Below are 115,343 nucleotides of genomic sequence, written 5' to 3' on the forward strand. Positions count from 1 at the left end.
AATTGTGGTAGAAAATGATGCTGAAAGAGCCGATTTTCAGCTGCTCCAAAACTATATGAAAACCGGAATCGGGAATCTAAAATATTATGTTTTTGATTTATTGAATTTAGACGGAAATCTCATTACCGAATTGTTTTTACTGGAAAGAAAAGAACTGCTTAAAATTCTCTTTAACAAATATCCGTTTTCGAATGTTTTGTATTCTGAACATACCATCGGCGACGGAATTAAACAATTTGAAAAAGCGGTTAAAAACAAAACGGAAGGCATTATTGCCAAAAAAGCTGAAAGCACTTATACTATCAATCGAAGAAGCACCAACTGGCTCAAAATAAAAACGGCAAACGAAGAAGAAGTCATCATAATCGGAATTACAGAACCTCGAAACTCTAGAAAGTATTTTGGCGCGCTTTTGCTAGGACAATACGACGGCGAGCAGCTTCAATACATTGGCAAATGCGGTACAGGCTTTACAGAAAGTACGCTGAAAGATTTGTATACCAAACTAGAACCCCTTTTTATTGCTAAATCTCCGCTTGACGAAAAAATTCCGATTCGGGATAAAATTCAGTGGGTAAAACCAAAAGTGGTTTGCCAGGTTAAATTTTCAGAATGGACACAAGACCAGCATTTAAGACACCCCGTTTATCTCGGAATCCGAATAGACAAAAAAGCGGAAGAAGTTCTTTTATCATTTAAAAACGATGCTACAGCACAACTAAACTCAGAAGAAATGACAGCTACAAAAAATAAAACTCAGATTCAAACAGAGAATGATTTTGACATGAAAGTCGGAAAAACCGTTTTGCATCTTACCAATCAGAATAAGATTTATTTTCCAAAAGATAAAATCACAAAAGGTGACATTATTCATTATTATGATGAAATTGCAGAATTGATTCTTCCGTACCTTAAAGATCGTCCAGAATCGATGAATCGTTTCCCGAACGGAATTGACTCTCCAAGCTTTTATCAGAAAGATGTAGATGTAGATAAAATTCCGAAATGGCTTAAAACCAAGAAAATCTTCTCAGAATCTAATAATGCTGATATAGATTATCTCATTTGCAATAACAAAGAAACGCTTCTTTACATGGCCAATTTGGGCTGTATTGAAATGAACCCATGGAATTCGACTGTAAAACATATTCAAAATCCAGACTGGCTGGTTATTGATTTAGATCCTGCAAAAGACGATTTTAAACAGGTTGTTCAAACGGCTTTGGTCGTAAAAGAAGTTTTAGACGAATTGGAAACCGAATGTTTGTGTAAAACTTCAGGCGCTTCTGGACTTCATATTTATATTCCGCTTGGCGCGCAATACGATTATGATTCGATTAAAATTCTTGGAGAATTAATTGCAAAAGAAGTGCAATCTAGAATTCCAGATATTACCACAGTTGATAGAAGCATCAAAAAGAGAAATAGTAAATTGTATATTGACTTTTTGCAAAACCGCCGCGGACAAACTTTGGCAGCGCCTTATTCGGTGCGTCCAAAACCTGGTGCAACTGTTTCTACACCTTTAGAATGGAGTGAGGTAAATGAGAAATTGCATCCGTCGCAATTTACCATCAAAAATGTATTAAGCCGTTTTGAGAAAAAAGGCGATTTATGGAAACCTGTTTTATCAAAAGGAGCGAATATTAAAAAGATTATTCATAAACTGGAAGCCAACCAAAATGATTAAGAAGATTTTTTCTTTTTGGTTTCTAAACTGGCTTTTAGCATAGACATTAAATCGTCGCTTTGTTTGTGCACCACTTTCATTTTTGGAGCCGTTTTTTGAAGTTTTCCTTTGGCTTTCTTTTTAATGATGTCCAAAAGCTTAGCGGTATATTCGTCTTTGAAACCCGAAATATCAAATTTCTCTGTCAGCTGATCAATTAGTTTTTCGGCCATGTCCATTTCTTTTGTGGCTTTTTTGGACATTGGCGGAAGCTTTAATTCTTCTGTACTTCGAATTTCTTGTTCAAAACGAATTCGGTTTAAAACAATGACATTTTTGTAGGGTTTTAAAATAGCTAGACTTTCTTTATTTCGCAAAACGAATCTCGTAACGCCAACTTTTCCTGAAGCTTCAAGCGCATCGCGAAGCAGTCCGTAGGCATTCATTGCGCCTTTATCTGGTTCGAGATAATACGGCTGTTCGTAATAAATACTTTGAATTTCTTTTTCGAAAGCAAAACTTTCAATGTCAATAGTCTTGGTTTTAATGGCATCGGCAGCTTCAAAATCTGAATCTTCTAGAATAACGTATTTATCATCGAGTTTATAACCTTTTACGATATTCGCAAAATCAACTTCTTTGCCTGTATCTTCATTCACACGCTTAAACTTAATGTTGGCATGATCTTTCGCGTCGAGCATATCCATATCCAAACTGCTTTCTTGCACCGCCGAAAACATTTTTATCGGAATATTAATTAATCCGAAACTTACCGAACCTGTCCAAATTGATCTCATTGTTTCTGTTTTTAAATTGAATACTAAATTTACTCCAACTTAAAAACGTAAACCTTACAAAATCAAACATTTGTTTTATAAAATTCTCTCTTTATGTGAAATGTGGAGATGTAAAATGTGGAAATGTAAAATGTGAGATGTAAAAAGCTTTCCCAATAAATATTTTACATCTCACATCTCACATATAACATTTTACAATTGAAAATTAATAATAAATGCTCAATACTATTTTTGATTTGGAGCTGTCAATAATTTTTTCCAATTTCTTAAAAAAAGCTTCGCTTACCATTGGGCATCCTTGGCTGTTGTATATGTAATAATCTTGTTCTTCTTCTGGCACCGCTGAGTATGGATGCAGTACAATTGCTCTTTTTTCTGCATTGCTATTCGATTCATTTAATCCCAGAAGCCTGTACGATTTGCCAAACATTCCACGATACGCTTTACCGATGGCATACTGCCCCAAAGAAGTGCATTTTGAATTGGGTTCGTTGCTAAATTTTAACTCCCCACGTACCGTTGTTTCCGATCCTGAACCGTTGGCAACAAGACCTTCTTCGATAATTTTATTATTTTCGAGATCATAAATAAAAAATCTATTTTTCCCCGACTTGATTTTCATATCTACGAAGAAAGCAATTTTAGCATTGTAAGCATTGTTTTTTGCAATAGTGGCTTTTATCGCTTCAAGCTGTACGCTAAAACGCTCCATTTCTGGACTTACTGGTGGTATTTCTGTATTGCTTTCCTTTGGAGTTCCCCAAAAACCAATACATAAAAATAAAGTCAAACTAAAGAGCTTCATAATAATTGTTCTTAAAAATTAACGGCGCAAAATTAGCTCGACTAAAAAAAACAAATCGTCCATACAAGACTGAAAAACAACACAATAAGACTTTTATATATAAAAAAAAGACAGACGATTTTTCGTCTGTCTTTTTGTTGTTTCAGGTTTCAAGTTTCAAGTTAAACTCATAACTTATAACTCATAACTTATAACTCATAACTTATAACTTATAACTTATAACTTATAACTCATAACTCATAACTCATAATTATTTACCATCCTTTTACTGCTCCGCCTTTAAATTCCTGTTCAGCAGCTTTTTCAACTTCTGGAGATTGGAAGGCTTTTAAAAACTGTTTTACTTTTTCTTCGTTTTTATTGTCTTCACGGCTTACAACCAAATTCACATAAGGAGATTCTTTATCTTCAATAAACAAAGCATCCCGAGACGGAATTAATCCTGCAGCAGATGCAAAAGTATTGTTGATAATCGCGATAGAAACATTTTGGTCGTCTAAAGCACGAGGCAATTGAGGCGCTTCTAATTCTAAAATTTTTAAATTTTTAGGATTGCCCACAATGTCTGTTACTTTTGGCAATAAACCAACGCCATCTTTTAATTTTAAAAGTCCGTTTTTCTGTAAAAGCAATAACGAGCGTCCTCCGTTTGTTGGATCATTTGGAATAATAATCGTGCTTTCGTTTTTCAATTCAGAAAGGCTTTTAATTTTTTTAGAATATGCTGCAATTGGGTAAACAAACGTATTCCCGATAATAGCCAATTTATAGCCTCTTTGTTTTGACTGTTCGTCTAAATATGGCTTATGCTGAAAAGCATTGGCATCGATATCACCTTGGCTTAAAGCTTCGTTTGGAATCACGTAATCGTTGAAAGAAACCAATTCTACTTCCAATCCGTATTTTTCTTTGGCTACTTTTTTAGCCGCTTCAGCCACTTTTAATTCTGGTCCAGAAGCCACTCCCACTTTTATAAAATGAGGGTCGTTATTTTTTTTATTTCCGCAATTTGATAAAACAAGCGCTAAAGCTAAGACTCCAACAACTTTTAGAATATTTCTTTTCATAATAATTGTATATTTTTTAATTTCTAAATTTTCACTTTTCACTTTTCACTTTCGACTTTTGACTTTTGACTAAATTACCTATGATCGAATCGTTTTGATAATCTATCTCCCGCAAACTGAATTACAAATACCAAAATAACCAATAAGGCCAAAACCGAATTCATTATTACGGCATCGTAACCTATATATCCGTATTGATAACCTACTTGTCCTAAACCGCCTGCTCCAACAGCTCCGCCCATTGCAGAATATCCTACAAGCGTGATTAAAGTAATCGCAGCTGCATTAATTAAAGAAGGCAATGCTTCTGGCAGCAATACTTTGTAAACGATTTGAAAAGGTGTTGCTCCTAGTGCTCTCGCTGCTTCGATTAATCCTGACGGAAGGCTTAGCAAGCTGTTTTCTACCAAACGGGCAATAAACGGCGCCGCACCAATACTTAGCGGAACTAAAGCCGCGCTTACACCAATTGAAGTTCCAACGATAGCACGTGTAAACGGAATCATCCAAACGATTAAAATAATGAATGGAATAGAACGAAAAACATTTACTACAATAGATAATGTTCTATTTAAAACAGGCTGTTCTAGAATCTGATTTTTACGAGTCAGGAAAAGCAAAATTCCTGTTGGAAGTCCTAATAAAAAACCAAAAAAGCCCGATACAAAAGTCATAACAATGGTTTCCCATGTGCCTTTTAGCAATAAATCTATAAGAGAATCAGACATAACCTAAAATTTCTGTTTTAATGTGTTTTGAATTAAAATATTGAATGGCAGCATCGTAGTTTTCACGTTTACCCGAAAGTTCAATCAGCATCACGCCAAAATTTACTTCGCCCGCCTGATCCATTTGTGCGCTTACAATTTTAAAATCGGTATCAAAGAGTCTTGAAACTTCTGAAATCACTGGTTCGTTAACCGATTTTCCTGTCATTTCCAATTTCAACAGTGGGTTTAAACTTCCGTTATCTTCTTTTTGCAATTTCTCTTGATACACTTCTGGAATATCGATATGTAAAGACGAAGCGATGAACTCTTTTGTCAATTCATGTTTCGGATCGGCGAAAATTTCGCCAACACTTCCTTGTTCGATTAATTTTCCATGACTGATAACCGCAACTTCATCACAAATAGATTTTACCACTTCCATTTGGTGCGTAATCAATAGAACTGTAATATTCAGACGCTTGTTAATGTCTTTCAGCAAATTTAAAATTGATCTCGTCGTTGCAGGATCCAGCGCGCTGGTAGCTTCGTCAGACAAAAGCACTTTCGGATTATTAGCCAAAGTTCTCGCAATGGCTACTCTTTGTTTTTGTCCGCCCGAAAGGCTGGCAGGATAATCGTTTGCTTTTTCGGCCAAACCTACCAATTGCAATAATTCTAAAACACGCGTTTTGATTTCGCTTTTTGAAATTCCAGATAATTCTAACGGAAAAGCCACATTTTCAAAAACGGTTCTTGAAGAAAGCAGATTAAAGTGCTGAAAAATCATTCCGATCTGTCTTCTTTCAATTGCCAATTCTGCGTTTGATAATTGCATTAAGGCTTTACCACCTACTATAATTTCGCCAGAAGTTGGCCTTTCTAACAAATTGACACAACGGATGAGCGTACTTTTTCCTGCTCCAGAAGTTCCAATTACACCAAAAATTTTCCCCTCAGGAACTCTCAGCGAGACATCAGACAATGCCGAAACAATTTTGTCTTTCTGATGAAAAGTCTTGGTTACATTTTTTAATTCAATCATTTTTTAGGTTTTAAAACACAAAAAGCCCTTCATAAATGGGTTGAAAGGCTTTTCCGAAATAAATTTTATCATTTTATATATTAAGCCAGATCAATAAATGCCATAACAGCTACACAGCACATCATACTGTAGCGATAATAATTATTCATTTTCTGGTTCTCTTTCTTCATAGCGATTGCAAATTTAAATAGTTCTTTTCAATTTTAGCATATAATTTGTTAAAACTTTTATTTCCCTATCAAAATAATAGACTTTTTGAAATCCCAAATTCTAAGTCCCAAATTCTAAATCCCAAATTCTAAAATCTAAATTCTAAAATTTATATTCTCCGATCTATATTCTATATTCTTAAAATTTCCTTTCAAAAAAAAATCCAAATTCCAATTGTCCGAGGTTTCGGGATTGGAATTTGGAATTTTAATATTGGAATTTTAAAACTTAATTATTTTGTTCTGCAATTGTAGACTTGTTCAGTTTTATTACTCTGATCTTTTTATTGGTATTGTCCGACAAGAAAATACGATCGTCAAGCTGTGCTGTAGCAACAATAGTTCCGAATGGGTTTTGTCCTAAAATATCAGAAACGCTTAAAACAGTGTTGTAGTTCATTTTATTGAATTCCGATTTAGAATACAACTTTAAATAAGAAGTACTTCCCACATTTTCTGAAGTAACTGCCCAATCTTTACTAAAAGATATCGCAATTGGTTTAATATCTACAAACTGAACTTTTTGCGGTTCTATAGGAGTTGTTAGCGAAGTTGCCGCATTGGCTTTAATATTGGCAATATTATAATACAAATAGCTTTTCGCATCTCTTCCTGCCACAACTAGATTTCCATCAGAAACATCCATTGAATACACTTCTGTAAATCCGTTTAAAGTGTTCAATTTGGCAATTGGCTTTAAATTCCAATCGCTTGTTTCTGTAATTTGAGTCGCATCAAGCACCTTTATGTTCTTCTCTTTTTCTTTTACAAACACCAATCCGTCTTTTGCTACAACGCCAAAAACGTGTACAAAAGTTTGCCACCACTGTCCATTTCCAACCGTACTGATTCCGGCATTGGTCGTTTCATCAAAAACAAACAATCTCGATTCTGTGCTTCCTACATAAATTCGGCCGTTATCAACAGAAACCGATGTCAAACTTGTTAGCGGAATGGTTGTGCTTCCTTTTGTATATTCTTTTATAGTTTTAATGTGTGCTAACGTGAGCGCATCAAAAATCTCAAGCACATTTCCGTTAATTACATACAATTTCTCTTTTGAAATCGCGATTCCTTTTGGATCAAATGCTTCTGTGCTTCCTGGAATATTTTCGTTTGTAATAGCAGCTTCATCTGTTGGATAGTAATAGGTATAGTCTTTAGATGACGCTTCGTCTTTGCTGCAATTTGTAAACAGACAGAGTGCTAAAATTAGGGGCAGTATATGTTTCATGTATGCTATTTTTTTTAGTTCCATTTTCCTTCGCCTTTATATTTAACTAAAAATGGATTTTTAGGATCGATTTTAAATACTGGTTTTTTATAAGTTCCCGTTACGTACGCTGTTTTAGCATACGTTTTTAAAATATCCGGATCTAAAAACGGAAGATCATTTAAGTAAATCAAGTATTTATAAAAATCGGTAAGCATTCCTTGTTGGCCTCCGCCTTCTCCGCTGTTTGCTAAATTACTACTGTGGCTGAAACCAATATGATGCGAATATTCATGCGACCAAACCGACATATCTCCTACCCAATGCCCAGTTACATAACCCGATTCCCATTGCGATGCCAGATTTCCTCCGCCCCAAGCAGAATCTCCTCCTACCATTGCCATCCAAACGGTTCTTTTATCTAGATAATTCCAGTATATTTTTTCGATTTCTTCTTTAGAATAATAATCGTAAACGCCATCGACATCATCTGCATTTCCGTGCCAGTTCAATGCGCCGTTTATTGCTGTTCCTGCTGCAGCCGCTTGTTCTTGTTTGTACTTATCAAAATTGGTAAAAGTGCTGTAATATAACGGATGGCTTAAAGCATAAGAATAATTGATAATCATCGTAATCGCTTCTTTTGCCAAAGCTGGATTCATAGGAAGAAATTTTCCATATTCATTAATGTGGTAGCCATCATGAAACTGCACCAAATGATTTGATTTGATTTTTTTGAATTTCTGAAACAAAGGATCATCAGACTCGACAGAAAACTGAATGGCACCAGATGAAAACCCTTCGATTTTATCAATGGTTACGGTATTTCCTGTTTCTGATAAATAATCGTTTTTCTGCTCCGTCAGAGGGATTTTATGAAACGAACGGTGAAAAGCAGGAACTTTTGAAAAACTAAAGATTAAAAATTTCTTATCGTAATTAGGCAGTTTTGCATACACTTTTACATTTGTCAGTCCAACTGGAGAATAAAGCGAAACTTGTACAGAATCTTTTCCTTTTTGAATAATCTGAAACGGTTCGTTTACTCTAAACCAACGATCTGCTTTGTCGTACATTTTTGAAGGACTTTCGTCATCTGCAAACATGGTCATTGGTTTGTTTTCTGCAGGTAAAGCTGAAGCGTCTATGCTTGGCAGGTAATTAGGCTTGTATGAATCGCCATCGTCACTACAGCCGAAAATAATACTTGCCAATAGGACAAGCATAAATAAGTGAGTGTTTTTTCTCATCAGTAAGTAAAGTAGGTTTGGGGTTAAAATATCCTACAAAACTATAAATATGCTTGGTATAAACAAGTCAATTGCAAGAAAAATAAGAACACGAAATATATTAAAAGTAAGCTTTTATAAATATTTAGTATACTTAAAAGTTAGATATAAAGTAGCTATTTCGTTAAATCTAAAGTTGTAATCGTAGATAAATCAGCTTCAAATTGAACAAAACTTGCTGGGAAACCAGATTTTATTTTCCCAACTTTATCTTGCATTCCAATTGCCGATGCTACTCTTGCAGTGGCCATTTTTATCGCTTCATCTGCCGAAATATTAAGATGGTTGTAAGCATTTTGTACCGCTTCTGCCATTGAAATTGTTGCGCCTGCCAGATTTCCGTCTTCATTTCTATAGAAACCATCTACTAAATGAGCATCAAATTTATCCCATCTAAAATTGGCTACTTTTCGTCCCAAAAAGGTAGCGTCGCTAATTAAGAAAAACTTATCCTGCTTTAGTTTGTATGCAATTTTAGCTGCCGCATAATCGCAATGTACGCCGTCCAAAATGACTGGTGCATAAACTTCTTCATTTTCAAAAACGGCTCCTACCAAACCGGGTTCGCGATGTCCGAATTGTGTCATTGCATTAAACAAATGCGTAACCAGATTTATTCCTTTAGAGAAATAAGCTTGAGCTTCTTTATGCGTTATAGTCGAATGTCCGATTGAGATTGTAATGCCACTCTCGATAAGCATTTGCAATTGTTCTTCGGTAAAGCATTCTGGAGCTATGGTAATGACTTTTATAACGTCTTTTCCTTTGCTGATAATTTCTTGAAGTTCTTCGTTAGTCGGTTTTCGAACCTGATCGATACTGTGTGCTCCACGTCTCTGCGGATTCAAAAATGGTCCTTCCAAATGCATTCCGATTACGCCATTTTGGTGCTTTATCCTATATTCACGAACAGCTTCAATTCCTTTGAGGATGGTTTCTCGAGAAGAAGAAATCAAACAAGGCAAAACATGCGTTGTGCCGTATTGCATGCTTGCATCATAAATATCCTGAATGGTTTCTTCATTTGGAGTTTGGCTGAAATAGTACTTTTCTCCGCCATTAATCTGAATATCGATGAATCCTGCTGCAAGGTGCTTTCCTTTTAAGTCGATTGTCTCAATATCGTTTGGAGTTTCTGTCTGAACCGAAATAATAGTTCCGTTTTCTACAATTACAACTCCATTTTCTATTATTTCTTCACCTGTATGCACAACAGCATTGACAATCGCTCGCTTCATGTTTTTGATTAATTTCTTTGTTCCAAATGTAACGAAGTTTGAACTAATTCCTAAATAAAAAAAGCCTCAGAAAATATCTGAAGCTTTCTTGAATTTAAACTCTGAAAATCAATATTATGCAGACAGGTACGGACTGCATATTTTTAAACGCTCATCTTAAAACTGTATCAATGGTTTCAATCGTTGCGTTTCCCAAGGTTGAAACTTTGGGCTATGTTTGAATATGATGATTTATAAATTATAGATTATACTTCTGTCTATCTCTACGTTTCCCAAGGTTGAAACCTTGGGCTATGTTTGAATATGATGATTTATATATTATACTTCTGTCTATCTCTGCGTTTCCCAAGGTTGAAACCTTGGGCTATGTTTGAATATGATGATGTATAAACTATAGATCTATTATTTCGCTCCTACGGAGCTTTTTTATATCGCGAATCTATTTCTATAGATATTTCGCCCTACTAGGACTATAATTATTTTATCTCATCCGTTGGCTTTGCGCGATCTTTTTAATGCTCTGGAAGAGCAATATATTTATAGATTAAGTTTAATGGCATGAATCTAAAGCTCCAGAGGAGCGACATATTTTATATCTACAGATTATCCCTTTTAATCTGGATTGGCCAATATTTTATACAATTCGGCATTCGAAAGATAAAATTGGTTTTCTAAACTTATTTGCGAAAGCTTTGCACTTACCAGATTATTTTCTCTCGAATTGATTAAGAAAATCGAACTTTCTCCAAACGAGAATAATTTCTCTTCTGAATTCAACATCGTCATATAATCTTTTACGAGATTATCGATTACAACTTTTTGTTTTCTCAAAGAAGCAATTTCAGTTTGCTGCGCTTTGATTTTATTTTTAAGTTCCAATCGCTGCTGACCGATATCAAACTGCATGTCCTGAATTTTCAGTTTTGCCATTTTCAAGCTTCCTCTTTCTTTTCTTAAGAAAATCGGAAAACTGAAATCGATGTTAAACTTGTAATCATCGGCGTTGAAATTGTTCCAGTAATTGGGTTCTGAAATGTAGTTATAACCCACATTTATTTTCGGAAGCAATGCATTGGCTTTCAGCTGGCGGTTGACTTCTAAAATATCCATTTTAGTTTCCAGAGACTGAATTTTTGGGTGCGAATCTAACGATTCAACATCTACCATCATAGCATCTGTTCTTAGCGTTTCTTCTATAGTCTGGCTTAAATTCTGCTCTGGTTTTACTACATCTCCAAGTTCAACCGGAACATCTTCGATCCATAAAAAATTGGCCAGTTTCAATTTTGCTTTGGCTAATTTTAAATTTCCGTTTTCAACATTCAGTTCACGGTTTCTAACAGTAATTTTAGCTTCGATACTGTCAATCGCTGGTGCATCTCCCGCTTTGATTAATTTTATAACTCCTTCAAAACGAGTGCTGGCAAAACCTAAATAGTTTTTATACAATTCGGCTTCGTTATAGCTTTTTCTCCATTCAAAATAAGCTTCACTTGCTTGATACAAAACTTCAATTGCTCTTAGTTTTCGCTGTGCATCGCTTAGTTTTACCTGAAGTTTTCCTTCTCTAACATCGGCCATTCTTTGGTTAATAAACATTCCCTGCCCTAAAGCAACGTTAATTCCAAGCGAAGTTAAACCTGCTTCTGGCGTTTTGTTCTGCGGGTTGTAATATTCACCGCTGGTATCGTCAAAACCTGCTTTGATCTCCACTCCATACCAAGTCGGAATTTTGAAACTGCTGTTTAATAACGAATAATATTCTGTGCCTTTAAATTCTTTCTTATTGTAATCTACTTCAAGTTTCGGATCAAATCCGCCTCGCGCCATCATCAGTTTTGCTTGAGCGTTTGTCACTTCAAGATTGGCTTGTTTTACCAGTGGGTGATACTTTTTTACATAGCCCAAAAACTCGATAAAAGTAAGTTCCTCTTGATTAAAATTCTGACTGTGCAGCGTAGAAAAACAAAATAGCAGTAAGAAAGAAAACAGTTTTACTAGATTTCTCATTTTACTTTTTCTCCTTTCCTTTTTCTTCTTTTTCTCCTGAGTTGTAATAGTTTGGCGGGAAACCATTCAAGTTTCGCCAAATCTCGTACCATACCGAAACGGTTTCTAACAATGCAATACTCTGCGCACCAGCACCAATGCTCAATTCTTTTGGCCAATGGCGATCTTCTCCATCTGGCGAAACTAAAATTCTGTATTTTCCATTCGGACTTATAAAGTTTTCTATCGCCACGACTTTTCCTCCGTAAGTTCCGTAAGACAATCCCGGCCATCCAGAAAACACGATTCTTGGCCATCCATCAAACCAAACACGAACTTTTGCACCACGATGCACAAGTGGTAAATCGATTGGATCTACGTAGGTTTCTACAGCAATATCGTATTTAGCTGGCATAATGCTTACAACTGGAGTTCCTTCTTTTATTGTTTCTCCCAAACCAGCCAATAAAGCACGGTTTATATAACCGCTCTGCGGAGCCGTAATGTAGTACAAACCATTTCTAAGCCTATAATTGGTATATTGGTTTTCTAGTTTGTTTACCTGAGCTTCAGTATCGTATTGTGTGCTTAAAGCGGTAAACTTATCACTTCTCGATTTCGATATTTTTTCGGCATATTCAGCAGTAATTCTACTGATTTCTACTTTTGCGTTTATCAATTCATTTTTACTGCTTAGCAATTTATTTTCTTGCGTAATCACATAAGCTTCTGATTCTTGCAATTTTAATCTTTTCTGTTCGACATCGGTAAGCGGTTTTAAGCCTTCTTTGTTTAAAGCTGTCGAACGGTCAAATTGTGTTTTGGCAATTCTGAGCTGTGTTTTTACCGCCACAAGATCCATACTGTCACTTTTTATTTTCAGTTGTGCCTGACGAATTTTGTTTTGGGCCTGCTGCAATTTCAACTGTCTTTCTGTATTAAGCGACTGCGCCTGCACATCAAGAGAATTTACTTTATCACCGTATGATTCTGCAGCCATTTTTTTGGCATCGACCTGCTGTTTGGTATTGTTAACCAAGTTAGGATCTAGGTAATCTTCTTTGATCTCCGAAATATAAACTATCGTATCTCCTTTTTTTACATAATCACCTTCTTTTACAAACCATTTTTCAATTCGTCCCGCAATCGCATTGTGAACTGTTTGCGGTCTTTGATCTGGTTTTAAAGTTGTTACAGAACCTGTTCCTGAAATATTTTGTGTCCAAGGCAGAAAAAGGCATAAGACAGCAAAAATCAGAAATCCGATTATGACTCTATTTAAAATTTTATAATGAGGCCTGCGGGCAACGCTTGTAATCGATTTGTATTGCCCTGGCGTTATAAGTACGTTGTTATCTTTAGATATGTTGAGCATGATTAAAGCTTTATGTCGTTAATAATTTTTCCGTCATCAATCGTAATCATACGACTGCATTTGCTTTTCCAAACATCACTTTTAGAAGTCACAATAACAGTCCAATCATTTTCTTCAGAAAGTAAAAAATCAACAATTTTACTCGAAGTCAATTCGTCCATTTTGTCTACTGGATCTTCTAAGAATAAGATATTCGGTTTACCCACAATACTTCTCGCCAAAAGAATTTTTTGAACATCAGAAGCAGAAAGTTCACGACCTCCAGGATGAATTTGATTCTCCAACCCGTTTTCGAAAGTTTTAATATATGGTGTAAGGCCAACATTATCTAAAGCCCATTTTAAATCGTCACTGTTTAGTTTTTCATTTCCAAAAACAATATTCTCACGTATGGTTCCTGCAAAAAGCGTATCGCCTTGCAAGTACGTTCCGGCTTGCGCTCTGTAGGTATCTTCGTTAAGACGATTCATATAATTGTCGGTCACGTACATCGCACCACTTTCTGGTTCTAAAACACCCGAAAGCAATCGTAGCAATGTACTTTTTCCTGCACCATTTGTTCCTGTAAGAATAATTCTTTCTCCTTGAGAGATTTTCAAATTGACATTTTTAAGCGATTTTTTGCTGTGGCCTGGATAATTGTAGCTGATGCTTTCTGTCTCAATATTAATTCCTTTTTCTGTTTTGTCTGAGGTTTGAGGAATGCATGAAATTTCCATATCAGTCACCTGACCAATTTTTTCTACAGAAGTCAATACATCATAGAAAGATTCCAATCCGAAGATGATTTTTTCTACCGAGTTGATCAATAACACAATTACGATTTCAGCTGCTACGAACTGCCCTATGTTCATTTGGTGGTGAATTACCAGAAAACCACCGATCGATAATAAGGCAGCAGTAACAATTACTTTAAAAATCGTAAGCTGAATGTATTGTTTTTTCATTACCTGAAAGTGCTTTTCGCGGTAATTTACATAGCTGTTTGCATATTTGTCATTTCGTTCCAAAGCATATTCGAAAGCTCCCTTTCTGCGGAAACTTTCTCTATTTCTAGCAATTTCTTGAAGCCATGCCGCAACTTTATATTTGAATTTTGATTCGTTCAAACTGGTTTCTAAACCATCTTTATACGAAAATTTAAAAATGACATATAAAATAACAATAAATAAAAGTCCGATTACCGTAAAGAAAGAATGGTAAAGAACCAAAAGAATAATCCCCAGACCCACCTGAAGAAATGCGGTGCAGAAATCTAGCAATAGTTTTGCTGTGCCTTTCTGTACCATTAAAGTATCAAAAAAACGATTGGCTTTTTCGGGAGCATATTCCGAGTACATTTCTTTAAATTTTATTAAAGGCATTCTGTATGCAAATTCGAAAGACGAACGCACAAAAATTCGCTGCTGGAGATTCTCTACAATTCGCAACTGCAAAATTGTAAGAACACCCCCAAAACCAACTCCAACTGTAACGAGAATCACGAGAACGATCCACGAAACGCTAAGCTGTCCGCTTTGAATAAAATTAATAATGGCTTGGATTCCCAAAGGCAGAGAAAGATTGACTAACCCTGCAAACGCAGCATAGAAGATAATTTGATAGACATCACGCTTATCGAGCTGCAATAAGTTATAAAAACGTTTAAATGGTGTCATGAATTTAAGTATAAATACAAGATTATTACATAGAATAAATATACGGCAAAAACCGCACTTTCAGATTAAGATTTTTATCCTAATCCTTAAAAAACAAGTATTTATGAAATTATTCGCGGAGGCGGTATATCTATTTTGCCATGAAAACCAAATGAGAAGATTGTATTATCGATATATTTTTTTCCTTCAGATTCTATTAAAAAAGCAAAATTTGGCATTATTGATTCTGATGAAATCAAATATTCCATTAAAGGAATTCCTTTGGCCAATTTGGCTGTTTTAGTCTCTTTTGTTTTATAATCATCCAGTTCTTCTGGGATTCCATCGCATTTGAAGATTTTTTTCAGAAAGTTGCAAGTAATGCCTTTTACGGTATAGGTTTCGGCATTATCGCTTAAGATTCTGCCTACGCTATTAGAAATGTTTAAACTGCTAATTAGAAAATAGCCAACAAGCAACGCCTGAAGGCATTTGCATAAAAAGCTATTTCTAATTTTGTTCAACATACTCTAAAGGCTGAAAGTTTAATTAAATCACATTGTTTTGAATCAAAATCTCAGTGATTTAAGGTGTTTATTATAATTTTTCTGAGCGCGCAAGTTAGAGCCATTTTTTTTGCAGAACATTAAAATAACATTAGAATTTAGAATCATTCAAAACTTTAAAATTATATTAACAAGGCATTCTTACAGCTGTCGGAATTATGTAAACACTAATTACAATTGTATAACCTAGACCATTAAGAGCGTTCTACTTTTGGTATTCTAAAATTTGACATAGTTCATTAAAATATATATACAAGTGTTACCGATTAGACAAATTAGATTTACAAACCATTTAATACAGAATCAAGAGATGACTTACGCAAAAAATGATTTGGCCCGATTTTTAGATGCGCAAAACAAACTTTATCTGACAGCACTATCTGAAATAAAAAAAGGTAAAAAAGAAACTCATTGGATGTGGTTTATTTTTCCGCAGATCAAAGGACTTGGTAAAAGTGCTCTTTCTAATTATTATGGCATTGCCAATCTTAAAGAAGCTACTGAATTTTTAAACCATCCGATTTTATCGAAACATTTAATTGAGATTTCTAAATTGCTGCTGACTTTGAAAAAGAAATCTGCCGAAGGAATTTTAGGAGAACTTGGTGCAAGAAAACTGCATTCTTCTATGAGTTTATTTGTTCAGGTAGAAAATGCTCATCCTGTTTTTCAGGAAGTATTAGATACTTTTTTCTATGGCCATCTGGATCAATTGACATTAAATTTTACGCAAAAAAATAATATATCGCCAACCGCAATTCTTTCTTAATTTTTTGCCACAGATTAAAAGGATTAAAAAGATTTTTTCGTTGCCACAAATTGCACAAATTGCCACGAATTAAAAATTGTATACAAATTGATTTGTGCTAATTTGTGTAATTTGTGGCAAAAAATACCACGAAATGTTCGTAACAGAACATAAAAAAATCTGTGAAAATCAATTTAATCTGTGGCCAGAAAAAAAACAGTGTTCTGCCAAACATTGTACTTTCTTAATATTCTTAGGACAAAAAAGAGAATAGCTCGAAAACTATTCCCTTTTTGATTAACAACATAATTATAAATAAAGTACAAATCTTGAACTTTAGCTTTTCTCAAAATTAGAAACTCCTTTTTTAAGCCAACTCAAATATTCTTCAACATCTGGATTATAGGCAGAAGTTTCGTTGAGTGTTTCTCCGTTATGATTGACCAAAACATAAAATGGCTGTGCGTTTGTTTTATAAGTCAGCGTCTGGAATTCACTCCATTTTTGACCAATATATTTTAATTTTTTTCCTGTCAATTTAGAAGTAATCTGCTCATTTGGATGCAATTCTCTTTTATCGTCTACATAAAGCGAAATCAAAACCAAATCGCCTTTTAATATTTTCTGTACCTTTTCGTTAGACCAGACATTGTCTTCCATTTTTCGGCAATTTACGCAGGCGTGCCCAGTAAAATCGATCATAACAGGTTTTCCGATTTTCTTGGCATATTTCATTCCTAAATCATAATCGGTAAAAGCCAAGATATTGTGCGGCCCAAGCTCTGCACCTTCTGGCAAGTTTTGTGCTATTTCTTTAGGAGAAGAATTGTTGAGACCATTGGGGATTTCGCTGTAATGCATCGGCGGCGGAAAACCACTGATCATTTTAAGAGGCGCTCCCCAGATTCCTGGAATTAAATAAATGGTAAAAGCTAGAACCAAAACGCCCAATCCTAATCTTGGAACGCTTAAATTTGATATCGGACTATCATGCGGCAACTGAATTTTTCCAAATAAATAAAAAGCCAGCGTTCCAAAAATCGCAATCCAAATTGCTAGAAATGTTTCTCTTTCTAACCAATGCAATTGCAGAACCAAATCGGCATTGGATAAAAATTTAAAAGCCAAAGCCATTTCTAGAAATCCCAAAAACACTTTAACCGAATTAAGCCATCCACCAGATTTTGGAAGCGAATTCAACCAGCCCGGAAAAGCGGCAAATAAAGTAAAAGGCAAAGCCAAAGCGAGAGAAAAACCAAACATTCCGACAAACGGAGCGATGCCTCCGCGAGAAGCCGCTTCAACTAATAATGTCCCTACAATGGGTCCTGTGCAAGAAAAAGAAACAATTGCTAAAGCCAAAGCCATAAACAATGTGCCAACTATTCCGCCTTTGTCTGCTTGAGAATCAACTTTGTTCGCCCATGCATTTGGGAGCATAATTTCGAACGCACCTAAAAATGAAAAAGCAAAAACCATTAAAAGCACAAAAAAGATCAGGTTGAACCAAACGTTTGTAGAAAGCGCGTTTAAAGAATCGGCTCCAAAAGCCCACGTTACAACAGCTCCCAAAAAGATATAAATGGCAATAATAGCAATTCCGTAAAAAACGGCTTTTCTAATTCCTTGCGATTTTGTTTTGCTTTGTTTGGTAAAAAAACTCACCGTCATTGGGATCATTGGGAAAACGCAAGGCGTAAGCAAGGCTGCAAATCCTGAGAAAAACGACAGTAAAAAAATCGTCCACAAACTTCTAATTTCCGTTTCTGACTTTGCTCTTTTTGGTTCTTTTTTTGGCGTCTTTACAACTTCAGCCGAAACAATCTCTGCTGCTTTTTCGCTTACTTCAGTAACCGCAGAATCAATTTTTTCTGTTCTTATTTCTTCTTTTGCAGTAGCTTCGATTAAAGTTTTCGCTTTCGCGGAAGGCGTAACTGTAAACTCCAATTCGTCTGAACTTGGCGGCAGACAATTTTCATCGTTGCAAACCATAAATTCAACTTCAGCATTGATTTTGAACGGTTTTGATGAAAGTATTTTGATGCGCTGTCTAAAAGTGGTTTCTTTTTCAAAAAACTTAATCTGCATTTTGAAAACAGGATCGCTTATCGTTTTTCCTTTTTCTTCCTTTACAGCATCAATCAATTGAAAATCTGCACCTTTAATAAAATTAAAACGGGTTGGAATCGGGCCTCCGTCTGAAACTTCCTGACTGTATAAATGCCAGCCCGATTCTATAATGGCTTTTGCCTGCAATTCATATTCAGTATCAGAAATTTTCTCGACACTGGTTTTCCATTTTATGGGATTATATATCTGAGCCTTTACGAATATGGAAAACAGCAGGAAAAAGCCCAGTAAAAAAATATTCTTTTTCATGGGTAAAAACTTTAAAAAGAGGGTTGAATAGCAAAAAACAACCCTCTAAGTATCCGCTATACAAACTAAATTGCTTACTAATTCAAAATACTATTTGATAGGGAAATACAAATTAAACTCTAGTAAATAAAAATTGGTCAGATTATTTTAATGGCTTGAAAACTATTTCATAAGAATCTGCTTTGTTCAAAAATGAATTGGCAAATTCCTGAATGTCTTTTGCAGTAATGCTTTTTACAATATCTGCATAGTTTTTAGGATCATTCATATCGTAATTATTCTCAAAATAATTATAAATCAAGTTCATGCTGTAACTGTTGAAGTTTTTGCTGTCTTCTCTTGATTTCAAATAATTAGTTCTCGTTTTCTCGATATCTTCAGCAGCAATTTCTCCTTTTTTGATATTATCAATTTCCTGATATACAATTGGCAGTAAATGTTCTACTTTATCAGCATCACAATCAAAATTAATCTGAAGGTTTGCTTTTGAAATTGGAAGTTTGTCAACACTTGCATTTACATGCGCACCATAAGTTCCGCCTTCTTTTTCACGAAGACTTTCAGTATAACGCAGGGTTAATATATCAGCCAAATAAGAAGTCAGAATTCTATTTTTTTGATTAAAAGTGTATTCTTTATAAAATGCAATTCGAACAGAACTTTTTGGAGTTTCCATTTTGATAAAAACATCTCGATCAATTTTATTTGATGTCCATTTTGGAACTTGTGTTTTGAATTTTTCTTTACGTTTTATTCCACTTATACTAGCGATATATTTTTCTAATAATGGTTTTAAAACTTCTGGCGAAACATCTCCCACAATATAAAATTCAAAGTTTGAAACATCTGCAAAACGATCCAGATAGAAAGCTTTCATTTTATCAAAAGATAAACCGTCGATATATTTTTGATTCAATGGCTGTATTCTCGGATTATTTTTTCCATAAACCACAGCAGATAAACTATCCTCCATTTTTACATTGATATCATTTGCTCTATTTTTAAGCGAATTTTCTAATCTTTGTTTTAATAGCACATACATCTGGTTATCAAATCTTGGCTGCGCAAAACGCAAATGCACCAATTGCATCATCGTTTCGATGTCTTTTACATTTGCAGAACCTGAAACGGTTTCTTTAATAGAACTGATGTTTACAGAAGAGTTGGCAATTTTTCCTTTTAAAACCTTATCCAAATCAACATTCGAAAGTTCACCAATTCCAGACATCATTGCTAAAGTTGCAGTGCGCCCTATCGATGGCAGATCTTGCGGTTCGTATAATGAAGTTCCGCCAAAACTTTCTGCTTTAAGCTCTACCTCTTTTTTATTTTTATCTGCAAATTTATAATGCACTTTTACGCCATTGCTCAATACAAAAGTTGTCGCATCTATTGCACTTTCTTTTTTCTCTGAAATAATTTTTCCAGAATTGATTTTTAGATTTCCTAAAAGTGTTTTTCCTTCAAAAGTGTCCACATACGGTTGCAACGAAGCATCATTTTCTGCTTTCTGAATAATCTCAAAAGCTTTTTCTTGCGTTAGGTTGTTTTCGTTTTCTACACCCGTAACAGCTACAACACGATTTTGCGAAGTATACAATTTGCTTATTTGCTCTTGAAGAATTTTAGAATCTAACTTACTTAAAATGCTTTTTATCATTTCAAATTCAGCTTTTGGATCTGAAATCACTTCATGGTTTAAATAATCGTCTTTTACCATTCCGATTACTTCTTTGTGTGAAATCTCATTTAGCTTGTCTAAATAATTTTCGTAACCCGAAATGTTTTCGGTAACGGCTCTTTCGATTTCACCTTTCGAGAAACCAAATTTGTAAGCGCGAACCCATTCGTTCATTACCATTGTAAAAGCTTCGGCTTGTTTTTCTGGTTTTGGAGCAACACTCAAAATCCAAATATCATTTAAACGGGAGTAATTTTGATATCCGATTGATGCGCTTTTAAATGGGCATTCTTGTTTCTGTTCCATTTCTTCCAAACGATTATTCAAAATTGAAAAAGCAATGCCTCTTTGCATCGATTTTTCTAAATCGGCATAAGTTTCTGTTGGTTTTTCAGCCGTATGGCGAATCATAAAACTGATGTTCGAAGCCGAAATTTCTTTGTCTAAAGCCAATTTAAAAGTTGGTTCCGTTCTTTCTGGAATAGCAATCTCAAAACGTTTTTTAGGATTTTGCGGTGTCGGAATATCAGCAAAAAGTTTTTTGATTTTTGCTTCAATTTCGTCTGCATTAATATCTCCAACAATAGCAATAGCCTGCAAATCTGGACGATACCAATCTTTATAAAAATCTTTTAAAACCTGGTATTTAAAGTTCTTTACAATATCCATATCGCCAATTGGCATACGGTCTGCATACAACGAATTATTGTAATAAAAAGGCGCCAACTGATTGTAAATTCTAGCTCTAGCGTTTTGCCTTGTACGCCATTCTTCGGTAATCACGCCACGCTCGGCATCTATTTCTTCATTCGTTAGCGATAAAAAATTAGACCAATCGTGCAAAACCAATAAACAAGTGTCAACTACTCCGCCATCTTTTGACGGAATATTATCTAAGTTGTAAACCGTTTCGTCTGTGCTAGTGTAGGCATTGATATTTTTTCCGAAAACGGCACCTTGCTTTTGAAGCGTATTCAAAATGCCTTTTCCTTCAAAATTTTTGGTTCCGTTAAACGCCATGTGTTCCAGAAAATGTGCCAGACCTTTCTGCTGATCGTTTTCTAAAATCGAACCTACATTCTGAATAATGTAATAACTCGCCGTGTTTTTATTAACGTCGGTCGGATAAATATAATACGTCATTCCGTTTGGCAGCACTCCCTTTTTTATCTTTTGATTGACCGCAATTGGGTCTGTTGATTTAAAGTTCTGGGCTTGCGACGAGGTTACAAAACCTGTCAAAAGCAGAAGAACTATTGTTATTTTTTTCATTTGTTTTTTGTTTGATGTTTTAAATATTTTTAAACACATAGAAACATAGCTTTAGCTACCTATAAAAGGCGTTTCACTTAGTTTTAAAAAACATAGTTTCTATGTGAAAAATCTCGATTCTAAAAATATCTTTTCCTCATTTTTAATCTATGATTCTATGTGTTAAAATATTTTTTGCGGGCTTTCTAGCTTTTCAATAATTTATCTAGCTGCACTCTCAACTCTGGATTTGAAGGACGAAGCGCATCTGCATTGATGATATTTCCTTTTGTATCAAACAATAAAAATCTCGGAATCGCATTTACATCGTAATTTTTAGCTACATCAGAACCAAAATCTTTATCTGCCATTAGCTGAATTCCTTTTAATTGTTCTTTAGTAACGTAATCTTTCCATTTTTGTGCGTCTTTTGGTTTATCTAACGAAAGACTTACAAAAACAATATTTTTTCCGTGATAATCTTCTTCGATTTTTTTCATGTGTGGAATCTCCGCTTTACATGGTCCGCACCAAGTAGCCCATAAATCAATGTACACAAATTTCCCTTTAAAATCTGAAAAAGAAACTGGTTTATCATTAATATCTTTATAGGTAAAATCTAACCCTTTTTGTCCTACGTTTTTGTGCAATACTTTCTCGTATTCAAGCAAAAACGATTTACTGGCTTCAGAGATCATGAAAGGTTTGATGCTTGGAGCGATTTTTTCGTATTCTTCAATTTTCATTCTAGAAGTTGCCACTGCATCACGAAGGTAAACATCAATTAAGGCTGGATCTGTAATATGGGTGATAACTTCGCTTAAATCCATACGTTTTGGTTTGTCACCACTATTCATCGTTACATAGAAGAAATAATTAGACATTAAAGAAACGCCATTTTGTAATTTTAATAAATCTGGATCTGTAAACTTTTTGTCTGTTTGCCAAGTTTTGATCACAGCAGGACGATCGTCTTTATCAGGAAATGCACTTCTTGGCATTCTAAAAAAGGTATAAGTCAGTTCTTCAACATCAGTCGCAACGGCTAATTTCAATAATTTATTGAATGCAGCATCTTTAGTTTTAATTGATTTTGAAAACTCATCTGCTTTTGCCACGCCTTTGTCCAACCACGGATAAAAATTAACGTACGTTAAGTCTGTTCCAAGTCTTGAAAATGGAGCAAACTCATTGTAAATTTCGTTTGCTTTTTGAACTAAAGCGTTTTGTCCAACATTCTTTCCGCTTAAAACATAATTTTCTTTATTGATTACAAGGGAAAGGTCTAATTTCGGTTCTAAATACAAACGAATCAATTGGTTTCGGCTTTTCATCTGACCGTAATCAACGTAATAGAAACCAGCTGCTGAAACTGGTATCATAAAACCAAACTCCCCAGAAGCATTGATTTTTGCAGTAGCAGCTACCGCTGGCTTTCCTTCTTCAACATTATAAAGCGTTACTTCTTTCGCTTTAAGATCTGGGATTGAAATTGTTCCTTTAATTACTGCATATTCAGAAAGGTTTGCAGCAAAACTCATTTGAACCGTAATGAAGGTTAAAATGAAATACAAAATGTGTTTTTTCATGTTATTTTCTTGTTTTTTGGTTGATAGCTTAAATTGAAATTAGCATAGATTGATCGCCTTGTTCGATGATGAAATCTTTACTTTCTTTTGTTTCTTTTAGTTGTTTGAGATTTTCTGGCTTCAATAAATCTTTGGCCTCAAAATCATTAATCTGAGTAACTTTGGCACCAATTTTTACTTTCTTCAACTCTTCATTCTGCTGATCTATAATTCGTTTGACCAAAAGATTCTGGTTTTCGTCAAAATCTAAATCAAGTCCAGCTAAATGGAAAGAAGACATTTTTTTGAAATTTTTATTCGGTTCTAAATACACCGTTTTATGCAAAAGATCGATTGTAAAATTGAAACGTTTTATCAAATCGATTCCCAGAGATCCATCGGCAAAGGCCCAACTTTTATTGGCTTCGTCATATTCTTGTAAAGCGATAGTTACGTTTGGAAAATTATTTCCGTTAATGGCAACATTCGGGATCGCTCCGCCAACAATTTTAGTCTGTTTCCCTAAACTGAAATTGACCGATGTGTATTCTGTTTTTAAACTGGCTTCGAGATTATTTTTATGGTTGAAAGGCCCGTAAGCGATTAAATCGTAACCTGCTCCAGTATCAAAAGTGAAACTGCCTTCGACTGTTTTTTTATCTTCAAAAGTCAGATTCATTTTTACTACCGGAAGTCCCGATTTGTAATCGAAAACAAATGGTTTTGCTTTTCCCCAATAATTAAAATTTCCGAAGTTGTATAAATCGATTGTCATCGTATCAAAATTGACCGAAGTAATAAAATTGCGAAGGAGATTAGCACCAAATAATCCGTCGTAAACTCCGTGTTTTGGAAAAATAACCAACCCTTGATTTTTAAGAACTTGATTGCCAATATAAATGGTATTATCTGCTGAATACTGCACTTGCTGACTTCCGCCAACCACAGAAGCCGATTTGCTTTTGGTCACCACAACTCCTGCTTTGTAAGCGCTGTCAGGATTTAGGGCCATTCCGTCTGCTCCTGTATCAAAAAGCATTAAAAACTCACGATCGGCTTTGTTGAGTTTTATTTTAATAGCGATTCCGTTTTCAATAATTTCAAACGGAATACTAGCTACTTGTTTCACATTGGCATTTCGGTCGACTTTATACAAACCGTCAAAAAAGGTTACATACAAAATTTTATTTTCTACATTGAAAACAATTTGAGATGGCTTTTTTTCTTTTCCGTTAAAGCAGAAATCTACCATCGTAAAAGTTTCATTTTTAATCGCAACAGACTTTCCAATTTGTATAGAATCTAATGCTGGAAAAGCTTTGAAAATTCCGTTTAAATAAAATTCATTTGAAGAAGCATCTCCCACTCCAACAGTAAATTCTGGCGCCAAAAGATTTTTTATACTGCTGTAATCTTTTTGTTGAAAAGCTTTTTCAAAAGCTTTGATTGTCTGCACAGTATTATTTTTCTGTCCATTTATTGAACCAATGAAAAACAGCAATGACAAAATCATTATTTTTTTCATCGTACTACTTTTTCTGATGCGTTTGGATTTTTTGTAATGACTTTTTCTACACCAAAATCTTTTAGTAAAATGCCTTCGTATTTTGTCCATTCTTCTGGAGCAAAGAAATCTTTTGCTTCAGCAAGCAACTCTTTGAAACCTTTCAAATCATTCTTTTTTTCGAAATCTTTTTTCTTGCGTTGTAAAATGGTAAAAATATGATTGGTGACACTTGATTTTCCGTAATCTTGAGCCAGTTTTTTACTTGAAAGAAGAAATGCATCATCGTATTGTCTACCTACTCTTAATCCTGTAATAATGACAAAAGAAACTTCTTCACTAACATCTTTAGATTTTAGATAGGCATCGACAACATCAAAAGGCACATTTCTTTTGCTTGCCATGTAAGCCTGCACATAAAAATCTGGATAATCTTTTTCGTTAATAGTTGGACTGTACTTTTTAAATTTTCCTTTTTTCGCCGCATCCTTCGCATTTTGAAGCAAAGCAGTCAATTCTTCAACAGATTGAAAACCTGAAGCAATATCTATAACCTTCCCGTCAGGACTCATGAATATAAAAGTCGGGAATCCAGTTATGCCATATTTCATGCATAACTTTTTACCGATTTCCTCTTTCAGAATATCCGATTTGAAAGTGACAAAATCAGCTTCTAGAACAGCCGCTACTTTAGGATCTGGAAATACTTCTCTGTCCATTTGTCCACATGGCGCACAACCTGTAAAATACAAATCGACAAAAATTAATTTTTTCTCCGTTTGAGCTTGTTTTTTAGCCAGTTCCCAGCTTTCATCGGTAGATTGAGTCTGTGCTTTTAAGGCAATAGAAGGACAGGCAAGCAGCAAAACTGCACTTGCGATTTTAAAAAAACGTTTCATAAAATGTGGTTTTTAGAAACCGAATGAAGAATGGGGATTTATTCTTCATTCGGTATTTTATTTTTTAAGTTTTAATTATCTAACTCGATAAGCAACGTCAACTATTTTGCATAAGCCCGAATAACTGCTTTCCAAAACTAAATCTCCGTTTACAGGCGGCACGGTGTACAATTCTAACTTTCCTGTTGTGTTGTATGTACCTAAAATCAATTTGCTGGTAATTTCTTTTTTTCCTCTCTTGCTAAAACCTAGATATGTAATCTCTTCATTCCCTTTATCTATCATTAACTTTGCAGATTGTGTTCCGCTATCATATTCATAGACTTTGTTGCCAACCGTATAAAATAAATATCCAGCGTCTGGACTTACGGCAAATTTTGTTGCTTTGTCTAAATCTGGAGCATTCAGCATTTCTTTATAATAGGTCTGTACCGTACTTGCATTAAAACGAAGCAGATAGAATTTACCTGTTGAAATATTCTTTAATACAGCAAAACTTTCGTTCAAATTGAAATTTGAAGTGGTCATATAAACCAGCTCACAGTTTGTATTGTTCCAATCTAATACTGTTGTAGAAGCTGTAACTGGAGGCATTGCCGAACAAACTCCTTTCGAAGTACTATAACGCAGAAAACGATGTTTTTCGACATCAAAAAAGACAGGAGTTCCTGCTGATGAACCTTCTGCGATAAAAGGAGCTGCATAGAAAGTTTTAGTTTCGAGATCTACTTTATTTTGCGGCAACCCATATCTAATTTGAAGTGCTCTATTATAATAATAAATATCGCCATCTTTATACAGTAAATTTTCTGATCCAATAGGGCATTTCATAAAATCTACTGCAAAATTTGTTGGAAAACTTCCTCCAACGGTTTCGTATGCAATATTCATGGTCTGATTCCATTCAAAAGAATCGGGTTCTAATCTTGCTGTTCCAGATTCTGACGCTGTTACATAGATTCCATAAATAATACTTCCTGGCAGAGGTCCGCTAAAAGTTTCTACATCTACAGCTTTTCCTTTTAATTTCAATGCAGATCCAGCGGCATCTAACACATCATTAATAACACGCGGTTGCGGAATACCTGGGATTATAGATATCATATCTAGTCGGGCTTTTCCATCGACATCTCCAACAACCAACCAGCCTTCATAGATAGAAGAAACCACGTTTAATTTAATTATAGGCTGCTGCCAATTTATTCCTGTTACTTTATCCTTTATGAAGTAATATAGATCGTATTTTGCTGGCGGTAATTTTAAAATACCATCCAAGTTTTTAGTTGTAGCAATAGTAGTTCTAGCTTCGATGGCCAATTTTAATGGATTTACTGCAACCCATTTATATTCATAACGATCAGGATCTGAGCCATCATCTAAAGTCGGATTTATTTCTGGTGCAATCTTAAAATAGTCTCCAGTGTACACTGTATATTCCTCTTGAATTCCTGTAACTTTAAATTCATTTATAGCATTATAGTCGTAATTTCCTTCATCACTTACACATCCGTATGCCAAAAAGAGGAGTGCTATTATGGCTGTATGTATTTTTATATTTTTAAACATCGCTTAATATTTTTAAGTTAAAGAATGGTTTTTATGGAAATAGCATTTCTTTTCCGTCATCCTCATAAATAGTATTGCCATTGGCTTTCTGATCGGCGAGATAACGTTTCATAAAACTTGCATAATAGAGCGTTTCAGGAATTGAGAGTCCAGGTGAACCTTGAACCTGATTAAACATTTCTGGATCCAGATTCATGAGGTCGCACATTAAAAAGAATTTTTTTGCAGTAAATACGCCAAATACAGCCTGCCATCCAATCGGTGTCGATAATTTGTCGTTAAATGATAATTTAAAACGAATATAGTTTCTAGTTTTCCCAGTAAGAACATTCGTTACCTTTGATTGCATTTTGGTGGTAAAAAATTCATTTTCTTCTAGATTTACTACCAATGTCAAATCTTTATTTTTCATATCAGGAGTTCTAAGCACTTTGATAAAAACAGTGTCTAATTCTTTTCCTGCATGCATTACAATATTTTCAGGAAATGTAAAATGAGTTCCTAAAACTGCTGTACTCGTAGGATCAACCGTAAGTTTCACTGCACGATCTATATCGCTTACTTTTCCTTGCACACGTATCGCAAGAGGATAAATTCTTTCTGTAACGGTAGCTTTATCCAAACCAAAACTAAAGCCCGTACTGTCTATAAGCGGTCCGTTTTTATATTCTGGAAATATAGCACGCGAGAAATAAATGTTATCTGTATCAGAATACGTTTCAATTTCTTCTTTATCACATGATGTTAATCCTAACAACGATAGAAAAGTGATCCCTAAAATCAATATTTTTTTCATGATTTACTTTTTTTAGTTTTGAAAATTAACTTCACTATCTGGTAATGGCACCACGTATTTAACTGCATTCATGGTAACATTTCCTGAAGATGCAGAACCATTTGGAATTGCAGTCGAATTGATTCTTTTGTAATAGAAGAACAATTGCCCTTCCCCAATAAACTCTTTTCTGTACTCTTTTGTAATTTCAGTAGCTAAAACAGCGGTAGAAGCTAAATTTGTCAAACCTCTATTAAATCTAAGTGTGTTTAAAAAAGCAATACCATCAGCCGTAACAGGTGCCGTTTCTGCAGCGATAAGGTACAGTTCTGAAAGTTTCAACATCGGAATCTGAAAACGGAAAAGTTTCGTTTTGTCTGTTACATCTTCATATTTGAAAAATGTCTTCTGAGTTTTTCCTCCCGAAATTGGTATTTTCCAGCTTGGCAAGCTTCTATAATCATTATCATTAGACTCAAAAACAGCATTTATTCTGCTCAACATTGGCGCATAAATATTAAAGTCGTCTAAACTTGAATCAAAAAGTGCTTTTTGCTTGATATATAAAGTTTGATCACTAAGCGCAAAGAAGTTTTCTGAAGAAAAAATACGATCTGGATTAGAAGTATTTGTAGCTTCTAAAAATGGAGTCCAAGAAATAACAGGTTGTGTTTTTACAAAATTGATCACTTCTGTTGCCGCAGCAAAAGCTCCAGTTTTATCTCCAGCATATAAAAGAACTCTGGCTTTTAAACATTTTACTGCCAATATATTCATTCTTTGTCCGCGATTTACAGAATAATATGGATTAGCATCAAATGCGGTAGAACCAATATATCTTCCTGTAGTCAATATCGGATCTTTTGCTAAAAGAACAATTGCGGCATCTAAATCGGCTACGATTTTTACGATAACATCTTGAGCTGGCAAAAGCGGTTTATTTACAGTTACGGCAGCATCATAATAAGGTATTGATGGATCTGCTGGTGCTACTTTGTAAATTGGTCCGTACATTCTAAGCATATCAAAATGCACCATAGCACGAATAGCAATTGCTTCTCCTTTTAATATAGCTGCTTTTTCAGCCGAAACAGCCTCTTTGTGTTCGTCAATACTCTCTAAAAATTTATTTACAGATAAAATGGTTGTAAAGGCACTTTGCCAAATTCCTGCAAAAGTATTTTTGGAAAGTGTTTCTTCATATGAATAGGTTGATATTTTATTTTTAATATGCGAGCCAGACATATTGTATTGCTGTCCTAAAATCTCAACAGCATCCATAGTCAGCTGTCTGCCGTAAAGACTACTTGCAGCCAATTGAAGATAAAGTCCGTTATGTATATTCTGCACCCCAGCCTCTGAGCTGTACGCCTGATCTTCTAAAATTTTATCTTGCGGCACAACATCCAAAAAATCACTGCAGCTTACTACGGTTAAAGATGCAAGCAAAAGGAATGTAATTTTATATAAATACTTGTTCATAATCTCTTTATTAAAATGATAAATTAAGACTCAAAGAATATATTCTTGAGAAAGGATAATCGATACCACGTTCTGCTTTAATAGTTGAAACACGGAAGAATTCATTTGCTAAAGCATTAAATCCTAATGCTGTTAAACCTGCTCTTTTTAGCCAAGCTCTGTCTGTAACACGATAACCTAAACGAATAGATTCTCCAGAGATATAATCGTCTTTTTGGATAAAACGTGATGAAATTGGCGTATTGTTGGTTAAGCCGATCGCTTTAAATTGTGCCATTTGTCCTGCCGTTGTCCAACGATCTGTAAAAGCTCTTACATCTTGATTATCAAAAATATTGTCTCTTGAAATATTTTCTACTTTGTTGTACAAGGCAGAGTTAAATCTTTCTGCACCAAAACTGTAACGCACAAACAATCCAAAACTAAATCCTTTGTAATTTAAGTTTGTAGAAACTACTCCTGTAGCCGTTTCTCTAGAGTTCCCCATTACGACTTCATCTTTTTTATCTAAATCAAAAGTAGTCTGGCCATTTTTCTTTAAGAAAATTTCTTTACCCGTTGCAGGATCAATTCCTAATGAAGGTACAGCCCAAAGATCGTTGCTGCTTGCTCCGTCATAATATCTTGTTAAGCTGGTTGTTTTTTGCGCTTCAGAATTTAGAGAAGATAATGCGTTGCCAAAACCGCCTAATTCATTGTCGCCTGTAGTTCCCATTAAGCCAATTCCCCAAACAAAATTTCGGCTTAAATCGTAGATAAAATTGTAGTTCATTTTTAACTCCAATCCTTGCGTAGTTAAATAACCTATATTTAACGGATAACCATTAAGACCTGTTGAAGCTGCTAGATCAATCGCTACAATCTGTGGAGATGTTTTACGTTTGTAAGCACCCAAAGTCATGGTTAATCTGTTTCTAAACATAGCCAGATCCAATCCTAAAGACAAATCTTTTGTTCTTTGTGCTTCTAAATTTGGGTTTGCAATTTGAGAAACTCCTAGTCCTGCACCAAAAACGTTTGTATTGGCGTTATAAGCATATACATCATACGAAGCAAAACCAACTAGATTCTGGTTTCCAGTCTGACCGATATTGGCGCGTATTTTAAAAATATTGACAATATCTTGGTTCATTTTAAACTCATTGTTCAAATTCCACCCAAAACCAACTCCCCAATACGGTGAATATTTTTTGTTTGTTCCGAAGTTTGTTGCTCCAGAAATCGTCTGAGTAAAATCGAATAAAAATCTGCGGTCGTAAGCGTAGTTAATCTGATTGGTTAAATCGACACTTCTTATTAATTCTGTAAAAACTTCTGGTTTCCCGTTTGGTTCATATCCAAATGCAAATGCTGGATTTCCGGCAACGCCAAGAGGAAATCCTCTTAAAGATGTTTTATACGAATTGTTTTTGGTTTCTAAAGCCTGAGCTCTTATGGTATAATTGAAAGAGTGAACGCTTTTGAAAACATTAGAATAGGTTGCTCCTAAATTAGCGTTCCACTTATCTGTAATGGCTTCATAACTGCTGTACGAACCTTTTTCTGTTGAAATATTGCTGACATAACGCGTATCGTCTGGAGAAATAAAAACCGTATTGTGATTGTCTAATCTTGAAACAGATAAAGCTCCAGTTGCTTTAATATGCGGACTTACATCATAATTAATAGCAAAATTATTGGTGAAATTAAATTCTTTTCCTTTATCAAAACTTCCTAAAAACACATTATAAAGTGGATTTGCTGGATGGTTTACAATAGTTTCCAAACTTGTTAAAGGCAATGAAGAACCATCCATATAACGTGTAATAACTCCGTTCTCGTTATATTTTGGATAATACGGACTTGCTTTTGCCCAAATCTCAAATGAACCGTATGGCGATTCCTGATTGGTTCCTCCTGAAACAAAAAACTGGTTGTTAAGACTTAATTTATTTTTTCTATAAGTTAAAGTGGTATTATAGCCCCAAGTATCATGCTCTGAACCTTTCATTGTTCCGGTAAGCGTTTTGTAATTTCCGGCAATGTTGAATCTAAATTCATCAGACCCGCCACCAAAATTCAAACTGTGTCCAGATGTAATTCCCATTTGAATCGGCTCATTTAACCAATATGTATTAACACCGCTACGCACCGCTGCCAAGCGTCTGTTGTATTCTTTATCCCAAGTTAATGGAGTTGTTTCAGTACTTCCATCCTTAATGATAAATGCACCAGAAAGCCTCTCAAATTCAAGCTTTTGTTCTGCATTCATTAAATGATATACACTTAAGTCTGCTAATTCATACGATGAATTATAAACATAGTTAAACTGCAATTTTCCAGGAAGAGGTTTATTCGTCTCGATAACTACAACTCCATTTGCAGAACGAGATCCGTACAATGCTGTTGAAGCCGCATCTTTTAATAAAGTGATGCTGGCAATTCTATTAATGTCTAAATCGACAACCTGCTGTAATGTAGTTGGAAATCCGTCCAAAATAAACAAAGGCTGATTAGGATCGTCTCTAAACTGGCTGTCAACCTGATTGGCTGTTAAACTTGTCTGCCCTCTCACCTCGATTGTTGGCAGAATGTTTGGGTTTGAACCTGCAATATTATTATTTACAACAATGAAAGACGGATCTAATGATTTTAAAGCCTGAACCGCATTTTGTGTAGAAACCTGTCTTAATTCCTCACCTTTAAAAGTAGTAACTGCACCGGTTATCAATTCTTTTTTACGAACTGTAACCCCTGTATTTACTACAACTCCTTCAAGTTCCTTTAACTCTTCAACAAGCTTTATATTAATTACTTTTCTATTGTTAACCTCAACAATTTGTGCACGATGGCCTATGTAAGTAAACAAAATCTGTCCGTCATCTGGAGCCGTGATAATATATTTTCCATCAAAATCGGTTTGAGTTGCGGCCCCCGTTCCTTTTACTTTGACATTTACACCGGGAATAGGTTCACCTTTGGTGTTGGTAACAGTTCCTTTAATTTCAATAAATTTAGATTCTATTACTACAACTTTTTCAAGAGCCTTTCTCTCTTTTACAACAATCGTATTTCCTGCAGAAAAACTAAAATCAAAATCTTTGTTAGAAAAACTAGCTGCCAATAAATCATTTACTTTAATTGTTCCTTTTTTTAAATGTACTTTAGGCAATTTTTTAAATAAATCTTCCTGATAAATAAAAGTATAGTTGGTCTGTTTTGTAATGATGTCAAAAACTTCATCAACAGATACTGTTTTATCAGCTGCAATTACAACTTTCGTGTTTTGTGAAAATAGATTTACGGGAGAAAAACCAAAAATTGTAGTACAAAACAAGAAGATAAAAGTTCTCATAATGTTAATAATTAGCCGCTTTCTTAAATAGAAATAGGCACTGGTTAATTTAAATTTCATAAATTTACATGTTAATTGGTTGGTTGGTTGTTAAAACTGATTAATGGATTAATACACAGAAAGGGATAAAGCGCAGTACGGTGAGAGGTCTAAACTTTAATCCCTTTTCTTTTTTATTTGATTATAATCTTATTGTCTTTTTTCTCATAGGCATGAATAAAATTGATATTCTTGATCGTGGTTAATATATCTTCGAGTTTCTGATTTTTATTTAAAACCCCATTAAATTTGACATTGCCAAGCGCTGGATCTGCAAATACGATATCAACATCGTACCATCTTGATAATACTCTTGCAATATCTTTTAGAGGCATTCCTTTAAAAACAAATAATCCTTTTCGCCAAGAAATTTCATTGTAGACATCTACTTCAGAAACATTAATGCTTCCGTTATACTCGGTTATTTTAGATTGCTGGTTTGGAGTTAAGATTTGCTTTTTTGCAGTATTGCTAACCGCGACAACACCTTTAACCAAAGTGGTATAAATTGCTGACTCATCTCTGTAAGCTTTAACATTAAATTCGGTTCCTATAACCTCAACATTCTGTTCTTGGGTTTTTACTTTAAATCTCGAACCTTTATGTTTAGTGCTTGGCGACACTTCAAAATAAGCTTCTCCATAAACCAATTCTACTTGTCTGGTTTCTCCGTCAACAAAAGCAACTGGATATTTTAATTGTGATTCTGAGTTTAGCCAAACTTTTGTGCTGTCTGCCAACTGAACAAAAAATTGTCCTCCTCTCGGAATGGTTAAAAGATTATTGGCAATCGTGACCGCTTTTCCGTTAGAATTGTAAACTAATTTTTCTCCGTTACTAGATGCATTTCCTTCGCTAAACGATTTTCCTTTTTCTAACGCAATGACAGAGCCGTCTTCTAAAGTCAAAGTGGCTTTGTCGCTTCCTATCAAAATTTCTTTATGTGCCACCTGCGGCGTTTCAATCTTAAGCGGATTTGTTTTACTCACTATTAGTGAAATCGAAATCAACAATAAAAGCGATGCCGCCATTGCTGTAAGTTTGAAAGCTGTTTTGGTATAAAATGGCTGAATTGGAAGTACTCGAGTTTCTTCAGAGTAAATGGCATTTTGAAGACGAGTTCTCATTCTAAATTCCAATTCTTCTTTAGAACCTAAAGCTTCATCCCAATCTTTATCTGTTTGAAAACTTTCGTAATAATTCAATAATTTATTATTCTCCTCGAGATTCGTATCACCGGAAAGATATCTATTTAGTAACAGTAAGAAATCCTCTTTTTTCATTTTTTATTGTATTATTTCGGGAGTATATGAGATAAGTACCCAAAAAGGGATATACCCCCTAGTCGGAATTGTATTTTTTTTGATTTTTTTTTGAAAAGCAATAAAAAAAGAAGAAAACTCACACACCATCAACCCAACCACTGCATTTTATTTTTTTGCTAAAAGATATTTTTTGTGAGCCATAAAATCATCGCCATACTCATGCTTTCTCCCATAGAAGATCGTATCGTATGCAGCGCTTTGGTAATATGATTTTCGACTGTTTTTGTAGAAATATTAAGTCGTTCGGCAATTTCTTTATGACTTAGCTGTTCTTCTCGGCTTAGTTTATAAACAGCCTGACATTTTTCTGGAAGCGATTCGATTATTACATTCAGCTGTTGCACTAATTCATCATGCATGAGCTGCGTTTCTGGAGTTGTAGATAAGAAACGTTTTTCTAAATCATCAAAAAGTTCAACATGAACTTTGTCTTTGTTTTTTCTCAAATGATTAAAAACCTGATATCTCGCGCAAGCATACATATAACCTTTTAGCGAAATATGAATTTCGATTTTTTCTCTATTGTGCCAAATGTTCATGAAAATATCCTGAATAATATCTTCGCACAATTCTTTGTCTTTAATCACATTGTAGGCAGACATAAAAAGAGCCTGCCAAAATTTATTGTACAATTCTGTCAATGCCAATTCATCGCCGTCACGAAGACGGTCAATTAAAACTTGATCCTGATTTAAGGTGGAATTTAGCAATTGTGGTTGTTTATAGAATTGAATAATTCGCAACAAACTTAGTAAATTCCGTTAATTATCCTAATTTGTTCTTAGCAACAGCCACTTACATCTAGAGTAAATCGTAATTTTAACAGGCTTTTTGCTTTAAATAAATTCTAATTTCAAAGCTAATTTCTGCCTCTTTTTTAAACATTAGTAAAATTCGCAATTGAAATAAAATGAATTTTTCAAAAACTCAAAAACAAATTCCCATTAAGTTAAAATTGTATTTTTATTAAATTTCAAAAAAATGACGTAGCCAATTTCTTTAAATATAAAATTGATTTTTTCAGACTTTCTTTTTTTAACTCAAAATTTCTTAAATAAAAAAATTGCTCTCCTTCTTTTCTTGTCTTAAGTCAAGGTCTTAACTTTTTCATAGCCATTACATTTGAGAATTATTAACCTAAAACTCAAAATACATTTTATGAAATCATCAATCTACCTTAAAATTTTACTTTTTATTGTCGGACTTATTGGTTTTTCGATTGGGATTGCGCTTTTATTTTTTCCGATTACTTTTGAAGCTTCGGCAGGTATTCATCTTAATAAAAATGATTTTAGTCTGTTAAGCGAAATCCGTTCTTCAGGCGGAACACTGATTGCGTTTGGAATTGTAATTGTTGTGGGAGCATTCAAATCTTCATTTACAAAAATTTCTCTGCAAACGGCAATTTTACTGTATTTCGCTTACGGATTTTCTCGCTTATATGCCATAATTGTTGATGGAATTCCGAGTGCAACAATTCTAAATGCGGCGATTTCAGAAATTGCGATCGGAATTATTTGCACTGGATTTTATTTTAAATATAAAAGTAAACGCGGATAAAACAGATTTGCGATAGCTGCGTCTAATTAAGCTTAGCAGAAAAACAAACTCATTTCTGAACTATCCTTTTTCTAATTCTGCTCAATGATTCGGGCGTAACACTTAAGTAACTGGCAATATGAACGAGCGGTATTCGATTTAAAAAATTAGGATTCGATTTCATGAATTTCAGATAACGTTCTTCGGGATTGTAATTGTTTAATAAAGCTATATACCGTTCTGCTTTTCTGTAATCTAAAATCATGATCAACGAAGTTATATGCTCCAATATTGGGCTTTTTAACTGCATTTCTAATTCTTTTTCTCGAGTGCCACTTACCAAAATAGTATCTTCAAGACATTGGATGTTAAATTCAGAAGGTTTTCCGTCTAAATAGCTGGAATAAATCACTAAAGGCATTTCTTCTATAAAAAAGCCCGAAGTTTTTTCGACACCATCAATCATTTTGAATTGTCTTAAACAGCCTTTTAAAACCAAATAACATTTATCGCTAATCTGTCCTTCTGCAACTACAAAATAGCCTTTTTTAAAAAACTCGATTGTTGTGTTTTCAATAATTAAATCAATATCTGAAGGCTTAAACCTATTGAATTGTTCTAAAAATTTCCGAAGGAGATCGTTCATTGTTATGGTTTTAAATTTTCATTTTTAAAAATAACAAAAGCTTTTTAAAGTATTGAATCTGAGTTTGTTTTTTATTCTAAGCCTATTTTCATTTATAATTATTGTATTTTTGGACTAGCAAAATATATTTATTTACCAAACAAAAATAGTCCAGATGCTTCGACCTTGGCCATTAGAAATGCAGCTAGATAAAAAATCAGATAAGGCCATTTATCTTCAAATTGCCGATGCTGTAATAAACGCTATTAGAACAGGAAAACTAGTCAGCGGAAATGCTTTGCCTGGAAGCAGGCAATTGGCAGAATTGCTAAAAGTAAACCGAAATACCGTTGTAGAAGCTCTAGACGTTTTAATTGCAGAAGGCTGGCTAGTAACAATTGACAGAAAAGGAACTTTTATAACCGATTCGATTCCTAAAATAAACGATTCCTTAGAAAATATAGACGATCAAAAAATTGAGATTGAAGAGCCTAAAAGTTTTTTAGTTTTTGATGACGGACTTCCCGATAGCCGTCTTGCTCCAATGAATGATCTGGCTAAAGCTTATCGCGAATTATTTAGTCGAAAATCGCGCTGGCAGATTATGGGGTATAGCAGCGAATTAGGAAATCATGAATTTAGAAAATCAATTGCCCAAATGCTGAATTTTAAACGTGGCATGAGCATTTCGCACGATCAAATCTGCATTACACGCGGAAGTCAAATGGCAATGTATCTTGCCTCACATTGCATTTTAAAACAGAGCGATTTTGTTTTGGTCGAAAATCCTGGCTACAAACCTGCTTGGGAAGCTTTTGAAAATGCAGGCGCAACTCTACTTCCTGTAAGCGTAGATTCGGACGGATTGAATATCGATCAAGTTGAAGAATACTTGCAACATAAAACCATAAAAGCCATTTATGTTACGCCACATCATCAGTTTCCAACCACGGTAACTTTATCTTTAAAAAAGAGATTAAAATTAATTGAACTTTCTAACCAATATAATTTTACAATTATTGAAGACGATTACGATAATGAATTTCATTTTGGACAACGGCCTATCCTTCCAATTTCGAGTTATTCAGGTCTTAAAAACTATATTTATATTGGCACTTTCAGCAAAGTTGTTGCTCCAGCTCTTCGTATTGGCTATTTAGCCAGTTCGCAGGAAAACATTCAGAAAATCGGAAATCATAGAAAAATTATCGATGTTCAGGGCGATAATATTATGGAAGAAGCCATTTTAAGCCTCATCAATGAAGGCAAAATAAAACGCCATCTTAAAAAAGCCAATTCGGTTTATAAAAGCAAAAGAGATTTTTTCGAAAATGTTTTAAATGAATATCTTCAAGACAAAGTCACTTTTACAAAGCCTGAAGGCGGACTTGCTTTTTGGATTGTTCCCAAAGCAGATAGTAATTTTTTGGAAGTTTTCAAAAAACTAAAATCTCAAGGCATTCAAATTATGAGTCCAGATCGATTTAGTTTTGATGAAACGATAAGAGGTTTTCGTTTGGGTTATGCTTCCCTTTCTGAAAAACAAATGGAAAAAGGCATAAAGGCGCTTTCTAAATTGCTGTAAATATGTGAACGCGGATTTTACGGATTTGCTTTCGCAAAGACGCAGAAAAAAACTGATTTTTTAAAATCTGCGTCAATCAGCGTTTTCGCGATAGCGAATCTGTTTCATCCGCGTTCAATCAATTTAATTACAGTTCTCCATTTCAATAATAGAAAAACCATTTTCCCGAACTTGATTTTCTACGTCAATCGGTGCTTTATCAATGTGACAGAAACGGCATTCTTTAGAAGATAATGCTTGTCCTTCCTGATCTACACTTTTCAAGTATATTTTTCCGTATTTATATACTTGCTCTGCATCGTTAACATTTTCGTCAACCAAAATATCAAAGTGCATAATTTTTCCATCTTTACGGGTTACGTAGGTATCCCAAACTGCTATTTTCATTTTTTTAAAGGTTCTAAGTTTCTAAGATGCTGAGATTCTAAGGTTTTCAATTTGCTAAATAGCTCACTCAGAAACTTCATTTTACTCTACAAATTTATGTTCGTTTTGTAAGTGGCGAGTCATCCAGTTTTTTCATTTTTTGAGAAGTACTGGTCCAGTACATTTTTGTGATTTCAATTTAATTTTGCGGTATGAAAAACGATATTATTTTTAATTTAATTCAAGTGCATCAGCGCATCGAAAATGCTTGCAGAATTGCTGGAAGAAATCCTAAAGAAGTTCAGCTTTTATTGGCGACTAAAACTGTTCCAGCTGAAAAGATCCGCATTGCAATAGAAGCCGGCGAGACTTTAATGGGAGAAAACAAAATGCAGGAATTGCGAGATAAAAATGATGTTTTGAAAAATCTTCCTGCTGAGCGTCATTTTATCGGGCATCTTCAAACCAATAAAATAAAAGATGTCTTGAAATATGTGACATGCATTCAATCTTTGGATAGAATAAATCTAGCTGATGAATTGCACAAACAGCTCCAAAACCAAAACAGGAAATTGGATGTTTTTGTTCAAGTCAATACTTCCTACGAAGGAAGCAAATTCGGATTGGCGCCTGAAGACGTTTTATCCTTTATCAAAAAAATAAAAGCGTACGACACCTTAAATATTAAAGGTTTAATGACTATTGGTTTGCTTGATGTTGAAAAAGAAAAAATGCTTCCGTCACTAAGACTTTTGAGAACAATTCGAGAGGAGATTTACTCGGAAGGAATTGAAGGCTTACAAGATTTAAAACTTTCTATGGGAATGTCTCAAGATTTGGAACTTGCTATTGCGGAAGGTTCGAATATGGTTCGAATTGGAACTTCAATCTTTGGAAACCGTTTTTTAGGGAAAGAAATCTGGAACGAAAACATTGCAGAATAAAACTTAATTTTGCCGCAAATACAACAGCTGATGAACCTGAATGATCTTACCGTAATTGATACTGAAAAAATTGCTTTAGACGATTTATTTTTTAGTGATGAAAATAAAGCCGCTTTGCTTCAGATTATCAAAGAACATCAATATATCGAAGAATTAAAGCAATATAATCTTAAAGTAGACAACAAGATTTTATTGCACGGAAGCTCTGGCTGCGGTAAAACCACAACAGCAAAAGCAATTGCCAATGCATTAGACAAAAAGATTATCATTGTCAACCTCAGCACTGTTGTCGATTCTCGAATTGGTGAAACTTCCAAAAACTTAAAAGCCATTTTTGATAAAGCGATTCGCGAAAGAGCCGTTTTATTTTTAGACGAATTTGACCAGATTGGAAAAAGCCGTGATAGCGAAGATAAAGATGTGGGCGAAATGAGACGTTTGGTGAACACCATTATTCAACTTTTTGATTATTTCCCTTCTGATAGTTTATTGATTTGCGCAACCAATCATTATGAAATAATAGATAGTGCTTTATTGCGAAGATTTCAACTTCGTTTGAAATATGAAATGCCTACAGAAAAACAGCTCGATATTTATTACGATAAAATTGTAAGCACGTTTCCAAAACATTTTCAAAACATAAAAAGAAAATATTCTATTTCTTATGCTGAAGCTTTAGATTATACTAATACGACAATGAAAAGGCAGATTATCGCTGCTTTGGATTCTAAATAATTATTCCCAAAAAATATTCCGTTAGGAATATCTCGTTGATATTCTACAATGAACAGTCGGATCATTGCCGTCTTCGATTCCATATATAATAAATGTTCATTAAAAATATTCCGTTAGGAATATCTCGTCGGTAGAAAAAATTGTATTGTTTCACATTGTGTCCTGTAGGGACACTTGAATAACGCACCAATTTCAATCAACGTTTTTTAGGACGGAACAAAAAATAAAAAACCCGCTGACACTACAGCGGGTTTTCATTTGGCGGAGTTTTATATAATAGAATGAATAGTGTACTAAATTTATAGTCCTCTTGTCAGCCAGCCTTTTTTGTTGGCTGTTGCAATGGCATAAGGCGCAATCCAGAATAAACTGAAAGTATAGAAAACACTGTAAGAATAAGCCCAGAATGATTCTGAAAGCGTATATCTTTTTGCATAAAATACCATTGAGAACGTAGAGAACATTAAAATGGCTACCAATGTTGAGCTCAAGAATAATATTGGGTGAATTGCAATGAAATAGAACATAAACAATAAGAACGGATATGTCATTGCAATTTTAAAAAACTGATTTAAAAACAGCATTCTAGGTCCAAATTTTGAATCTTTTCTAAAATCTTTGAAAACAAATTTTGCCATCATAAGATTTTCACGAACGTTACTTCTCGCCCATCTAATGAACATTTTGTACAATCCTTTGTATTCTTCTGGAACATTAGTTAATACAACTGCATTTCTTTGAAATTTCACTTCAAAACCTTGTTTCAAAATCATATTGGTAAGAGCACGATCTTCTCCAATATCTGATGGTTGCCCCATAAAAGTCTGGTTGATCCATTCTGGAAGACAGTTGAAAACAGCATCTCTTCTGTATGCTGCCAAAGCACCTGGCGTACATAAAACAGATCCTAACTGACTTTCTGCAGAACGCTGGAATTCGAAACTCATTACAAAACTTACATTTAGCATTTTTGGTAAAATTGCCTTTTTATTGTTCAAAACCTGAACATTTCCTGCAACTGCACCGCATTTTTTGTTTATTACAAATGGACTAACCAAGTTTCTTAAAGTATCTTTTTTTACAATAGAATCACTGTCTACAGTTACAAAGATTTCTCCGGTTCCTAATTTAAAGCCTCTATATAAAGCCTGACGTTTTCCTTGGTTTTTAGGCTGTTGGAAAATCGTAACTCGATCTCCTAATTTTGCTTTTGCTTCCTGCATCCAGTACCAAGTATCATCTTTACTTCCATCGTCTATAGCCAGAAGCTGCAATTTTTCTGCTGGATAATCGCTTTCTGCAAGACTCAATAAAGTGTCCCAAACTAGTTTTCCTTCATTATATGCCGGAACGATAATCGTACAAGTTGGCAATAATTCGTCTGATACTGAAGGAATTGCTTTATATCTTAAATACAAATAAGAACTGTACAAGAAAACTCCTGTCTGATAGAAAAATAAAAGTGTTGTAATTACTAAAAATGGCAATCCCCAAGTCGAAGCAATTCTTTCAAAATGAAATTGTTCGAAATCGTCTTGCAGTAAAAATACCATATAGACACCTGCAATTAGTAATAAGAACGTTGCAATAAGAATCGTTAATCCGAAAGGACTTGTTGGTCTTTCTACATGTATTTTTTGTGATTTTTCGTTGGTTCTAAAAAAAGAACCGTTTAATGTTTTTTCGCTGATTGCTGAACTGCTGTTCGCATAAAATTGTTCTGAGATAATTGTTTCGCTTTCCATGCTTATACTCCTTTTTAATTTCCTTAATTTGGCTTTTAGCAAAATCTTTTTCCTTTTCAAAAACTGACACATCAAAGATTTTGACATAAACACAATTTACAAGCGGCATGCCAATACGATTCTAGACTGGTGTAGAGGTGTTTAGAAAAAAGGAAGCCAAAAAGAGTGTGTAATTATTTTACACTTTTTGGATACGGTATACAATAAAATGATGATTTTTTGAATGAAAGAAGTGAGATTCTAAAAGGGTTTCAAGCGTTTTTATCTTCTATTTGAAAGAGAAATCTGAATCTCAAAAAAGCTTTTTTTAAAACAAAAGCAATAAGAAATAGTAAAACGCAATTATTAAAATAAAATTGCATGACAAAAGAAAAGCCATCAGAACTAATTGTTTTTTGATTTAAAAAAAAAACATTCTTTACAAAAAAACTAGAAGTCTTACTGAAAAAAGTTAAATTTATCGAAATAAAAATTTAACCCCTAAATTTAAGGAGACTAAAAAATGACTAAAGAGCATTATTATCTTTTATTGGCTGATGACGACGAAGATGACTGCCTTTTCTTTAAAGAAGCTCTCGATGAAATAGTAATCAGCACTACTCTATCATTTGTACATGATGGTGTGCAGCTCATGAATTATTTAAAAACAAATGACTCCAATCTTCCAGATATCCTTTTTTTAGATTTAAATATGCCATTAAAAAATGGCTTGGAATGTCTGGCTGAAATAAAAGGCAACGAAAATTTAAAAAACCTGCCTATTATTATTTTTTCTACTTCGCTAGATGGCGAAATTGTAGACAAATTATATCAAAAAGGAGCTTCTTTTTATATTAGAAAACCTGGTGATTTTTCTAAACTCAAAAGTGTAATAGAAAAAGCGCTAACCATTGCACCACAAAATAATTTCGAACAGCCCGAAAGAGCCAATTTCATTCTGCAACCTTAATCTTCTTTGGAAATGAACCGCAAACAAAAGGAACATTATTTTCTTTCCCAAGAAGGAGAAATGGGAGATTTAATTCGTTCTGCAGATTGGCGCAAAACCCCTTTGGGCGATCCAGAAAATTGGCCGCAAAGCTTAAAAACAATGACGGCAATGATGCTAGGCAATCCGTTTGGAATGTACATTGCTTGGGGAGAAAATTATACGCAGTTGTACAATGATGCTTTTCGCCCTATACTTGGCACTTCTAAACATCCACATGCTTTAGGCGCAAGTTCTCGGGAAACATTTAATGAAATTTGGGACAAAATAGGACCTATGTTTTCCGATGTCATGAAAGGGCATGCAGTAAGCTTTCCTGATTTTAAAGTTTCGCTGCATAGAAATGGCTACACAGAAGATTGTTTTTTTGATTTTTCATATAGTCCGATAAAAGTAGAAGACGGATCTATTGGCGGAATTTTGGTAACTGTTATAGAAACTACCGAAAAGAAAATTGTTGCCGATGCCTTGCAGGAAAGTAATGCGCGATTTGTCAACAACATTATGCAAGCTCCTGTGGCAATGTGCATTTTTAGAGGCGAAAATCATGTGGTTGAAATTGCCAACGAACAAATGTTGCAACTTTGGGGCTCAAAAGCAGAAAATATTATCAACAAACCTATTTTTAAAGTCCTTCCAGGATTAAAAAAACAAGGTTTTGATGAGATTCTAAATAGTGTTTTTAAGGACGGGAAAAAAATTACTACAGATGAACTTTTTGTCCAATTAAATCGAAACGGACAAACTGAAAATACCTATATCAATTTTGTTTACGAAGCTTTACGCGAAAAAGACGGCACTATTTCTGGCGTTGCTGCAATTGCAACAGAAGTTACTGCTCAGGTTTTGGCTCGATCAAAAGTAGAAGAAAGCGAACAAAAAATTAGGCAGTTGGTCGAGAATGCACCTTTTCCTATTGCGGTTTATGTTGGAAAAGAAATGCGTATTGAACTGGCCAACGAATCTATAATAAAAGTTTGGGGAAAGGGACCAGATGTAATTGGAAAAACATACACCGAAATACTTCCAGAATTACAAGACGGGCCAATTTTTAAACAAGTTAAAACCGTTTATGAAACAGGACAATCTTTCCATTCCAATAATACGCGAATCGATCTTGTTGTAGACAATGTTATAAAAACCTCTTACTTCAATTACAGTTTTACGCCTTTGTATGATCTAAATGGTAAAATTTATGCTGTAATGAATACAGCTGTAGATATTACCGATTTATTTTTAGCCAAACAAAGAATAGAAGAAAGTGACAAACGTTTCCGTGATACGGTAAGACAGGCTCCCGTTGGCATCACGATTCTTCGTGGGCCAGAATATATGGTAGAAATGGCCAACGAAGCTTATCTAAAACTTGTAGCTCGAGAAGAAGAAACTTTTGTTGGAAGGCCATTGTACGATTCTCTCCCAGAAGTAAAAGAAACCGTGAGCGCTTTGTTAGATAGTGTTTTTAATACTGGAATTCCGTTTCATGGATTTGAAGTTCCTGTTCCTTTAAACCGATATGGAAAAATGGGCACCTTTTATTTTGATTTTCTCTATCATCCGCTTAAAGAAGAAAATGGAACCATTTCAGGGATTTTGGTAACGGTTACCGAAGTAACTGAAAAAGTGGAAGCTAGAAAAAAAATCGAACTTAACGAAGATCGTTTAAAAATTGTTGTGGAAGCCAGCGAATTGGGAACTTGGGAATTGAATGTTGCAACTAGAATCCCGACTTATTCTCAAAGATATCTTGAAATTATTGGCGGTTACACCGAAGAAGTCACGTTAACTCACGAAGAATTATTAGCACATCTTCATCCGGATGATTTGCCTATTCGAAATAAAGGTTTTAAAGAAGCCTTAAATACCGGTTTTTTAAATTATGAAGTTCGAGTAATCTGGAAAGACCAATCGATACACTGGATTGAAGGAAAAGGAAAAGTTTTCTACAATGAAAATCATGAACCTGAAAAATTAATAGGAACGATTCGTGACATAACCGACGAAAAAGAATACCAGCAGAAAATAGAAGAAAGCGAAAAGAAACTGCGAAACCTTATTATGCAGTCGCCAGTACCGAAGGCTATTTTACGCGGAGAGGATTTTGTGATCGAAATGGCCAATTTTGTGCTTTTGAACAATATCTGGAAAAAAGAAGAAATCGAAGTTCAAGGAAAAAAAATATTAGACTTATTTCCAGAACTAAACAAACAGAAATATGCCAAATTACTAAGACAAGTTTACGAATCAGGAAATGTATATGCCGAATCTGAGTCGTTACTTTTTATTGATAATGAAAAATTAGGCAATCAATTTTATGTAGATTTTGAATTTGCACCGCTTCGCGAAAGTGATAATTCTATTTCTGGAATTAGAATGACGCTTATTGATGTAACAGAAAAGGTAGAAGCCAGAAAAAAAATCGAAGAAAGCGAGAAAAGATTCCGCTCTCTTACAGAAAGTATTCCGCAGTTAATTTGGGAAACCGATGCCGAAGGAAATGCCCTTTTTACTTCAGGAAAATGGCTCGAATACACTGGAGTTGAACCAGGCATTGAAGGTTCATGGCAAAATATGATTCATCCAGATGATTTTGAAGAAAATATCCGAATCTGGCAACACGCGCTTGCAACGGGCGAAGTGTACCGCTGTGATGTGCGAATGCGCAGAAAAGACGGCTCATACAGATGGCATACCGTAATTGGCGAACCTGTTTTTGGACGCAATAATAAAATTATAAAATGGGTTGGCGCCTTTACCGATATCCATACCGAAAAAGCCTTTACTCACGAACTAGAACAGCAAGTTACAGCACGTACCAGAGAACTAATCCAGATTAACGAATCGCTTCGCAAAAGTGAAGAACGTTATCATTTGATGGTCGAAGAAGTTCAAGAATATTCCATTTTATATTTAAATTCAGATGGAATTGTCGAGAATTGGAATGTTGGAGCTGAAAAGATTAAAGGCTATAAAGCAGATGAAATTATTGGTAAATATTTTGGTGTTTTTTATACCAAAGAAGATCAAGAAGCTAAATTGCCTGAAAAACTTTTAATGCTAGCCAAAGAAAAAGGAAAAGTTGTTCACGAAGGATGGCGTACCCGTAAAGACGGAAGTCTTTTCTGGGCAAGCGTTGTTATTACCGCTGTTCATAACAAAAAAGGCGATGTTATTGGTTTTTCTAAAGTGACACATGACTTAACCGAAAGGAAAAAAGCTGACGATAAATTAAAAATGAATGCACTAGAACTAGAGCAGAAAAACAATGAACTGGAAGAAATGAACAAAGAACTTCAGTCGTTTGCTTATATCTCAAGTCATGATTTGCAGGAACCGCTTCGAAAAATACAAACTTTTGCTTCTCAGATTATCGAGAAAGAATCTGAAAATTTATCAGACAACGGAAAAGATAAATTTAAACGAATGCAAAATGCCGCTCAGCGAATGCAAACATTAATTAATGATTTGTTGGCTTATTCTAGAACCAATAGTCAAGAACGCATTTTCATAAAAACAGATCTTTGTCAGATTATCAAAGAAGTAAAAGAAGATTTAACTGAAGAATTAGAGCAAAAAAGCGCTGTAATCGAAGTAGGGCAAACTTCTCAAGTTGATATAATTCCGTTTCAATTTAAACAGCTGCTGTATAACTTGATTAGCAATTCTTTAAAATTCTCCAATCCAGAAATTCCGATTGTAATTAAAATTGAAAGCAAAATAGCATTAGGAAAAGATTTTACGGAAGAAAAACTAATTCCTGCTAAAACATATTGCCACATTAAGGTATCTGATAACGGAATTGGTTTTGAAGCTCAGTACAATAAAAAAATATTCGAAGTTTTTCAGCGTCTGCACGGAAGAGACCGCTATAATGGCACCGGAATCGGACTCGCAATTGTGAAAAAGATTGTAGAAAACCATAACGGAATCATTACCGCTTCTGGCGTTCAGAATAAAGGCGCTTCTTTTGACATTTATATTCCTGTAAAATAAGAATTTTCAAATTCCAAATTCCGAATCCCAAATTCATAAAAAAACGGAAACTTCTCAATTGAAGTTTCCGTTTTTCATTTCAAAACGAATTGAAATTATCTCAAAAAAAAAATCTTATCTAGTGTAAACAGTAATTACACCAGTTGTTTTGTCTTTAATTTTAAGTTCTTTGTTGGTAAGGTTCATGATATCACTAGTTGTACTTACATTTCCAACTGTGATTGTCAAATCGTTATGAGATCTTACATAAGTTCCAGTAGTTTCTGTTAAGGCACAATTAGAACCGCTATAATCACCAATAACTGCTGCATTGCTTAATCTTAAATCTAAATAATCTCTATTACATCCTGCTGCATTCTCTGGTGCATCAATTAATACTTCTTGACCATTAACAATTGTTCCAGTTTGGCTTAGATTATACTTCCCTTGAATTGGAACTATTGTTTCTCCTTCATTATCGTCGTTACTACAAGAGGTTACGAACATTCCCGCGCTTAAGGCTAATACGAATAATATACTTCTATTTTTCATGTTTGTTTGTTTTTTATTAATTTAATTCAACAATGCTAAATTAAATGTATATACTTACAAAAAATTTCATGATTTTAAGAATATATTACATAAATCTCATTTTAAAGCAAATTTCTATTTTTTCACATATTTATTCAAAATATACCTTGTTACGGGTTTTAAAGAACCATTATTCTCAGGATGTCTTCCATGTCCGTTAAAAAAATCTATTCCATTTGCTGTTTTGCCGTACCAGACAATGGCTTTTCCATTTTTATCAAAGAATGGGGTTGTGTCGCATACCTTAATTTTTTTCAAGTCAAAAACAGTTTTGTCAAAAGGCTCTACAACATTAAAACTTCCTAAACCATTTACATCCAAATCGCAACTTACCCTTTCATAATGATCGCCTGACCATTGCATACAATCTTTTTTTGACATGCTTAAATAAATGAATATTGCTAATCCAGCTAGAAAAGTTGCAGCTACTAAATACCTTTTTATTTGAAATTTTGGTGGTTGTCCTGTAGCAACAAAAGTATGCATCACTTCTGTCGTTGTTTCCGACTCCTTATCTTCATCTTCTTGTACTTCTTCAGCTACATCTTGTTTTACTTCTTCATTTTTATCTTTCTCTGATTCTTCATTTTTTAAATCGGGAAAATTTTCGTTTTCAACCTCATTAATCAAACCATCAGAAAAAAAATCATTTTTAGTAAAATCAGGATTTCTTAACTCTTCTATCAATTTCCGATTCTCTGGATCAATTTCTTTTCTAAACTTATTAAAAGGTCTAGGTTGAAAATCTACCAAAATTGCTGCTAATTCAACCGTACTTATCTTAGCTGTTTCTCTTTCCGCTTTAAAAAAAGCGCCTACCTTTTTAAACTTATCTGTGTATTGTTGCGAAGTATCTACTTCTTTCGGAATAAAGTCAGCCTTAAAAAAGTTTCGATATATCGCAATATCATCGACTTTAGGTTCTGAGTTGAAAATTTCCCAGCATAAATCTCTTAAAACTGCTTGCGAAGGATTGCTTAGGTAATTAGAATATTTTCCTTCATTTTTTTCAACTCTATATTTCTCTCGAATCGCTTCTTTATAGTGGCTTTGAATATCATCTTGAGTAATTTTTTTCATAAGCTATTAGGATTTTCAGGATTTATTATAGGTTTTTTCAAGTTTTTATCGGACATCATCGGAGAATCAGGAAATCCCGGAAATCCGTATCAATACAGGCTCAAAACGGTTGTTACTTTGCATCAACAAAATTTGTTATCGCTTTGATCTGCAGGTCAAAAGCAAATGTACAAAACTAGTTCATGTACCAAGTGTGGAAAACCGTAAGACGGATTTTATTCCGGGAAGTATAGATGAAAATCTTACTGTTCTACACACTTCACTTCCCAACAAAATTTGGTATTGCCATTTATTAACCAACCTGGAAAAGAAATCCAGTCGGCAATACCCATGTCCAACTTTTAAAATTTAAAAAAATGAAAACATTATATTTATGGGGAGCGTGCGCGCTATTGTCAACTACATTATTCTCTTGCTCTGCTGATGAATTAGAATCTGCAGAACAAAAAACTGAAATAAAAAAAGAAATGCCGTCAGAAGGGCAAGCAGATGATCCCAATGGGCCTGGTGATGATCCTATTAATATCAATCCGCCAAAAAAGTAACAAATAAAATTTATTGTTCTCAATAAATTGCTAAATTCGGGGAAAGTACTATTTATGTTACGATCCCCGTTTTTTTGTTTCTTTATTTTTCTTCTTTTCATTAACTGTGAAGAGAAAAGTAGTGTATTAATAAAACCCGAAAAAACAAACAAAGAAGCAAAACTTATACAAGAAAAAGCTACAGAACAATTCGTGAAAAGCAATTATAACAATGCTTTTTATCTTTTTAATAAATCAAAAATTGCCTTTGAATTTTCTAGAGACAGTTCAAATATTGTTTACAATTTAATTCGAATGGCCAATATCCAACAAATAAATGGCGATTATTATGGGAGCAAAGAAACATTAACAGAAGCATTGCCTTATGCAAAAATTGATAATAATTATAGAGCCGCAATAAATAATTTTTTCGGAATCGCAGATAAAGAACTTTCTATTTATGATGATGCCATTTTTTATTATAATGAAGCTATAAAAGATGCAAATGATCAGGCTGCTAAACAATCTCCACTCAATAATATTGCTGTCATTTATATTAAAAAAAAGAATTATGACAAAGCAATTAAAATTCTAGAAGGGATTTTAGAAACAAAAGCATTTGACAATTATGAAAAAAGTAAAGCAAGAGTAATCGATAATCTTGGATTTGCTTATTTTAAAAAAGGTTTAAATGAAAAAGGGCTTCAATTAATGAATGAAAGCTTAGAACTAAGAGTAAAAAGTGAAGACGTATACGGAAGCATTGAAAGCTATCTTCATTTAGCTGAATATTATTCAAAAATAGACATAAAAAAATCAAATGAATATGCAAAAAAGGCTTATGAAATTGCTACTAATTTTAATAGCATTGATGAACGCTTGAGAGCATTATCGTTTCTTATTTCTAATGGATCTGATGTACAATATGGTGAAAAATATATTACTTTAAATGACAGCATCATCAAAATTAGAAACAATTTTAAAAACAAGTTCGCTAAAATTAAATACGATTCTAAAAAAGAAAAAGACGAAAATCAGAAATTGCGATTGGAGAAAGCTGAAAATCTGGTAGCGATTAAAGAAGCAGAAAAAGATAAAATAATTTTGTTTTCTACTTTAATTGCTGTTGTCCTTTTGGGTGTTTATTTAAGAAATAGATATAAACATAAAACTCGTCTGGTAGAGATCAAAACAGCATACGACACCGAAACTAGAATTGCCAAAGACATTCATGACGGATTAGCAAATGATGTATTTCATGCCATTACTTATACGCAAACGCAGCCCTTAACAAACGAAAGCAATAAAGAAAACTTATTGCAGAAACTCGATGACATTTACTCACGCGTTCGCGGAATTTCTCGAGAAAATAATGATATCGACACTGGCCCAAATTATGCCAATAATTTAAAAGAAATGCTTTCTACTTATAATAGCAGTCAAACTAACGTTATTATAAATGGTGTTGAAAAAATAAATTGGGATTCTATCGAAGATTTAAAAAAGATTACCATTCAGAGAGTTTTGCACGAGTTAATGGTCAATATGAAAAAACATAGTCAAGCTCCTGTGGTATCTATAAAATTTAATACAGACTCAAATTCACTGATTATTAATTATAGTGACAACGGAAAAGGCTGCGAAAAATCAAAAATTATAAAAAATGGCTTGCAAAATATGGAAAACCGTATTTTGTCTAATAAAGGAACTATTACTTTTGACACTGAACCCGATAAAGGTTTTAAAGTAAAAATAACAATGCCTAAATAAAAGCCTATGTTTAAAAAAGTAATTATTGCTGAGGATTTTGAAGAATTCAATCTAGCCGTAAAACAAACTTTGAGCGACCTCAACATTGTCGATTTTCAGCATGCAAAGTATTGTGATGACGCTTTTCTAAAAATAAGAAAAGCTATTCAGGATAATGAACCATATGATTTATTGATTAGTGATCTTTCGTTTAAAAAAGACCATCGCGAAGTAAAAATTGGCAGTGGAGACGAACTGATTCAAAAAGTTCGCGAACTGCAGCCCGATATTAAGATCATCGCCTACTCTATTGAAGACAAAAATGTTCGTATAAAATCACTTTTTGAGGATTCTGAAATTGATGCTTTTGTGCTAAAAGGCCGAAATAGTATTGAAGATCTAAAGAAAGCTCTTTCCATAATTTCGACTTCTGACCAAAAATTTATTTCTGCCGAAGTTGCTTCTGCATTACAGGAAAAAGGCAACTACGAAATAGACGATGTAGATATTAAAATCTTGAAGTATTTGTCTGCTGGAACTTCACAAGATGAAATTATAGAAATTTTTAAAAGCAGCAATACCAAACCCAATAGCAAAAGTGCCATGGAAAAAAGGTTAGCAAAATTAAAAGATTTTTTCAAAGCTAATAATACCATTCATTTGGTTTCGATTACAAAAGATATGGGAATAATTTAAATTCTTCTCGCTCCATTTTCAAAGCTCCCTCGGGAGCTTTTTTTATTTCCAAAAATCTTAATTTATCAGATTATGGATTTCCGTAAAATACTGGTTTTGATTGGTTTTACTTTTGGATTGTTATTGAATTAGTAACCCTTAAATACTATATACAAATGATAAACGATTTAAAGAAATTTTTAAACGAAGAGCAAGATCCAAAAGCAGTAGAAAAGCTTTTAGGAAGAGTTACAGGTCTTCTTACATCTGGAGAGCAGATAGAATATGTAGCTGTGCAAAAAAAACCAGCAATTAATTTATCTCCAGATTGTATTGCTTTAACAAATAAAAGAATAATTTTTTGCCGACCTAAAAATTTAGGTTTGTCAATGGATTTTCAAGACTATGCTTGGAAAGATATATTAGATTGTCATATGAAAGAAGGAATTATGGGAGCTACTTTCACAATGAAAACAATAAAAGGACAGCTAAATATGTTAGATTACCTTCCAAAATCTCAAGCGAGAAAATTATATCAATTTGCTCAACAAAAAGAAGAAGAAATGGTTATTTATCGTCGTGAACATGATCTTGAAACTAAAAGAGCTATTGCAGGAGGAGGAATAACTGTAAATGCTGGCCTTTCTCCTTCTCAAAACATTGAACAAAGAGAAGACCCGCTTGAAACTCTTCAAAAATTGAAAAAGCTTTTAGATGGAGATATAATATCTCAAGCAGAATTTGACACAAAAAAAGTAGAACTTTTATCTAAAATGTAAATTATGAAAAATAGAGTAACAGCACTAGTTTTGACATTTTTTCTTGGAGGCATAGGAATCCATAAATTCTATTTAGGACAGTCAGTACAAGGTATTTTTTATCTCTTATTTTGTTGGACTTTTATTCCATCAATATTGGCTTTATTTCAATTTATCGGTTTGTTATTAATGTCTGATCATTCCTTTAATTTAAAATACAATAATGGTTTTTAATTTATATTAGAAAAAAGCTCCACAAGGAAAAATCCATTATTATAAAAATAAATCTACAAAACAAGTCCTTTATTAGACGCAAATCATTTTCTCAAATATAGAAGTCATGTTTATAAGCTCCTCAGGAGCTTTTTTTATTGATTACGGATTTCCATAAAATACTGATTTTTATTGGTTTTACTTTTGATTATCAATTTTAAATTACAAACCTATGGAAATGAATATCCAACTAAAATCGTTAGCAGATAAAATAAATCAGCTAAAAAGTAAAATCGAAACAGAAGAATCTACAAAACATGCTTTTGTATTGCCATTTATTCACATTCTAGGATACGATGCATTTAATCCGCTAGAAGTGGTTCCCGAATTTACAGCAGATCTTGGCTTAAAAAAAGGAGAAAAAGTAGATTATGCCATTTTTCAGAATGGCGAACCAATTATTATTGTAGAATGCAAAAGCTGGAAAGAAAAACTTACTGTTCACAACTCTCAGTTATTCCGTTATTTTCATGTTACCAAAACTCGATTTGCACTTTTAACAAACGGGATTAACTATCAATTTTTTACTGATCTAGATGATCAAAACAAAATGGACGAAAAGCCTTTTTTAGAATTTGACATCTGTAATCTAAAAGAAAATACAATAAATGAAATTGCAAAATTTCATAAAGCAAATTTTGATGTAAATAATATCGTAAGCAATGCCAGTTCGTTAAAATACATTAAAGAAATTAAGAAGCTTATTAATGCTGAATTAGAAAGTCCTTCAAACGATTTTACGAAGCTCTTTGCAAACAAAATATATGCAGGAAGACTGACTGAAAAAGTGGTAGATGAATTTAAAGATTTAGTTCAAAAATCAGTTAGCCAGTTTATCAATGACAAAATAAACGATCGACTAAATGCTGCTTTGAGCAAAGAAACTATTAAGCAGCAAGATGAAGAAATCATTTCGGTTGAAGACGACAGCAAAGTTGTAACCACCGAAGAAGAGCTTGATGGTTATCGTATAGTAGTGGCAATTCTACGCCGAAAACTACCAACTGCCAGAATTGTCTATCGTGATACGCAATCTTATTTTGGAATTCTGTTGGATGATAATAATCGAAAACCACTCTGCAGACTTCATCTAAACACTGGAAAAAAATACATCAGCCTCTTTAACAATAATAAAACCGAGGTAAAAATTGCGATTTCATCCATTGATGATATTTATCAATACGAAAAAGAACTGCTAGAAACGGTGACTTTGTACGAAACAGAATTAAATCCCGTATAAGTACTCATTTAAAACAACTTAATTCTAATTAGATTTATCTTAATTAAATCAGATTAAGACATTTAATTCTATCCAAATACCACAATCGCCTATGCGAAAAAACTACCCTCTTCTCGTTTTATTATTTTTTATATTCTCCTGCAAAAAGGCTAGTGCTCCTCCTCCACTGCCTCAAGTAAATTCATTCTACAAAAATGTCATTGCAGCAGATGACAGAAAAACAATTACTGCAGAAGAGGCTAAAACGTATCATGTCAATACTACTTATAAATACAAATATAGAACTGGAAATCCAGGAAAATATAAGTACAACTATGATGTAAAAGGTATTAACATCAAAGGAGATTCAGTCTTTGGAAACATTAATACAGAAAGCAAATACGGTGCTGGAATTTTAATAACAGATAGTATCGCTGAGTTAGAAATTAATACCGAATGGGTTTCTCATGGAAAACTAAAAGCTATTGATAAAAAAGGAAACGAATACAATCTAGTTGTCAAATAAAAATAAAAAATGAAATATATCTTACCCTTACTTTTTGTTTTTGTCACTTCATTTAGACCGCCAGAAACTAGTGTGTACATCTGCGGATCAAGTGGCGCAAAAAAATATCATTATAAAGAAACCTGCCGAGGCTTATCGAGCTGCCGCAATGAGACTGTAAAAACGTCTCTTAAGCAAGCTCAAGGTTTAGGATTGACACTTTGCGGATGGGAAGATTAAATCTTCCCATTTTTAAACATTAATCATTTGATAATAATCACTTTACAATAAATTCACATTAGTTTTATTAATTTGAAATAAAACTAATCGTCATGAAACTTTTTAATCTAAATTTTCTAGTATCTTTTAAAGAATGGCTTTTTTTAAGAGCCATGCAATCATCTTTCCTTCATTAATAAATAGCTTAATTATAAAGGAAAAAACAGATTGAATGAATAAAATTGAAAGCTCATTTCTGAATAAAAACCAATTTGGTGAAGATTTCTTGTGGGGTGTCTCAACAGCCGCTTTCCAAATTGAAGGCGCACATGATGCTGACGGAAAAGGTTCTTCTATCTGGGATGTTTTTACTTCTCAAAAAGGAAAAATAAAAAACGGCCATCATGCCATAACTGCCTGCGATTTCTACAACTCTTATCAGGACGATATTAATCTAATTAAGGAACTTAATATTCCGAATTTTAGATTCTCTATCAGCTGGCCCAGAATTATGCCAACTGGTCTTCATCCTGTCAATCAAGCGGGAATTGAATATTACAACAAAATAATAGATTCACTCTTGGCTTCTGGAATTGAACCTTGGATAACGCTTTACCATTGGGATTTACCACATGATCTGGAAGTCAAAGGAGGTTGGACCAATCGAGAATCTGTCTCATGGTTTAAAGATTATGTCGAAGTCTGTATACAATATTTTGGCGATCGCGTTAAAAATTGGATGGTCATCAACGAACCTTCTGTTTTTACTGGAGCAGGCTATTTTTTAGGCATTCACGCACCAGGCAAAAAAGGAATTACCAATTACTTAAAAGCAATGCATCACGTAACTCTGGCAACTGCTGCTGGAGGGAAAATAATACGGAATAGAATTCCAGAGGCACATATTGGAACTACATTTTCATGTACACATATCGAACCCGCAACTGAAAGCACAAAAGATATTGAGGCCGCAAAACGTGTGGACACTTTACTGAATAGAACTTTTATAGAACCCATTTTAGGTTTAGGTTATCCGCAGAAAGATCTTCCGGTTCTAAAAAAACTTAATAATTACATCTTAGAAGACGATTTAAACAATCTCGATTTCGATTTCGATTTCATTGGTTTGCAATGTTACACTCGAGAGGTTGTAAAATCGGCAATGCTTACGCCCTATATTGGCGCCGAATTAATCAGTGCAGAAAAAAGAAATGTAATCGCAACCGACATGGGTTGGGAAGTTTATCCGCCTGCTTTGTATCATGTTCTGAAAAAATTTAATGAATATGACGGAATAAAGAAGATCATTATTACCGAAAACGGAGCCGCCTTTCCTGATACTGTCAAAAACGGAAAGGTTCATGATATAAAACGAACTCATTATATTCAGGATCATTTGGAGCAGATTTTAAAGGCCAAAAAAGACGGTTTAAACGTTGATGGCTATTTTGTATGGACATTGACCGACAACTTTGAATGGGCAGAAGGATATAACGCTAGATTCGGTTTAATTCACGTTGATTTTGAAACGCAAAAACGGACCATTAAAAATTCTGGATTGTGGTTTAAAGATTTTCTTTCTTAATTTTTTTTTAACCGCAAAGACGCAAAGGTTTTTCGCAAAGCACGCAAAGTTACTTTTGACAATATAAATAAACGCAAAATTCGCAAAGCTTTATCTTTAAATAGCCTTGCGAACTTTGCGTTTATCTTTGCGTCTTTGCGGTTAAAAAAAAACTTTTAACGAAATCTATATTTATAACTCTGCTTTAAGATTCCTACATGAATTTTGCCATTGGTTTTTAAATGAGTAGTCACCATAATGTATTTTTCTTCAGGGTACTTTACCTCAAAATTAAAGGTGGTATCTTTTGCTTTAACTTGAAGTAAATGTTTTCCTTCTCCAGATACCGAAAGACCAACGGTTTCGTAAGTTGGCAATGCTTCTGTGGCTTTCAAGCTAATATCTTGAAGTTTCTCTTTATCCAGAAATACTTCTAGTTTTAAGTTGTCCAATTTCATATCTGTGGGCTGTTCAAACGAGACCACATATTTTTTACAGCTGACTGTGCATAAAACGATTAACAATAAGAGAAGCTTTTTCATAAATAATGTTTTTGTAACTAATAGATATAGATTTAAAATCCATTTTATTTTTTATAAATATAGATAATTTTATTGCAATTAAGGAGTCGAGAAAAGTAAGTTTTTCCGTTTTCAGAAGTACCCAATTAACATGTCAAAATGATCAAAAAAAATAGCTATTTTGTCCAAAAAAAATCATTATTTCATTGATTTTATTAGGTTTAACGGGATTTTTTTCTTATCTTTAAAGAGTAAATAACAGTAGAATATATGCCAAAAAACAAACTATTTAAGAGCCAGAATTACACTTCACAAAATCCTTCTTTTTACCTTTTCATGCATTTTATTTTTCAAAATGCTTTTCAGTTTCATTTTGAAACAATCTTTTCTAATCTTTTTTCTGTATCAAGTATAAGCAGGCAGAAGAAACTAGAGCAACTGCTCCAACCGCAATCGTAATTATTTTTCGAGGATATATTTTCTGAGCGATTTTTTTAGAGAATAGATTCCTAAAATTCAGCAAAAGATTTCCTTTTTTAGGAACTTCTTTCGACTCGTCATGTCCATTTTTCACCAAAACCTCTTTTTCTATGCCATTATTTTCAATTTCAGCTGTTCCGTCTTTAGCAACAAATTTAAATTGTTTTGCTTCTTCTGTTCTACACTTTTCATTGAACTTTTTAAAAGGGCGTGGCTGAAAATCGACTATCACTGCAGCAAGATTTATAGCATCAATATTTGACGGATCTGTTTCTCCCTTAAAGAAAGTTTCAATAGGTCTAAACTTATCTTTTTGATCCTTAAACTTATTCTTTTGAGTATGGTCAAAATCTAAACACAATAAATTTTTAAAAACGTTTAAATCATCTTGCGTCGGTCTATCTTCATAAATAAGCCAACACAGATCGCGAAGTTTTCCGCGTGAAGGGTTATATAAAAAATCAAAATACTCGCCCTCTTTTTCGATCTCGTATTTAAGTTTAATCGCCTTTTTATATTCTTCTAATGTATTATTCATCTTGCCTTTTTTAGGAACTTCTTTTGACTCTCTAATTTCAATATTCACCAAAACTTTTTTCTATGCCTTTATTTTCGACTTCTACAATTAAACCCTTTTCAGCACTTTCAATTTTTGTTCCAAATCTATATTATTTCTATATTTTTTTTTACTTGTTTCCAACCAACTTTTTACAAGCATATTGCATCTATAATAATAGAGATTTGTTTAGAAATGAATCGCAATTAAATAAAAAAATAGGTGTTTACATTTCGTTTTATTGGGAATTCTCGGGAATCTCAGGAAAACGCAGGAATTCCGGGAATCCCTTGTCAACAGTGATCTTAAAGCGCCTTTACTTTGCATCAAGAAATTAGTTCAAGTTTTGTCTGCAGACTAAAACAAAAATATAAAACTAGTTCTAATTAACATTGTGGAAAACCGTAAGACCGAGTTTACTCGGGAAGTGTAAATTACGTCTTACAGGTCTACACGATCTACTTCCCAAAACCAATTTTGGTATCGCATTCCAAGATCTGGATCAATTCCAGACAGCCATACCTATGTCTAATTTCTAAATTAAATTAAAATGAAAAAACTAATACTATTAATGGCTTTTGCGCTATTATTCACGATATTTTCTTGTACTCCTGATGAATACGAGACTCAACCTAAAAAGAAAATTGAAAAGGCTGGAAATCCATCAGCTGATGATCCTGATGGGCCAGGTGATAAAGGTAATCAACCACCACCGGCACCATGATAAAAAAAAAATTTTAGTGTCTAATTAATTACTATTTTCGGGGAAAGTAAATTTGCATGTTACGATCCCCGTTTTTTTATTTCATCATAACTCTTTTTCTTTTCTCATGCGAAGAAAAAAAGCCCATTAATCTAAAGACAGAATCTATTCGAAAAGAAGCGCTTGCCCTACGAAACAAAGCAATTGAAAATTATGACAAACAAAACTTTAACACCTCTTTTTATCAATTCAATAAATCAAAGGAACTTTATAATATTATAAAAGACAGTGCCAAAATCTCTTACGTACTTATTAGAATTGCAGAAATCCATCAGCGGAATGGCGATTATTATGGAAGCAAAGAAATTTTAACTGAAGCATTACAGACACTACCATTAATTAAAAAAAAAGGAGATTATCCTGCTAGTATAAATAATTATTTAGGTATCGCAGACAAAGAACTTGCTCTTTATGATGATGCCATTTATTATTATAAACTAGCGGCAAATGAATATAAAGACCCTCTCTTAAAACATGCTCCTTTACAAAATATTGCAACAATCTATATCTGTCAGAAACAATATCATAAAGCAGTCCCTATCTTAGATTCACTTTTACAATCTCTTTCAAGTAAAGATTTAAAAGAGAAAGCAACACCGTATGACAAGTCGATACTACTAGACAATTTAGGTTATGCCTACTTTAAGAACGGAATGGATGAAAAAGGATTCCAATTAATGAATGAAGGTCTAAAAATTAGAATTGATAGTAAGGACAACTATGGAAGTATTGAAAGTTATCTTCACCTAGCCGATTATTATTCTAAAAAAGATCCGAAAAAATCGGATGAAAATGCTCTCTTAGCTTATAATATATCTACGAAACTTAATAGCGTTGACGAAAGATTGGAAGCTTTACAAATATTAATCTCAAATGACAATACTCCTAATACTCCCAAATACACTCAAAAATATTTTACATTAAACGATAGCATAATTAAAGTTAGAAATAATTTTAAAAATAAATCTGCCAAAATTAAATACGACGCTACAAAGGAAAAAGATGAAAACGCCAAACTTCGTTTAGAAAAGGCAGAAAATTTATTATCTCTCCAAAGAGCTAAATATCTCAGAATTGTATTTGTTATAGCATTTGTCTTTTTAGTTATTCTAATTGCAATTTTAATTCGCTATTACAAAAATAAAAACAAGGCTATCGAATTTAAAAGTTCGTACGATACAGAAACGAGAATCTCAAAAAAAATCCATGATGAATTGGCCAATGATGTATTTCAGGTAATTGCTTTTGCGGAATCTCAGCCATTGGCTGTAGAAAACACCAAAGAGAATCTACTCCAGAAACTGGATGATATTTACGGGCGCGTGAGAGGAATTTCAAAAGAAAACAATAAGATCGAAACTGGAAAAGATTTCACCAAAAGCATAAAAGAAATGCTTTCTGCCTACAATACTTTAGAAAGAAATATTATTGCCACAAACTTAGAAAACGTAAACTGGGAAGAGATTGACGACATCAAGAAAATCACCATTGGACGCGTACTGCAAGAATTGATGGTGAATATGAAAAAGCATAGCCACGCAAATCTTGTTGTGATAAAATTTGAAAGTGATCCAAAATCAATTCTAATCCGCTATTCGGATAACGGAATTGGCTGCGAGAAAACAAAGATTTCTAAAAATGGCCTCCAGAATATGGAACATCGAATTCAAACAGTAAAAGGTACTATTGAATTTGACACAGAACCCGAAAACGGATTTAAAGCTAAAATCGTAATTCCTAAATAAACAAAAGCCTTTCGGATGATTCTGAAAGGCTTTTTCTTCAAAAAACAAGTGATTTTTTAAATTAACTTGCACTACACCGCCTCTTTTAAAACGGCAACAGCTTCTTTCCAATTATTTACTCTTAAATAATTTTCTTTTTTGGCATTATGAAACGCGGTAAACATAATTGGTTTACCAATGCAGAAATCTAGATTCTTTGGATGATCATCGATCAAATAATCGGTATTGATAATGGCTTTACTTCCGCACAGCACAATATTTTGCCATTTTATAAAGGGAAAATGTTCTGCAAGCCATTCTATTTTTTCATTTAGCGAGAGCGGAAATTCTGTCGCTGCTGAAACAATATAAATCTCAAAATTCTCCTGTAACAGCTTTAAACTTTCTACAGCATCTTCTATTACAGGCAATGTTCTAAAAAAGTCTTTAGAGTTTAACACGCTAAGCACCTTCTCCCGACCGTGAAAAGCTTCTTCTTCAGTTAAACCTTGAATATCTTCTTTTGAAATGGTTATTCCAAATTCTCTTTCGAAGTAAGTGATTAGGTGTGCTTCTACATCAGCAAGCACTCCATCCATGTCGACTGCAATTGATTTCTTTTTCATTGTACATTTATTTTGCTACTAAATTATGCAAAAATTGCAATAAACAGCAAATTATTGCAATTTTTTATTTATTTTTGCAATATTAAACCGCAAATAAAATGAGAAAGGAAGAACGCCAGCAGACTATTTTAGATTATTTATCAAAAGAACATCGAGTAACTTCTGTTGAATTGAGTGAATATTTGAGTGTTTCTGAAGATACGATCAGACGGGACTTGAAAGAGCTTTCAGATCAGGGGCTTTTAAAAGCGGTTCGTGGTGGTGCGGTGGCTCCTTCTCCGATGCCTTTGCATTATAGAAAAAGAGAAAAGCATGATCTGGAAAACAAAAAGATTATTGCAGAAAAAGCCATTTCGTATTTAAAAGATGGGCAAGTAGTTTTTATTGATGGAGGAACAACTTCTTTGGCTTTAGTGGCAAGTTTTCCGCATCATTTAAAACTAACTGTCATTACAAATAGTTTTCCTGTTGCTGTTTTGGTCGAAGATCTACCGAATATCGATTTGATTTTTGCTGGAGGAAAAATGTGCAAAACCTCTTTTACTACTGCTAGTATGGAATCTCTAGACTTTTTTAGAAATTTCAGAGCTGACATCTGTGTTTTGGGAACATGCGGTATTCATCACGAACGTGGTCTTACCGGAATTCTGTATGATGATTCGCTGATTAAAAAAAGTATGATTCAAAACTCGAATTTCATAATTGCTTTGGGGTCGAGTGAAAAAATCGATACCGCAGAAACTTATTTTGTTTCTCATTTAAAAGATATCGATGTTCTAGTAACTAACATTTCGCCTGACGAAGAAATTTTGAAAGTGTATAAAAATACGGGGGTGACTATTCTTTAATTTCATAACTTTGATCTAAACAATGATTTAGCATTACTATAGCGCAATGGAATTCCAATATTTTCTACCATCAGAAATTCTGAAACCTTATATAAAACATTATTATATTTTTGAATCAGATTCTGATATAGAATTTCAAGACACTGTATTTCCGAGTGGCGAAATGGAAATGATTTTTAACCTCGGCGACGGTATTTGGGAATCCTTAATTGATGAAAAATTTCATAAAACACCCAAAATTGAATTATGGGGACAAATAACAAAGCCACTTGCCATAAAATCAAAAGGTAGGCACACTATGCTTGGCATTCGGTTTTACACTTATTCTGCGTCCTATTTTTTTAATGATGAAATCGGGATATTTAACGATCAGATTTTAGATTTAGAAGATGTAATTGGCAAACCTATAACAACGCTATATTTACAGCTTTTAGAAACTTCAGAAATACAAAAGCGAATTGAACTTATTGAAGCATTCTTAATCAAGAAACTGGTAACCAATGATAATAAATCACAAAAAATTCAAAAAGTAGCTCATATATTATCGAGTTTAGTCCAAAATCCATCGGGGAGCGAGATCAATACTATTGCAGCCAAATACGGAATGACGCCTCGCTATCTTCATAAATTGGTTTTTCAACACACAGGGCTTGCCCCAAAATCCTTTAACAAGATTATCCGTTTTCAGCGTAGCCTAAAACTGATTGCCAATAACGATTCCCCTTTAACTTCAATTGCTTACGATTCTGGCTACTTCGACCAGTCGCACTTTATAAGAGATTTTAAAGCTTTTACAGGAACTACACCTACTTCTTATTTAGAAAATCTATCTCCAATAAATAATTTAATTGTATAAAATCAATATTCAGCTTCTTAGTATCTTAGAATCTCAAAAAATAAAAATCAGTTCCGATTTGTACAATTTAAAAGTTTTTAAACGCAATACCTTTGATTAAAATAATATAAATCTATTCTTTTAATTAAAACTATTGTTATGAAAAATTATGCTCCTTGTACAATTTTAAAACTACTTGTATTTATCATAGTATTAAACAGCTGTAATTCGGCATCAAAAAAAGAAACAGCCAATTTAGACGAAGCAAAAAAAGCAATTCAGGAAAGCAACGCCATTTATTTTAATTCATTTAAAAATAATGATGCTTCCATTTTCATAGATCGTTATGCCGATGACGCTTCAATATTACTTCCAAATGCACCTCAAATTTATGGAAAAGAAGGTGCTGCTAAATTTTTTAGAAAAGCCTATGACGAATATGGTTTAAGAGGTGGTAAATTTATCACTACAGCAATATACGGCGATGGCGTAGAATATGTAACCGAAGAAGGGTTATGGCAGTCTTTAAATTCGAAAGGCGAACTTATGGATGATGGCAAGTTTCTTGTTCTTTGGAAAAAAACTCCTAAAGGCTGGAAAATGTTTAGAGATTCTTTTAGCAGTAATCGCAAAGCAGAATAAATACTAGTCTAAAACAAAAAAAGCCTTTCAGGATTTTACTCCCAAAAGGCTTTTTTACTACAAATTAAGTGGCAATTTTATTTCCATCCGCCGCCCAAGTCTCTATAAACATGAACTGCAGCATTTAATTGTTCTTTTTTAGTATCTACTAATTCCAATTTTGCTTCTAAAGCATCTCTTTGTGTCATTAAAACTTCAAAATAGTCTACTCTTGCCGATTTAAACAAATCGTTTGAAACTTCGATAGAGGTATTTAATGCATCAACTTGTTTTGATTTAAGATCGTAACCTTTTTGAAGATTCTCAATCTTAGACATTTGATTTGACACTTCTAAATAAGCATTTAAAACTGTACGATCGTAATTGTACAATGCTTGAATTTGTCTTGCATTAGCACTTGCAAACTCTGCTTTAATGGCATTTCTATTAATCAAAGGCGCAACAAGATCTCCGGCCAATGAGTACAATAGCGATTCTGGCATTGTAAACAAATAAGAAGGTTTAAAAGCATTTACTCCAATCGCAGCAGTAATATCCAAAGAAGGATAAAACTCTGCACGAGCTACTTTTACATCTAATTTTGCTGCTACTAATTGCAATTCTGCTTGTTTTACATCTGGACGATTCTGCAATAATTGAGATGGAATTCCAGAACTTACAGCCGCTGGTAAAAGACTTAAGAAATTAGTAGTGCTTGTTCTTTTGATTTCCTGCGGATATCTTCCAAGCAAAAAGTTGATTTTATTTTCTGTTTCTTTTATCTGCTGTAAGATATCAAACTCCATACTTCTTGAAGTTAAAACCTCTGCTTCAAATTTCTTTACTCCAAGTTCAGTTGCTCTTGCCGCTTGTTTTTGAACTTTTACAATTTCTAAAGCGTTAGTCTGCAATTGAATTGTCTGTTTTACAATCTCTAATTGATTGTCTAAAGCCAACAATTCATAATAAGAATCGGCAACTTCAGCGATAAGATTTGTAATAACAAAGTTTTTACCTTCAACAGTAGCCAAATATCTGTTTAAAGCTGCTTTTTTAGAATTGCGAAGTTTTTTCCAAATATCTACTTCCCAGTTTGCATAAGCTGCAATGGTAAAATCTCCCAACGGATCTGGCATTTCTTTACCAGGCATAATTTCAGTTGTAGCATCACCAGCTCCTTGGCTTGTATATCTACCTACTTTTTCTACTCCAGCTCCCGCACGTAAACCTGCAGTTGGCAATAAAAGTCCTTTTTTTACACGAATATCATTCTTTGCGATTTCTATTTCCTGTAAAGTAATATTTAGTTCTTGGTTATTTTTAAGAGCAGCATCAATTAAATCGATGAGGTTCTGATCTTTAAAATAATCTTTCCACGCTAACGCAGCTGTATTGTTGCTTGCTTCCTGTGTTTGAGCTGTTTGTCCAAATGAATCAGGAACCGGCGTACTTGTAGTTACTGCTGCCTCAGGTGCAGGGGTTTTACACCCTGCAACTGCCAGACATGCAGCTAATACAATACTATATTGATATGTTTTAACTCTATACATGATTGTTATCAATTTCTTCTGTTAATGGGTTTTCTTCTTCATGTTTTACCAATTTGTGTTTCTCAGCAATTTTGGCAAATATGAAATACAAGCCTGGAATTACAAATACACCACAAATGGTTCCAATAAGCATACCTCCTGCTGCTGCAGTACCAATTGTTCTGTTACCAATTTTACCTGGACCAGTCGCAAAAGCAAGTGGCAATAAACCTGCGATGAAAGCAAACGAAGTCATCAAAATTGGACGGAACCTCGCTTTGGCTCCTTCCATTGCAGCTTCTAAAACCGATTTACCTGCAGCATGTCTTTGAATCGCAAACTCAACAATCAACACGGCATTCTTACCTAATAAACCGATAAGCATTACCATAGCAACTTGAGCATAGATATTGTTTTCTAATCCTGTTAATTTTAATAAAAGGAAAGCTCCAAAAATACCTGCTGGTAAAGAAAGAATTACCGATAATGGCAAAATAAAACTTTCGTATTGAGCTGCTAATACCAAGTAAACGAAGCCTAAACAGATTAAGAATACCCAAATAGCCTGATTACCTTGCGCCACCTCATCGGCAGAAATACCTGCCCAGTCAATGTCATATCCTCTTGGCAATTTTTCAGCTGCCACTTTCTGAATCACTTTAATCGCTGTACCAGAACTATATCCTGGAGCTGGCGAACCACTGATTTGTGTTGAGGTATACATGTTATGACGTGTGATTTCTGAAAGTCCGTACACTTTTTCCAATTTCATGAAAGCAGAATAAGGCACCATTTCATCACGATTATTCTTCACATACAATTTCAAGATATCATCTGGCTGTGCACGATATTCTGGTGAAGCCTGAACGATTACTTTATAATTGATACCAAATTTGATAAAACTGATTTCGTAGTTACTTCCCACAAGAGTTGACAATGAGTTCATCGCATTTTCGATAGAAACACCTTTTTGCTGTGCTAAATCATTATCGACTTTCATCATATATTGAGGGAAACTCGAGCTATAGAAACTAAATACGTTTGATAATTCTGGCTGTTTGTTCAATTCAGCCACAAAATCATTATTTACCTGTTCCATTCTCTTATAATCAACAGAACCTGTTTTATCCAACAAACGAAGCTCAAATCCTCCGGCAGCACCATATCCTGGTACAGCAGGCGGTTGGAAAAATTCGATATTAGCACCTGTAATATCTTTACATTTTTCCTCCATTTCATGCATAATCTCTAGAACAGATTCTTTTCTGTCGCTCCAGTCTTTAAGGTTAACCAAACACGTTCCTGAGTTTGCTCCCGTACCTTCAGACAGAATCTCGTAACCTGCCAATGAAGAAACAGATTTTACTCCGTCAATTTCTTCAGCAATTTTCTGAACTCGCTCTGCAATATTATTTGTTCTTTCTAATGATGACCCTGGGGGCGTTTGAATAACGGCATAGAACATTCCCTGATCCTCATTCGGAATAAATCCTGAAGGCACATTACTACTAATGATCCATGTTCCAGCACAGAAACCAAGAAGCGCTACAATTGTCACTACTCTTCTGTTAACAATTTTACCCAATAGATTTTGGTATTTACCTTGCGCTAAATTGAATTTTTCGTTGAAAGCATCAATAAATCGGTTTGCAGGAGTTTTCTTTTTAGGTACTCCGTGATTGTTTTTCAGCATCATGGCACAAAGTGCAGGTGTCAAGGTCAAAGCCACAATACCAGAAAGGATAATAGCCGTTGCCATCGTTACAGAGAACTGTCTGTAGAATACCCCAACAGGTCCAGACATGAACGCTACTGGAATAAATACCGCCGCCATAAGGAAGGTAATCGCAACAATTGCTCCTGCAATTTCATGCATTGCCTGCTTAGTCGCTTTAAATGGCGACAGATGTTCTTCTTCCATCTTGGCATGAACGGCCTCGATAACCACAATCGCGTCATCGACCACGACCCCAATTGCCAATACTAAAGCAAATAATGTAATTAAGTTTAATGAGATATCGAAGAATGTCATGAACACAAAAGTTCCTACCAACGATACTGGAACTGCAATTGCCGGAATAACCGTAGAACGCCAATCTCCTAAGAAAAGGAATACTACCAAACCTACCAGAATAAATGCTTCAACCAACGTGTGGATTACTTTTTCGATAGAAGCATCAAGGAATTTAGAAACGTCATACGAAATTTCATAATCCATTCCTTTTGGAAATCTCTGTTTGATTTTTTCCAATTTTGCTTTTACCTCTTCAATAACCTGATTCGCGTTACTTCCAAAAGATTGTTTCAATACAATCGCCGCAGATGGTCTTCCATTCAAATTAGAATAGATATCATACATCGAGCTTCCAAACTCGACTTTTGCAACATCTTTCAATCTCAAAAGCTCACCGTTTGGATTTGCTTTTACTACAATATTCTCATATTGCTCTTTTGTTGTAAAACGTCCAGAATATTTCAATACATATTCAAATGCTTGAGAACGTTTACCAGAACTTTCCCCAGTTTTACCAGGAGAAGCTTCCAAACTCTGACTTGATAATGCTTCCATAATCTCATCAGCAGAAATTTTATAAGCTAGCATACGGTCTGGTTTTAGCCAGATACGCATTGCATATTCACGTGTTCCTAAGATATCTCCAGAACCAATACCGTTTACCCTTTTTAATTCAGAAAGTACGTTGATATCAGCATAGTTATACAAGAACTTCATATCGGTATTTTTATCTGTACTGTAAAGGTTCACGTACATCAACATACTCGGTACTTCACGGGTAATTTTGATACCCTCTCTAATTACTAAAGGAGGAAGTTTATTGGTTACAGAAGCCACACGGTTCTGCACGTTAATTGCAGCTTGGTTAGGATCTGTTCCTAAGTTAAAAACTACTTTAATTGTTGCTTCACCATCATTTCCTGCATCTGAAGCCATATATTTCATCCCTGGAACACCATTTAGGGCTCTTTCCAACGGAATAACAACCGCCTTGATCATAAGCTCACCATTAGATCCAGGATAATCTGCGGTAACGTTCACCATTGGAGGTGAAATCGTAGGGAATTGTGTAATTGGCAAGTTTAAAACCGACAATATCCCTAAAAAGACAATAATCAACGATATTACTATCGAAAGAACAGGTCTTTGAATAAATTTATTAAACATTTTCGTATTTTTTAATGATTAAACTTATTGAAGCTTAAAATTGTTTCACGTTTCACGTTTCAGGTTCAGTACGTAACTTGAAACCTTAAACTTGAAACTATAAAACAAAAAACTATTCTGCTTTTAAGCGTAAATTATTGATTACTTTATTAGGAGATTGGTAATCGTATTTAATCTTGTCTTTTTCTTTTACCTTCTGAACACCTTCAAGTAAGATTTTATCATTTTCTGAAATACCGCTTTTGATTACATACAAATCAGGAATTTCGCCAGTAATAGTAATTTCTCTAGAACTTACTTTATCATCTTTACCTACTACAAAAACGTATTTTTTATCTTGAATTTCGTAAGTCGCTTTCTGTGGAATTACGATAGCATTTTTAAGAGGAACGTTCATTTGAACTTGTCCTGTTTCGCCATTTCTAAGTAATTTTCCAGAGTTTGGGAATCTTGCTCTGAAAGCGATATTTCCTGTTTCGTTGTTGAATTCACTCTCTATAACCTCAACATTTCCTTTTTCTTTAAAAATATCTCCGTTAGCCAATACTAGAGCCACTTTGTTATCTGCACGGTCTTTAATGTTTGTTTCGTACTGAATATACTCTGGTTCAGAAACGTTGAAGTAAGCAAACATTTGGCTGTTGTCTGAAAGGCTTGTCAATAATTCGCCTTCATCAATCAAACTTCCTAGTTTTAAAGGAATACGATCGATTGTTCCGTCAAATGGAGCTCTGATTTCTGTGAAAGATAAATGAAGTTTTGCTAAAGATACTTCAGCTTTTGCTGACTGTAATTTTGCCTGTGCAACGCTTAATTCGTTTTTAGAAACGATATTTTTATCAGCTAGCAATTTAGCATTTTGCAATTCGATTTCTGCCGATTTTTGTTCAGACTGCGCTTTAAGCAACTCAGCCTCATACATATTAGGCATAATTTTAAACAACAGTTGTCCTTTTTTTACAAACTGTCCTTCGTCAACATATATATTTTGTAAAAACCCTTTTTCTTGGGCACGCAGTTCGATATTTCGAACCGATTTTATTTGTGAAACATATTCTTTTGTAAATGAAGTATCAATTCTAACCGGATTAGTAACGGTAAATTTTTCTACTTCTTCTTTTTCTTCTTTTTTAGATGTACAGCTCGTTAAGCACACCAAGGCCATTAAGCCTGTGAACATAATAATTTTTTTCATGATTTAGTTTGGAAATTAAGCGATTGAATGCTTTGGAATGAAAATTCCTTTTGGATGTTAAATGCATCAGCCAGCCTTAGTCCAGACCTTAACTTTATATAAGCAGAAGTAGTAAAAATATACAACAGCAAGATACGCAGAGATCGTAACTCAGGTAACCGATGTATATTTTAAAATCAAATCCTTAATACTTGTTGAGTAATGTAAATAGGATTTGAATGCCTTAAAACAGGCGTAGAAATTTTTAAACGATTAACATTCGATGCAGACTGATCTGAAAGTGCCAGATACAAAGCATCTACCAAACTATACGAAGCCGTGAAAAACTTGTTCGTAAGGGTATTAACATCATCTCCTCCCAGAAGATCTTCTTCAAGATCAACATCTGCATCTTCAATTATTGAAGTACCGCGATCCTGATTGGTAAACTTAACTCTGTGTTTTTGCAGATGATGGTGATTATGAGCACCAAAAGTATTTGCATTCAAATATTGGCCTCCACCAAACAGAAGCATATTCATGAATACTAAAAATACTGTTAACTTTCTCATTTCGGTGCGAAAGTAGTAAAAGAATCAAAACAAAAAAAGAATTTTTAACAAGGTTTAACAATTACATAAAACGAAAACGTTTTCACTCCTATAATATTTATCAATCGCTTTCTCTTTAATTTTAAAAATAAAAACAAAATACTGATTATCAATAATTTAAAATAAAAAACTAAAAAAGAAAAATTTCCATAATTGTAAATTCCTGTCCCTTTTTCACAAAGGTTTTAAAAGTGTTTTTCATTCCAAATTTCTCGTAAAATGCTTTTTTACTCGTTCTGGCGTTGCACCAAACTTTTTCCAGACCTTTTTCTTTTGCAAATTTAAAGATGTATTTTAAAAGTTCAGAAGCAATTCCTTTTCCCTGATATTCTTCTAAAGTAGCTAATTTTCTAAACTGCATTTCTTTGCCTTCAATAAAACAGGAAACTATAGAAACCAATTTGTTGTCTTCAAAAACTCCAAAATGAAACCCTGAAGCATCTTCTTCAAGCTGTACAAATTCAAAAGGCTGATCGGGCCACATGACTTCATGTCTAATTTGCCAAGTATCAGATGCATTTATTTTTTTAATTTCCATATCGGTTTATTAATCTGTTCAAAAATAATTCATTTTAATTTGATTGTAAAAAACAACTTGAAAATATCGATATAATTAACTTTCAAAACTTTACATAAAAATAAATCAGACAAATCGTTCAATTTTAATCTATTATGATTATTTTTATAGTGCCAAAATCAAATAGAGCCCATTATGAGAAAATTCTTTTTAGCAGTATTTTTATGTATTTGTGCCAACGGATTCGCACAATTAATACAAGTTGGACCACAGTTTTCTACTAATATTACTTCTGTCAATGCTAAAAGTTTCAGCTCTGACCATACAAATACAGGAATTGGCGCGGCTGCTTTTGCCAGATTAAATCTTGCGCTTTTTTATGCTCAAGGCGAATTTGGATATGCTCAAACCAATTTTAGCGTATACCAGAACGGCGTGGGAGAGACAGAATTTAAACTAGCCGGAACAGATGCTTCATTAATTGCAGGAATTAAAATTGTTCCGCTTGGAAAACTTGGAAACGTAAGGCTTTTTGTGGGTTACAATTGGAAGAACTACTCTGATATAAGCTCCAGCAACAATTTAAACTCTGTAGCATTCGAAAAAAACAATCACAGCATTCTTGGAGGTGTGGGAATTGATGTCTGGAGACTGACTTTTGATGTTAGATATCTTGCCGGACTTACCGATATTGATGCTTCTAATGGTGAAATTAAAACTGGAGTTACAAACCTATCTCTTGGATTTAAATTTTTATAAATCATAAAACAAAAAAGGGAATCGATTGATTCCCTTTTTTATGACTTATTTTTAGATTTTAACGTAATAACTTTCTTCATTATTACTCTCTATTTTCTGAATGCCTTCTTGTGTTTTAACTGCTACATTTATAACATGCAAAACATTTGATTTATCATTAATACTGCAATTCCAAATTGTTCCATCTGAAAGAATGATTTCTGAAAATACCGACACAGTACTATTGGTATCATTATAGACTAAGTTTTCTGTTCTTAGCAATTTCTTCGTATTGCTTTTTTTGTCGACTTCATAAAATAGAATTTCGTTTTCTTTAATTTCAACTATTTCATCAACGTTAGACTGAACATTGACATTTTCTGAAGCTGTAGACCAGACTGGCTGATTCCCTGCCCTTTTCCAAGTCCCTATAGCTTGTTTTAAAATTTCTTTTCTCAAAAGCTCACGCAAAGTGTCTACTTTTTTAACAGCATCTTTCCCTATTTCATTTTCAGGTTTGATCTTTGCTGCTAAAGAAAATAAATCGATAGCTTTTACAAAATCGGCTTTTTTATAATAAGATACAGCCAATTCATATTTATTCTTTTGAAATGATGCCTTTTGATCGCTTTGTCCAAAAAACTGAAAAGTAGTTAGCAAAACAATCAGAACAAATGTCTTCTTCATTAAATTTGGGGTTTTTAATATTTTGCAAACGTAATATATTTCGTAGATTTACTTTTACGGTTCTCCGTATTTTCAAACATTTTTAAACTTTAAAAATAAAAAACGCTGCTTTTAAAAAAAAAAGCAGCGTTTTTTATTTCATCATTAAGATTTACTCAGTTATTTAACATACAAAATATTATTCTCTGGGGTTGCATCCATAAAAATTCCTCCATCAAGCTCGATTTTTTCTATTTTTTTTGTGCTTTTCAGAACTATTTTGGCTGTTTTCTGGTTTTTCTCCCAAATTGCAGGTGTTTGATGTAATGTTACTGTCGATTTATCAGCGTAAGTAATTATAACATCAAATGGAATTGCAAAACCTCCAATATTTTCTACTGTTATAATTTTCTTATCCGCAGAAAGTCCTTTTACTGCAATATCTATATAATTATTAGTAAAGAACCAATTATTGAAAAACCAATTTAAATTCTTGCCTGTTGCAGTATTAAACGAATTAAAATAATCCCACGGAATTGGATGTTTTCCATTCCAAGTATCCATATAAAAATGAAGCGCTTTTTTGAACAGTTCATCTCCTAGCATATCTTTTAAAGCCAAATAAGAAAGAGAAGCTTTTCCATACGAATTATTTCCATAGCCAGCTCCAGAAACTTGTGTAGACATTGTAATAATAGGCTGATCTTGTTCTGCAGAGCGATCACGAATATAATTTTTCACTCTAAATTCCTGATAAAATTTATCTGCCGCTTCTTTGCCATGCTCTGCAGTTCCGATTAAATATTCAAAAGTGGTTGCCCAGCCTTCGTCCATAAAAGCATAACGCGTTTCATTAATTCCCATATAAAAAGGAAAATAAGTATGTGCTACTTCGTGATCTTGCACCAATTGTGCGAAAACAGGATCGTCTGTTTGCGAGTCGTTGCACATCATTGGATATTCCATATCTGCAAAACCCTGAAAAGCCGTCATTTTAGAAAACGGATACGGAACTCCTGGCCAATTGTTAGAAAACCAATCTAAAGCATATTGATTGTTTTTTACTGAATTAACAAAATCGGTTCCTTTTACATTGTAAGCTGCCTGAACACTTGCACGACGATTTGTTTTTTTATCTACCACTACACTGCTCGCATCCCATAAATAATGGTCGCTTAAACCAAAACATACATCTGAAATGTTTTTAGCTTCAAATTTCCAAACGTTCCAATCGTATTGCTTGGTTACGATTCCGCTTTTCATTTCCTGTTCGTTGGCAATATGTAAAATTTCGTCTGTTGTATAAGATTTCTTTAAGCGTGAAGCAAATTCAGGCTGTAAAACCTCATCTGGATTCAATAAATCTCCTGTTGCATACACCACATAATTTTTTGGCGCTTTTACAGAAAAAACATAATCATTGAAATCATTATAAAACTCTTGACGATCTGTATGCGCTAATCTATCCCAGCCATTATAATCATCAAAAACTGAAACTCTTGGATAGCTATAGGCTACAAAAAAAGTGGTTTCGTCGATCTGCCCTTCTCTACCACTTTCTTTGGATAAAGGATAGTTCCACTGAATATCTATAGTAGTTTTTGAATGCGGTAAAATCTTTTTTTGCAATTTTACGTTTCCAACGGTTCCCCAATTTCTAGCATCTTCTTTGTATACCTCATTTTCTATTTTTAATGAAGTAATCGTTAATCCATCGCTTAAAAAATCATTACTTACTTCGCCGCCTCTAGGAGAAGAAGGTTTATGAAGATTATTTACAAAACGGATCACTAAGTTTTTTAATGTATCCTTGCTGTTGTTTTCGTAAATGATAGTTTCAGTTCCGCTTACCAATTTTGTTTTTGGGTCAACAGAGATTTCCATATTGTATTTTCCGCGGTTCTGCCAATAGTTTGCGCCTGGTTTTCCGTCTTTAGAACGTGTTCCGTTTTCATAAGCTTTTTTTATGTTTCTAGGCATATAAAGCTCTTGGGCAAAGTTATTTTGGGCAAAAAGAACGAATGCTATTAAGGCAAATTGCAAAAATTTCTTTTTCATATAATGATTCTTAGGTCGTTAAATTGTTTGGTATATAAGACTGCTGTTTTTAAACAATGTTACAAATTTAGTTATTAATTGTAAATTGTTAATGGTGAATTGTAAAATGTGAAATGTAAGTTGTGAGATATAAAAATCTTATTATACTTCAAACCTCTTACTTTTTACTTTTTCACAAGAAAAGAAAAACCGTCTATTACCCAAAAGCGACAGACGGCATCTACAATTAATATATAACCTTGAGAACTACAAAATATAATCGGTATTAATAAAATTCGATTCTTTGCTGTTAAGCAATTCTTGCAGAATTTCATTGTTATAATCGATATCTTTTGAAGCTACAAACGTACGGATCGAGAAAGAACGTAAAGCATCTGGAATACTCAAAGTTCCTACTGCAGAATCTTTTCTTCCTGTGAAAGGGAAAGCATCTGGTCCTCTTTGGCAAGAACTGTTTAGATTTACTCTACAAACTAAGTTCACCAAAGCATCAATTAGCGGAGCTAGAGTTTTGATGTCTTTACCAAACAAACTCACTTGCTGCCCATAATTTGACTCAGCCATATCTTTTAAAGGTTCTTTAATGTCTTTGAAAGAAAGTACAGGGACAACTGGTCCAAACTGCTCTTCGTGATAGACACGCATTTCTTTGTTTACTGGATACAGAACCGCTGGAAAAATATAATTATCGGTATGTTTTCCTCCCTTTTCATTTATCACTTTAGCCCCTTTATGAAGAGCGTCGTCAATTAAACCTTGAATGTATTTTGGCTTATCAGTTTCTGGAAGCGGCGTTAAAGCCACTCCTTTTTCCCACGGATTTCCAAAAAGCAAACTGTCTACTTTTTCAGCAAAACGTTTGTTGAATTCTTCGGCAATCGATTCGTGAACATATAACACTTTTAAAGCTGTACAACGCTGTCCGTTGAAAGACAAACTTCCTGTAATGCATTCTTGAATAGCCAAATCTAAATCGGCATCTGGAAGAATAATCGCCGGGTTTTTAGCTTCTAAACCTAAAATTAAACGCAATCTGTTTTTGTTCGGGTGCTGATCTTGCAAAGCAATTGCCGATTTACTGTTTCCGATTAATGCCAAAACATCAATTTTTCCAGATTTCATGATCGGAGAAGCCACTTCACGTCCTCTACCGTAAACAATATTTATTACCCCTTTTGGAAAACTGCTTCTGAAAGCTTCTAATAATGGCGAAATACACAAAACTCCATGTTTAGCCGGTTTGAAGATTACGGTATTTCCCATAATCAAAGCAGGAATCAATAATGAAAAAGTTTCGTTAAGAGGATAGTTGTAAGGTCCAAGACACAAAACCACTCCAAGAGGCCCACGACGAATCATGGCGTTTACACCTTGTACTTTTTCAAAGTGCGAACTGCGTCCGTTTAATTCTTTATAGCTTGCAATAGTATCGTAAATATATTCTACCGTTCTATCAAATTCTTTTTGCGAATCTCCCAATGATTTTCCAATTTCCCACATCAAGTATTTCACTACTTCTTCGCGGGTTTCTTTCATTTGCTTCACAAATTTTTCCATGCATTTAATACGATCCACTACTTTCATAGTTGGCCATAAACCTTGTCCCATATCGTATGCATTGGTAGCAGCTTCAACAACTTCTGCTGCTTCTTTTTCTCCCATAAAAGGAATCGATCCTAATAAAGTCGGCGAATATTTTTCAGTTGAAGAAATAGTTGAAAATACAGGTGTGGTTTGCCCTGTCCATTGTTTCAATTCTCCATTCACAAGATAAGTATCTTGATTTATCAGGCTATTAATCTGATATTCTTCTGGTATAAAACTCATAATTTGGTTTGTTTAATGGTCTGGTAATTCTATTTTCAAAAGAAAAAAGAGGCTTTTTTATTGCCTCTTCTTCTTTTATGGTTGTACTGTTTCACCTTCCCAATCTAGGATTCCTCCAAGCAGATTGTAGGCATTTTCGATACCCAACTCGTTCATAATCTGGCAAGCTTTTGCGCTTCTAGCTCCAGAACGGCAGTATACGTAATAGTTTTTATTTTTGTCTAATTCTTCGATTTCATAGATAAATGCCTGCCCTTTATTGATATCAATATTAAGAGCATTCTCAATGTAGCCGTCATTAAATTCGTCTTCAGTTCTTACATCAAGTATAACTGCATTTTCGTCAGCCTGTAACTGAGCAACCCAATCTTCTTGTGATAAATTCATAGTAAAATGTGTTTTTGTAAAATTACGACGTTTCTATATATAAAAAACGTACCAAATGCGATTTCGATTATTATTCTCAGAAAACGTTTTAGAGAAAGTATTATAATCAGTGAATTACAAATTTAGTTACTATTTTTAAAAATTCAGCCTACAAAATCGATAGAAAATAGGATTTTTTCATTTACACAAAATTAATCTTAAATCTAGTTTTCTGATAATTATTCCCATTCCAAACCATTATCTTTGCAAGTAAATACAACTTTTAATTCGATTTTGATAAATATACCATTCACGAATCACACCAATTTTCACAACTTAATTAGTAGCAATTCGTGCAATTCGTGGCAAAAAAAATACACAATGCAACAATCATTAAAAACCATATTTCCTAATTTCTCTAACGAACTTATCGCTACGATTGAAGAAAACGGAAGCCTTCAGGATTTTGAAGCCGGAACCATTTTAATGCGCACCGGACAGTACATAAAAAATACAGTTCTAATTATTAAAGGAAAAATCAAAATCTATCGCGAAGGCGAAGATGGCGGAGAATTTTTAATGTATTACCTGCAACCTGGACAAGCCTGCGCCATCTCGATGATTTGCACGGCAAAAAGCGAAAAAAGCCAGATTATGGCAAAAGTGGTAGAAGATGTTACCGTAATGATGATTCCGCTACAGTTAATGGACAAATGGATGATGGAACACCGTTCTTGGTACGAATTTGTAATTGAAACCTATCGAAGCCGTTTTGAGGAAGTTCTCGAAGTGGTTGATAATATCGCTTTCCGTTCTATGGATGAAAGATTAGAGTTTTACTTAAAAAGACATTCTGATGCCTGCGGCTGTTCTGAAGTGAATCTTTCGCATCAAGAAATCGCAACCGAACTAAACACTTCTAGAGAAGTTGTTTCTCGATTATTAAAAAAAATGGAACAACGAGGTTTGGTTAAACTCAACCGAAACCAAATTGAATTATTGAAGTAAAGTTTTTTCTGCCACGAATTCACGAATTGTAATGATGTATTCTATCGCGCTGAATTTCACGAATTCATTTTTTCTCAATCATTATCAAAAGAAAATTCGTGAATTCGTGGCAGAAAAAAAATATAAAATCACTTCTGTGATAAATGTTACTGTAGGTTTCTAATTTCCGAAGCAACTTTGCATCAAAACAAATGCAATGGAATATCTAGGATTTTTTGCCTCAATCATAATCGGAATCACTCTTGGCTTAATTGGCGGTGGCGGTTCTATTCTGACTATTCCCATTTTGGTATATTTATTCAAGGTAAATCCAGATCAAGCCACTTCTTACTCTTTATTTATTGTTGGATTAACTGCCTTATTTGGAAGTTATAGCCATTATAAAATGGGAAACCTGAAATTAAAATCGGCTTTGTATTTTGCGATTCCTTCTGTGGTTTCTATCTTGATAATTCGTGAAGTGATCTTTCCTCAAATTGCCGCAACTTTATTTTCTGTGGCATCTTATACGGTTTCAAAAGATTTTCTGATTATGATTATCTTTTCCATACTTATGATTACAGCCGCAATTTCGATGATTAAAAAAAATCAGCCTGAAATAAAATCAACCGAAACCAACTATTCACAATTAAGCTTAATTGGCTTTTTGGTCGGAATTGTAACAGGATTTCTTGGTGCTGGGGGCGGATTTTTGATTATTCCTGCCTTGCTTTTTTTCGCCAATCTACCCATGAAACAAGCCGTTGGAACTTCGTTATTAATTATCACCATCAATTCATCAATAGGTTTTGCAGGCGATTTATACATCGGAACACCAATAAATTATACTTTCTTACTAAGCGTTTCTGCAATGGCTTTAATTGGAATGTTTGTTGGAAGCCAGTTTTCTAAAAAAATTGACGGCACAAAATTAAAACCACTCTTCGGATGGTTTGTTCTTATAATGGGATTTTATATCATTGCCAAAGAAGTTTTATTCTAAAAGCAATTACAACTTTTTATTTAGTTTCACTTGTAGAGTAATCTTTGTCAAAGCAATACACTTTGACAAAGATGAAACTAAATCTTCTACAGTTCGCCAAATTTGTGCTTATAACGTTCAAGCTCAATTTCGGTTTTGTTTAGCAACTTTTCTAATAACTGAATTTTATCTTCATACAGTTCCTTTAGAATCGATGTATTATCCGTATTAATTAAAATACTTCCGTTATTATTTCCTGTTATTTTATTGTAATTATTAAAATATTTATCATATTCAAAACTAATTATATCTTCTACGCTTACATCTAAAATTCGCCCTATTTCAACCAATTTATCATAACTCAAAGATGTTTTCCCTTTCTCAATTTTACTGTAACCCGCCTGAGTTACACCTAATCTTTCTGCCATGTATTCCTGAGTGTAATTTTTTAACTCTCTAATATTTCTAATTTTGTTTTTAATTGTTGTGGCCATATTTTTTTCTGATTTTGAGGTCATGTATAGTTAAAACAGCCAGCCGTAAAATAGTAACGGCGTAACTATACTTTTTATTGGGTATTCATAAAGCTAGTTCATAATAAATACATTATGCCTTAGCGTTTCGTTAATTTTTTCTTTTTGCTAATAATAAGATAACCATATATCAAAGCTGCCATTATGAAAAAAAGATCATAATGGGAAATATCAAATACAAACATCTCTGATTTTTCTTATGCAGTTCTTTTTACACTGCGTTCAAACTGTAGATCCAAATAGTAATCGATCTGTTTACCAACCAATGCGCGGTCTTTGTTGGCAATTCTAGTTCTAATTTCATTTTGGTAAATATCTTTTACCAAAACAAAATATACAAACTCATCTTTATTGCCAAACCTGGCAGCAATAATAAGCGCATAGCATAAAATCGCAGGAATAATGTAATACAAGTCCATTAAATTGGAAAATAGCATACAATAATACGTTGCAGCAGTTACGGCTATAAAGGCGCCGTTTTCAAGAAAATATTTCTTCTTTTTTTTAAGCAGTCCGAGTTCTTTAATTTCATCAAACTGATACTGCCAGTTTTTAGATTTGTAACGAAATCTAACCTTGTCGGAAAAAATTGTTAGTGGCATAATAATTTAGTAGGTAAAAAAGATTTAAGCTTTTAGTAAAAATCAGTTTCTAAAAATCCTTAGGGGAAAAAAAATTCTTAGATACGCAATATTAAGCATTAACTGCTTTTTTTTCTTACAATTAACATTATAGAATATAACTATCGGTTGTAATTAAATCTTTCGTAAAAGTTATCTTATGTTTATCTATTAAAAATATTAGTCCTGAAGAAGATTATTTTGGGCGTTGCCTTCGGCGTTATGATTTGGCTAAAGCCTATTTCACTTTAAACAAAAAAACTCCAGTTAAAACTGGAGGCAATTCATATCATTTTTATAAAACTTTCGATTTATTTTTATTTTTTCCAACCGTCAAGTACTTCTTTATTATCCAATATAAATTTTTCATTATTTCTGTAGACCGTAAAAAATGTTTCTCCTTCTTTTTTCACAATTGAATCACCAATTTTTATTCTTGGCCAAAACTGACCAAAAACAGCAAACTTGGTTTCATCATTTAAATATATCATTGAAGAATTGTGATTATATTTTTCAAAAACTTTATCTATAACTATGCCTTGAAATTTTTCTTCTTTAATATTTCTTAATGAACTATTATATCTTTCTTCATCAGTATCGAATATAATTGACCTAACAATAAGAAAAATAGCAACTATAAAGACCATAGCATTTACAATCTTTTTCAATTGTGTGTTTGACAACTCAAAACCTTCTTTTTTCATTTTTTAGTTAAATAAAATCAACAAGCTCATTTATTCAATTGCCTGCAGCTTTAGCTGGAGGTAAACAAATGTATACAAAAAAGGCTTTAGCCAAAATCGCAAAGTTTAGCTAAAACCCAATTCAAATCCAAACAAAAAACCTCCAGTTAAAACTGGAGGCAATTTAATTATATATTGAAATAAAAATTCGTATAATTTATCGCTATAAAATTCACTAATCAGAATTGATGATCAAAATAAAAATTCGTGACTCAAGCGACAGCGAATAGGCGAAGCAATTCGTGGCTATCAAAAAAAAATCAATGTTCCCCATACCCAATATCATCCATTTTCCCACTGAAAACACGATATTGAATAATAAAATAAATAATCACCAAAAACAAGGCGATAAAAAACCAGCTCAAACCTGCATTTAATCCGTATTCGTGAGCAGCGGTATTGTAAATCGTTAGTGACGGATTCACATTATTTGTTGAAGGCAGAACATTCGGAAAAATCGAAACCGCTGTCGAAGCAAATCCTCCCACTAAAAATAAAGTCGAAAACAGAAATCCGTGGCCATCTTTTTTAAACGAACGCACTTTAAATAATCCAGCAATTCCAACAAAAGTCATTACAGGAAAAAACCAAAGTATCGGATTTTCGACAAAATTATGAAACGGTTTTGGCTCAATAAAATGCCAAATCCCCAAAGAAATAAAGACCAAAATCAGCAGAACAAAATTCAGTTTAAAAACGACATTTTTCAGTTTCGGATTTAACGCCGAATTTGTTTTATAAATAATCCAGTTTGCACCGTGAATCGTTAAAGCGACAACACTTACAATTCCTAAGAAAAGTGTAAACCAATCGATAATTCCCAATTCATTTGCTTGCGGACTAAAGGTTGGATTCCATAAAGGCAAAAAGAAAAAGTGCGGTTCCTGCGTTGAAACTCCGTTTTGAACCATTCCCAGATTAACTCCACGAACAATATTACCTAATGCGATTCCGAAGAAAAGAGCCAACAGCAGACTCGCAATTCCGAAAGCTTTATCCCAAATACTTTCCCACATATGATTATGAACTTGTCCGCGCATTTCAAGTCCGATTGCTCGGAAAATCAACAGCCATAAAATCATAATCAAAGGCAGGTAAAATCCGCTGAAAGAGGAAGCGTATAAAGTTGGAAAAGCAAAAAACAAAACGCCTCCAGCTGCAATCAGCCAAACTTCATTGGCATCCCAAAACGGACCAATCGAATTGGTGATTACTTTTTTATCTCTCTCAGTATCGGCAAAAAATAAATGAATAATTCCTGCACCAAAATCATAGCCGTCCAAAACCAGATAAACAGCCAGAATTCCCATTAAAACTACGTACCAAAAAAATTCCATACTTATATTTTTTCTGTTGAAAGTTCCACATGATGCGGCCCTTTATTGATAATTTTTCCAACCAAAAGCAAAAACAGCATTCCAAGTAAAAGGTATAAACCAATAAAACCAAGCAATGTAAATAGGGTATTTCCTGAAGAAACTGTTGGCGATGCGCCTGCAGCTGTTCGCATTAAATTGTAAACCAGCCAAGGCTGTCTTCCTAATTCGGCCGTGTACCAGCCTGTAGTATTGGCAATGTATGGAAACGGCATCATAAACATCAGTGACCATAAGAGCCATTTGGTTTCAAACAATTTTCCTCTGATTAATTGAAAAAGCGAAAGCACCATTAATCCAATAAAAACAGTTCCAAGTCCGACCATTATATGATAGGCATAATACAATCCTGAAATATTGGTTGGATGCAAATCTTCTTCAAACTGATCTAATCCTTGAATTTCCTGATTCCAATTTCCGTAAGTCAGGAAGCTTAAAATATTTGGAACAGCGATTTTGTTATCTAGTTTTTTGTCTTTTACGTCAGGCTGACCAATTAAAACAATTTCAGAACCTTTTTTCTCGGTATGAAAAATCCCTTCCATAGCGGCAAAAGTCACTGGCTGATATTTCACTACATTTTTAGCCAGTAAATCTCCTGTTGGAACTGCAACAATGACACTAGAAATCAATCCAAAGATTACTCCTGTTTTCAAAAACAATTTCCCGAAAGAGACATTCTTTTTACTCAGAATATAGAAAGCGCCAATTCCCGCCACAACAAAAGAACTTGTTACCAAAGAAGCGGCCTGATTATGCAGAAAAGAAGGCCAAAGCCACGGATTTAAGAACAAAGCTTGAAAATTATTCAATACAAATTTTCCATTCTCCAAGATTTCATAACCCACAGGATTTTGCATCCAAGAATGTGTGGCGATAATTAAAAATCCGCTGGCCCATGAACCGATACAGATCAATAATCCAGTTACGAAATGCCATTTATGTCCGAGGAGTTTTTCTCCAAATAAAAATAATCCGAGGAAAGAAGACTCGAGGAAAAAGGAAAACATTCCTTCCATGGCAAGAGTTTGCCCAATGATTCCTCCTGTTAATTCGGAGAACTTTGCCCAGTTGGTTCCAAATTGAAATTCCATCGGAATTCCCGTTACAACGCCCATTGCAAAATTGAGGGCGAAGATCTTCATCCAGAAATGGGTGGCGTGATTGTATTGTTCGTCTTTAGTTTTTAGATATTTCCACTTGAAGTAAACAATGATGAGCGAAAGACCCATTGTAAGTTGTGGAAAAAGATAATGAAAAGTAATGGTGAACGCGAATTGCATTCGGTCATAAAAGAGCATTTCTTCCATAAGTGGTAATTTGTTTATGAAGTTCCACAAATTTAACCATTACAACCCGAAATAACGCCCTTTAAAAAAAGTTTATCGCCCGATATTTGTTAAACTTTTCAACAATTAAAGGGTAGAAATGACACTTGTACTTTTATAGTTCGCGCACAGTTTGTCATTTCGACGTAAGGAGAAATCTCCGCAAGTAACTCCGCAACAAGAATCCAATCTTTGTCGAGCTTCTTACGGAGATTTCTCCTTCGTCGAAATGACAAGATTGGGTTTAAAAAAATACATATTAAGTTACACCAGTAAATATAATTTCGCGTTAAACTAAAATGAACTTATATAACTTATATGGTGGAATTTCATTTCTCCAAAATCCCTTTTTCTACACTTTCGTTAATCAAACCTTCAGCGTAATTCCATATCGATTTTGAACCTTCTTTAATGACACTTTTCTTTTCGTAAACTTTATCATATTTTACTCCAAACTCTTTCCATGTTCCGCCGTTGTTTGAAGTATTTTGCAATAAAGGTTCTAAACGATCCATTGATTTGGCAAATTTAGCTTCGTCGGTCTCTCCTGCTTCAAATTCTTCCCAGATAGAAATGAAATCTTCGGCTTGTTTTTTAGGCAACAACCCAAAAATTCTATTAGCTGCCAGACGCTCTTCATCAGTATTCGAATGGTTTTTTACGGTATCATAAATAAAAACATCTCCTGCATCAATTTCTACGATGTCGTGTATCAAAACCATTTTTACCACTTTCAAAACATCAATCGGTTCATTTGAATGTTCTGCCAAAACAATTGCCATCAGAGCCAAATGCCAACTATGTTCTGCATCATTTTCGCACCTGTCGCTATTGAATAGTTTTGTCTTGCGCTGAATGTATTTTACTTTGTCAATTTCTTTTATAAAAGCGATTTGATCTAATAAATTTTGTGTGTTCATCATGTTAATCTTAGGAAAAACGTAAAATTACAAAGATTTTTTTCTACCAGATAAGGAATACAAGTAATTATAAGCTGGAGTTTATTATATTACTTAAAATAAAAGTAAATGTAAGTAACTCTCAATCTAAAATGAACTTATATCACTTATATGTTTAAATCGCCAAATGTTTTTCAAAAAAACCTAATTTCTGTAACATTAGTCACCTATTTTTTTAAAAAACAAAGTTACCTTTGTAACCCATCATTTTACAATACCTATCATGAAAATAGAACAAATTTACACCGGATGCCTCGCTCAAGGTGCATATTATATCACTTCAAATGGCGAAGCGGCGATTATAGATCCGCTTAGAGAAATTCAGCCTTATCTGGATCGTTTAGAGCGTGATGGAGTTAAGCTGAAATATATTTTTGAAACCCATTTCCACGCCGACTTCGTTTCGGGTCATGTTGATTTAAGCAAAGAAACTGGAGCACCAATCGTTTACGGACCAAATGCGGCCTGCGAATTTGACTGCATTTCTGCGAAAGACGGACAAGAATTTAAGATTGGAAAAGTAACCATTAAAGTTTTGCATACTCCTGGACACACTATGGAAAGCACTACTTTTTTATTAATTGACGAAAACGGAAAAGATCACGCCATTTTCTCTGGAGATACTTTATTCATAGGAGATGTTGGTCGCCCTGATTTAGCTCAAAAAGCGGCAGGAATGACACAAGATCAATTAGCTGGAATTTTATTTCATTCATTAAGAGATAAAATAATGACGCTTGCCGATGACGTAATCGTTTATCCTGCGCACGGTGCGGGAAGCGCTTGTGGAAAAAACATGAGTAAAGAAACCGTTTCAACAATCGGAAATCAAAAAGCTACTAACTATGCTTTACGCGCTGATATGACCGAAGCTGAATTCATCAAAGAAGTAACGGACGGGTTATTGCCTCCTCCAGCCTATTTCAGCATGAACGTTGCCATGAACAAACAAGGTTACGAAAGCTTTGAAACTGTATTGCATAACGGAATGAGAGCCATCAATGTAAAAGAATTTGAAGCCGTAGCAGAAGAAACGGGCGCTTTAATTCTAGACACAAGAAGTGCGGCAGATTTCAGCAAAGGATTTATTCCGCAGTCTATCAATATTGGAATCAATGGAGATTTTGCTCCGTGGGTTGGAACTTTAATTGCCGATGTCAAACAGCCTATTATTTTGGTTACCGCAGTTGGAATGGAAGAAGAAACGGTAACGCGTTTGAGCCGTGTAGGTTTTGATACCATTGTCGGACATCTTGAAGGTGGTTTTGAAGCTTGGCAAAATGCTGGTTTCGAAATTGATACCGTAAACCGAATTACAGCTGAGCAATTTGCCAATGAATTTAAATTTGGTGAAGATAAAGTTGTAGACATTCGTAAAGAAACAGAATATGCGGCAGAACATATTGATGATGCTTACAGCAAACCTTTGGCTTATATTAATGATTGGGTAAAAGACATTAACCCAAATGAGCATTTTTATATTCATTGTGCTGGAGGCTACAGAAGTATGATAGCGGCTTCAATCCTTCAGGCAAGAGGTTTCAGAAATTTCTCTGAAGTAGAAGGTGGTTTTGGAACGATTTCGAAAACTAATATTCCAAAATCAGATTTTGTTTGCCAGAGTAAGGTCTTGAAAGCATAACATTGAACATAAAATTTTTCACCATATAAGTTATATAAGTTCATTTTAGGGTTGGTCGCAATTTAAACTCTTATATTTACTTTCACTATCTAAGTCATATAAGTAAAAACGTTCCAGCTTATAATTCCTTATATCACTAATATGGTTAAAAATAAAAAGTCAATTTTTTTAAAGTAAATTCTCTGAAGTAGAAGGCGGTTTTGGAGCGATTTCGAAAACAAATATTCCAAAATCAGATTTTGTTTGCCAGAGTAAGGTTTTGAAAGCATAATATTGAACATAAAATTTTTCACTATATAAGTTATATAAGTTCATTTTAGGTTGGACGCGATTTAAACCCTTATATTTACTTTCACTATCTAAGTCATATAAGTAAAACGTTCCAGCTTATAATTCCTTATATCACTTATATGGTTAACAATAAAAAGCACTTAATTTTAATTATGAGTATATTAGAAATAATAAAAGAACCATGGCCTTGGTATGTAGCAGGCCCTCTAATTGGATTAACAGTTCCAATTTTATTAATTATTGGGAATAAATCTTTTGGGATTAGTTCTTCATTACGTCATATTTGCGCAGCTTGTATTCCAGCAAATATTTCGTTTTTTAAATACGACTGGAAAAAAGAAAGCTGGAATTTATTCTTCGTTTTAGGAATCTTTTTAGGCGGTTTTATTGCAGCACATTTTCTATCGAATCCAAATCCTGTAGAAATTGCTCCTGAATTATCGGAGAAATTAGCAACTTACGGAATCACAGATCACAGTGGTTTGGTTCCAGCACAATTATTTTCTTGGGAAAGTTTATTGACTCTTCGCGGATTTATTATGATCGTTGTGGGCGGATTCTTAGTTGGTTTTGGAACTCGTTACGCTGGCGGTTGTACAAGCGGACACGCGATTATGGGATTATCAAACTTGCAATGGCCTTCATTGGTAGCAACAATCTGTTTTATGATTGGCGGTTTTGTAATGGCACTTTTGATTTTACCTTATATTCTTTCACTTTAAAATATAGAAAATGAGTTTAGAAAATAAAAATATAGACGGCGAAGGAATCAACGCTAGCCAGAAAAAAGAAACAGCAATAGGAAACCTGAAATACTTAATCGTTGGAATCTTTTTCGGAATTGTATTCGTAAAAGCAGAAATCATCAGTTGGTTCCGTATTCAGGAAATGTTCAATCTAGAATCGTTTCACATGTACGGCGTGATTGGATGCGCTGTGGCTGTTGGGTTAGTATCAGTTCAATTGATTAAAAAATTCAATATCAAAACTCTTGATGGAGAGAAAATCGAAATTCAGCCCAAAACTTTCAACAAAGGACAAATCTACGGCGGATTGCTATTCGGTTTCGGATGGGCGATTACAGGGGCTTGTCCTGGTCCTCTTTTCGCTCAAATTGGTACCGGAGCAACTGTTATTGTTGTCACTTTAGTTAGCGCCATTGCAGGAACTTGGGTTTATGGTTTGATTAAAGATAAACTGCCTCATTAGAATTTGTTTCAGGTTTTTCCTTGTTTCAAGTTTCAAGTTGATTTAACCGCAAAGCAAAGATATACGCAAAGTTCGCAAAGTTTATTTACAAAGCTTTGCGAACTTTGCGTTTTTATATAAAGTTTTATTTCTAAAAGAACCTTGCATACTTTGCGGTTAAATAGGTTCAAAGCTAATCAAACTTGAAACTTGGAACTTTAAACAAAAAACAACTGTTTCTTTTCTTCATCGATTTTTAATTTCATTTCGTTAAGTTTGTTTTAAACAATGTTTCCAAAAAATAAACACCAACAATAAAGCATGAATCGCTCCGAACAATTATCCAAACTACAAAATACCGAAAAATGGGATGTAATCATAATTGGCGGAGGCGCAAGCGGTCTCGGAACAGCTGTTGATGCTGCGAGTCGCGGTTACAAAACAATCTTATTTGAAGCTGTAGATTTTGCAAAAGGAACTTCGAGCAGAAGTACCAAATTGGTTCATGGCGGAGTGCGTTATTTAGCTCAAGGCGATATACATTTGGTGAGGGAAGCTTTAAAAGAAAGAGGTTTGTTGGCTCAAAATGCGGCTCATCTAGTCAAAAATCAATCCTTCGTTATTCCAAATTATCATTGGCTTAGCGGTTATTTTTATACTATCGGCTTAAAAATTTACGATTTATTATCTGGCTTCCTGAGTTTAGGAAGCTCCAAATATCTTTCGAAAAAGAAAACTATAGAACTGTTGCCTAATGTAGAGGAAAACGGCTTGGTAAATGGCGTTATTTATCACGACGGACAATTTGATGATTCTCGTTTGGCAATTAACCTTGCGCAAACGGCTGTAGAAAATGGAGCTTGTCTTTTAAATTACGTAAAAGTCATTCATTTATTAAAAGACGAAAAAAAACAAGTTATTGGTGTTGAAGTTCAAGATCTAGAAAGCGGCATTACACATAAAATAAAAGGTTCTGCCATAATTAATGCAACAGGCGTTTTTACCAATGCCATCATGAAATTGAATGACAATGTTTACAAAAAATATATTGTTCCGAGTCAGGGAATTCATTTGGTGTTTGATAAATCTTTTCTTCCTGGAGAAAATGCTCTAATGATTCCGAAAACCAAAGATGGGAGAGTTTTGTTTGCAGTTCCGTGGCACAATCGCATTGTGGTTGGAACGACGGATACTTTAATAAAAAAACAAAGTCTAGAACCTATTGCTTTAGAAAGCGAAATCCAGTTTGTTTTGGAAACTGCACAACGTTTTCTAGCCAAGAAACCAACAAGAGCTGATGTATTATCCGTTTTTGCAGGATTGCGTCCGTTAGCTGCTCCGAAAGAAGAAGGCAAAAGTACCAAAGAAGTTTCTAGAAGCCATAAAATTATAGTTTCGGAAACAGGACTGATTACGATTACTGGGGGAAAATGGACAACCTATAGAAAAATTGCTGAAGATATTATAGATAAAGCAATCAAAACAGGGAAATTAGAGAAGAAAGAATGTGCTACCGAACATCTTTCCATTCATGGAAATAAAGTGACATCTTCTTTAGATAGAGAAAATCACCTTTATATATATGGTTCTGATATTGAGAAAATAAAGGAATTACAAGAAAATGAATCTGAATTAAAAGAAAAACTGCATCCTGATCATGAATTTACAATGGCAGAAGTGATTTGGGCGATTCGTTTCGAAATGGCACGAACTGTTGATGATATTTTAGCAAGGCGAGTCCGCTTATTATTCTTAGATGCAAGAGCGGCAATTGAGGTTTCGGAGAAAACAGCACGAGTAATTGCCAAAGAATTAGGTCACGATGAAGCTTGGATCACCACAGAAATGGCAAATTTTAAGCAAATTTCAAAAGGTTTTCTTCTATCAGAATTCAGATAAATGGCAAATTCAACTGATTTTGAGTATTTTCTGCTTTCGCATTATCTTACAAAAAACGAATTTGTCAAAAGTTTTGAATTATAATGGATTGTTGTTATTAAAAAAACATTAATTCACAATATATCAATCGATTATATTCAAAAAATACTTTAATTTTAGCATCAGAAAATCAACCTTTTACGTTCTTTTAAAAATGCATTTAAACATGTTAACAAAAAATTAACACAACACTTGTATATACAACTATTAAAAGTTATACATTTGTATATACAAATTATACACTTACGACTATGACAATTGAAGAGGTTATTAAGAGTACGGTTAAGATGGATAATGCGAAAAAAGTTATTCTGAATATCATGTACACGCAAAATGTGATTCAGGATCATTTCAGCGAGTTGATTAAACCGTATGATTTATCTGGAGAACAGTATAATGTGTTGCGTATATTAAGAGGACAAAAAGGGAAACCTGCTAATATGTGCGTGATACAAGAACGAATGCTTGCTAAAACAAGCAACACAACACGTTTGGTAGACAAATTATTATTGAAGGATTTTGTAACACGAAATGTCTGTCCGGATAATCGAAGAAAAATTGAAGTTTCGATTACACAAAAAGGATTAGACGTTTTAAAAGAACTAGATCCGAAAGTAGATGAGCACGAACAAATGTTTGCGAACAATTTAAAACCAGAAGAATTGGTTTTCTTAAATCAATTATTAGAAAAATATAGAACCAACAAATAAAATAATATAAAAACTATGAGCAATTTCTTAGAAAATCAAAATTGGAGATACGCAACAAAACAGTTTGATGCTTCAAAAAAGATATCAGACGCTGATTTAAATACATTAAAAGAAGCGGTTAGATTGAGTGCTTCTTCATACGGACTACAACCATACAAAGTGGTTATTGTTGAAAATCCAGAATTAAGAGAAAAATTAAAAGGAGCAGCTTGGGGGCAAACTCAAATTACAGACGCTTCTCAGCTATTCATTTTTGCTAATGACTTGAACCTTGATGCTGGTTCTGTAGACAAATACATCAGCAATATCAGCGAAGTAAGAGGTGTTCCTGCTGATGCTTTAGGCGGATTCAGCGATATGATGAAAAATGTAATTGCAAATTTATCAGAAGATGCAAAACACATTTGGACTGCAAAACAAACGTATTTAGCTTTAGGAAACTTATTAAATGCAGCAGCAGAATTAAAAATCGATGCTACTCCGATGGAAGGTTTCAATGCCGCTCAATTTAATGAAATCTTAGGTTTTGACAAATTAGGTTTAAATGCTTCAGTAATCGCAACTGTAGGTTACAGACATGAGGACGATAAATCTCAACACCAGAAAAAAGTTAGAAAATCACACGAAGAATTATTTATCACTCTATAATTATTTATTAATCAAATTCAAATTTTAATTTTAAAACACATGAAAAATTTAAAAACTATTGCAATAGCATTATTCGTAGCAGCAGCTGGTATCTCAGTAAACGCACAAACTAAAAAAATCGACGTAAAAGCGTCTACTATTAAATGGGTAGGTAAAAAAGTAACTGGAGAGCACTCTGGAACTGTAAACTTCAAAGAAGGTGCTGTAGTTTTCAAAGGAAAAAAATTAGCTGGTGGTAACTTTACAGTTGACATGACTTCATTAACTTCTACAGATTTAACTGGAGAATACCAAGGAAAATTAAACGGTCACTTGAAAGCTGACGATTTCTTCGGAACTGATAAATTCCCAACTTCAAAATTAGTTTTCAAAACTATCGGCGCAAAATCTGCTGACGTTTATACTGTTACTGCAGACTTAACTATCAAAGGAATTACTAAACCAGTAACTTTTGATCTTACTGTAAAAGGAAACACTGCTACAACTGCTTTCAAAGTTGACAGAACTAAATACGATATTAAATACGGTTCAGGTAGTTTCTTCGACGGTTTAGGAGACAAAACTATCAATGACGAATTCGAATTGGCTGTTGCTTTAAAATTCTAATATTTTAAGCTTACTAATTCAAAAAATACAATAAACCCCAGCAGTTTAAAACTGCTGGGGTTTATTCTTTTATATGCTTTCATAAACTTAACATTCTTAATAATATAATAACGCTTTCGTAATAAGTATCAGGACTTTGATTAACATACGGCTTCTACTTTTGGGACAATGAAAAAAATCAAAAACTAGAAATTAAAATTATAGTTATGAAAACAAAATTACGTATTGCCTGCATAACCTTCATAATCAGCTTTTTCGCACAAGCTCAACAACAACCTAAAGGAATCGTTGGCACTTCAAACTGGATGACCAATTGGACGAGCTTTAAGCCTGCTATCAATGATTATGGTGAAGCAACCAATATAATTGCCGGAACAATTGATAAAGACATGCGATTATCAAAGCGTAATATTTATCATTTAGTTGGTGTTGTGTATGTTACCAATAATGCCACTTTAACGATCGAGCCAGGAACAGTAATACGAGGTGACGATAAAACCTGCGGAACTCTTGTAATCACGAATGGAGCCAAAATTATGGCAGAAGGACTAGAAACCGATCCTATAATTTTCACATCAGAAAATGAAATAAATAATAGAAAACCAGGTGATTGGGGCGGAATTATAGTTTTAGGAAAAGCTCCGATAAACTCTTTAGGAGGCATTCATACTTTACCTTTCGATTTAGATCCAACTTTAAACCACTACGGAGGCCAAGATCCCGAGGATAACTCAGGAGTTTTAAAATATGTAAGAATCGAATATGCTGGAAGAAAATTAAGCGCCTCTAAAGAATTAAACGGCCTTTCTCTTGCTGGCGTTGGAAGAAAAACAACAGTTAGTCATGTTCAAATAAGTTTTTCAAATGATGATTCTTTCGAATGTTACGGCGGTGATTTAAATTTAAGCAATTTAATTTCGTTTAGAACCACAGACGATGATTTTGATTTTACTCAAGGTGCTCAAATTAACATTAGCAATAGTATCGCCATTCGCCACCCCTTTTCTTCAGATATTTCAGGTTCTAGATGTTTTGAGGTAGATTCATACGAGAAAGTTGCCACCACAGACATGACTAAAAAAATGACCAAAATAAATGCCAGCAACATTACATTGGTTAATTTAGAAGAAAACAATCAAGGCTTGGTTAGAGAATCTGCTTACATCAGAGAAAACACATTTTTTAATCTTACGAATAGTGTAATTTCCGGATTTGCTCCTTTTGTTTTATTGGAAGGAAATATTGGAAATGGAGAAGCTAATTTGTCAAAAATTAGTTTTAAAAATGTTATCGCAAACAATTGTCAAGGCGAAATTGAAAGCGAATCTGGAAGCAATATTCCTGGCATAAAAAGTTATTACGGTAATCCCGCTTATGGAATAGAATATACTAAAATGAAACTTAGCGAGTTATTTGCACTGCCAAACATTAAAGGAAATCCAGATTTCAGATTAAATGTAAATAACACGATAGCTAGTGGAAATTAAGGAGTTATAGAGGCAATTTGAATTAAAATTTAACAAATTTCAAGATTTAGAAAAGTTTTTTTTGAAAATTTATGTACTCTAATTCAAATTACATTTATATCTTTGTCACATCAAAATAAGATATGAAAACAACAATGAACAATATTTGGTGGTGGAAGAATTTACGTCAGACGTCGTGAACGAAGCTTCCTATGGTATTGTAAAAGATATAAAAAATTAAAGGGCTTGTCATCACGACAAGCCCTTTTTTTTTGATCCAATTGAAACAAATTAACAAACAACATAAAACTATATATTTTGAAACCTTTTATTCTTAATACACACTACAAACAAATTCTGGCAGATACGGTAACGCCAGTAAGCATTTATTTTAAAATTAGAGATAAATTCCCAAATAGTTTATTGCTAGAAAGTAGTGATTATCACGGAAATGACAACAGTTTCTCTTACATTTGCTGCAATCCGATTGCTACAATCAAAATCGAAAACGAAGTTGTTTCTAAAACTTTTCCTGACGGAACTTCAGAGAAAATCAACATTGATGCTTCAACAAATATTCCGCACGTAATCCAAGAATTTTCAAGTCAGTTTCAATCAGAAAAAAACGATTTTAAATTCATCAACAACGGTCTATTCGGATACATTTCTTATGATGCGGTTCGCTACTTCGAGAAAGTTTCGATCGCTAAAAAAGACAATGCAACTTCAATTCCAGACGTTTTTTATGCAGTATATCAAAACATTATTGCAATCAATCACTTCAAAAACGAAGCATACATTTTCTGCCACAGCGTTGACAACAAAAACAATATTGCAGAAATCGAGCAATTATTACAATCAAGAAATATTGCTTCTTATAAATTCTCTAAAGAAGGAGAAGGTTTCTCAAACTTAACCGACGAAGAATTTAAAGCCAATGTAGCTTTAGCAAAAAAACACTGCTACCGCGGAGATGTTTTCCAATTAGTTCTTTCTCGCAGATTTACTCAAGGTTTCAAAGGAGATGAATTTAATGTGTACAGAGCTTTAAGAAGCATTAATCCTTCTCCATATTTATTTTTCTTCGATTATGGAGATTTCAAAATATTTGGTTCTTCACCAGAAGCTCAAATTATTGTAAAAAATAGAAAAGCTGAAATTCACCCAATTGCAGGAACTTTCAAAAGAACCGGAAATGACGAACGCGACGCACTTTTAGCAAAAGAACTTTCAGAAGATAAAAAAGAAAACAGCGAGCACGTTATGCTGGTTGACTTGGCTAGAAATGATTTAAGCCGAAACGGACATGATGTAAATGTAGAAAAATACAGAGAAGTGCAGTTTTTCTCTCACGTAATTCACTTGGTTTCAAAAGTTACGGGACATTTACACGACAAAGCAACTACAATGCAAGTCGTGGCAGATACCTTCCCTGCAGGAACTTTAAGCGGTGCGCCAAAACACAGAGCGATGCAATTAATTGAAGATTGCGAAAAAACAAATCGTAACTTCTATGGAGGAGCAATCGGAGTAATGGATTTTGACGGAAACTTTAACCACGCGATTATGATTCGAACTTTCCTTTCTAAAAATCACCAATTACATTGTCAAGCAGGTGCCGGAATCGTAGCAAGTTCTGACGAAGAAAGCGAAATGCAAGAAGTGTATAATAAGTTAAGAGCCTTAAATACAGCTCTAGAAATGGCAGAGAAAATTTAGTAAACAGTCACAGTTTTCAGTCACAGAACTTGAAACTTGAAACCTGAAACAAATTAACAACAAACTATAAAAAAACCTATGAAAAAAGCAGTATCTATTTTAGTTTTAATTATTACGTTGACATCTTGCAATTCAGAAAAAAAACACAATCCGATTGAAGGAACTTGGCGTCTTATATCAGCTGAAACAACAGAGAAAGATTCGACTTTTTCGACTTTCAACACAAAAACAAAAATGATTAAGATTATTAATGGAACACATTTCGCTTTTTTCAATCATGATTTGAATAATGGCAAAGATTCAACAAATGCCGTATTTTTTGGCGGAGGTGGAAAATACACTTTAAAAGACAGCATTTATACAGAGAATCTGGAATACTTCAATAACCGTCAGTGGGAAAATGGAAAATTTGAGTTTACAGTAAAAATCAAAAACGACACCTTAACTCAAAAAGGAATCGAAAAAGTAGAAAAATTAGGAATCAACCGAATTATTACTGAAAAGTACGTTCGAGAAAAATAAGAAAATTTTGTTTCAGGTTTTCTTTGTTTCAAGTTTGCTTCGCCAGTTCGCTATCGCTCGGGTCAAGTTGTTGAAACGTGAAACCAAAAAAACTTGAAACTTGAAACAAAACAAAAAATGAAAAAGATTTTAGTTATAGACAATTACGATAGTTTCACTTACAACTTAGTGCACTATTTAGAAGATTTAAACTGCGAAGTTACAGTTTACAGAAACGACGAATTTGATATTGATGAAATTGCTTCTTTCGATAAAATTTTGCTTTCTCCAGGGCCTGGAATTCCAGATGAAGCAGGTTTATTAAAAGCAGTAATCGAAAAATACAGCCCAACGAAAAGTATTCTTGGAGTTTGTTTAGGACAACAAGCCATCGGAGAAGTTTTTGGCGGAACGCTTTCTAATCTAGATAAAGTATATCATGGAGTAGCTACAAATGTAAAAACTGTAGTTTCAGACGAAATTTTGTTTGAAGGTTTAGGCAACGAATTCGAAGTAGGAAGATACCATTCTTGGGTCGTAGATGCTAATTTACCAGACGTTTTAGAAGCAACTTCGGTTGACGAAAACGGACAAATTATGTCTCTAAGACATAAAAATTACGATGTAAGAGGCGTTCAATTTCACCCAGAAAGCGTTTTGACACCAAACGGAAAAAGGATTTTAGAGAATTGGATTAATAGTTAATTTTTTGTTTCAGGTTTAAAGTTTCAAGTTACTGGAACATGGAACCTGAAACTTGAAACAAAAAAAAAACAAAAAACTTAGCATCTCAGAACCTTAGCAACTTAGAATCTTTAAAAAAAATGAAAACTATATTAAACAAATTAATCAACCACGAAGTGCTTACTAAAGAAGAAGCAAAAAACGTATTGATTAATATTTCAAGCGGTCAATATAATCCAAGTCAGATTTCGGCTTTTTTGACTGTTTTTATGATGCGAAGCATTACCATTGATGAACTTTCTGGTTTTCGCGAAGCTTTATTAGACCTTTGCATACGAGTAGATTTATCAGCTTATAATACGATCGATTTATGCGGAACGGGTGGTGACGGAAAAGACACTTTCAACATTTCGACTTTAGCTTCTTTCGTATCAGCTGGAGCTGGAATAAAAGTGACAAAACACGGAAATTACGGAGTTTCTTCTATTTCTGGATCAAGCAACGTAATGGAAAAAATGGGAATCAAATTTAGCAACGATCCTTCCTTTTTAGAAAAATGTATTGATCAGGCTGGAATTTGTGTTTTGCACGCTCCCCTATTTCACCCAGCAATGAAAAATGTTGGTCCAATAAGAAAAGAATTGGCGGTAAAAACCTTCTTTAATATGTTAGGTCCAATGGTAAATCCGGCATTTCCGCAAAATCAGTTGGTTGGAGTTTTTAACTTAGAATTGGCAAGAATGTATGCGTATTTATATCAAAACACCGACACTAATTTCACGATCTTACATTCGCTTGACGGGTATGATGAAATTTCATTAACTGGCCCAACCAAAACGATTTCTAACCATATGGAGGGAATGTTGAATCCAGAAGATTTTGGTGTTCGCCTTTTAACTCAAACCGAAATCGAAGGCGGAAAAACAATTGAAGAATCTGCTGAAATTTTCACCAACATTATTTCAGGAAAAGGAAACGAAGCTCAAAATAATGTAGTTTGTGCCAATGCAGCAATGGCAATTTCAACTGTTACAAAATGTTCTCCAAAAGAAGGATTTGAACAAGCAAAAGATAGTTTATTATCTGGAAAAGGACTGAAAGCATTACAGAAATTACAAGAATTAAGTAAATAATTTTTTAGTTTCAGGTTTCAGGTTTCAAGTTTCAAGTTGTTGAAATGTGAAACTAAAAAGACTTGAAACTTGAAACAAATAAAGACAATGAACATCTTAGATAAAATAATACTAGACAAAAAACAAGAAGTGATTTTAAAGAAATCGATTATTCCAGTTTCGCAATTGGAAACTTCTGTATTTTTTGGAAAACAGACTATTTCACTTAGTCAGAAATTAAAAGAAAGTAATACTGGAATTATCGCAGAACATAAACGCCGTTCTCCTTCAAAATCAATAATCAACAATAATTTTACGGTTGAAGAGGTGGTAAAAGGTTACGAAAATGCTGGCGCATGCGGAATCTCGGTTTTAACAGACGGAAAATATTTCGGCGGATCTTTAGACGATTTGCTTTTAGCTAGAGCTTCAGTAAATATTCCGCTTTTGCGAAAAGAATTTATTGTAGACGAATACCAAATCTTAGAAGCAAAAGCACACGGAGCCGATTTGATTTTGTTAATCGCAGCTGTTTTAACTCGCGACGAAATCAAATCTTTATCTGAATTTGCTAAAAAATTAGGTTTAGAAGTTCTTTTGGAAGTTCATAATCAAGAAGAACTAGAAAAATCAATTATGCCCACTTTAGACATGATTGGCGTAAATAACAGAAACCTAAAAACATTCGAAGTAAGTTTGGATTTCAGTAAAGAATTGGCTTCACAAATTCCGAATGATTTTGTAAAAGTATCTGAAAGCGGCATTTCGTCAATTGAAGCAATTCAAGAACTAAAACCTTACGGTTACAAAGGTTTTCTGATTGGAGAAAACTTCATGAAAACCGATAACGCAGGTGTAGCAGCCACAGAATTTATTAAAAATTTGAACGAATAAAATTAGCCACGAATTCACGAATTTAATTTTCATATCATTCGTGAATTCGTGGCGAAAAAAAAAATCAACACAAAGCTTTGCGAACTTTGCGTTTTTAAGCACAATTAAAAACAAAAAACCTTAGCGCACTTTGCGGTAAAAAAACACACAACGAAAATGAAACTCAAAATATGCGGCATGAAATATCCAGAAAATATCCTCGAAGTAGGCGCGCTCCTACCCGATTATATGGGATTTATTTTCTGGGAAAAATCCGCTAGATATTGCAACGGGAATGTTCCCGAATTGATCAAAACCATCAAAAAAGTGGGTGTTTTTGTCAATCAAAGTCAGGAAGAAATTCTAGAAAAAGTAGAAAAACACAACTTGCAAGCCGTTCAATTACACGGAGAAGAATCGGTTGAATTTTGTGCCACTTTAAAAGAAAAACTTCCAAAGAAAATCGAAATCATCAAAGTCTTTTCTGCCGATGAAAATTTTGATTTTGAAATTATAAAACCTTTTGAAAATGTCTGTGATTATTTTCTGTTTGACACAAAAGGCAAATTACCAGGCGGAAACGGAACAACTTTCGACTGGAGCATATTAAAAAAATACAATTCGAAAAAGCCTTTCTTCTTAAGTGGCGGAATTGGAATGAACGAGTTAAAAGCCATTGAAGAAATTTCAAAAACGAAATTACCTATTTATGCTGTCGATGTAAATAGTAAATTTGAAATCGAACCAGGGCTAAAAAATAAAAACCTATTAAGCAATTTTAAACGCAAATTTGAAATTGTAAACATCTAAACTTTAAAAAAATGAGTTTTAACGTCAACGAAAAAGGATATTACGGAGAATTTGGAGGAGCTTACATCCCTGAAATGCTATATCCAAATGTAGAAGAATTACGTCAGAAATATTTAAGCATAATGGATGAGCCTGATTTTAAGGCAGAGTTTAACCAATTGCTGAAAGATTATGTTGGACGCCCTAGTCCGCTGTATTTTGCCAAACGTTTATCGGAGAAATACAACGCCAAAGTTTACCTAAAAAGAGAAGATTTAAACCATACTGGAGCACACAAAGTAAACAATACAATCGGGCAAATCTTATTGGCCAAACGTCTAGGCAAAAAAAGAATTATTGCCGAAACTGGAGCTGGACAACACGGTGTGGCAACTGCAACAGTTTGTGCTTTAATGGGAATTGAATGCATCGTTTACATGGGTGAAATCGACATTGCACGCCAAGCACCAAATGTAGCTCGTATGAAAATGTTAGGCGCAGAAGTTCGCCCAGCGCTTTCGGGTTCAAGAACTTTAAAAGATGCTACAAACGAAGCAATACGCGATTGGATTAACAATCCTGTTGACACACATTATATTATCGGATCGGCAATTGGACCGCATCCTTATCCTGATATGGTAACGCGTTTTCAGAGTATTATTTCTGAGGAAATTAAATGGCAGTTAAAAGAAAAAGAAGGACGTGAAAATCCAGATTATGTAGTCGCTTGTATCGGTGGCGGAAGTAATGCTGCTGGAACTTACTATCATTTCCTACACGAACCAGAAGTGGGAATCATTGCTGTTGAAGCGGCAGGAAAAGGTGTAGATAGCGGACACAGCGCAGCAACAAGCAAATTAGGAAAAGTTGGTGTTATTCACGGTTGTAAAACGCTTTTAATGCAAACTCCAGACGGACAAATTACAGAACCGTATTCTATTTCTGCAGGTTTAGATTATCCAGGTGTCGGGCCTTTACATGCGCATTTGGCTCAAACTGGAAGAGGCGAGTTTTTCTCTGTTACCGATGATGATGCCATGAACGCGGGTCTACAATTAACAAAATTGGAAGGAATTATTCCTGCAATCGAAAGTGCACACGCTTTTGCGGTTTTAGATCAGAAGAAATTTAAGCCTACAGACATTGTTGTGATTAGCCTTTCGGGTCGTGGCGACAAAGATTTAGATAATTATATTGAGTATTTTAAATTGTAATAAAAATTATACTTTTGGATATCGCTAAAGCGGTTTCTGAAACTAAACAACTAACGAGAAAAAAAATAATTATGGAAAAATTATTTTCATACGGAACATTACGATCTAAACAAATTCAGATGCAGATTTTCAATAAAGTATTAACGGGAACTGCCGATCAGCTTCTTGGATACAAACTAAAAAGCCTGCAGATAGAAGAAGAATTTGGAATGGCAGATTATGTTGTTGCAATACCTAGTGAAAATGCAGCTGAAACCATTCATGGTGTTGTTTTTAATGTTTCAAGCTCAGATTTAGCAAAAGTAGATTTATTTGAATCTAACTCGTATAGAAGAATTCAGGTCAAGTTGAAATCAGGAACAGTAGCTTGGGTTTATACCGAAAATAAATAATAAAATGATTTTAGCAGCGGCACAGACCAAACCCAAAAGAGGAAATATTGCTTCAAATTTATTAGACCATTATCGTTTTATTGAATTGGCTGCACAAAATGGAGCTCAATTAATTGTTTTTCCTGAAATGTCAATTACTGGATACGAAAGGGAAAACGCAATGGAATTGGCTTTCGCCCAAGATGATTACAGAATAAACCATCTAAAAGACTTAGCTACTGATAATAATATTGTTATTATTGCTGGCGCTCCTATTTTAATTGAAGATCAGTTATTTATTGGCGAATTTATTATTGCTCCAAATGATTCGGTTTCTATTTATACCAAACAGTATCTGCATGAAGGCGAAGATGATTTTTTTCAGTCGGCATTTGATTTTAATCCGATGATTATAATTGAAAATCAAAATATTTCATTTGCAATTTGTGCTGATATTGATAATCCGAAACATTCAGAAAGCGCTGCCAAAAATGATACTGATATTTATATTGCCAGTATTTTCTTTTCTCCAAACGGAATTCCGAATGCCTATAGAGATTTGCAAAACTACGCTAAAAAACACAAAATGAATGTTTTGATGTCAAATTTCAGCGGAGAATCTTGGGGTTCGCCTTCTGCTGAACAAAGTGCATTCTGGAACAATAAAGGAGAATTAGTTGCTCAAATGAATGATTCGGATTCTGGATTATTGCTTGTTGAAAAACAAGGTGATGACTGGACGAGTAAAATCATTACAACATAAATTCCTGCAAGGTTTTCAAGACCTTGTAGGTATAAATAAATCACATAAAATAAGAAACCTACAAGGTCTTGAAAACCTTGCAGATGCAAAATAAATTACAACTAAACAAAAAATACCTAACACGTTTTGAAAACTTGTTAGGATAAAAAATATTAAAAATGAACAGAATAACTCACAAATTACAAGAAGATAAAAAGATACTTTCTATTTATTTTTCTGCCGGATATCCGAACTTAAACGATACGGTGCAGATTATTCAGGATTTAGAAAAAAACGGAGTGGATTTAATCGAAATCGGACTTCCGTTTAGTGATCCATTAGCAGACGGACCAACGATTCAGGCTAGTTCTACGCAGGCACTTCATAACGGAATGACTACTCAGATTCTTTTCGATCAGCTGAAGAACATTCGCGAAAGCGTAAAAATTCCGTTGATCATTATGGGCTATTTTAATCCGATGTTACAATACGGAGTTGAAGCTTTCTGCCAGAAATGTGCAGAAATCGGAATTGACGGTTTAATTATTCCAGATCTTCCAGTTGATGTTTATGCCGAAGAATACAAAGCAATTTTCGAAAAATATGGTTTAATCAATGTGTTTTTGATTACGCCTCAAACTTCAGAAGAACGCATTCGTTTTATCGACAGTGTTTCAAACGGATTTATTTATATGGTAAGTTCTGCAAGTGTTACAGGTTCTCAAGCAGGTTTTGGAGACATTCAAGAAACATACTTCGAAAGAATTGCCAATATGGATTTGAAAAATCCTCAAATTGTTGGTTTCGGAATTTCAAATAAAGAAACTTTCAATCAAGCAACAAAATATGCAAAAGGTGCCATTATCGGAAGTGCTTTCATTAAACATTTAGCAGAAAAAGGAAGCAGAAAAATTGCTCAGTTTGTTGGGGAGATTCGATAGATAACTTATATAAATTATTCGTAGACGGTATTTAAAAACAATTTTTAAATACCGTTTTTTAATTTTAAGAATCTGTAAACATAACCTTTTTAAATATTTTATACCTTTGAATAAAATCAATTATTATGGATTTAGAAGCTCGTAAAATATCATTTGTACAAGAATTTCTTAGGTTACAAAATGAAGAAATAGTCAATCAACTCGAAAAATTGCTTCATGAGCAAAAAGTACAATTATTAGATTTGGAAATGAAGCCTATGAGTTTGGATCAATTTAATAATGAAATTGACAAATCTGTAGATGATGTTGCTAATGGCCGAATTACCTCAGCCAAAGATTTAAAATCAAGAATTCAGAAATGGGATTAACTGTTTATTGGACTCAATTTGCCGAGGACAAGCTTACAGATATTTTTGAATATTATAAATATAAAGCTGGAGTAAAAGTCGCAAAAGCACTAATAGATGGTTTAGTAGATTCTTCGCTTTCACTTGAATATAATGCTTATGGCGGTCAGAAAGAGGAACTTTTATCTGAAAGAATTCAGGATTTTAGATATTTAGTTTTTAAAAATTATAAAATTATTTACTGGATTGATGAATACAGAAATGTTGTTTATGTTACCAATGTATTTGATACCAGACAAAATCCTATCAAAATAAAATTAGACAAATAAATCCTGTAAGAGCTGAAATACCTAGTGTTTCAGCTTTTTTTTGCTCCCAAAATATCGAAACCGTTTTATGTTAATATTATGTTAAAATAAAATTAAACAAGCGTTTAAATTAAACAAGTGTTTAATTTTGCATTCGATTAGAAACAATACCATGTCAAACATCGAATTAAACGATAAAAAAATTCAGATTCTTAACGTTGCTGAAAAGCTGTTTTCTGAGAAAGGATTTGAAGGTACATCGATACGAGATATCTCTAAAGAGGCAAAAATCAACATTGCCATGGTCTCGTATTATTTTGGTTCAAAAGAAAGGCTCTTAGAAGCTCTAATTTTCTACAAAACTGTTGATTTAAAATTACAACTCGAAAATTTATTACAGGAAAATCTTCAACCGCTTGAAAAAGTCAATAAATTAATCGAAATTTACATTAACAGAATTTGCCTTAACAAGGGGATTTACAGAGTGTTACATTTTGAACTTTACAATAAAAAGAGAGAAAAAAGCCTTCAAGCTTTTACAGAATTAAAAAAAGGAAATTTAAAATCTGTTGAAAGCATCATCAACCAAGGACAAGCGCAAGGCGTTTTTAGAAAGGATATTAATATCCAACTTATTACACCAACGATTATTGGAACCTTTTTTCACTTTCACATGAATCGCTCTTTCTTCGAAGAATTATTGGATTTAAAAACAGAAGAAAAGTTTAACAATTACATTAAAAACGATCTTACAAAGCACATTCAACAAACTATAAAAGCGCTACTTGTTTATGAAAATTAGTCAATTAATGCTCTTTGGAGTTTTCTTTATCGGAATATCTTCAGTAGAAGCACAAGAAAAAACAAGTTTAACCTTGGGCGAGGCCGTAAAAATGGCTTGGGAAAAGAGTAACGAAGTTACGCTTGCCAATACTAAGGTAAACACAAAAATGTACGAATTAAAAACCGTAAAAAATAATCAGTACCCAGACATTAAAGTTTCTGGCCAATACCAACGTTTAACAAAAGCCTCAATCGATCTTCCTAATCAAGGTCAAAGTGCTTCTTTAGCTTCGCCTGATAGAGCTATGATAGGAATGGCAAATTTAAGTCTGCCAATTTTTGCTGGATTTAAAATTCAAAACAGCATTGATGCTTACGACAGCATGTACGAAGCAGAAACTGCCAATGCTGCTAAAACTAAAGAAGATGTTACTTTAAAAGTAATCACTTATTATACGGCATTATATAAAGCTCAAAAAACTTTAGACGTTTTAAATGAGAACCAAAAAAGTGCTAAACAACGTGTTACTGATTTTACAGAGTTGGAGAAAAACGGAATTATTCCGAGAAATGATTTATTAAAAGCGCAATTATTAGTTTCTAAAACACAATTATCTATTGATGAAGCTAATAATAACATTAATAACATCAATTACTACCTAACGACATTACTTAAATTAGATCCTAGTGTAAAAATTCAGGTAAACGAAGAAGATTTCTTTAATCTAAAAACAAGCAATTCTATTACATCTGATGCTGTTGCGCTTGAAAACAGAAAAGATTTGGAAGCAGTTAGATTACAAGGAAAAGCCTCTGAAGCAAATATTAAAGTAGCAAAAGCAGGATATTATCCATCAATCTCATTACTTGGCGGTTATACAGCGTTGGATCTTAAAGATATCATTACTGTAAAATACGCAATGAATTTCGGAATCGGATTATCTTATGATTTATCAGGAATTCTAAAAAACAACGTGCATGTTAAAGAGGCAGAAAGCAGAGCTTTGGAAGTAAAAAACACTGAAGCTATTATGACGGACCGAATTAAAGTTGAAGTTCAAAAATCTATTGAAGATTACGACTTAGCAATCAACCAAAGTGTGGTTTATGACGAAGCGCTTCAGCAAGCTGCAGAAAATTACAGATTAGTAAAAGATAAATTCGACAACGGTTTATCTGACACTAATGATTTGGTAGAAGCCGATGTAGAACATTTAAATGCCAAAATTCAAACTGCTTTATCTAAAGCAACAATTATTCAAAAATATTACGAATTACTTTCAGTATCAGGACAATTATCACAATCATTCAATCTTTCTAAAATATAATCGATAGCTCTCATGGAAAAGAAAAAGACAAATAAAAAATTCATCATCATACTAACCGTAATGGTATTATTGGGAGGAACTTACGGAATATCAAAATATTTACACGGTCAAGCTCACGAAGAAACAGATGATGCTCAGATCGAGAAAAAAATGAATCCAATTATCCCAAGAGTTTCTGGATACATCAGCAAAGTGTATGTGAAAGATAATGATTATGTAAAAAAAGGAGATACTTTATTTACTATCGACAAGAGAGATTATCAATTGAAGATTGATGAAGCTAATGCTGCTTTATTAGGAGCTGAAGGTCAATACGAAGCTGCAAAAGCTGATATCGGAAGTGCTTATGCAAGTATTTCTGTTTCAGATGCTCAAATGAGATCGGCAAGCGGTTCTATCGAAAGTGCAAAAATTAGATTGAGACAGCTTACAAATGATTACAATCGTTACAATAACTTGTACAAAACTCATACAATTACAAAACAACAATATGAGCAAGCTTTAACAGCAAAAGAGGAAGCTGAAAACCAAGTTCGAGTTTTAGAGCAACAGCAAAAAGCGACTTCTTACCAAAAATCGGTTATTCAGTCAAAATCTAAAGTTTCAGACAAACAGACAGAAGTTGCCGCAGCCAATATCAAAAAAGCAAAAACAATGCTTGATGTTGCTCACTTAAACCTTTCTTATACTGTTGTTACTGCTGCAATTGACGGTCAGGTTTCTAAAGTTGATATTCAGCCAGGACAATTGGTTCAGCCAGGACAATCTTTATTCTATATCATTAATAATAGCGAAGCTTGGGTTGTAGCTAACTTTAAAGAAACACAATTAAACAAAATGGTTGTGGGACAAAAAGTAAGCTTAAAAGTTGATGCTTATCCAAACTACGAATTTAAAGGAACTGTAACATCATTTTCTCCTGCAACAGGATCTCGTTTTTCATTATTGCCTCCTGATAATGCAACAGGAAACTTCGTTAAAACAATTCAGAGATTACCAGTAAAAATTAGTATCGACCAATCAAACGATCCTGAAAAAGTAAAACTTTTAAGACCAGGGATGAATGTTGATGTAGATGTACATGTAAAATAAATAAATGGCAACAGCAGTACAAGATGACGATTTAGTAGAATACGGTTTCAGACGTGTTGTCATTACGATTACGGCAGTACTTTGTGCATTGCTGGAAATTGTTGACACGACGATTGTAAACGTTGCACTAACAGACATGCGAGGAAGTCTTGGTGCTACCTTGACCGACGTTGCATGGGTAATTACAGCATACGCGATTGCGAATGTTATTGTAATTCCGATGACGAGCTGGCTATCGCAGCAATTTGGAAGACGTAATTATTTTGTGGCTTCGATCATAATATTTACAGTCTGTTCCTTTTTGTGTGGTAATGCCACCAATATATGGGAACTAGTAGCTTTCCGATTCGTACAAGGTATGGGTGGTGGAGCGCTCCTAGTAACGGCACAAACGATTATTACAGAAAGTTACCCTGTAGCAAAACGTGGAATGGCGCAAGCGATTTACGGAATGGGTGTAATTGTTGGACCAACTCTTGGACCACCTTTAGGAGGTTATTTGGTTGATAATTATTCTTGGCCTTATATTTTCTACATTAATATTCCGTTAGGAATTATTGCTACGATTTTGGCTTTAACTTTTGTTAGAAGTCCGAAATATGGAGAGAAATTAAAAGCAAATCAGGTTGACTGGTGGGGAATTATCTTATTGAGTACCTTTATTGGTTCTTTACAATTCGTACTAGAACACGGACAGCAAGACGATTGGTTTAACGATTCTTTAATCGTGACCTTAAGTGTTGTAACAGTTCTTGGATTGGTTTTATTTATCTGGAGAGAGCTTACTTATAAACATCCAATCGTGAACTTAAGTGTTTTAAAAGACGGAAACTTAAGAATTGGAACCGTAATGTGTTTTATTCTGGGTTTTGGTTTGTACGGATCGACATTGATTATCCCGATTTACACGCAGTCAATTTTAGGGTGGACTGCAACAGATGCTGGTTTATTATTGATTCCAGGATCTATTACCACAGCAATCATGATGCCATTTGTGGGTAATATGATTCAGAAAGGTGTTCCGCAAGGATATATGGTTGGAGTAGGATTTTTAATTTTCTTCTTCTTTACCTTTATGATGTACAGCCGTATGACACCTGACACTGGAGTTGAGCACATGTATTGGCCATTGATCTTAAGAGGAATTGGTTTAGGATTGCTTTTCGTTCCTATTACAACACTTTCTCTTTCTACTTTGAAAGGAAAACAAATTGGTGAAGGAGCAGCATTTACAGGAATGATGCGTCAGTTAGGCGGATCTTTTGGTATTGCGATCATTACTACTTTCATCACACGTTTCAGCCAATCGCATAGAGTAGATTTAATTAATAACCTAGATCCTGCTAAGTTTGACGTGCAGCAGCGTATTGCAGGAATGCAGCACTCTTTCATGGCAAAAGGATATAGCGCAGATGTTGCTTTAAAGAAAGCATATCAAGCCATAGAATATTCAGTAATGAAACAAAGTACTGTAATGGCTTATATGGATATTTTCCTTTATCTAGGAATTATGTTTTTATGTTGCATACCGATTATTCTCTTTATCAAAAAAGGGAAGAACAAAATTAGTGCAGCCGACGCAATGCATTAATAATAATAGATTTATAATACGCATAAACGCCGAATTCTTAATTGAATTCGGCGTTGTTTTTTATGATCGTTTTGATTATAAACCTGCAGGGATTTAAATCCCTGCCTACAATATGTTTCGAGTCTACGACTCTTTCAGAAAAACTTAGAATCTTAGCAACTTAGAACCTTAGTATCTAAAAAATCTATCTCGTAAAAACCAAATGATTTCCTTTCGAAAGATTCGCGTCAAATTGATAACCTTCGTAATTAAACCCTTTTAGATCGTCAATAGTTTCTGCATTGGTATCGATAATATAACGAACCATCATACCTCTTGCCTTTTTAGCAAAAAAACTGATCATTTTTAATTTTCCGTCTTTGTAATCTTTAAAATCAGGCGTAATTACAGGTACTTTTAAAGCTTTTACATCAACCGCAGAAAAGTATTCATTACTTGCCAGATTAACAAATAATTCCCCTTTTTTTAATTCTTTGTTTAAAGCCTTTGTAACGGTCGGTTTCCAGAAATCATGCAGGCTTTTAGATTCGCCAACCGGCATTCTAGTTCCCATTTCCAAGCGGTACGCCTGCATTAAATCAAGCGGTTTTAAAAGTCCGTAAAGTCCAGATAAGATTCGAAGCTTCTCTTGCAGAACATCTAATTTATCTAACGGAATTGTGTAAGCATCCAAACCAGTATAAACGTCACCATCAAAAGTGTAAACCGCTGGGCGAGCATTTTCTGGAGTAAAAGGCGTTTTCCAATCTTGATTTCTTTTCCAGTTTAAATCGGCTAGTTTCTCTGAGATAGACATTAATTCTGATAATTCAGCTGGCTTTTTTTGTTTTACTACTTTATGAACCACTCGTGCTTCTTTTAAAAAAGAGGGTTCAGTATATTGAGATGTTGGCAATTCTTTTTCGAAATTCAATGATTTCGCTGGAGATATAACAATTTTCATTTGTGCGTTTTTGTATGATTCAAAAATACAAATTGAATTTCTAAAAATAGATTATCGCAATTGATTTGTTCTATTGACGTATATTTTTTTTTCGCCACGAATTACACTAATTACACTAATTTTTCTAGCCACAGATTTAAAGATTAAAATGATTATTTTTTTAATTAAAAAGAAAATTCGTCTTCATTCGTGTAATTCGTGGCAACCTATTTTAAACTTTCACAAAAATCAGCATGAAAAACTATTAAATTCTTCAAAAAAATGAGCGACAGATTATAATAGGCATTTTCTATGTTGTAAATTTGCGTGCATTTTATTTCGTCTGAAATCCAAATTGCATTTTTACTCAAAAATTACTGAATTCGTGGCTGTACAAACAAACTATAAATCTGCTTTACAAAACAAAATCTTCGATATCATTTCGAAAGCTTCTCAGGAATTAAACGTTGACTCGTATGTGATCGGCGGATTTGTTCGTGATTTGCTTTTAAACCGAGGTTCTAAAAAAGATATCGACGTTGTAGCAGTTGGAAGCGGAATTGAATTGGCGCTTAAAGTTTCTGATTTGCTTCCAAACAAACCAAAAGTTCAAGTATTTAAAACTTACGGAACAGCAATGCTTCGTTTTGAAGATACAGATATTGAGTTTGTAGGTGCCCGAAAAGAATCTTACAACCGTGACAGCCGAAATCCGATTGTTGAAAACGGAACTCTACAAGACGACCAAAACCGTCGTGATTTTACTATCAATGCATTGGCTTTATCGTTAAACGAAAATAATTTCGGAGATCTACTGGATCCGTTTGATGGTTTGGCAGATTTAGAAAGCAAAACAATCAAAACACCGTTGGATCCAGATATTACCTATTCTGATGATCCTTTGCGTATGCTTCGCGCCATCCGTTTTGCCACACAGTTGAACTTCGAAATTGAAGAAAATTCATTAAACGCGATCACTAAAAATGCAGAAAGAATCAAAATTATTTCTGGCGAAAGAATAGTTGACGAATTAAACAAAATTCTCTTAACGGATAAACCTTCAACCGGATTTTTACTTTTATACAAAACGGGACTTTTGGATATTATTTTACCTGAATTAACAGCTTTGAATCAGGTAGAAGAAATTGAAGGTCATACGCATAAAAACAATTTTTACCATACGCTGGAAGTTGTCGATAATATTTGCCCAAATACAGATGACGTTTGGTTACGATGGTCAGCTTTATTGCACGATATTGGTAAAGCACCTACTAAACGTTTCACTAAAAAACAGGGATGGACTTTTCACGGACATGAATTCCTAGGCGGAAAAATGGCTAAGAAAATCTTCGAACGTTTGCACATGCCCTTAAACCATAAAATGAAATTCGTTCAGAAAATGGTTATCATGAGTTCTCGCCCGATTGTGTTGGCGCAAGATATTGTGACAGACAGTGCAGTTCGTCGTTTGGTTTTTGATGCTGGCGAAGATGTAGAAAACTTAATGACTTTATGTGAAGCGGATATCACAACCAAAAATCCGTCAAAATTTAAAAAGTATCACAAAAACTTTGAGCTTGTTCGCAAGAAAATCGTTGAAGTTGAAGAACGCGATCATGTTCGTAATTTCCAACCGCCAATTACAGGAGAAGAAATTATGGAAATCTTTGATTTGAAGCCTTCACGCGAAATCGGAATTTTGAAAGAAGCGGTAAAAGAAGCTATTTTAGAAGGAGATATTCCAAACGAATATCAAGCCGCTTATGATTTTGTGATTAAAAGAGCTGAAAAATTAGGCTTAAAAAAAGTTGAGAAATAAGTAGTATTTAATAAAAATGAAAAAAGAAAATAAATCAGTAATCATCTGGTTACTATCGGGTTGTGCTTTATTATTTTTAATGGTTGTCGTGGGCGGCATCACACGTTTAACCAATTCGGGTTTATCTATGACCGACTGGCATTTGGTAACCGACACCTTCCCGCCTCTAACAGAAGCCAAATGGCAAGCCGCTTTTGACGAATACAAGAAATTTCCAGAATATCAGAAAATCAATATTCATAACGATTTTCAGTTAGCCGATTATAAATTTATTTATTTCTGGGAATGGTTTCACCGTTTCATTGGGCGTATTATTGGGTTGGTTTTCTTTGTACCGTTTGTTTACTTTTTAGCTAAAAAGAAATTAGATACAGACACAATCAAAAAATGCGTAGTGCTTTTAGGGATGGGAGCTTTCCAAGGATTCTTAGGATGGTTTATGGTAAGAAGCGGATTAATCGACAATCCAGATGTGAGCCACTTTAGACTTTCTTTGCACTTAACATTTGCCTTTATCACTTTTGCCTATACGCTTTGGGTTGCATTAGATTTAATTTACCCAGAAAGAAATATCAATAAGATTTTACCGCTTCGAAATATTGCACGTTATGCTTTGGCAGCATTATTAATACAGATTATTTACGGTGGACTTGTTGCGGGTTTAAATGCAGGATTAATTCACAATCACTGGCCATTAATGAGCGATGGTGAATTTATTCACGAATCGGTTTTTATTGAACAGTCTTCTTTAGTAAAAAACTTAATTGAAGGAAAAAGCGGTGTTCAGTTTGTGCATAGAACCTTTGCTTACGTTGTTGTGGCAATGATTCTTTTCCTTTTCTTCAAAAGCAAAAAATATACGCTTACCCAAACTCAGGCAAACGGAATTAAAACTCTTGTAGTTTTTGTTTTCATTCAGTTTGCACTTGGCGTTTTCACTTTATTATACAGCGTTCCATTGGCTTTAGGATTAATTCACCAGATTATGGCGTTTTTCCTTTTAAGTGCCATGACGTATACTTTGCATAGATTGAGCAAATAAAAATCAAATATTAAAACATAAAAAAAGAGCCAAATGGCTCTTTTTTTATGTTTTAATATATAACCCGAAACTGGATTGAAATCCGGCCCTACAACATGACCGAGCCGATGGTTCTCTAAATTCTAATTGCTATATTTTTTGGTCGGATTGAAATTCGACCCTACAATATTGGTCGAGCCGATGGCTCTTTTTTTCAAACAAAAAGAAAATTCCGCAAGAATGGAATATATTCTAGCAACTCCGACAGCTATCAGGATTAATTCGTTGAATTATAAAAATATGCATTTCACAAAGTTCTACGGGAACTGCACATTTTACATTTTACATCACACATTTCTCAAAAAAGAAAACTACCCCAACCAACTTTTAAAATCCTGCACTTTTTCTCGGCTCACAATAACCTCATCTTCTTTGTAAGTGGGTAAAATCACTTTTAAACGAGAATTGGTGTAGACCTGAATTTCTTTAATTGCTTTTAACGGGACAATAAATTTTCTACTTACGCGAAAGAAATCCTTTTTGTCTAGTTCTTGTTCTAAAATTTCTAAAGTTGAATCGATCAAATAATCACGATTATCGTAAGTATGAATGTAAGTTCCTTTGTTTTCACTGAAAAAACATTCAATTTCTTCTGTTGTAATTACTTTCAAATGCTGACCAATTTTAACTGTAAACCTCTTTTTATAGGTTTTCTCAAAAGGATTAGACAACATTTGACGAATCTGTTCAAAATCCAATTGCAGGTTTGAAGTTTCGGCTGCAGCTTTTGGAAGACGCGATTTGAATTTTGAAACCGCGGTTTCCAGGTCATCTTCATCAATTGGTTTCAGGAGATAATCGATACTATTTAATTTGAAAGCTTTTAAAGCATATTCGTCATAAGCAGTTGTAAAAATGATAGCACTTTTTATATCTATCTTTTCAAAAATTTCAAACGACAAACCATCAGACAGCTGAATGTCTAGAAAAATCAAATCTGGATGCGAATTGTTTTCAAACCATTGAATCGCTTCTTCTACAGAATGAAGCATGGTTTCTACTTTTACATCTAACTTTTCAAGCTTTCTCTGCAGCAATCTCGCCGCTGGTTTTTCGTCTTCTATAATTAATGTGATCATTTACTATATTGTAAAAAATTGAAAAAATATTAATTCAAATTTACTCCCATTTATTTTTATTTTGGGCGTCTCTCTCCATATATTTCTGAATTTTCTTCTTTTCCCAATCATTACCGAAAAAAATATCACTTCCGAAAACAGATAATGCGTGCGCTAATAGACCGATTCCCCAAAAAAATGCAGTAGAATAAGTGTGCCACTCTGTTAAACCACTTAAATCCATTACCATTAGACCAGCAGATCTATCTCGCGTCAAACTTGATACAATGATGATAATATTCACAATAATGTAAATCTTAAGATGAGAGTAAAATCTCTTAAGTCTTTTTACTCTTCTATAAGCTGCATTATAATTTGGATCGTCTGTATACTCTCCAAAATGCTGTCGCGTGTAATCTTCGTACATTTCTCTTCTAAAACGTCCCATAACTATGCTTTAAATTATTTCCACTTGTTTTTATTCTGTTTTTCCTTTTCCATAAATTCTTTGATTTTTCTTTCTTCCCATTCTTTTCCCATTCCCGGAAAAACTTCAAAGACTTTTAATCCGTGAAAAACAACACCAACTCCCCACCACAATAATGGCCAGAAAAACCATAAATAACTTGGTGATGTATATAAATTGATAAAAATTAAAATCGCGTTTACGAATACGAAAGCCACTAGATTTCCATAAAATCCTTTAATATTTTCTACTTTCTTTTTGGCTTGAATATATTTTTCCTCTTCACTTAAATTCCTTTCCATAATTATTCCCATTTTTGTTTTTTATACTTTTTTTCTAAAATGCTTCTTACTTTACGTTCTTCCCATTGATCACCAAAAATTTTATAAGAAGCAAACAAATCGATTGCAGAACCTATCATTACAGCTGTCCAAAGAATCACAATTACCCAATTGATATATTTTATTGGAAAAATTTGCAATGGCAGATTGGTGTATTCTTTTAAAAGAAATAAAATCACTGCAATGATGTAAAAAAACAAATGTTTGTAAAAAGATTTCAACTGAATTACTTTTTTACTTGCCAATTCCTGCAGTATTTTTTGTTCTTGATCGTTATTCAAATTTGCTTCCATGATTGCTTGCTAATCGTTGTTTATTTTCTTTTTCTAGAATTTCCTGAATCTTTCTCTCTTCCCATTTCTTATTAAAGAAAGGCGGAAGGCTAAAGACTTTAAGTCCGTGTAAAATAATTGCAACACCCCACCCCATTACAGACCATATAAACCATAAGTATTCTGGACAAGTCATTAAGTTAACCACAATCGCTATTGGGTTGCACAAAACATAAACGGTCAAATGCTCATAAAATCCTCTTATTTTTTTTACCTTTTTCTGAGCTTCATAATAACGGTCTGTCTCTATGAAATTATTTTCCACTATTTCCACGTCTTTTGCTTATTGTCTTTCTCTAAAATTTCTCGAATCTTTCTTTCTTCCCAATCTGAGCTATAACCAAAAACTTTAAAAGCATGCATGGCAACTCCAAATCCCCAGCCTAAAGCAGAAAACCAAAACCATTGAAATCCTGGTGAAAATCTTAGATTAATAAAAATCAAGAACGGAATGACACAACAGTAAGAAATTATGTTTCCATAAAAACCTTTTAGTTCTTCGACTCGCTTTTTGGCTCTATAGTAAGCCCTTGCTTCGTCTGTATATTCTGCACTCGTTTCCATAACGGCAATTTGTTTGGTTAAAATCGGAATCCTAACGGTAAAATTCTTCTCATCCTCTTGAACTTTCACCTTTCTGTCGGTTATAATTCCGTATCGGTTTACAATATTCTGAAGTCCGACACCTTGTCTATCCTGCAAAACTTCTTTTTTCTGAAGATCATTCTGAATTGCCAGATAATCTCTATCAATAAATATTCTAATATGAAGTGGTTTTTGCTCGCTTACTACATTGTGTTTTACAGTATTCTCCAGCAAAAGCTGTAAAGAAAGCGGAACCACTTTGGCTTCTGGATTGATATTTTCTGTTGGCAATTCGTAAAACAAACTATTTTCAAAACGCATTTTCAGCAAATTCATATAGGTTTTTGCAAATGACAACTCATCTTCAACCGAAACCAATTCTTTATCTTTTTGCTCTAAAACATAGCGGTAAATTTTGGATAACGAAGTCGTAAAACGCTGTGCATTATCTGGATTTTCTTCAATTAAAGAACTTAAAACATTCAAGCTATTAAATAAAAAATGCGGATCGATCTGGTTTTTTAAACTCTCGAATTTGGCATTTGCCGTTCCTGCTATAATCTTCTGTTGGGTAACCTTATTTTCTTGATAAAGTTTATAAAAATTAAGTCCGTGAAAAAACAGTAACACAATGAATGTCATTACTGCAGGTTCTATATAATTTTCTGCTTTCTCATTGGCTAGAAAACCTATAATTGTCTTGTTATCGATTATTACACTTGTAAACAAACGCAACACTACAATTATAATCATCGATACAAAAAACGAACTTACGAAGCCAATCAAAATCCTTTTTAACGAATACGGATTTGATCTGAAAACTCTATCTAAAAACTCAAAAAGAACGATATTTGCGATATACAAAACCACACTGTAAAGCATGCAATACAAGAAATAGATAGAAAGATTCTTAGTAAAAACTGCTGTACCTATAGAAGCAAATCGAATTAGAAAAGAAAATAAAAATACTATTGCTCCAACTAAACATGCTTTTAACAAATTTGGTTTTAATATCATGGTGGCCTATAACGATTAAATTATTTACAAGTTTTTTGGATTTCTAATGCTCGGTCCAATCCCCATTTTGGAGCATAAGGCGTTGCTGGTTTAAAAGTATTAAAAAGTTCAATAGATTTATCAACTTGCGCACATAAAGGTTTTGTGTCTACTCCTGTCCATTTTGCACCGCCTAACTGATAATCGGCTTCACCAAAAACCGCTCTCGGATTATTTGGATCTAATGCTTTTGCTTTTGCGTAAGCTTCCATTACTTTACTAGAATATTTCATTCCGTTTGTCATTGGGTCAGCTACAACATATCCGGTGTAAATTAAAGCCTGCATTACATACAATTCAGAATTGGCTTGATCTTTTATCAATTCAACATCTAAGGCATCTTGCGCTTTTGTAAGCAGCAAATCTATTTTTGTTTTGTCTTTTTCTGTAAAAACAGCTGTTGCATTGATTAAAGCTACATAATAATTTGGCAGATAACTATTTTTCTCGGCACCAGCAATTCTTTCAAATAAAGCAGAAGCTTCTGCATTTTTTCCTTCTTTCCAAAGTCCGAACGCTTTGTTCATTCCTTGTTCAAATTGTGTTTGTGCTGAACTTATTGCTACTACTAATAATGCGATTAACGTGATGATTTTTTTCATTGTATAAGTTATTTAATGGTTTGTTATATGATTAGTTATTAATTTATTAGAAGGTAATTTCGACTTTTGAATCTTTACTGACATCAAATTTAGCATCTTTATACAAAGGAGGTCCCATAAATCCTTTTGCGTTGTTTGAAGCTGCGTATTCTTCTGATGGAATTCCCATTGCATTTCTGTCAAGCACTCCATTGCTGTTTTCATCATGATAAGTTGAAATTGCATATTCTCCAGCAGGAAGATTTTCAAAAGTTACAACCGCTTGATTGTTTTTAATTTCGGAAGCAAGACTTTTGTAAGTTGTTTTAAGAAAGGTTCCATCAGAATTGTATAATCCTACTTTCACAATTCCCGTATCGTTTTTTAAACCTGAAACAGCAACAGTTAATTTCACATTTTGTGCAGACATTAAGTTGCAGATAAATAAAATAGTTATTGTAATAATTTTGGTCATGATTTCTAATTTTTTAAGGTTCTGAGTTACTAAGGTTCTAAGATTCTAAGTTTTTTTTTTGATGATTAAAACTCTTTTTTAAAGGTTCAAAGTGACAGAGAAACAAAGTTGCAAAGATTTGATTTTCTAACTATTAAGGTTCTAAACCTTTGAACCTATGCCGCTCTGTTTCTTTGTTCCATTTAATTTACACTTCAAAAGTATGCTGGTTTTTAGTCTTTTAAAATTAAATGATACTGAGTTGTTGATTTTGGTTACTGAATTGTTTTTTTTAAAGATGCTAAGGTTCTTAGGGACTAAGGTTCTAAGCTTTTCCTTAGCACCTTAGTATCTTAGAACCTCAGAACCTTTTTAAAGATTCTTCAACTGATTCTCATTCTTATTCTGGCTAATCGTCCAGAAGAAACCTACGAAGAAGAATCGATCTGCGGTTGGAACTACGGCTTGTCTTTGATACACTCCGCTTGGGTCTGGATTTTTGGCATAATCATATCCGAAAACATTTTTTGTTCCTAAAACATTCGAAACAGAGAAATAAAGGATTTTTTGTGTTGTCAATAAATACGCCCAGTTGAAACTCAAGCTATTGTATGATTTTGTTTTTCCGTTCATAAACTGTGTCTGGTTTGGATCATTGTACGGACGTCCTGTGCTGAAACTGTTTGTTAAACCAACTTGCGATTTCCAATCTGTAATGAAATATTTTGTTACGACAGATAAATTATGATTTGCAATAAAGTTTGGAGTTGCCATGTACGGAA

107 protein-coding genes (2 of these 107 running past the window's edge) are annotated in these 115,343 nt (G+C 33.9%); 51 read left to right on the forward strand and 56 right to left on the reverse strand.

Annotated elements, in window-relative coordinates:
* Positions 1-1,690: the 3' portion of a DNA ligase D gene (gene ligD, locus J7574_RS07410; RefSeq protein WP_290966442.1), read on the forward strand. 872 nt of this gene lie to the left of the window's left edge; the window shows 1,690 of its 2,562 coding nt (coding positions 873-2,562); its start codon lies beyond the left edge, outside the window; the stop codon is at positions 1,688-1,690.
* Here ligD and J7574_RS07415 read toward each other — a convergent pair.
* From J7574_RS07415 to J7574_RS07470, 12 genes are all read right to left on the reverse strand, one after another.
* Positions 1,687-2,466 carry a Ku protein gene (locus tag J7574_RS07415; RefSeq protein ID WP_290966445.1) on the reverse strand — a complete coding sequence of 260 codons (780 nt, stop codon included), beginning with the start codon at positions 2,464-2,466 and terminating at the stop codon, positions 1,687-1,689. The genes ligD and J7574_RS07415 overlap by 4 nt on opposite strands.
* A gap of 205 nt (positions 2,467-2,671) precedes the next feature.
* Positions 2,672-3,271 (reverse strand): murein L,D-transpeptidase catalytic domain-containing protein, encoded by a 600-nt coding sequence (locus J7574_RS07420; protein WP_290966448.1) that lies wholly within the window; start codon positions 3,269-3,271, stop codon positions 2,672-2,674.
* Between the two features lie 254 nt (positions 3,272-3,525).
* Entirely contained in the window at positions 3,526-4,338 is an 813-nt protein-coding gene (gene metQ, locus J7574_RS07425) for a methionine ABC transporter substrate-binding lipoprotein MetQ (RefSeq protein ID WP_290966451.1), read from the reverse strand.
* 74 nt (positions 4,339-4,412) lie between these two features.
* A complete protein-coding gene (locus J7574_RS07430) occupies positions 4,413-5,066 on the reverse strand; it encodes a methionine ABC transporter permease MetI (RefSeq protein WP_290966453.1) in 654 nt (217 codons plus the stop codon).
* Positions 5,059-6,090 carry a methionine ABC transporter ATP-binding protein MetN gene (gene metN / locus J7574_RS07435; protein ID WP_290966454.1) on the reverse strand — a complete coding sequence of 344 codons (1,032 nt, stop codon included), beginning with the start codon at positions 6,088-6,090 and terminating at the stop codon, positions 5,059-5,061. The genes J7574_RS07430 and metN overlap by 8 nt, the downstream gene beginning before the upstream one ends.
* 438 nt (positions 6,091-6,528) lie before the next feature.
* Complete coding sequence (locus tag J7574_RS07440) at positions 6,529-7,533, reverse strand: hypothetical protein (protein WP_290966457.1); 1,005 nt, start codon at positions 7,531-7,533, stop codon at positions 6,529-6,531.
* Between the two features lie 14 nt (positions 7,534-7,547).
* Entirely contained in the window at positions 7,548-8,762 is a 1,215-nt protein-coding gene (locus J7574_RS07445) for a hypothetical protein (protein WP_290966459.1), read from the reverse strand.
* A gap of 155 nt (positions 8,763-8,917) precedes the next feature.
* Positions 8,918-10,039 carry an N-acetylglucosamine-6-phosphate deacetylase gene (gene nagA / locus J7574_RS07450; protein ID WP_290966462.1) on the reverse strand — a complete coding sequence of 374 codons (1,122 nt, stop codon included), beginning with the start codon at positions 10,037-10,039 and terminating at the stop codon, positions 8,918-8,920.
* Between the two features lie 612 nt (positions 10,040-10,651).
* Positions 10,652-12,049, reverse strand: a complete 1,398-nt coding sequence (locus J7574_RS07455; protein WP_290966465.1) for a TolC family protein — start codon at positions 12,047-12,049, stop codon at positions 10,652-10,654.
* Between the two features lies 1 nt (position 12,050).
* The gene (locus J7574_RS07460; protein ID WP_290966467.1) at positions 12,051-13,403 is read right to left on the reverse strand and encodes an HlyD family secretion protein; all 1,353 of its coding nucleotides are present in this window, start codon (positions 13,401-13,403) and stop codon (positions 12,051-12,053) included.
* 2 nt (positions 13,404-13,405) lie between these two features.
* Complete coding sequence (locus J7574_RS07465; RefSeq protein ID WP_290966470.1) at positions 13,406-15,061, reverse strand: peptidase domain-containing ABC transporter; 1,656 nt, start codon at positions 15,059-15,061, stop codon at positions 13,406-13,408.
* Positions 15,062-15,162: 101 nt separating this feature from the next.
* Positions 15,163-15,567, reverse strand: a complete 405-nt coding sequence (locus J7574_RS07470) for a hypothetical protein (protein WP_290966472.1) — start codon at positions 15,565-15,567, stop codon at positions 15,163-15,165.
* A 349-nt stretch (positions 15,568-15,916) separates the two neighbouring features.
* Between J7574_RS07470 and J7574_RS07475 the strand changes: the two genes are divergently transcribed.
* Positions 15,917-16,375: a DUF1810 domain-containing protein gene (locus J7574_RS07475; protein WP_290966475.1), complete on the forward strand. Its 459-nt coding sequence runs from the start codon at positions 15,917-15,919 to the stop codon at positions 16,373-16,375.
* Positions 16,376-16,690: 315 nt separating this feature from the next.
* Here J7574_RS07475 and J7574_RS07480 read toward each other — a convergent pair whose 3' ends face one another.
* The 11 genes from J7574_RS07480 to J7574_RS07530 form a co-directional block, all read right to left on the reverse strand.
* Complete coding sequence (locus J7574_RS07480; protein ID WP_290966478.1) at positions 16,691-18,733, reverse strand: thioredoxin family protein; 2,043 nt, start codon at positions 18,731-18,733, stop codon at positions 16,691-16,693.
* A gap of 142 nt (positions 18,734-18,875) precedes the next feature.
* On the reverse strand, positions 18,876-21,686 hold the full coding sequence (locus J7574_RS07485; protein WP_290966481.1) for a pitrilysin family protein: 2,811 nt from the start codon (positions 21,684-21,686) through the stop codon (positions 18,876-18,878).
* Between the two features lie 185 nt (positions 21,687-21,871).
* Positions 21,872-23,254, reverse strand: a complete 1,383-nt coding sequence (locus J7574_RS07490; protein WP_290966484.1) for a TlpA disulfide reductase family protein — start codon at positions 23,252-23,254, stop codon at positions 21,872-21,874.
* Between the two features lie 28 nt (positions 23,255-23,282).
* Positions 23,283-24,758, reverse strand: a complete 1,476-nt coding sequence (locus J7574_RS07495) for a retropepsin-like aspartic protease (RefSeq protein WP_290966487.1) — start codon at positions 24,756-24,758, stop codon at positions 23,283-23,285.
* A complete protein-coding gene (locus tag J7574_RS07500; protein ID WP_290966490.1) occupies positions 24,755-25,636 on the reverse strand; it encodes a thioredoxin fold domain-containing protein in 882 nt (293 codons plus the stop codon). The genes J7574_RS07495 and J7574_RS07500 overlap by 4 nt, the downstream gene beginning before the upstream one ends.
* A 75-nt stretch (positions 25,637-25,711) precedes the next feature.
* Positions 25,712-27,202 (reverse strand): PKD-like family lipoprotein, encoded by a 1,491-nt coding sequence (locus tag J7574_RS07505; RefSeq protein WP_290966493.1) that lies wholly within the window; start codon positions 27,200-27,202, stop codon positions 25,712-25,714.
* 31 nt (positions 27,203-27,233) lie between these two features.
* Positions 27,234-27,998, reverse strand: a complete 765-nt coding sequence (locus tag J7574_RS07510) for a DUF4843 domain-containing protein (RefSeq protein WP_290966495.1) — start codon at positions 27,996-27,998, stop codon at positions 27,234-27,236.
* Between the two features lie 12 nt (positions 27,999-28,010).
* Entirely contained in the window at positions 28,011-29,459 is a 1,449-nt protein-coding gene (locus tag J7574_RS07515) for a RagB/SusD family nutrient uptake outer membrane protein (protein WP_290966498.1), read from the reverse strand.
* A 10-nt stretch (positions 29,460-29,469) separates the two neighbouring features.
* Positions 29,470-32,793 (reverse strand): SusC/RagA family TonB-linked outer membrane protein, encoded by a 3,324-nt coding sequence (locus tag J7574_RS07520; protein ID WP_290966500.1) that lies wholly within the window; start codon positions 32,791-32,793, stop codon positions 29,470-29,472.
* 173 nt (positions 32,794-32,966) lie between these two features.
* Complete coding sequence (locus tag J7574_RS07525) at positions 32,967-34,115, reverse strand: FecR domain-containing protein (RefSeq protein WP_290966502.1); 1,149 nt, start codon at positions 34,113-34,115, stop codon at positions 32,967-32,969.
* 158 nt (positions 34,116-34,273) lie between these two features.
* Positions 34,274-34,867 carry an RNA polymerase sigma factor gene (locus J7574_RS07530; RefSeq protein WP_290966503.1) on the reverse strand — a complete coding sequence of 198 codons (594 nt, stop codon included), beginning with the start codon at positions 34,865-34,867 and terminating at the stop codon, positions 34,274-34,276.
* 448 nt (positions 34,868-35,315) lie between these two features.
* Between J7574_RS07530 and J7574_RS07535 the strand changes: the two genes are divergently transcribed.
* The gene (locus J7574_RS07535; RefSeq protein WP_290966506.1) at positions 35,316-35,717 is read left to right on the forward strand and encodes a DUF4345 domain-containing protein; all 402 of its coding nucleotides are present in this window, start codon (positions 35,316-35,318) and stop codon (positions 35,715-35,717) included.
* A 49-nt stretch (positions 35,718-35,766) separates the two neighbouring features.
* Here the strand turns inward: J7574_RS07535 and J7574_RS07540 are convergent, their stop codons facing one another.
* Complete coding sequence (locus J7574_RS07540) at positions 35,767-36,342, reverse strand: Crp/Fnr family transcriptional regulator (RefSeq protein ID WP_290966507.1); 576 nt, start codon at positions 36,340-36,342, stop codon at positions 35,767-35,769.
* 154 nt (positions 36,343-36,496) lie between these two features.
* Between J7574_RS07540 and J7574_RS07545 the strand changes: the two genes are divergently transcribed.
* Positions 36,497-37,906 (forward strand): PLP-dependent aminotransferase family protein, encoded by a 1,410-nt coding sequence (locus J7574_RS07545; RefSeq protein WP_290966509.1) that lies wholly within the window; start codon positions 36,497-36,499, stop codon positions 37,904-37,906.
* A gap of 123 nt (positions 37,907-38,029) precedes the next feature.
* On the opposite strand, the gene J7574_RS07550 is transcribed toward J7574_RS07545, so the two are convergent.
* The gene (locus tag J7574_RS07550) at positions 38,030-38,293 is read right to left on the reverse strand and encodes a DUF2024 family protein (RefSeq protein ID WP_290966512.1); all 264 of its coding nucleotides are present in this window, start codon (positions 38,291-38,293) and stop codon (positions 38,030-38,032) included.
* Positions 38,294-38,484: 191 nt separating this feature from the next.
* On the opposite strand from J7574_RS07550, the gene J7574_RS07555 reads away from it, so the two are divergent.
* Positions 38,485-39,216, forward strand: a complete 732-nt coding sequence (locus J7574_RS07555) for a YggS family pyridoxal phosphate-dependent enzyme (protein ID WP_290966513.1) — start codon at positions 38,485-38,487, stop codon at positions 39,214-39,216.
* Positions 39,217-39,246: 30 nt separating this feature from the next.
* Positions 39,247-39,951, forward strand: a complete 705-nt coding sequence (locus J7574_RS07560; protein ID WP_290967153.1) for an AAA family ATPase — start codon at positions 39,247-39,249, stop codon at positions 39,949-39,951.
* Positions 39,952-40,250: 299 nt separating this feature from the next.
* On the opposite strand, the gene J7574_RS07565 is transcribed toward J7574_RS07560, so the two are convergent.
* Positions 40,251-41,696 (reverse strand): glycosyltransferase family 2 protein, encoded by a 1,446-nt coding sequence (locus J7574_RS07565; RefSeq protein WP_290966516.1) that lies wholly within the window; start codon positions 41,694-41,696, stop codon positions 40,251-40,253.
* 502 nt (positions 41,697-42,198) lie between these two features.
* Between J7574_RS07565 and J7574_RS07570 the strand changes: the two genes are divergently transcribed.
* Entirely contained in the window at positions 42,199-42,645 is a 447-nt protein-coding gene (locus J7574_RS07570) for a response regulator (RefSeq protein WP_290966518.1), read from the forward strand.
* A 12-nt stretch (positions 42,646-42,657) separates the two neighbouring features.
* Positions 42,658-46,677 carry a PAS domain S-box protein gene (locus J7574_RS07575; protein WP_290966520.1) on the forward strand — a complete coding sequence of 1,340 codons (4,020 nt, stop codon included), beginning with the start codon at positions 42,658-42,660 and terminating at the stop codon, positions 46,675-46,677.
* A 114-nt stretch (positions 46,678-46,791) separates the two neighbouring features.
* Here J7574_RS07575 and J7574_RS07580 read toward each other — a convergent pair whose 3' ends face one another.
* Both J7574_RS07580 and J7574_RS07585 read right to left on the reverse strand, forming a co-directional pair.
* A complete protein-coding gene (locus tag J7574_RS07580; protein ID WP_290966523.1) occupies positions 46,792-47,208 on the reverse strand; it encodes a lipocalin family protein in 417 nt (138 codons plus the stop codon).
* A gap of 114 nt (positions 47,209-47,322) precedes the next feature.
* Positions 47,323-48,327 (reverse strand): hypothetical protein, encoded by a 1,005-nt coding sequence (locus tag J7574_RS07585; RefSeq protein WP_290966525.1) that lies wholly within the window; start codon positions 48,325-48,327, stop codon positions 47,323-47,325.
* A gap of 356 nt (positions 48,328-48,683) precedes the next feature.
* On the opposite strand from J7574_RS07585, the gene J7574_RS07590 reads away from it, so the two are divergent.
* The 9 genes from J7574_RS07590 (at position 48,684) to J7574_RS07630 (ending at position 55,834) form a co-directional block, all read left to right on the forward strand.
* Positions 48,684-48,872 carry a hypothetical protein gene (locus tag J7574_RS07590; protein WP_290966527.1) on the forward strand — a complete coding sequence of 63 codons (189 nt, stop codon included), beginning with the start codon at positions 48,684-48,686 and terminating at the stop codon, positions 48,870-48,872.
* Positions 48,873-49,166: 294 nt separating this feature from the next.
* Positions 49,167-50,621 carry an ATP-binding protein gene (locus tag J7574_RS07595; RefSeq protein WP_367272552.1) on the forward strand — a complete coding sequence of 485 codons (1,455 nt, stop codon included), beginning with the start codon at positions 49,167-49,169 and terminating at the stop codon, positions 50,619-50,621.
* Positions 50,622-50,627: 6 nt separating this feature from the next.
* The gene (locus J7574_RS07600) at positions 50,628-51,296 is read left to right on the forward strand and encodes a response regulator (RefSeq protein ID WP_290966533.1); all 669 of its coding nucleotides are present in this window, start codon (positions 50,628-50,630) and stop codon (positions 51,294-51,296) included.
* A gap of 155 nt (positions 51,297-51,451) precedes the next feature.
* Positions 51,452-52,054 (forward strand): PH domain-containing protein, encoded by a 603-nt coding sequence (locus J7574_RS07605; RefSeq protein WP_290966536.1) that lies wholly within the window; start codon positions 51,452-51,454, stop codon positions 52,052-52,054.
* Positions 52,055-52,057: 3 nt separating this feature from the next.
* Positions 52,058-52,267, forward strand: a complete 210-nt coding sequence (locus J7574_RS07610; protein ID WP_290966539.1) for an NINE protein — start codon at positions 52,058-52,060, stop codon at positions 52,265-52,267.
* A 211-nt stretch (positions 52,268-52,478) separates the two neighbouring features.
* Complete coding sequence (locus tag J7574_RS07615; RefSeq protein ID WP_290966543.1) at positions 52,479-53,546, forward strand: type I restriction endonuclease; 1,068 nt, start codon at positions 52,479-52,481, stop codon at positions 53,544-53,546.
* A 91-nt stretch (positions 53,547-53,637) separates the two neighbouring features.
* The gene (locus J7574_RS07620) at positions 53,638-54,051 is read left to right on the forward strand and encodes a hypothetical protein (protein WP_290966546.1); all 414 of its coding nucleotides are present in this window, start codon (positions 53,638-53,640) and stop codon (positions 54,049-54,051) included.
* Between the two features lie 9 nt (positions 54,052-54,060).
* A complete protein-coding gene (locus tag J7574_RS07625) occupies positions 54,061-54,270 on the forward strand; it encodes a hypothetical protein (RefSeq protein WP_290966548.1) in 210 nt (69 codons plus the stop codon).
* A 211-nt stretch (positions 54,271-54,481) separates the two neighbouring features.
* A complete protein-coding gene (locus J7574_RS07630; RefSeq protein ID WP_290966551.1) occupies positions 54,482-55,834 on the forward strand; it encodes a GH1 family beta-glucosidase in 1,353 nt (450 codons plus the stop codon).
* Between the two features lie 155 nt (positions 55,835-55,989).
* On the opposite strand, the gene J7574_RS07635 is transcribed toward J7574_RS07630, so the two are convergent.
* Both J7574_RS07635 and J7574_RS07640 read right to left on the reverse strand, forming a co-directional pair.
* Entirely contained in the window at positions 55,990-56,355 is a 366-nt protein-coding gene (locus J7574_RS07635; protein WP_290966554.1) for a hypothetical protein, read from the reverse strand.
* A 367-nt stretch (positions 56,356-56,722) separates the two neighbouring features.
* Positions 56,723-57,352 (reverse strand): hypothetical protein, encoded by a 630-nt coding sequence (locus tag J7574_RS07640; protein ID WP_290966556.1) that lies wholly within the window; start codon positions 57,350-57,352, stop codon positions 56,723-56,725.
* Positions 57,353-57,920: 568 nt separating this feature from the next.
* Here J7574_RS07640 and J7574_RS07645 point away from each other — a divergent pair.
* Positions 57,921-58,094, forward strand: coding sequence for a hypothetical protein (locus tag J7574_RS07645; protein WP_290966557.1), 174 nt, complete (start codon positions 57,921-57,923; stop codon positions 58,092-58,094).
* A 56-nt stretch (positions 58,095-58,150) separates the two neighbouring features.
* On the forward strand, positions 58,151-59,878 hold the full coding sequence (locus J7574_RS07650; protein WP_290966560.1) for an ATP-binding protein: 1,728 nt from the start codon (positions 58,151-58,153) through the stop codon (positions 59,876-59,878).
* Positions 59,879-59,949: 71 nt separating this feature from the next.
* Here the strand turns inward: J7574_RS07650 and J7574_RS07655 are convergent, their stop codons facing one another.
* Positions 59,950-60,483, reverse strand: a complete 534-nt coding sequence (locus J7574_RS07655) for a 5'(3')-deoxyribonucleotidase (RefSeq protein WP_290966563.1) — start codon at positions 60,481-60,483, stop codon at positions 59,950-59,952.
* A gap of 98 nt (positions 60,484-60,581) precedes the next feature.
* Here J7574_RS07655 and J7574_RS07660 point away from each other — a divergent pair, with 98 nt between their 5' ends.
* The 3 genes from J7574_RS07660 (at position 60,582) to J7574_RS07670 (ending at position 62,808) form a co-directional block, all read left to right on the forward strand.
* A complete protein-coding gene (locus tag J7574_RS07660; protein WP_290966566.1) occupies positions 60,582-61,331 on the forward strand; it encodes a DeoR/GlpR family DNA-binding transcription regulator in 750 nt (249 codons plus the stop codon).
* Between the two features lie 46 nt (positions 61,332-61,377).
* Entirely contained in the window at positions 61,378-62,187 is an 810-nt protein-coding gene (locus J7574_RS07665; protein ID WP_290966569.1) for a helix-turn-helix domain-containing protein, read from the forward strand.
* Between the two features lie 138 nt (positions 62,188-62,325).
* Positions 62,326-62,808 carry a hypothetical protein gene (locus tag J7574_RS07670; RefSeq protein ID WP_290966572.1) on the forward strand — a complete coding sequence of 161 codons (483 nt, stop codon included), beginning with the start codon at positions 62,326-62,328 and terminating at the stop codon, positions 62,806-62,808.
* A 77-nt stretch (positions 62,809-62,885) separates the two neighbouring features.
* Here the strand turns inward: J7574_RS07670 and J7574_RS07675 are convergent, their stop codons facing one another.
* The 5 genes from J7574_RS07675 to J7574_RS07695 all read right to left on the reverse strand — a co-directional run bounded on the left by J7574_RS07675 (position 62,886) and on the right by J7574_RS07695 (position 69,820).
* Positions 62,886-64,337 (reverse strand): TolC family protein, encoded by a 1,452-nt coding sequence (locus tag J7574_RS07675; protein WP_290966574.1) that lies wholly within the window; start codon positions 64,335-64,337, stop codon positions 62,886-62,888.
* Entirely contained in the window at positions 64,330-67,497 is a 3,168-nt protein-coding gene (locus tag J7574_RS07680; protein WP_290966576.1) for an efflux RND transporter permease subunit, read from the reverse strand. Before J7574_RS07680 ends, J7574_RS07675 begins: the two co-directional genes overlap by 8 nt.
* A gap of 112 nt (positions 67,498-67,609) precedes the next feature.
* Entirely contained in the window at positions 67,610-68,692 is a 1,083-nt protein-coding gene (locus tag J7574_RS07685) for an efflux RND transporter periplasmic adaptor subunit (RefSeq protein ID WP_290966579.1), read from the reverse strand.
* A gap of 176 nt (positions 68,693-68,868) precedes the next feature.
* Complete coding sequence (locus J7574_RS07690) at positions 68,869-69,243, reverse strand: hypothetical protein (RefSeq protein ID WP_290966581.1); 375 nt, start codon at positions 69,241-69,243, stop codon at positions 68,869-68,871.
* A 169-nt stretch (positions 69,244-69,412) separates the two neighbouring features.
* Positions 69,413-69,820, reverse strand: coding sequence for a GNAT family N-acetyltransferase (locus J7574_RS07695; protein WP_290966584.1), 408 nt, complete (start codon positions 69,818-69,820; stop codon positions 69,413-69,415).
* Positions 69,821-69,994: 174 nt separating this feature from the next.
* Here J7574_RS07695 and J7574_RS07700 point away from each other — a divergent pair, with 174 nt between their 5' ends.
* Complete coding sequence (locus J7574_RS07700; protein WP_290966587.1) at positions 69,995-70,558, forward strand: outer membrane beta-barrel protein; 564 nt, start codon at positions 69,995-69,997, stop codon at positions 70,556-70,558.
* A 51-nt stretch (positions 70,559-70,609) separates the two neighbouring features.
* Here J7574_RS07700 and J7574_RS07705 read toward each other — a convergent pair whose 3' ends face one another.
* From J7574_RS07705 to J7574_RS07720, 4 genes are all read right to left on the reverse strand, one after another.
* Positions 70,610-71,224: a tetratricopeptide repeat protein gene (locus J7574_RS07705; protein WP_290966589.1), complete on the reverse strand. Its 615-nt coding sequence runs from the start codon at positions 71,222-71,224 to the stop codon at positions 70,610-70,612.
* A 159-nt stretch (positions 71,225-71,383) separates the two neighbouring features.
* On the reverse strand, positions 71,384-73,261 hold the full coding sequence (locus tag J7574_RS07710; protein ID WP_290966592.1) for a M1 family metallopeptidase: 1,878 nt from the start codon (positions 73,259-73,261) through the stop codon (positions 71,384-71,386).
* Between the two features lie 246 nt (positions 73,262-73,507).
* A complete protein-coding gene (locus J7574_RS07715; protein ID WP_290966594.1) occupies positions 73,508-75,088 on the reverse strand; it encodes an NADP-dependent glyceraldehyde-3-phosphate dehydrogenase in 1,581 nt (526 codons plus the stop codon).
* A gap of 75 nt (positions 75,089-75,163) precedes the next feature.
* Positions 75,164-75,475 (reverse strand): rhodanese-like domain-containing protein, encoded by a 312-nt coding sequence (locus tag J7574_RS07720; protein ID WP_129745301.1) that lies wholly within the window; start codon positions 75,473-75,475, stop codon positions 75,164-75,166.
* Between the two features lie 360 nt (positions 75,476-75,835).
* Here J7574_RS07720 and J7574_RS07725 point away from each other — a divergent pair, with 360 nt between their 5' ends.
* Together J7574_RS07725 and J7574_RS07730 are read left to right on the forward strand one after the other, a co-directional pair.
* Positions 75,836-76,462, forward strand: coding sequence for a Crp/Fnr family transcriptional regulator (locus J7574_RS07725; protein WP_160782091.1), 627 nt, complete (start codon positions 75,836-75,838; stop codon positions 76,460-76,462).
* Between the two features lie 196 nt (positions 76,463-76,658).
* The gene (locus J7574_RS07730) at positions 76,659-77,444 is read left to right on the forward strand and encodes a sulfite exporter TauE/SafE family protein (protein ID WP_290966602.1); all 786 of its coding nucleotides are present in this window, start codon (positions 76,659-76,661) and stop codon (positions 77,442-77,444) included.
* Positions 77,445-77,530: 86 nt separating this feature from the next.
* Here J7574_RS07730 and J7574_RS07735 read toward each other — a convergent pair whose 3' ends face one another.
* The 6 genes from J7574_RS07735 to J7574_RS07760 all read right to left on the reverse strand — a co-directional run bounded on the left by J7574_RS07735 (position 77,531) and on the right by J7574_RS07760 (position 82,943).
* Positions 77,531-77,917: a helix-turn-helix transcriptional regulator gene (locus tag J7574_RS07735; RefSeq protein ID WP_290966603.1), complete on the reverse strand. Its 387-nt coding sequence runs from the start codon at positions 77,915-77,917 to the stop codon at positions 77,531-77,533.
* 236 nt (positions 77,918-78,153) lie between these two features.
* Positions 78,154-78,558 (reverse strand): hypothetical protein, encoded by a 405-nt coding sequence (locus J7574_RS07740; RefSeq protein WP_290966606.1) that lies wholly within the window; start codon positions 78,556-78,558, stop codon positions 78,154-78,156.
* 335 nt (positions 78,559-78,893) lie between these two features.
* Entirely contained in the window at positions 78,894-79,280 is a 387-nt protein-coding gene (locus tag J7574_RS07745) for a hypothetical protein (RefSeq protein WP_290966608.1), read from the reverse strand.
* Positions 79,281-79,579: 299 nt separating this feature from the next.
* On the reverse strand, positions 79,580-80,656 hold the full coding sequence (gene cydB, locus J7574_RS07750; RefSeq protein WP_290966611.1) for a cytochrome d ubiquinol oxidase subunit II: 1,077 nt from the start codon (positions 80,654-80,656) through the stop codon (positions 79,580-79,582).
* 2 nt (positions 80,657-80,658) lie between these two features.
* The gene (locus J7574_RS07755; protein WP_290966613.1) at positions 80,659-82,005 is read right to left on the reverse strand and encodes a cytochrome ubiquinol oxidase subunit I; all 1,347 of its coding nucleotides are present in this window, start codon (positions 82,003-82,005) and stop codon (positions 80,659-80,661) included.
* A gap of 347 nt (positions 82,006-82,352) precedes the next feature.
* The gene (locus J7574_RS07760) at positions 82,353-82,943 is read right to left on the reverse strand and encodes an HD family hydrolase (protein ID WP_290966616.1); all 591 of its coding nucleotides are present in this window, start codon (positions 82,941-82,943) and stop codon (positions 82,353-82,355) included.
* A gap of 262 nt (positions 82,944-83,205) precedes the next feature.
* Here J7574_RS07760 and J7574_RS07765 point away from each other — a divergent pair, with 262 nt between their 5' ends.
* The 24 genes from J7574_RS07765 (at position 83,206) to J7574_RS07880 (ending at position 105,866) form a co-directional block, all read left to right on the forward strand.
* Entirely contained in the window at positions 83,206-84,624 is a 1,419-nt protein-coding gene (locus J7574_RS07765) for a rhodanese-like domain-containing protein (protein WP_290966619.1), read from the forward strand.
* 449 nt (positions 84,625-85,073) lie between these two features.
* Positions 85,074-85,637, forward strand: coding sequence for a YeeE/YedE thiosulfate transporter family protein (locus J7574_RS07770; RefSeq protein ID WP_290967154.1), 564 nt, complete (start codon positions 85,074-85,076; stop codon positions 85,635-85,637).
* Positions 85,638-85,647: 10 nt separating this feature from the next.
* Positions 85,648-86,124 (forward strand): DUF6691 family protein, encoded by a 477-nt coding sequence (locus tag J7574_RS07775; protein WP_290966623.1) that lies wholly within the window; start codon positions 85,648-85,650, stop codon positions 86,122-86,124.
* Positions 86,125-86,424: 300 nt separating this feature from the next.
* Positions 86,425-88,002: a glycerol-3-phosphate dehydrogenase/oxidase gene (locus J7574_RS07780; protein ID WP_290966625.1), complete on the forward strand. Its 1,578-nt coding sequence runs from the start codon at positions 86,425-86,427 to the stop codon at positions 88,000-88,002.
* 290 nt (positions 88,003-88,292) lie between these two features.
* Complete coding sequence (locus tag J7574_RS07785; protein ID WP_160782081.1) at positions 88,293-88,751, forward strand: MarR family transcriptional regulator; 459 nt, start codon at positions 88,293-88,295, stop codon at positions 88,749-88,751.
* 15 nt (positions 88,752-88,766) lie between these two features.
* Positions 88,767-89,399 carry an NAD(P)H-dependent oxidoreductase gene (locus J7574_RS07790; protein WP_290966628.1) on the forward strand — a complete coding sequence of 211 codons (633 nt, stop codon included), beginning with the start codon at positions 88,767-88,769 and terminating at the stop codon, positions 89,397-89,399.
* Positions 89,400-89,438: 39 nt separating this feature from the next.
* Positions 89,439-90,005 (forward strand): YceI family protein, encoded by a 567-nt coding sequence (locus J7574_RS07795; RefSeq protein WP_290966632.1) that lies wholly within the window; start codon positions 89,439-89,441, stop codon positions 90,003-90,005.
* Positions 90,006-90,211: 206 nt separating this feature from the next.
* Positions 90,212-91,492: a hypothetical protein gene (locus tag J7574_RS07800; protein WP_290966634.1), complete on the forward strand. Its 1,281-nt coding sequence runs from the start codon at positions 90,212-90,214 to the stop codon at positions 91,490-91,492.
* Positions 91,493-91,789: 297 nt separating this feature from the next.
* Positions 91,790-93,190: an anthranilate synthase component I family protein gene (locus J7574_RS07805; protein ID WP_290966637.1), complete on the forward strand. Its 1,401-nt coding sequence runs from the start codon at positions 91,790-91,792 to the stop codon at positions 93,188-93,190.
* 78 nt (positions 93,191-93,268) lie between these two features.
* Complete coding sequence (locus tag J7574_RS07810; protein WP_290966640.1) at positions 93,269-93,712, forward strand: hypothetical protein; 444 nt, start codon at positions 93,269-93,271, stop codon at positions 93,710-93,712.
* A 117-nt stretch (positions 93,713-93,829) separates the two neighbouring features.
* Positions 93,830-94,396 carry an aminodeoxychorismate/anthranilate synthase component II gene (locus tag J7574_RS07815; RefSeq protein ID WP_290966643.1) on the forward strand — a complete coding sequence of 189 codons (567 nt, stop codon included), beginning with the start codon at positions 93,830-93,832 and terminating at the stop codon, positions 94,394-94,396.
* Between the two features lie 119 nt (positions 94,397-94,515).
* On the forward strand, positions 94,516-95,508 hold the full coding sequence (gene trpD, locus J7574_RS07820) for an anthranilate phosphoribosyltransferase (RefSeq protein ID WP_290966645.1): 993 nt from the start codon (positions 94,516-94,518) through the stop codon (positions 95,506-95,508).
* A gap of 87 nt (positions 95,509-95,595) precedes the next feature.
* Entirely contained in the window at positions 95,596-96,381 is a 786-nt protein-coding gene (gene trpC / locus J7574_RS07825) for an indole-3-glycerol phosphate synthase TrpC (RefSeq protein WP_290967156.1), read from the forward strand.
* A gap of 156 nt (positions 96,382-96,537) precedes the next feature.
* Positions 96,538-97,170 (forward strand): phosphoribosylanthranilate isomerase, encoded by a 633-nt coding sequence (locus tag J7574_RS07830; RefSeq protein WP_290966647.1) that lies wholly within the window; start codon positions 96,538-96,540, stop codon positions 97,168-97,170.
* Positions 97,171-97,181: 11 nt separating this feature from the next.
* Positions 97,182-98,363 carry a tryptophan synthase subunit beta gene (gene trpB / locus J7574_RS07835; RefSeq protein WP_290966649.1) on the forward strand — a complete coding sequence of 394 codons (1,182 nt, stop codon included), beginning with the start codon at positions 97,182-97,184 and terminating at the stop codon, positions 98,361-98,363.
* Positions 98,364-98,434: 71 nt separating this feature from the next.
* A complete protein-coding gene (locus tag J7574_RS07840) occupies positions 98,435-98,755 on the forward strand; it encodes a gamma-glutamylcyclotransferase family protein (protein ID WP_290966652.1) in 321 nt (106 codons plus the stop codon).
* A 4-nt stretch (positions 98,756-98,759) separates the two neighbouring features.
* The gene (locus J7574_RS07845) at positions 98,760-99,497 is read left to right on the forward strand and encodes a carbon-nitrogen hydrolase family protein (RefSeq protein ID WP_290966655.1); all 738 of its coding nucleotides are present in this window, start codon (positions 98,760-98,762) and stop codon (positions 99,495-99,497) included.
* 158 nt (positions 99,498-99,655) lie between these two features.
* Positions 99,656-100,417, forward strand: a complete 762-nt coding sequence (gene trpA / locus J7574_RS07850) for a tryptophan synthase subunit alpha (RefSeq protein WP_290966657.1) — start codon at positions 99,656-99,658, stop codon at positions 100,415-100,417.
* Positions 100,418-100,542: 125 nt separating this feature from the next.
* Positions 100,543-100,785 (forward strand): hypothetical protein, encoded by a 243-nt coding sequence (locus J7574_RS07855; protein ID WP_290966659.1) that lies wholly within the window; start codon positions 100,543-100,545, stop codon positions 100,783-100,785.
* The gene (locus tag J7574_RS07860) at positions 100,776-101,093 is read left to right on the forward strand and encodes a type II toxin-antitoxin system RelE/ParE family toxin (RefSeq protein WP_290966662.1); all 318 of its coding nucleotides are present in this window, start codon (positions 100,776-100,778) and stop codon (positions 101,091-101,093) included. Before J7574_RS07855 ends, J7574_RS07860 begins: the two co-directional genes overlap by 10 nt.
* A gap of 151 nt (positions 101,094-101,244) precedes the next feature.
* Complete coding sequence (locus J7574_RS07865; protein WP_290966665.1) at positions 101,245-101,874, forward strand: TetR/AcrR family transcriptional regulator; 630 nt, start codon at positions 101,245-101,247, stop codon at positions 101,872-101,874.
* Positions 101,864-103,183, forward strand: coding sequence for a TolC family protein (locus J7574_RS07870; protein WP_290966668.1), 1,320 nt, complete (start codon positions 101,864-101,866; stop codon positions 103,181-103,183). The genes J7574_RS07865 and J7574_RS07870 overlap by 11 nt, the downstream gene beginning before the upstream one ends.
* A 12-nt stretch (positions 103,184-103,195) precedes the next feature.
* Positions 103,196-104,275, forward strand: coding sequence for an HlyD family secretion protein (locus tag J7574_RS07875; RefSeq protein WP_290966671.1), 1,080 nt, complete (start codon positions 103,196-103,198; stop codon positions 104,273-104,275).
* A gap of 4 nt (positions 104,276-104,279) precedes the next feature.
* The gene (locus tag J7574_RS07880; protein ID WP_290966674.1) at positions 104,280-105,866 is read left to right on the forward strand and encodes an MDR family MFS transporter; all 1,587 of its coding nucleotides are present in this window, start codon (positions 104,280-104,282) and stop codon (positions 105,864-105,866) included.
* A 184-nt stretch (positions 105,867-106,050) separates the two neighbouring features.
* On the opposite strand, the gene yaaA is transcribed toward J7574_RS07880, so the two are convergent.
* Positions 106,051-106,809, reverse strand: a complete 759-nt coding sequence (yaaA, locus tag J7574_RS07885) for a peroxide stress protein YaaA (RefSeq protein ID WP_290966676.1) — start codon at positions 106,807-106,809, stop codon at positions 106,051-106,053.
* Positions 106,810-107,173: 364 nt separating this feature from the next.
* On the opposite strand from yaaA, the gene J7574_RS07890 reads away from it, so the two are divergent.
* Positions 107,174-108,607, forward strand: coding sequence for an HD domain-containing protein (locus J7574_RS07890; RefSeq protein WP_290966679.1), 1,434 nt, complete (start codon positions 107,174-107,176; stop codon positions 108,605-108,607).
* A 16-nt stretch (positions 108,608-108,623) separates the two neighbouring features.
* On the forward strand, positions 108,624-109,649 hold the full coding sequence (locus tag J7574_RS07895; protein WP_290966683.1) for a COX15/CtaA family protein: 1,026 nt from the start codon (positions 108,624-108,626) through the stop codon (positions 109,647-109,649).
* A 350-nt stretch (positions 109,650-109,999) separates the two neighbouring features.
* On the opposite strand, the gene J7574_RS07900 is transcribed toward J7574_RS07895, so the two are convergent.
* From J7574_RS07900 to J7574_RS07940, 9 genes are all read right to left on the reverse strand, one after another.
* Positions 110,000-110,767 (reverse strand): LytTR family DNA-binding domain-containing protein, encoded by a 768-nt coding sequence (locus tag J7574_RS07900; RefSeq protein ID WP_290966685.1) that lies wholly within the window; start codon positions 110,765-110,767, stop codon positions 110,000-110,002.
* A gap of 40 nt (positions 110,768-110,807) precedes the next feature.
* Entirely contained in the window at positions 110,808-111,194 is a 387-nt protein-coding gene (locus J7574_RS07905; RefSeq protein ID WP_290966689.1) for a 2TM domain-containing protein, read from the reverse strand.
* Between the two features lie 14 nt (positions 111,195-111,208).
* Entirely contained in the window at positions 111,209-111,514 is a 306-nt protein-coding gene (locus tag J7574_RS07910) for a 2TM domain-containing protein (protein ID WP_290966691.1), read from the reverse strand.
* Positions 111,515-111,516: 2 nt separating this feature from the next.
* Positions 111,517-111,846, reverse strand: coding sequence for a 2TM domain-containing protein (locus J7574_RS07915; protein WP_290966693.1), 330 nt, complete (start codon positions 111,844-111,846; stop codon positions 111,517-111,519).
* Complete coding sequence (locus J7574_RS07920; RefSeq protein ID WP_290966696.1) at positions 111,827-112,150, reverse strand: 2TM domain-containing protein; 324 nt, start codon at positions 112,148-112,150, stop codon at positions 111,827-111,829. Before J7574_RS07920 ends, J7574_RS07915 begins: the two co-directional genes overlap by 20 nt.
* A complete protein-coding gene (locus tag J7574_RS07925; RefSeq protein ID WP_290966699.1) occupies positions 112,150-113,487 on the reverse strand; it encodes a 2TM domain-containing protein in 1,338 nt (445 codons plus the stop codon). The genes J7574_RS07920 and J7574_RS07925 overlap by 1 nt, the downstream gene beginning before the upstream one ends.
* Before the next feature lie 20 nt (positions 113,488-113,507).
* Positions 113,508-114,128 carry a hypothetical protein gene (locus J7574_RS07930; protein ID WP_290966702.1) on the reverse strand — a complete coding sequence of 207 codons (621 nt, stop codon included), beginning with the start codon at positions 114,126-114,128 and terminating at the stop codon, positions 113,508-113,510.
* A 46-nt stretch (positions 114,129-114,174) separates the two neighbouring features.
* Positions 114,175-114,582: a DUF2141 domain-containing protein gene (locus J7574_RS07935; protein WP_290966704.1), complete on the reverse strand. Its 408-nt coding sequence runs from the start codon at positions 114,580-114,582 to the stop codon at positions 114,175-114,177.
* A 351-nt stretch (positions 114,583-114,933) separates the two neighbouring features.
* Positions 114,934-115,343 carry the 3' portion of a TonB-dependent receptor gene (locus tag J7574_RS07940; protein ID WP_290966706.1) on the reverse strand. It continues 1,756 nt past the right edge of the window, so only the last 410 of its 2,166 coding nucleotides appear in the window; its start codon lies beyond the right edge, outside the window; the stop codon is at positions 114,934-114,936.

Origin of the sequence: Flavobacterium sp. (genome assembly GCF_017744675.1) — a bacterium.
Taxonomy (GTDB): Bacteria; Bacteroidota; Bacteroidia; order Flavobacteriales; family Flavobacteriaceae; genus Flavobacterium.

Excerpts from the sequence above, each read along its gene's own strand:
- J7574_RS07665 (WP_290966569.1), top strand. The coding sequence starts at position 61,378 with ATGGAATTCCAATATTTTCTACCATCAGAAATTCTGAAACCTTATATA.
- J7574_RS07695 (WP_290966584.1), bottom strand. The coding sequence starts at position 69,820 with ATGGAAATTAAAAAAATAAATGCATCTGATACTTGGCAAATTAGACAT.
- cydB (WP_290966611.1), bottom strand. The coding sequence starts at position 80,656 with ATGGAATTTTTTTGGTACGTAGTTTTAATGGGAATTCTGGCTGTTTAT.
- J7574_RS07800 (WP_290966634.1), top strand. The coding sequence starts at position 90,212 with ATGAAAACAAAATTACGTATTGCCTGCATAACCTTCATAATCAGCTTT.
- J7574_RS07690 (WP_290966581.1), bottom strand. The coding sequence starts at position 69,243 with ATGAGAAAGTTAACAGTATTTTTAGTATTCATGAATATGCTTCTGTTT.
- trpC (WP_290967156.1), top strand. The coding sequence starts at position 95,596 with ATGAACATCTTAGATAAAATAATACTAGACAAAAAACAAGAAGTGATT.
- J7574_RS07935 (WP_290966704.1), bottom strand. The coding sequence starts at position 114,582 with ATGACCAAAATTATTACAATAACTATTTTATTTATCTGCAACTTAATG.
- J7574_RS07495 (WP_290966487.1), bottom strand. The coding sequence starts at position 24,758 with ATGAAAAAAATAATGATTTTGTCATTGCTGTTTTTCATTGGTTCAATA.
- J7574_RS07420 (WP_290966448.1), bottom strand. The coding sequence starts at position 3,271 with ATGAAGCTCTTTAGTTTGACTTTATTTTTATGTATTGGTTTTTGGGGA.
- J7574_RS07610 (WP_290966539.1), top strand. The coding sequence starts at position 52,058 with ATGAAAAATAGAGTAACAGCACTAGTTTTGACATTTTTTCTTGGAGGC.
- J7574_RS07555 (WP_290966513.1), top strand. The coding sequence starts at position 38,485 with ATGAAAAACGATATTATTTTTAATTTAATTCAAGTGCATCAGCGCATC.
- J7574_RS07740 (WP_290966606.1), bottom strand. The coding sequence starts at position 78,558 with ATGCCACTAACAATTTTTTCCGACAAGGTTAGATTTCGTTACAAATCT.
- metQ (WP_290966451.1), bottom strand. The coding sequence starts at position 4,338 with ATGAAAAGAAATATTCTAAAAGTTGTTGGAGTCTTAGCTTTAGCGCTT.
- J7574_RS07415 (WP_290966445.1), bottom strand. The coding sequence starts at position 2,466 with ATGAGATCAATTTGGACAGGTTCGGTAAGTTTCGGATTAATTAATATT.
- trpA (WP_290966657.1), top strand. The coding sequence starts at position 99,656 with ATGAACAGAATAACTCACAAATTACAAGAAGATAAAAAGATACTTTCT.
- metN (WP_290966454.1), bottom strand. The coding sequence starts at position 6,090 with ATGATTGAATTAAAAAATGTAACCAAGACTTTTCATCAGAAAGACAAA.
- J7574_RS07815 (WP_290966643.1), top strand. The coding sequence starts at position 93,830 with ATGAAAAAGATTTTAGTTATAGACAATTACGATAGTTTCACTTACAAC.
- J7574_RS07510 (WP_290966495.1), bottom strand. The coding sequence starts at position 27,998 with ATGAAAAAAATATTGATTTTAGGGATCACTTTTCTATCGTTGTTAGGA.
- J7574_RS07545 (WP_290966509.1), top strand. The coding sequence starts at position 36,497 with ATGCTTCGACCTTGGCCATTAGAAATGCAGCTAGATAAAAAATCAGAT.
- J7574_RS07480 (WP_290966478.1), bottom strand. The coding sequence starts at position 18,733 with ATGAAAAAGAATATTTTTTTACTGGGCTTTTTCCTGCTGTTTTCCATA.
- J7574_RS07620 (WP_290966546.1), top strand. The coding sequence starts at position 53,638 with ATGCGAAAAAACTACCCTCTTCTCGTTTTATTATTTTTTATATTCTCC.
- J7574_RS07790 (WP_290966628.1), top strand. The coding sequence starts at position 88,767 with ATGAGCAATTTCTTAGAAAATCAAAATTGGAGATACGCAACAAAACAG.
- J7574_RS07755 (WP_290966613.1), bottom strand. The coding sequence starts at position 82,005 with ATGGAAGAAATGCTCTTTTATGACCGAATGCAATTCGCGTTCACCATT.
- J7574_RS07910 (WP_290966691.1), bottom strand. The coding sequence starts at position 111,514 with ATGGAAAGGAATTTAAGTGAAGAGGAAAAATATATTCAAGCCAAAAAG.
- J7574_RS07765 (WP_290966619.1), top strand. The coding sequence starts at position 83,206 with ATGAAAATAGAACAAATTTACACCGGATGCCTCGCTCAAGGTGCATAT.
- trpB (WP_290966649.1), top strand. The coding sequence starts at position 97,182 with ATGAGTTTTAACGTCAACGAAAAAGGATATTACGGAGAATTTGGAGGA.
- J7574_RS07870 (WP_290966668.1), top strand. The coding sequence starts at position 101,864 with ATGAAAATTAGTCAATTAATGCTCTTTGGAGTTTTCTTTATCGGAATA.
- J7574_RS07580 (WP_290966523.1), bottom strand. The coding sequence starts at position 47,208 with ATGAAAAATAGAAGTATATTATTCGTATTAGCCTTAAGCGCGGGAATG.
- J7574_RS07925 (WP_290966699.1), bottom strand. The coding sequence starts at position 113,487 with ATGATATTAAAACCAAATTTGTTAAAAGCATGTTTAGTTGGAGCAATA.
- J7574_RS07535 (WP_290966506.1), top strand. The coding sequence starts at position 35,316 with ATGAAATCATCAATCTACCTTAAAATTTTACTTTTTATTGTCGGACTT.
- J7574_RS07650 (WP_290966560.1), top strand. The coding sequence starts at position 58,151 with ATGTTACGATCCCCGTTTTTTTATTTCATCATAACTCTTTTTCTTTTC.
- J7574_RS07875 (WP_290966671.1), top strand. The coding sequence starts at position 103,196 with ATGGAAAAGAAAAAGACAAATAAAAAATTCATCATCATACTAACCGTA.
- J7574_RS07625 (WP_290966548.1), top strand. The coding sequence starts at position 54,061 with ATGAAATATATCTTACCCTTACTTTTTGTTTTTGTCACTTCATTTAGA.
- J7574_RS07895 (WP_290966683.1), top strand. The coding sequence starts at position 108,624 with ATGAAAAAAGAAAATAAATCAGTAATCATCTGGTTACTATCGGGTTGT.
- J7574_RS07675 (WP_290966574.1), bottom strand. The coding sequence starts at position 64,337 with ATGTATAGAGTTAAAACATATCAATATAGTATTGTATTAGCTGCATGT.
- J7574_RS07905 (WP_290966689.1), bottom strand. The coding sequence starts at position 111,194 with ATGGGACGTTTTAGAAGAGAAATGTACGAAGATTACACGCGACAGCAT.
- J7574_RS07430 (WP_290966453.1), bottom strand. The coding sequence starts at position 5,066 with ATGTCTGATTCTCTTATAGATTTATTGCTAAAAGGCACATGGGAAACC.
- nagA (WP_290966462.1), bottom strand. The coding sequence starts at position 10,039 with ATGAAGCGAGCGATTGTCAATGCTGTTGTGCATACAGGTGAAGAAATA.
- J7574_RS07725 (WP_160782091.1), top strand. The coding sequence starts at position 75,836 with ATGCAACAATCATTAAAAACCATATTTCCTAATTTCTCTAACGAACTT.
- J7574_RS07830 (WP_290966647.1), top strand. The coding sequence starts at position 96,538 with ATGAAACTCAAAATATGCGGCATGAAATATCCAGAAAATATCCTCGAA.
- J7574_RS07485 (WP_290966481.1), bottom strand. The coding sequence starts at position 21,686 with ATGAAAAAAATAACAATAGTTCTTCTGCTTTTGACAGGTTTTGTAACC.
- J7574_RS07655 (WP_290966563.1), bottom strand. The coding sequence starts at position 60,483 with ATGAAAAAGAAATCAATTGCAGTCGACATGGATGGAGTGCTTGCTGAT.
- J7574_RS07855 (WP_290966659.1), top strand. The coding sequence starts at position 100,543 with ATGGATTTAGAAGCTCGTAAAATATCATTTGTACAAGAATTTCTTAGG.
- J7574_RS07795 (WP_290966632.1), top strand. The coding sequence starts at position 89,439 with ATGAAAAATTTAAAAACTATTGCAATAGCATTATTCGTAGCAGCAGCT.
- J7574_RS07775 (WP_290966623.1), top strand. The coding sequence starts at position 85,648 with ATGAGTTTAGAAAATAAAAATATAGACGGCGAAGGAATCAACGCTAGC.
- J7574_RS07930 (WP_290966702.1), bottom strand. The coding sequence starts at position 114,128 with ATGAAAAAAATCATCACGTTAATCGCATTATTAGTAGTAGCAATAAGT.
- J7574_RS07575 (WP_290966520.1), top strand. The coding sequence starts at position 42,658 with ATGAACCGCAAACAAAAGGAACATTATTTTCTTTCCCAAGAAGGAGAA.
- J7574_RS07785 (WP_160782081.1), top strand. The coding sequence starts at position 88,293 with ATGACAATTGAAGAGGTTATTAAGAGTACGGTTAAGATGGATAATGCG.
- J7574_RS07635 (WP_290966554.1), bottom strand. The coding sequence starts at position 56,355 with ATGAAAAAGCTTCTCTTATTGTTAATCGTTTTATGCACAGTCAGCTGT.
- J7574_RS07490 (WP_290966484.1), bottom strand. The coding sequence starts at position 23,254 with ATGAAAAAACACATTTTGTATTTCATTTTAACCTTCATTACGGTTCAA.
- J7574_RS07560 (WP_290967153.1), top strand. The coding sequence starts at position 39,247 with ATGAACCTGAATGATCTTACCGTAATTGATACTGAAAAAATTGCTTTA.
- J7574_RS07700 (WP_290966587.1), top strand. The coding sequence starts at position 69,995 with ATGAGAAAATTCTTTTTAGCAGTATTTTTATGTATTTGTGCCAACGGA.
- J7574_RS07720 (WP_129745301.1), bottom strand. The coding sequence starts at position 75,475 with ATGAATTTATCACAAGAAGATTGGGTTGCTCAGTTACAGGCTGACGAA.
- J7574_RS07565 (WP_290966516.1), bottom strand. The coding sequence starts at position 41,696 with ATGGAAAGCGAAACAATTATCTCAGAACAATTTTATGCGAACAGCAGT.
- J7574_RS07685 (WP_290966579.1), bottom strand. The coding sequence starts at position 68,692 with ATGAAAAAAATTATTATGTTCACAGGCTTAATGGCCTTGGTGTGCTTA.
- J7574_RS07465 (WP_290966470.1), bottom strand. The coding sequence starts at position 15,061 with ATGACACCATTTAAACGTTTTTATAACTTATTGCAGCTCGATAAGCGT.
- J7574_RS07615 (WP_290966543.1), top strand. The coding sequence starts at position 52,479 with ATGGAAATGAATATCCAACTAAAATCGTTAGCAGATAAAATAAATCAG.
- J7574_RS07760 (WP_290966616.1), bottom strand. The coding sequence starts at position 82,943 with ATGAACACACAAAATTTATTAGATCAAATCGCTTTTATAAAAGAAATT.
- J7574_RS07605 (WP_290966536.1), top strand. The coding sequence starts at position 51,452 with ATGATAAACGATTTAAAGAAATTTTTAAACGAAGAGCAAGATCCAAAA.
- J7574_RS07880 (WP_290966674.1), top strand. The coding sequence starts at position 104,280 with ATGGCAACAGCAGTACAAGATGACGATTTAGTAGAATACGGTTTCAGA.
- J7574_RS07640 (WP_290966556.1), bottom strand. The coding sequence starts at position 57,352 with ATGAATAATACATTAGAAGAATATAAAAAGGCGATTAAACTTAAATAC.
- J7574_RS07710 (WP_290966592.1), bottom strand. The coding sequence starts at position 73,261 with ATGAAAAAGAAATTTTTGCAATTTGCCTTAATAGCATTCGTTCTTTTT.
- J7574_RS07900 (WP_290966685.1), bottom strand. The coding sequence starts at position 110,767 with ATGATCACATTAATTATAGAAGACGAAAAACCAGCGGCGAGATTGCTG.
- J7574_RS07590 (WP_290966527.1), top strand. The coding sequence starts at position 48,684 with ATGAAAACATTATATTTATGGGGAGCGTGCGCGCTATTGTCAACTACA.
- J7574_RS07505 (WP_290966493.1), bottom strand. The coding sequence starts at position 27,202 with ATGTTTAAAAATATAAAAATACATACAGCCATAATAGCACTCCTCTTT.
- J7574_RS07470 (WP_290966472.1), bottom strand. The coding sequence starts at position 15,567 with ATGTTGAACAAAATTAGAAATAGCTTTTTATGCAAATGCCTTCAGGCG.
- J7574_RS07570 (WP_290966518.1), top strand. The coding sequence starts at position 42,199 with ATGACTAAAGAGCATTATTATCTTTTATTGGCTGATGACGACGAAGAT.
- J7574_RS07715 (WP_290966594.1), bottom strand. The coding sequence starts at position 75,088 with ATGAGTTTTATACCAGAAGAATATCAGATTAATAGCCTGATAAATCAA.
- J7574_RS07840 (WP_290966652.1), top strand. The coding sequence starts at position 98,435 with ATGGAAAAATTATTTTCATACGGAACATTACGATCTAAACAAATTCAG.
- J7574_RS07670 (WP_290966572.1), top strand. The coding sequence starts at position 62,326 with ATGAAAAATTATGCTCCTTGTACAATTTTAAAACTACTTGTATTTATC.
- J7574_RS07845 (WP_290966655.1), top strand. The coding sequence starts at position 98,760 with ATGATTTTAGCAGCGGCACAGACCAAACCCAAAAGAGGAAATATTGCT.
- J7574_RS07475 (WP_290966475.1), top strand. The coding sequence starts at position 15,917 with ATGACTTACGCAAAAAATGATTTGGCCCGATTTTTAGATGCGCAAAAC.
- J7574_RS07520 (WP_290966500.1), bottom strand. The coding sequence starts at position 32,793 with ATGAGAACTTTTATCTTCTTGTTTTGTACTACAATTTTTGGTTTTTCT.
- J7574_RS07525 (WP_290966502.1), bottom strand. The coding sequence starts at position 34,115 with ATGAAAAAAGAGGATTTCTTACTGTTACTAAATAGATATCTTTCCGGT.
- J7574_RS07810 (WP_290966640.1), top strand. The coding sequence starts at position 93,269 with ATGAAAAAAGCAGTATCTATTTTAGTTTTAATTATTACGTTGACATCT.
- yaaA (WP_290966676.1), bottom strand. The coding sequence starts at position 106,809 with ATGAAAATTGTTATATCTCCAGCGAAATCATTGAATTTCGAAAAAGAA.
- J7574_RS07645 (WP_290966557.1), top strand. The coding sequence starts at position 57,921 with ATGAAAAAACTAATACTATTAATGGCTTTTGCGCTATTATTCACGATA.
- J7574_RS07730 (WP_290966602.1), top strand. The coding sequence starts at position 76,659 with ATGGAATATCTAGGATTTTTTGCCTCAATCATAATCGGAATCACTCTT.
- J7574_RS07460 (WP_290966467.1), bottom strand. The coding sequence starts at position 13,403 with ATGCTCAACATATCTAAAGATAACAACGTACTTATAACGCCAGGGCAA.
- J7574_RS07860 (WP_290966662.1), top strand. The coding sequence starts at position 100,776 with ATGGGATTAACTGTTTATTGGACTCAATTTGCCGAGGACAAGCTTACA.
- J7574_RS07680 (WP_290966576.1), bottom strand. The coding sequence starts at position 67,497 with ATGTTTAATAAATTTATTCAAAGACCTGTTCTTTCGATAGTAATATCG.
- J7574_RS07440 (WP_290966457.1), bottom strand. The coding sequence starts at position 7,533 with ATGAAACATATACTGCCCCTAATTTTAGCACTCTGTCTGTTTACAAAT.
- J7574_RS07585 (WP_290966525.1), bottom strand. The coding sequence starts at position 48,327 with ATGAAAAAAATTACTCAAGATGATATTCAAAGCCACTATAAAGAAGCG.
- J7574_RS07705 (WP_290966589.1), bottom strand. The coding sequence starts at position 71,224 with ATGAAGAAGACATTTGTTCTGATTGTTTTGCTAACTACTTTTCAGTTT.
- J7574_RS07540 (WP_290966507.1), bottom strand. The coding sequence starts at position 36,342 with ATGAACGATCTCCTTCGGAAATTTTTAGAACAATTCAATAGGTTTAAG.
- J7574_RS07445 (WP_290966459.1), bottom strand. The coding sequence starts at position 8,762 with ATGAGAAAAAACACTCACTTATTTATGCTTGTCCTATTGGCAAGTATT.
- J7574_RS07550 (WP_290966512.1), bottom strand. The coding sequence starts at position 38,293 with ATGAAAATAGCAGTTTGGGATACCTACGTAACCCGTAAAGATGGAAAA.
- J7574_RS07865 (WP_290966665.1), top strand. The coding sequence starts at position 101,245 with ATGTCAAACATCGAATTAAACGATAAAAAAATTCAGATTCTTAACGTT.
- J7574_RS07515 (WP_290966498.1), bottom strand. The coding sequence starts at position 29,459 with ATGAACAAGTATTTATATAAAATTACATTCCTTTTGCTTGCATCTTTA.
- J7574_RS07915 (WP_290966693.1), bottom strand. The coding sequence starts at position 111,846 with ATGGAAGCAAATTTGAATAACGATCAAGAACAAAAAATACTGCAGGAA.
- J7574_RS07595 (WP_367272552.1), top strand. The coding sequence starts at position 49,167 with ATGGCCAATATCCAACAAATAAATGGCGATTATTATGGGAGCAAAGAA.
- J7574_RS07745 (WP_290966608.1), bottom strand. The coding sequence starts at position 79,280 with ATGAAAAAAGAAGGTTTTGAGTTGTCAAACACACAATTGAAAAAGATT.
- J7574_RS07630 (WP_290966551.1), top strand. The coding sequence starts at position 54,482 with ATGAATAAAATTGAAAGCTCATTTCTGAATAAAAACCAATTTGGTGAA.
- J7574_RS07780 (WP_290966625.1), top strand. The coding sequence starts at position 86,425 with ATGAATCGCTCCGAACAATTATCCAAACTACAAAATACCGAAAAATGG.
- J7574_RS07660 (WP_290966566.1), top strand. The coding sequence starts at position 60,582 with ATGAGAAAGGAAGAACGCCAGCAGACTATTTTAGATTATTTATCAAAA.
- J7574_RS07500 (WP_290966490.1), bottom strand. The coding sequence starts at position 25,636 with ATGAAACGTTTTTTTAAAATCGCAAGTGCAGTTTTGCTGCTTGCCTGT.
- J7574_RS07735 (WP_290966603.1), bottom strand. The coding sequence starts at position 77,917 with ATGGCCACAACAATTAAAAACAAAATTAGAAATATTAGAGAGTTAAAA.
- trpD (WP_290966645.1), top strand. The coding sequence starts at position 94,516 with ATGAAAACTATATTAAACAAATTAATCAACCACGAAGTGCTTACTAAA.
- J7574_RS07600 (WP_290966533.1), top strand. The coding sequence starts at position 50,628 with ATGTTTAAAAAAGTAATTATTGCTGAGGATTTTGAAGAATTCAATCTA.
- J7574_RS07455 (WP_290966465.1), bottom strand. The coding sequence starts at position 12,049 with ATGAGAAATCTAGTAAAACTGTTTTCTTTCTTACTGCTATTTTGTTTT.